Annotated in this window: 110 protein-coding genes, 1 tRNA gene, 1 other RNA gene and 3 pseudogenes (1 of these 115 running past the window's edge); 55 read left to right on the top strand and 60 right to left on the bottom strand. The window is 72.1% G+C overall.

Translation table 11 applies throughout. The features are described from left to right. Positions 1–1,920, top strand: partial view of a methyl-accepting chemotaxis protein gene (locus Aau02nite_RS29780; RefSeq protein WP_212991908.1) — the 3' portion only. The gene continues 141 nt to the left of window position 1, outside the view; the window shows 1,920 of its 2,061 coding nt (coding positions 142–2,061); the start codon falls outside the window, past its left edge; it ends in the stop codon at positions 1,918–1,920. Positions 1,921–1,950: 30 nt separating this feature from the next. On the opposite strand, the gene Aau02nite_RS29775 is transcribed toward Aau02nite_RS29780, so the two are convergent. Next, entirely contained in the window at positions 1,951–2,373 is a 423-nt protein-coding gene (locus tag Aau02nite_RS29775; protein ID WP_212991952.1) for a protein-tyrosine phosphatase family protein, read from the bottom strand. Next, entirely contained in the window at positions 2,370–3,911 is a 1,542-nt protein-coding gene (gene dhaL, locus Aau02nite_RS47510; protein ID WP_212991907.1) for a dihydroxyacetone kinase subunit DhaL, read from the bottom strand. Before dhaL ends, Aau02nite_RS29775 begins: the two co-directional genes overlap by 4 nt. 197 nt (positions 3,912–4,108) lie before the next feature. Between dhaL and argS the strand changes: the two genes are divergently transcribed. Beyond that, positions 4,109–5,767, top strand: coding sequence for an arginine--tRNA ligase (gene argS / locus Aau02nite_RS29765; protein WP_212991906.1), 1,659 nt, complete (start codon positions 4,109–4,111; stop codon positions 5,765–5,767). Positions 5,768–5,770: 3 nt separating this feature from the next. On the opposite strand, the gene Aau02nite_RS29760 is transcribed toward argS, so the two are convergent. Continuing rightward, positions 5,771–6,721 carry an RDD family protein gene (locus Aau02nite_RS29760; RefSeq protein ID WP_212991905.1) on the bottom strand — a complete coding sequence of 317 codons (951 nt, stop codon included), beginning with the start codon at positions 6,719–6,721 and terminating at the stop codon, positions 5,771–5,773. A 40-nt stretch (positions 6,722–6,761) separates the two neighbouring features. Between Aau02nite_RS29760 and Aau02nite_RS29755 the strand changes: the two genes are divergently transcribed. Then, positions 6,762–7,757 carry a stage II sporulation protein M gene (locus Aau02nite_RS29755; protein WP_212991904.1) on the top strand — a complete coding sequence of 332 codons (996 nt, stop codon included), beginning with the start codon at positions 6,762–6,764 and terminating at the stop codon, positions 7,755–7,757. On the opposite strand, the gene Aau02nite_RS29750 is transcribed toward Aau02nite_RS29755, so the two are convergent. After that, the gene (locus Aau02nite_RS29750; protein WP_212991903.1) at positions 7,754–8,311 is read right to left on the bottom strand and encodes a hypothetical protein; all 558 of its coding nucleotides are present in this window, start codon (positions 8,309–8,311) and stop codon (positions 7,754–7,756) included. The two genes, Aau02nite_RS29755 and Aau02nite_RS29750, sit on opposite strands and share 4 nt — an antisense overlap. A gap of 40 nt (positions 8,312–8,351) precedes the next feature. Between Aau02nite_RS29750 and Aau02nite_RS29745 the strand changes: the two genes are divergently transcribed. Beyond that, positions 8,352–8,765 carry a hypothetical protein gene (locus Aau02nite_RS29745; protein ID WP_212991902.1) on the top strand — a complete coding sequence of 138 codons (414 nt, stop codon included), beginning with the start codon at positions 8,352–8,354 and terminating at the stop codon, positions 8,763–8,765. 47 nt (positions 8,766–8,812) lie between these two features. On the opposite strand, the gene Aau02nite_RS29740 is transcribed toward Aau02nite_RS29745, so the two are convergent. From Aau02nite_RS29740 to Aau02nite_RS29720, 5 genes are read right to left on the bottom strand one after another with little or no spacing between them, the layout of a single operon-like run. Then, positions 8,813–10,132: a DUF58 domain-containing protein gene (locus Aau02nite_RS29740; RefSeq protein ID WP_212991901.1), complete on the bottom strand. Its 1,320-nt coding sequence runs from the start codon at positions 10,130–10,132 to the stop codon at positions 8,813–8,815. 6 nt (positions 10,133–10,138) lie between these two features. After that, positions 10,139–11,113 carry an AAA family ATPase gene (locus Aau02nite_RS29735; RefSeq protein WP_212991900.1) on the bottom strand — a complete coding sequence of 325 codons (975 nt, stop codon included), beginning with the start codon at positions 11,111–11,113 and terminating at the stop codon, positions 10,139–10,141. Further along, positions 11,110–12,444, bottom strand: coding sequence for a DUF4350 domain-containing protein (locus tag Aau02nite_RS29730; RefSeq protein ID WP_212991899.1), 1,335 nt, complete (start codon positions 12,442–12,444; stop codon positions 11,110–11,112). Before Aau02nite_RS29730 ends, Aau02nite_RS29735 begins: the two co-directional genes overlap by 4 nt. After that, a complete protein-coding gene (locus Aau02nite_RS29725; protein ID WP_212991898.1) occupies positions 12,441–13,022 on the bottom strand; it encodes a DUF4129 domain-containing protein in 582 nt (193 codons plus the stop codon). Before Aau02nite_RS29725 ends, Aau02nite_RS29730 begins: the two co-directional genes overlap by 4 nt. Then, positions 13,019–13,855: a hypothetical protein gene (locus Aau02nite_RS29720; RefSeq protein WP_212991897.1), complete on the bottom strand. Its 837-nt coding sequence runs from the start codon at positions 13,853–13,855 to the stop codon at positions 13,019–13,021. Before Aau02nite_RS29720 ends, Aau02nite_RS29725 begins: the two co-directional genes overlap by 4 nt. A gap of 140 nt (positions 13,856–13,995) precedes the next feature. Between Aau02nite_RS29720 and Aau02nite_RS29715 the strand changes: the two genes are divergently transcribed. After that, entirely contained in the window at positions 13,996–15,792 is a 1,797-nt protein-coding gene (locus Aau02nite_RS29715; RefSeq protein ID WP_212991896.1) for a bifunctional metallophosphatase/5'-nucleotidase, read from the top strand. 115 nt (positions 15,793–15,907) lie between these two features. Here Aau02nite_RS29715 and Aau02nite_RS29710 read toward each other — a convergent pair whose 3' ends face one another. From Aau02nite_RS29710 to Aau02nite_RS29695, 4 genes are all read right to left on the bottom strand, one after another. Continuing rightward, a complete protein-coding gene (locus Aau02nite_RS29710; RefSeq protein WP_212991895.1) occupies positions 15,908–16,948 on the bottom strand; it encodes a hypothetical protein in 1,041 nt (346 codons plus the stop codon). 655 nt (positions 16,949–17,603) lie between these two features. Continuing rightward, positions 17,604–19,178 carry a serine/threonine-protein kinase gene (locus Aau02nite_RS29705; protein ID WP_212991894.1) on the bottom strand — a complete coding sequence of 525 codons (1,575 nt, stop codon included), beginning with the start codon at positions 19,176–19,178 and terminating at the stop codon, positions 17,604–17,606. Between the two features lie 138 nt (positions 19,179–19,316). Beyond that, positions 19,317–19,892 carry a YdeI/OmpD-associated family protein gene (locus Aau02nite_RS29700; protein ID WP_212991893.1) on the bottom strand — a complete coding sequence of 192 codons (576 nt, stop codon included), beginning with the start codon at positions 19,890–19,892 and terminating at the stop codon, positions 19,317–19,319. A gap of 82 nt (positions 19,893–19,974) precedes the next feature. Continuing rightward, the gene (locus Aau02nite_RS29695) at positions 19,975–20,472 is read right to left on the bottom strand and encodes a hypothetical protein (protein ID WP_212991892.1); all 498 of its coding nucleotides are present in this window, start codon (positions 20,470–20,472) and stop codon (positions 19,975–19,977) included. Between the two features lie 344 nt (positions 20,473–20,816). Here Aau02nite_RS29695 and Aau02nite_RS29690 point away from each other — a divergent pair, with 344 nt between their 5' ends. Further along, positions 20,817–21,185: an STAS domain-containing protein gene (locus Aau02nite_RS29690; protein WP_212991891.1), complete on the top strand. Its 369-nt coding sequence runs from the start codon at positions 20,817–20,819 to the stop codon at positions 21,183–21,185. Between the two features lie 75 nt (positions 21,186–21,260). Next, on the top strand, positions 21,261–22,292 hold the full coding sequence (locus Aau02nite_RS29685) for a serine/threonine-protein kinase (protein WP_212991890.1): 1,032 nt from the start codon (positions 21,261–21,263) through the stop codon (positions 22,290–22,292). A gap of 167 nt (positions 22,293–22,459) precedes the next feature. On the opposite strand, the gene surE is transcribed toward Aau02nite_RS29685, so the two are convergent. The 5 genes from surE to Aau02nite_RS29660 all read right to left on the bottom strand — a co-directional run bounded on the left by surE (position 22,460) and on the right by Aau02nite_RS29660 (position 26,657). After that, entirely contained in the window at positions 22,460–23,305 is an 846-nt protein-coding gene (surE, locus tag Aau02nite_RS29680) for a 5'/3'-nucleotidase SurE (protein ID WP_212991889.1), read from the bottom strand. Beyond that, a complete protein-coding gene (locus tag Aau02nite_RS29675) occupies positions 23,302–24,240 on the bottom strand; it encodes a 1-phosphofructokinase family hexose kinase (protein WP_246595540.1) in 939 nt (312 codons plus the stop codon). Before Aau02nite_RS29675 ends, surE begins: the two co-directional genes overlap by 4 nt. A gap of 48 nt (positions 24,241–24,288) precedes the next feature. After that, positions 24,289–25,311, bottom strand: a complete 1,023-nt coding sequence (locus Aau02nite_RS29670) for a methyltransferase (RefSeq protein ID WP_212991888.1) — start codon at positions 25,309–25,311, stop codon at positions 24,289–24,291. A 63-nt stretch (positions 25,312–25,374) separates the two neighbouring features. Then, entirely contained in the window at positions 25,375–25,689 is a 315-nt protein-coding gene (locus Aau02nite_RS29665; RefSeq protein ID WP_246595539.1) for a hypothetical protein, read from the bottom strand. A gap of 53 nt (positions 25,690–25,742) precedes the next feature. Then, positions 25,743–26,657 (bottom strand): cation diffusion facilitator family transporter, encoded by a 915-nt coding sequence (locus tag Aau02nite_RS29660; protein WP_212991887.1) that lies wholly within the window; start codon positions 26,655–26,657, stop codon positions 25,743–25,745. Positions 26,658–26,792: 135 nt separating this feature from the next. Here Aau02nite_RS29660 and Aau02nite_RS29655 point away from each other — a divergent pair, with 135 nt between their 5' ends. Beyond that, a complete protein-coding gene (locus tag Aau02nite_RS29655; protein ID WP_212991886.1) occupies positions 26,793–27,716 on the top strand; it encodes an SMP-30/gluconolactonase/LRE family protein in 924 nt (307 codons plus the stop codon). On the opposite strand, the gene Aau02nite_RS29650 is transcribed toward Aau02nite_RS29655, so the two are convergent. Further along, on the bottom strand, positions 27,713–29,839 hold the full coding sequence (locus Aau02nite_RS29650; RefSeq protein ID WP_212991885.1) for a HelD family protein: 2,127 nt from the start codon (positions 29,837–29,839) through the stop codon (positions 27,713–27,715). The two genes, Aau02nite_RS29655 and Aau02nite_RS29650, sit on opposite strands and share 4 nt — an antisense overlap. 158 nt (positions 29,840–29,997) lie before the next feature. On the opposite strand from Aau02nite_RS29650, the gene Aau02nite_RS29645 reads away from it, so the two are divergent. Both Aau02nite_RS29645 and Aau02nite_RS29640 read left to right on the top strand, forming a co-directional pair. Continuing rightward, a complete protein-coding gene (locus Aau02nite_RS29645; RefSeq protein WP_246595538.1) occupies positions 29,998–30,342 on the top strand; it encodes an ArsR/SmtB family transcription factor in 345 nt (114 codons plus the stop codon). Beyond that, the gene (locus Aau02nite_RS29640) at positions 30,339–30,644 is read left to right on the top strand and encodes an SRPBCC family protein (protein ID WP_212991884.1); all 306 of its coding nucleotides are present in this window, start codon (positions 30,339–30,341) and stop codon (positions 30,642–30,644) included. The genes Aau02nite_RS29645 and Aau02nite_RS29640 overlap by 4 nt, the downstream gene beginning before the upstream one ends. 143 nt (positions 30,645–30,787) lie before the next feature. Here Aau02nite_RS29640 and Aau02nite_RS29635 read toward each other — a convergent pair whose 3' ends face one another. After that, positions 30,788–31,732 (bottom strand): alpha/beta fold hydrolase, encoded by a 945-nt coding sequence (locus tag Aau02nite_RS29635; RefSeq protein ID WP_212991883.1) that lies wholly within the window; start codon positions 31,730–31,732, stop codon positions 30,788–30,790. A 324-nt stretch (positions 31,733–32,056) separates the two neighbouring features. Between Aau02nite_RS29635 and Aau02nite_RS29630 the strand changes: the two genes are divergently transcribed. Further along, a complete protein-coding gene (locus tag Aau02nite_RS29630) occupies positions 32,057–32,647 on the top strand; it encodes a carbonic anhydrase (protein WP_438841182.1) in 591 nt (196 codons plus the stop codon). A 296-nt stretch (positions 32,648–32,943) separates the two neighbouring features. Here the strand turns inward: Aau02nite_RS29630 and Aau02nite_RS29625 are convergent, their stop codons facing one another. Beyond that, positions 32,944–33,273, bottom strand: a complete 330-nt coding sequence (locus Aau02nite_RS29625; RefSeq protein WP_212991881.1) for a hypothetical protein — start codon at positions 33,271–33,273, stop codon at positions 32,944–32,946. A gap of 252 nt (positions 33,274–33,525) precedes the next feature. On the opposite strand from Aau02nite_RS29625, the gene Aau02nite_RS29620 reads away from it, so the two are divergent. After that, complete coding sequence (locus Aau02nite_RS29620; protein WP_212991880.1) at positions 33,526–34,017, top strand: DUF3145 domain-containing protein; 492 nt, start codon at positions 33,526–33,528, stop codon at positions 34,015–34,017. A 292-nt stretch (positions 34,018–34,309) separates the two neighbouring features. Further along, complete coding sequence (locus Aau02nite_RS29615; RefSeq protein WP_212991879.1) at positions 34,310–36,052, top strand: glycoside hydrolase family 3 protein; 1,743 nt, start codon at positions 34,310–34,312, stop codon at positions 36,050–36,052. A 170-nt stretch (positions 36,053–36,222) separates the two neighbouring features. On the opposite strand, the gene Aau02nite_RS29610 is transcribed toward Aau02nite_RS29615, so the two are convergent. Beyond that, positions 36,223–37,107 (bottom strand): AraC family transcriptional regulator, encoded by an 885-nt coding sequence (locus Aau02nite_RS29610; protein ID WP_212991878.1) that lies wholly within the window; start codon positions 37,105–37,107, stop codon positions 36,223–36,225. Positions 37,108–37,193: 86 nt separating this feature from the next. On the opposite strand from Aau02nite_RS29610, the gene Aau02nite_RS29605 reads away from it, so the two are divergent. Continuing rightward, complete coding sequence (locus Aau02nite_RS29605) at positions 37,194–38,075, top strand: NADP-dependent oxidoreductase (protein WP_212991877.1); 882 nt, start codon at positions 37,194–37,196, stop codon at positions 38,073–38,075. Positions 38,076–38,079: 4 nt separating this feature from the next. Here Aau02nite_RS29605 and Aau02nite_RS29600 read toward each other — a convergent pair. The 6 genes and pseudogenes from Aau02nite_RS29600 to Aau02nite_RS29575 all read right to left on the bottom strand — a co-directional run. Beyond that, positions 38,080–39,153 (bottom strand): annotated as a pseudogene (locus Aau02nite_RS29600) (carboxyl transferase domain-containing protein); the annotation flags it as partial. Between the two features lie 248 nt (positions 39,154–39,401). Continuing rightward, positions 39,402–40,628 (bottom strand): beta-ketoacyl-ACP synthase II, encoded by a 1,227-nt coding sequence (gene fabF / locus Aau02nite_RS29595; RefSeq protein ID WP_212991876.1) that lies wholly within the window; start codon positions 40,626–40,628, stop codon positions 39,402–39,404. A 1-nt stretch (position 40,629) separates the two neighbouring features. Next, positions 40,630–40,872 carry an acyl carrier protein gene (locus Aau02nite_RS29590; protein ID WP_023359558.1) on the bottom strand — a complete coding sequence of 81 codons (243 nt, stop codon included), beginning with the start codon at positions 40,870–40,872 and terminating at the stop codon, positions 40,630–40,632. Positions 40,873–40,927: 55 nt separating this feature from the next. Further along, positions 40,928–41,878 (bottom strand): beta-ketoacyl-ACP synthase III, encoded by a 951-nt coding sequence (locus tag Aau02nite_RS29585; protein ID WP_212991875.1) that lies wholly within the window; start codon positions 41,876–41,878, stop codon positions 40,928–40,930. A gap of 31 nt (positions 41,879–41,909) precedes the next feature. Next, the gene (locus Aau02nite_RS29580; protein WP_212991874.1) at positions 41,910–43,082 is read right to left on the bottom strand and encodes an acyltransferase domain-containing protein; all 1,173 of its coding nucleotides are present in this window, start codon (positions 43,080–43,082) and stop codon (positions 41,910–41,912) included. A 165-nt stretch (positions 43,083–43,247) separates the two neighbouring features. Then, the gene (locus tag Aau02nite_RS29575; protein ID WP_212991948.1) at positions 43,248–44,333 is read right to left on the bottom strand and encodes a PucR family transcriptional regulator; all 1,086 of its coding nucleotides are present in this window, start codon (positions 44,331–44,333) and stop codon (positions 43,248–43,250) included. Positions 44,334–44,740: 407 nt separating this feature from the next. Between Aau02nite_RS29575 and Aau02nite_RS29570 the strand changes: the two genes are divergently transcribed. The 4 genes from Aau02nite_RS29570 to Aau02nite_RS29555 all read left to right on the top strand — a co-directional run bounded on the left by Aau02nite_RS29570 (position 44,741) and on the right by Aau02nite_RS29555 (position 46,960). Next, entirely contained in the window at positions 44,741–44,974 is a 234-nt protein-coding gene (locus Aau02nite_RS29570; protein WP_212991873.1) for a hypothetical protein, read from the top strand. 92 nt (positions 44,975–45,066) lie between these two features. Next, a complete protein-coding gene (locus tag Aau02nite_RS29565) occupies positions 45,067–45,630 on the top strand; it encodes a TetR/AcrR family transcriptional regulator (protein ID WP_212991872.1) in 564 nt (187 codons plus the stop codon). Between the two features lie 47 nt (positions 45,631–45,677). Then, positions 45,678–46,199 (top strand): RNA polymerase sigma factor, encoded by a 522-nt coding sequence (locus tag Aau02nite_RS29560; protein ID WP_212991871.1) that lies wholly within the window; start codon positions 45,678–45,680, stop codon positions 46,197–46,199. Then, positions 46,196–46,960 (top strand): hypothetical protein, encoded by a 765-nt coding sequence (locus tag Aau02nite_RS29555; protein WP_212991870.1) that lies wholly within the window; start codon positions 46,196–46,198, stop codon positions 46,958–46,960. The genes Aau02nite_RS29560 and Aau02nite_RS29555 overlap by 4 nt, the downstream gene beginning before the upstream one ends. Before the next feature lie 2 nt (positions 46,961–46,962). On the opposite strand, the gene Aau02nite_RS29550 is transcribed toward Aau02nite_RS29555, so the two are convergent. Further along, on the bottom strand, positions 46,963–47,652 hold the full coding sequence (locus tag Aau02nite_RS29550) for a hypothetical protein (protein ID WP_246595535.1): 690 nt from the start codon (positions 47,650–47,652) through the stop codon (positions 46,963–46,965). A gap of 361 nt (positions 47,653–48,013) precedes the next feature. After that, positions 48,014–49,423 (bottom strand): glutamate--tRNA ligase, encoded by a 1,410-nt coding sequence (gltX, locus tag Aau02nite_RS29545; RefSeq protein ID WP_212991869.1) that lies wholly within the window; start codon positions 49,421–49,423, stop codon positions 48,014–48,016. Positions 49,424–49,569: 146 nt separating this feature from the next. Here gltX and Aau02nite_RS29540 point away from each other — a divergent pair, with 146 nt between their 5' ends. Beyond that, positions 49,570–50,940 carry a glycosyl hydrolase family 18 protein gene (locus Aau02nite_RS29540; RefSeq protein WP_212991868.1) on the top strand — a complete coding sequence of 457 codons (1,371 nt, stop codon included), beginning with the start codon at positions 49,570–49,572 and terminating at the stop codon, positions 50,938–50,940. Positions 50,941–50,965: 25 nt separating this feature from the next. Here Aau02nite_RS29540 and Aau02nite_RS48115 read toward each other — a convergent pair. Continuing rightward, positions 50,966–51,452 (bottom strand): annotated as a pseudogene (locus tag Aau02nite_RS48115) (MFS transporter); the annotation flags it as partial. A gap of 318 nt (positions 51,453–51,770) precedes the next feature. Between Aau02nite_RS48115 and Aau02nite_RS29530 the strand changes: the two are divergent. Beyond that, entirely contained in the window at positions 51,771–52,304 is a 534-nt protein-coding gene (locus Aau02nite_RS29530) for a dihydrofolate reductase family protein (RefSeq protein WP_212991867.1), read from the top strand. Here Aau02nite_RS29530 and Aau02nite_RS29525 read toward each other — a convergent pair. The 6 genes from Aau02nite_RS29525 to Aau02nite_RS29500 all read right to left on the bottom strand — a co-directional run bounded on the left by Aau02nite_RS29525 (position 52,293) and on the right by Aau02nite_RS29500 (position 60,142). Then, entirely contained in the window at positions 52,293–54,428 is a 2,136-nt protein-coding gene (locus Aau02nite_RS29525; protein ID WP_212991866.1) for a methyl-accepting chemotaxis protein, read from the bottom strand. The genes Aau02nite_RS29530 and Aau02nite_RS29525 overlap by 12 nt on opposite strands. Positions 54,429–54,522: 94 nt before the next feature. Next, positions 54,523–57,261 (bottom strand): pyruvate dehydrogenase (acetyl-transferring), homodimeric type, encoded by a 2,739-nt coding sequence (gene aceE, locus Aau02nite_RS29520; RefSeq protein ID WP_212991865.1) that lies wholly within the window; start codon positions 57,259–57,261, stop codon positions 54,523–54,525. Positions 57,262–57,409: 148 nt separating this feature from the next. Next, on the bottom strand, positions 57,410–57,814 hold the full coding sequence (locus Aau02nite_RS29515) for a YjbQ family protein (protein ID WP_212991864.1): 405 nt from the start codon (positions 57,812–57,814) through the stop codon (positions 57,410–57,412). 169 nt (positions 57,815–57,983) lie between these two features. After that, a complete protein-coding gene (locus tag Aau02nite_RS29510; RefSeq protein WP_212991863.1) occupies positions 57,984–58,781 on the bottom strand; it encodes an ABC transporter permease in 798 nt (265 codons plus the stop codon). Further along, positions 58,768–59,682, bottom strand: a complete 915-nt coding sequence (locus Aau02nite_RS29505; protein ID WP_212991862.1) for an ABC transporter ATP-binding protein — start codon at positions 59,680–59,682, stop codon at positions 58,768–58,770. The genes Aau02nite_RS29510 and Aau02nite_RS29505 overlap by 14 nt, the downstream gene beginning before the upstream one ends. After that, positions 59,675–60,142 (bottom strand): GbsR/MarR family transcriptional regulator, encoded by a 468-nt coding sequence (locus Aau02nite_RS29500; RefSeq protein WP_212991861.1) that lies wholly within the window; start codon positions 60,140–60,142, stop codon positions 59,675–59,677. Before Aau02nite_RS29500 ends, Aau02nite_RS29505 begins: the two co-directional genes overlap by 8 nt. A 139-nt stretch (positions 60,143–60,281) precedes the next feature. On the opposite strand from Aau02nite_RS29500, the gene Aau02nite_RS29495 reads away from it, so the two are divergent. The 5 genes from Aau02nite_RS29495 to Aau02nite_RS29475 all read left to right on the top strand — a co-directional run bounded on the left by Aau02nite_RS29495 (position 60,282) and on the right by Aau02nite_RS29475 (position 64,552). After that, positions 60,282–62,600, top strand: a complete 2,319-nt coding sequence (locus Aau02nite_RS29495) for a thiamine pyrophosphate-dependent enzyme (RefSeq protein ID WP_212991860.1) — start codon at positions 60,282–60,284, stop codon at positions 62,598–62,600. Between the two features lie 107 nt (positions 62,601–62,707). Then, positions 62,708–63,139: a DUF3052 domain-containing protein gene (locus tag Aau02nite_RS29490; RefSeq protein ID WP_212991859.1), complete on the top strand. Its 432-nt coding sequence runs from the start codon at positions 62,708–62,710 to the stop codon at positions 63,137–63,139. A 76-nt stretch (positions 63,140–63,215) separates the two neighbouring features. Next, a complete protein-coding gene (locus tag Aau02nite_RS29485) occupies positions 63,216–63,680 on the top strand; it encodes a peroxiredoxin (protein ID WP_212991858.1) in 465 nt (154 codons plus the stop codon). Positions 63,681–63,738: 58 nt separating this feature from the next. After that, positions 63,739–63,813, top strand: a tRNA-Val gene (locus tag Aau02nite_RS29480). A 202-nt stretch (positions 63,814–64,015) separates the two neighbouring features. Then, a complete protein-coding gene (locus Aau02nite_RS29475; protein WP_212991857.1) occupies positions 64,016–64,552 on the top strand; it encodes a hypothetical protein in 537 nt (178 codons plus the stop codon). Between the two features lie 168 nt (positions 64,553–64,720). On the opposite strand, the gene Aau02nite_RS29470 is transcribed toward Aau02nite_RS29475, so the two are convergent. The 9 genes from Aau02nite_RS29470 to Aau02nite_RS29430 all read right to left on the bottom strand — a co-directional run bounded on the left by Aau02nite_RS29470 (position 64,721) and on the right by Aau02nite_RS29430 (position 72,270). Beyond that, a complete protein-coding gene (locus Aau02nite_RS29470; protein WP_212991856.1) occupies positions 64,721–65,320 on the bottom strand; it encodes a uridine kinase family protein in 600 nt (199 codons plus the stop codon). Positions 65,321–65,438: 118 nt separating this feature from the next. Next, positions 65,439–67,538 carry a galactose oxidase-like domain-containing protein gene (locus Aau02nite_RS29465; protein ID WP_212991855.1) on the bottom strand — a complete coding sequence of 700 codons (2,100 nt, stop codon included), beginning with the start codon at positions 67,536–67,538 and terminating at the stop codon, positions 65,439–65,441. A 239-nt stretch (positions 67,539–67,777) separates the two neighbouring features. Continuing rightward, a complete protein-coding gene (locus Aau02nite_RS29460; RefSeq protein WP_212991854.1) occupies positions 67,778–69,355 on the bottom strand; it encodes a dolichyl-phosphate-mannose--protein mannosyltransferase in 1,578 nt (525 codons plus the stop codon). Between the two features lie 83 nt (positions 69,356–69,438). After that, a complete protein-coding gene (locus tag Aau02nite_RS29455) occupies positions 69,439–69,849 on the bottom strand; it encodes an SRPBCC family protein (protein WP_212991853.1) in 411 nt (136 codons plus the stop codon). A gap of 16 nt (positions 69,850–69,865) precedes the next feature. Continuing rightward, positions 69,866–70,246, bottom strand: coding sequence for a VOC family protein (locus Aau02nite_RS29450; protein ID WP_212991852.1), 381 nt, complete (start codon positions 70,244–70,246; stop codon positions 69,866–69,868). Positions 70,247–70,400: 154 nt separating this feature from the next. Then, complete coding sequence (locus Aau02nite_RS29445; RefSeq protein ID WP_212991851.1) at positions 70,401–70,694, bottom strand: barstar family protein; 294 nt, start codon at positions 70,692–70,694, stop codon at positions 70,401–70,403. Beyond that, the gene (locus Aau02nite_RS29440) at positions 70,691–71,494 is read right to left on the bottom strand and encodes a TIGR02569 family protein (protein ID WP_212991850.1); all 804 of its coding nucleotides are present in this window, start codon (positions 71,492–71,494) and stop codon (positions 70,691–70,693) included. The genes Aau02nite_RS29445 and Aau02nite_RS29440 overlap by 4 nt, the downstream gene beginning before the upstream one ends. Before the next feature lie 5 nt (positions 71,495–71,499). Further along, positions 71,500–71,667, bottom strand: a complete 168-nt coding sequence (locus Aau02nite_RS29435; protein WP_212991849.1) for a hypothetical protein — start codon at positions 71,665–71,667, stop codon at positions 71,500–71,502. Between the two features lie 108 nt (positions 71,668–71,775). Further along, positions 71,776–72,270 (bottom strand): NUDIX domain-containing protein, encoded by a 495-nt coding sequence (locus tag Aau02nite_RS29430; RefSeq protein WP_307857963.1) that lies wholly within the window; start codon positions 72,268–72,270, stop codon positions 71,776–71,778. Between the two features lie 53 nt (positions 72,271–72,323). On the opposite strand from Aau02nite_RS29430, the gene Aau02nite_RS29425 reads away from it, so the two are divergent. The 4 genes from Aau02nite_RS29425 (at position 72,324) to Aau02nite_RS29410 (ending at position 75,950) form a co-directional block, all read left to right on the top strand. Further along, on the top strand, positions 72,324–72,950 hold the full coding sequence (locus Aau02nite_RS29425; protein ID WP_212991848.1) for a maleylpyruvate isomerase family mycothiol-dependent enzyme: 627 nt from the start codon (positions 72,324–72,326) through the stop codon (positions 72,948–72,950). A 106-nt stretch (positions 72,951–73,056) separates the two neighbouring features. Continuing rightward, the gene (locus tag Aau02nite_RS29420) at positions 73,057–73,608 is read left to right on the top strand and encodes a hypothetical protein (protein ID WP_212991847.1); all 552 of its coding nucleotides are present in this window, start codon (positions 73,057–73,059) and stop codon (positions 73,606–73,608) included. A 318-nt stretch (positions 73,609–73,926) separates the two neighbouring features. After that, complete coding sequence (locus Aau02nite_RS29415) at positions 73,927–74,919, top strand: serine hydrolase domain-containing protein (protein ID WP_212991846.1); 993 nt, start codon at positions 73,927–73,929, stop codon at positions 74,917–74,919. Between the two features lie 167 nt (positions 74,920–75,086). Beyond that, entirely contained in the window at positions 75,087–75,950 is an 864-nt protein-coding gene (locus Aau02nite_RS29410; protein ID WP_212991845.1) for a hypothetical protein, read from the top strand. A gap of 27 nt (positions 75,951–75,977) precedes the next feature. Here the strand turns inward: Aau02nite_RS29410 and Aau02nite_RS46760 are convergent, their stop codons facing one another. Next, positions 75,978–76,274 carry an ArsR/SmtB family transcription factor gene (locus Aau02nite_RS46760; protein WP_281421056.1) on the bottom strand — a complete coding sequence of 99 codons (297 nt, stop codon included), beginning with the start codon at positions 76,272–76,274 and terminating at the stop codon, positions 75,978–75,980. A gap of 18 nt (positions 76,275–76,292) precedes the next feature. Further along, positions 76,293–76,643: pseudogene (locus Aau02nite_RS46755) on the bottom strand (ArsR/SmtB family transcription factor); the annotation flags it as partial. Positions 76,644–76,730: 87 nt separating this feature from the next. Between Aau02nite_RS46755 and Aau02nite_RS29400 the strand changes: the two are divergent. Next, positions 76,731–78,227, top strand: a complete 1,497-nt coding sequence (locus Aau02nite_RS29400; RefSeq protein WP_212991843.1) for an NAD(P)-binding domain-containing protein — start codon at positions 76,731–76,733, stop codon at positions 78,225–78,227. Further along, positions 78,224–79,432: an MFS transporter gene (locus Aau02nite_RS29395; protein WP_212991842.1), complete on the top strand. Its 1,209-nt coding sequence runs from the start codon at positions 78,224–78,226 to the stop codon at positions 79,430–79,432. Before Aau02nite_RS29400 ends, Aau02nite_RS29395 begins: the two co-directional genes overlap by 4 nt. Here Aau02nite_RS29395 and Aau02nite_RS29390 read toward each other — a convergent pair. After that, positions 79,416–80,342 carry an NAD(P)/FAD-dependent oxidoreductase gene (locus Aau02nite_RS29390; RefSeq protein WP_212991841.1) on the bottom strand — a complete coding sequence of 309 codons (927 nt, stop codon included), beginning with the start codon at positions 80,340–80,342 and terminating at the stop codon, positions 79,416–79,418. The genes Aau02nite_RS29395 and Aau02nite_RS29390 overlap by 17 nt on opposite strands. A gap of 47 nt (positions 80,343–80,389) precedes the next feature. On the opposite strand from Aau02nite_RS29390, the gene Aau02nite_RS29385 reads away from it, so the two are divergent. Then, positions 80,390–80,971, top strand: coding sequence for a helix-turn-helix domain-containing protein (locus Aau02nite_RS29385; protein WP_212991840.1), 582 nt, complete (start codon positions 80,390–80,392; stop codon positions 80,969–80,971). A 3-nt stretch (positions 80,972–80,974) separates the two neighbouring features. Here the strand turns inward: Aau02nite_RS29385 and Aau02nite_RS29380 are convergent, their stop codons facing one another. Beyond that, the gene (locus Aau02nite_RS29380) at positions 80,975–82,090 is read right to left on the bottom strand and encodes an SGNH/GDSL hydrolase family protein (protein ID WP_246595534.1); all 1,116 of its coding nucleotides are present in this window, start codon (positions 82,088–82,090) and stop codon (positions 80,975–80,977) included. Positions 82,091–82,381: 291 nt separating this feature from the next. After that, positions 82,382–83,077: a bifunctional DNA primase/polymerase gene (locus Aau02nite_RS29375; RefSeq protein ID WP_212991838.1), complete on the bottom strand. Its 696-nt coding sequence runs from the start codon at positions 83,075–83,077 to the stop codon at positions 82,382–82,384. Between the two features lie 245 nt (positions 83,078–83,322). Between Aau02nite_RS29375 and Aau02nite_RS29370 the strand changes: the two genes are divergently transcribed. From Aau02nite_RS29370 to mctP, 8 genes are all read left to right on the top strand, one after another. Beyond that, entirely contained in the window at positions 83,323–84,552 is a 1,230-nt protein-coding gene (locus Aau02nite_RS29370) for a helix-turn-helix domain-containing protein (protein WP_212991837.1), read from the top strand. Between the two features lie 16 nt (positions 84,553–84,568). Next, positions 84,569–85,153, top strand: coding sequence for a flavoprotein (locus Aau02nite_RS29365; protein ID WP_212991836.1), 585 nt, complete (start codon positions 84,569–84,571; stop codon positions 85,151–85,153). Positions 85,154–85,214: 61 nt separating this feature from the next. Beyond that, entirely contained in the window at positions 85,215–86,060 is an 846-nt protein-coding gene (locus Aau02nite_RS29360; protein WP_212991835.1) for a Nif3-like dinuclear metal center hexameric protein, read from the top strand. 11 nt (positions 86,061–86,071) lie between these two features. Continuing rightward, a complete protein-coding gene (locus Aau02nite_RS29355; protein ID WP_212991834.1) occupies positions 86,072–86,806 on the top strand; it encodes a zinc ribbon domain-containing protein in 735 nt (244 codons plus the stop codon). A gap of 94 nt (positions 86,807–86,900) precedes the next feature. Then, positions 86,901–88,040, top strand: a complete 1,140-nt coding sequence (locus Aau02nite_RS29350; RefSeq protein WP_212991833.1) for a bifunctional RNase H/acid phosphatase — start codon at positions 86,901–86,903, stop codon at positions 88,038–88,040. Positions 88,041–88,137: 97 nt separating this feature from the next. Then, a complete protein-coding gene (locus Aau02nite_RS29345; protein WP_212991832.1) occupies positions 88,138–89,436 on the top strand; it encodes a glycoside hydrolase family 18 protein in 1,299 nt (432 codons plus the stop codon). A gap of 179 nt (positions 89,437–89,615) precedes the next feature. Beyond that, positions 89,616–89,876, top strand: a complete 261-nt coding sequence (locus Aau02nite_RS29340) for a DUF3311 domain-containing protein (RefSeq protein ID WP_212991831.1) — start codon at positions 89,616–89,618, stop codon at positions 89,874–89,876. Next, entirely contained in the window at positions 89,869–91,515 is a 1,647-nt protein-coding gene (gene mctP / locus Aau02nite_RS29335) for a monocarboxylate uptake permease MctP (protein WP_212991830.1), read from the top strand. Before Aau02nite_RS29340 ends, mctP begins: the two co-directional genes overlap by 8 nt. Positions 91,516–91,550: 35 nt before the next feature. Here the strand turns inward: mctP and Aau02nite_RS29330 are convergent, their stop codons facing one another. Both Aau02nite_RS29330 and Aau02nite_RS29325 read right to left on the bottom strand, forming a co-directional pair. Further along, a complete protein-coding gene (locus Aau02nite_RS29330; RefSeq protein ID WP_212991829.1) occupies positions 91,551–92,012 on the bottom strand; it encodes a MarR family winged helix-turn-helix transcriptional regulator in 462 nt (153 codons plus the stop codon). 43 nt (positions 92,013–92,055) lie between these two features. Then, the gene (locus tag Aau02nite_RS29325; protein WP_212991828.1) at positions 92,056–92,808 is read right to left on the bottom strand and encodes a sulfite exporter TauE/SafE family protein; all 753 of its coding nucleotides are present in this window, start codon (positions 92,806–92,808) and stop codon (positions 92,056–92,058) included. Positions 92,809–93,044: 236 nt separating this feature from the next. On the opposite strand from Aau02nite_RS29325, the gene rnpB reads away from it, so the two are divergent. Both rnpB and Aau02nite_RS29315 read left to right on the top strand, forming a co-directional pair. Beyond that, an RNA gene (rnpB, locus tag Aau02nite_RS29320) (RNase P RNA component class A) lies at positions 93,045–93,447 on the top strand. Between the two features lie 98 nt (positions 93,448–93,545). Further along, positions 93,546–94,169, top strand: coding sequence for a DUF402 domain-containing protein (locus tag Aau02nite_RS29315; RefSeq protein WP_212991827.1), 624 nt, complete (start codon positions 93,546–93,548; stop codon positions 94,167–94,169). Between the two features lie 82 nt (positions 94,170–94,251). Here Aau02nite_RS29315 and Aau02nite_RS29310 read toward each other — a convergent pair whose 3' ends face one another. Then, positions 94,252–94,875, bottom strand: coding sequence for a transglycosylase domain-containing protein (locus tag Aau02nite_RS29310; protein WP_212991826.1), 624 nt, complete (start codon positions 94,873–94,875; stop codon positions 94,252–94,254). Between the two features lie 136 nt (positions 94,876–95,011). On the opposite strand from Aau02nite_RS29310, the gene Aau02nite_RS47905 reads away from it, so the two are divergent. The 6 genes from Aau02nite_RS47905 (at position 95,012) to Aau02nite_RS29285 (ending at position 99,499) form a co-directional block, all read left to right on the top strand. Then, on the top strand, positions 95,012–95,275 hold the full coding sequence (locus Aau02nite_RS47905) for a CGNR zinc finger domain-containing protein (protein ID WP_369076757.1): 264 nt from the start codon (positions 95,012–95,014) through the stop codon (positions 95,273–95,275). Between the two features lie 48 nt (positions 95,276–95,323). After that, positions 95,324–95,548 (top strand): hypothetical protein, encoded by a 225-nt coding sequence (locus Aau02nite_RS29305; protein WP_212991825.1) that lies wholly within the window; start codon positions 95,324–95,326, stop codon positions 95,546–95,548. 31 nt (positions 95,549–95,579) lie between these two features. Next, a complete protein-coding gene (locus tag Aau02nite_RS29300) occupies positions 95,580–96,194 on the top strand; it encodes a UCP032817 domain-containing protein (RefSeq protein WP_212991824.1) in 615 nt (204 codons plus the stop codon). Between the two features lie 613 nt (positions 96,195–96,807). Continuing rightward, positions 96,808–97,869, top strand: a complete 1,062-nt coding sequence (locus Aau02nite_RS29295; protein WP_212991823.1) for a type I glyceraldehyde-3-phosphate dehydrogenase — start codon at positions 96,808–96,810, stop codon at positions 97,867–97,869. A gap of 9 nt (positions 97,870–97,878) precedes the next feature. Continuing rightward, positions 97,879–98,793, top strand: a complete 915-nt coding sequence (locus Aau02nite_RS29290; RefSeq protein WP_212991822.1) for a threonine/serine dehydratase — start codon at positions 97,879–97,881, stop codon at positions 98,791–98,793. Then, positions 98,786–99,499, top strand: coding sequence for a nucleotidyltransferase domain-containing protein (locus Aau02nite_RS29285; protein WP_212991821.1), 714 nt, complete (start codon positions 98,786–98,788; stop codon positions 99,497–99,499). The genes Aau02nite_RS29290 and Aau02nite_RS29285 overlap by 8 nt, the downstream gene beginning before the upstream one ends. On the opposite strand, the gene Aau02nite_RS29280 is transcribed toward Aau02nite_RS29285, so the two are convergent. Next, complete coding sequence (locus tag Aau02nite_RS29280) at positions 99,435–100,700, bottom strand: MFS transporter (protein ID WP_212991820.1); 1,266 nt, start codon at positions 100,698–100,700, stop codon at positions 99,435–99,437. The genes Aau02nite_RS29285 and Aau02nite_RS29280 overlap by 65 nt on opposite strands. 82 nt (positions 100,701–100,782) lie before the next feature. Here Aau02nite_RS29280 and Aau02nite_RS29275 point away from each other — a divergent pair, with 82 nt between their 5' ends. The 3 genes from Aau02nite_RS29275 (at position 100,783) to Aau02nite_RS29265 (ending at position 103,122) form a co-directional block, all read left to right on the top strand. Continuing rightward, positions 100,783–101,703, top strand: a complete 921-nt coding sequence (locus Aau02nite_RS29275; RefSeq protein WP_212991819.1) for a LysR family transcriptional regulator — start codon at positions 100,783–100,785, stop codon at positions 101,701–101,703. Between the two features lie 109 nt (positions 101,704–101,812). After that, the gene (locus Aau02nite_RS29270; RefSeq protein ID WP_212991818.1) at positions 101,813–102,427 is read left to right on the top strand and encodes a GTP cyclohydrolase II; all 615 of its coding nucleotides are present in this window, start codon (positions 101,813–101,815) and stop codon (positions 102,425–102,427) included. 80 nt (positions 102,428–102,507) lie between these two features. Beyond that, a complete protein-coding gene (locus Aau02nite_RS29265; protein ID WP_212991817.1) occupies positions 102,508–103,122 on the top strand; it encodes a M15 family metallopeptidase in 615 nt (204 codons plus the stop codon). On the opposite strand, the gene Aau02nite_RS29260 is transcribed toward Aau02nite_RS29265, so the two are convergent. Next, positions 103,119–103,913 carry a class I SAM-dependent methyltransferase gene (locus Aau02nite_RS29260; RefSeq protein WP_212991816.1) on the bottom strand — a complete coding sequence of 265 codons (795 nt, stop codon included), beginning with the start codon at positions 103,911–103,913 and terminating at the stop codon, positions 103,119–103,121. The genes Aau02nite_RS29265 and Aau02nite_RS29260 overlap by 4 nt on opposite strands. Positions 103,914–104,024: 111 nt before the next feature. On the opposite strand from Aau02nite_RS29260, the gene Aau02nite_RS29255 reads away from it, so the two are divergent. Together Aau02nite_RS29255 and Aau02nite_RS29250 are read left to right on the top strand one after the other, a co-directional pair. After that, complete coding sequence (locus Aau02nite_RS29255) at positions 104,025–105,047, top strand: aspartate-semialdehyde dehydrogenase (RefSeq protein ID WP_212991815.1); 1,023 nt, start codon at positions 104,025–104,027, stop codon at positions 105,045–105,047. 155 nt (positions 105,048–105,202) lie between these two features. Next, the gene (locus Aau02nite_RS29250; protein ID WP_203771379.1) at positions 105,203–105,406 is read left to right on the top strand and encodes a hypothetical protein; all 204 of its coding nucleotides are present in this window, start codon (positions 105,203–105,205) and stop codon (positions 105,404–105,406) included. On the opposite strand, the gene Aau02nite_RS29245 is transcribed toward Aau02nite_RS29250, so the two are convergent. Further along, entirely contained in the window at positions 105,403–106,134 is a 732-nt protein-coding gene (locus tag Aau02nite_RS29245; RefSeq protein WP_212991814.1) for a hypothetical protein, read from the bottom strand. The genes Aau02nite_RS29250 and Aau02nite_RS29245 overlap by 4 nt on opposite strands. A gap of 18 nt (positions 106,135–106,152) precedes the next feature. After that, on the bottom strand, positions 106,153–106,857 hold the full coding sequence (locus Aau02nite_RS29240; protein ID WP_212991813.1) for a hypothetical protein: 705 nt from the start codon (positions 106,855–106,857) through the stop codon (positions 106,153–106,155). Between Aau02nite_RS29240 and Aau02nite_RS29235 the strand changes: the two genes are divergently transcribed. Together Aau02nite_RS29235 and Aau02nite_RS29230 are read left to right on the top strand one after the other, a co-directional pair. Further along, positions 106,856–107,020 carry a hypothetical protein gene (locus Aau02nite_RS29235; RefSeq protein ID WP_212991812.1) on the top strand — a complete coding sequence of 55 codons (165 nt, stop codon included), beginning with the start codon at positions 106,856–106,858 and terminating at the stop codon, positions 107,018–107,020. The two genes, Aau02nite_RS29240 and Aau02nite_RS29235, sit on opposite strands and share 2 nt — an antisense overlap. 93 nt (positions 107,021–107,113) lie before the next feature. Further along, positions 107,114–108,634, top strand: coding sequence for an RNB domain-containing ribonuclease (locus tag Aau02nite_RS29230; RefSeq protein ID WP_212991811.1), 1,521 nt, complete (start codon positions 107,114–107,116; stop codon positions 108,632–108,634). Between the two features lie 453 nt (positions 108,635–109,087). Here Aau02nite_RS29230 and Aau02nite_RS29225 read toward each other — a convergent pair whose 3' ends face one another. Then, positions 109,088–109,537, bottom strand: coding sequence for a VOC family protein (locus tag Aau02nite_RS29225; protein ID WP_212991810.1), 450 nt, complete (start codon positions 109,535–109,537; stop codon positions 109,088–109,090). 83 nt (positions 109,538–109,620) lie between these two features. After that, entirely contained in the window at positions 109,621–110,451 is an 831-nt protein-coding gene (gene panB, locus Aau02nite_RS29220) for a 3-methyl-2-oxobutanoate hydroxymethyltransferase (RefSeq protein ID WP_212991809.1), read from the bottom strand. Positions 110,452–110,582: the final 131 nt, after the last annotated feature.

The raw sequence follows: 110,582 nt of genomic DNA, 5'->3' as shown, positions 1-110,582 counted from the left end.
GAGGCCCGGGCCCAGATCGCGTTCAGTGAGGCCGAGCGCCAGGGCCTCGAGGTGGTCCGGCCGGCCCTGCTCGCGCTGGCCGCCACGGTCGCCGCGAAGGAACCCGATCTGGCCGGCGTCCGGGCCGCCGTGGCCGCCCATCCCGACCTGCGCCTCGAGGACTCGGTGCGGGCCGTGCCGGGCCGGCTGGGACCCACCCCGATCCAGCGGTTCGCCCTGGCCACGGCGCTCGCCGGGCTGATCACGGACGCGGGCAACAACTCGAACCTGATCCTGGACCCGGACCTGGACTCGTTCTACGTGATGGACGCCCAGATCGTGCAGCTGCCCAAAGCGCTGCTGGCCGCGGCCAAGATCGCCGCGGCCGACCTGACCGGCGGGACCAACGCCATCGCCACCCAGGCGGTCCGGGCCGGGGAGCTGGCCACCGCGGCCGACAACCTGAGGTACGACGTGAGCACCGCGCACGCCAACACGGCGATGGACGGGCTCGAGAGCCGGCTGACCGAGATCGCCACCGCGGCCGACGCCATGACCAAGCTGGCCGGACAGCTCACCGACAATCTCGGGCGGCCCGGCCCCGCCGACGTGGGCCCGGTCGCGACGGCCATGTCCGGCGCGGTCGGCCCGCTCGCCGACGTGCTGGACGATCTGCTCGAGACCCGGGTGGACGGTTTCGCCCGGGAACGGCTCATCGTCCTCTGCGTCACCATCGGCGGGTTCGTGCTCGCCGCGTGGTTCGCCGTCGGCGTGCTGTGGCGCACCCGGCACGACGTCGCCCTGGCGGTCCGCGGCGTCACGGCGATCGCCGACGGTGACCTGGAGACGCGCCCGGTCCCGGCCGGCCGGGACGAGCTCGGTGACATCGGCCTGGCCCTGACCACCGCGCGCTCCCGGATGCTGGCCCAGGAGGAGGAACTGGCCCGGGCGCAGATCGTCCGCGAGGAACAACTGCGGACCAGCTTCCAGCATCAGCGCCAGGCTGAGCTGCGACTGCGCGACCGGGCCCAGCACATCATCGACGGGTCGACCACGGTCATCGCCGAGGAACTGCGCCGGGTCACCGACCAGGTCGGCGACGTCCGGCGGGCCGCCGAGACCATCGACAGCGGCATCTCGGCCACCGGCGCGGCCACCGAGGCGGTGGTGGCCGACGCCCGGCGGGCCGAGGACGTGATCGCCTCGCTGGAACAGAGCCTGCGCCGGGTCGCGGAGACGGCCACCCTGGTCAAGGGCATCGCGGGCCAGACCCGGCTGCTCGCGCTCAACGCCACCATCGAGGCCGCCCGCGCGGGCGAGCTGGGGCTGGGCTTCACCGTCGTCGCCGATGAGGTCAAGGAGCTGGCCAACAGCACCTCGGTCTCGACCGAGCAGATCGCCGGGACGATCAGCGAGCTGGAACGCGACACCAAGCAGATGGCCGACACCATCGCCGCGATGGTGGCCGGCATCGCCGGGGTGGGCGACGCCGCGACGTCGCTGCGCGCGGTGGCGGCGGATCAGGGCACGGTGGTGGGCCGGCTGGCCGACCAGATGGGCCGCACGATCGGCCGGGTCGAGGAGATGTCCGGCCTGTCCGCGCAGCTCGAACGCCGCGAGAGCGACCGGGTGACCATGTCCGGCAGCGTGCGGGTGCAGCGGGCCGGGGAGACGTACACCACCGGGCTGATCAACGTCAGCCGCGGCGGCATCCGGGTGCGCCTGGACCCGGGCAGCCCGCTGAGCATCGGCGACGCCGTCCGGATCGAGGGCCTGGGCCCGCTGCACGAGGCGATCCCGGCCCGGGTGGTCAGCCTCGGCACCGGCGAGGAGGCGGGTGAGGCCGGCCTGCAGTACATGATCCCGGACGACGCCCTGGCCGAGCGGGTCGACCGCTACGTGGCCGACCTCATCGAGGGCGCCGCCCTGTCGGCCACCTAGGACCGCGTCGGCCGGCGCGCGGGATCAGTGTCAGGGGAACGTCCGGACGTAGCGGCGCTGCCACGGCGTCTCGACCGCCCCGCGGTGATAACCGGCACGGACGAATGCGACCGCCTCCGCCGCCGGCACCCCGTCGAGCACCGCCAGGCAGGCCAATGCCGTACCGGTGCGGCCCTTGCCGCCGCCGCAGGCGATCTCCACCCGCTCGTCCGCGGCCCGCTCCCAGGTTTCCCGCAACAGCTGCACCGCCTGCTCCCGGTCGGCCGGCAGCCAGAAGTCGGGCCAGCGCAGCCACCGGCTCTCCCACGCCGACGGGGCCGGCTCGGCGCCGAGGAGGTACACCCCGAACTCCGGCGGTGGCCCGGGCGGCAGCGGCCGGCGCAGTCCGCGCCCGCGCACCAGCCGCCCGGACGGCAGGGCCAGGATCCCGGGTGCGGCCGGATCCCAGCTCATGCCGCCGGCAGGGACGACGCCACGGACGACAGCCACAGCACCACGGCGCGTGCGCCCGGGTCCGGATGGCCGATCACCCGGTCGCCCAGGTAGCTGGACCGGCCCAGCCGGGCCCGGATCGCCGTCGTGCCCTGCGCGCCGTTGCGGGCCGCGTCGACCGCGGCGGCCAGCGCGTCACGGCCGGAGGCGCCGTCGCGCAACGCCGCCGCCATGGCCTCGGCCGCCGGGGCCAGGGCGTCGACCATGGTGCGGTCGCCGACCTCCGCGCCGCCGACCTCGCGGACGCCGTCGGTGCCGGCCCGCAGCGCCGCCGACCACGCGCGGGCCGGGTCGTCCAGGCCGGTCTCCTCCAGGGCGGCCGCCGCGCGCAGCAGCAGGATCGCGTACAGCGGGCCGGAGGTGCCACCGATGCTGCGCCGTACGGTCGCCGACGTGGCCCGCAGCACCGCCGCCGGGCCCTGCTCGCCGGGGTATTCGGGGCACTCCGCCAGCACCGCCGCGGCCCCCCGGGCCAGGCTGATCCCCATGTCGCCGTCGCCGACCTCCCGGTCCAGGTCGGTCAGCTCGTCGCGGTGCGCGACCAGCGTCTCCGCGACCGCCTCCAGGGCCCGGCGCACCGGGTCGCCGGCGGGCAGTGTGCCGGTTGCGCTCCCGGCCGGAGCCGGCGCCGCGATGACCGCGCCCTCGGCCGCCGGGACGGTGTGCGGCCAGGCCGGCGCGGTGGTCGGCGCGTCCAGCGCTTCCAGCAGCTCGTCGTCGACGGCCAGCAGGCTGACCGAGACCCCGGCCATGTCCAGCGCGGTGAGGAAGTTCCCGGCCCACAGCCGGGTCACGTCGTGGGCCTCCTGCAGAGCGGCGCGCTCCACCCCGGGCTCGCCGTGGATGCCCAGTCCCCACTCGGCCTCGTCGGCGTCGAGCAGGAATCCGGGCTGGCCGGCGGCGGGCACGGTGCACGCGCTGAGCGCCAGGCCCATCGTGCCGACCGAGTCCGCGACGCGCTGGGCCCGGCGGGCCACCTCGGCCAGCGGCAGACCGGCCGCGGCGGCGGCGCCCGCGACCTTGTGCACCAGGACGGTGCCGGCGAGACCGCGGCGGCCGGCGCCGCCCTCGGCGGCCAGCGCGACGTCGTCGGCCACCACGACGGTGGCCACCTCGACGCCCTCGGCCCGGGCCAGCTCGGCGGCGAGCCCGAAGTTGAGCCGGTCGCCGGTGTAGTTCTTGACGATCAGCAGGACGCCGCGCGGGGTGGCCACCGCCCGGATGGCGTCGAGCACGGCATCCACGGACGGCGAGGTGAACACGTCACCCGCGACCGCGCCGGTCAGCATGCCGGCGCCGACGTAACCGGCGTGGGCCGGCTCGTGCCCGGCGCCGCCGCCGGAGAGCAGGGCGACGTGCCCGGCCCCGCGGACGGCCTCGATGTCGGTACGGACGGCGGTGGTCGAGCCGGCCAGGCGGGCGATGCCGGCGGCGGTGAGCGTGAGTCCGTCCAGGGCCTCGCTGACGACATCGTCAACGGCATTGATGAGCTTCTTCACCCGGATCATTCTCCACCCCATGACGCGGATTGACCCGGTAACATCGCCGCCGTGCACAGCAACTACAGCGAGCGACGCCGGATGAGCCCCCTCCGGTTGCGCTAGCACGTGCCTCCAGCCGGCGGGTCGAATCCCGCCGGCGTCACCCCGTACCGGCACCTGTCGACCCGTCTCCGCGTACCAGTCGATGGGTTGTCATGAATCTCGAAGCTCTGCTCTCCGCCCGGCTCGCCCCCGCGTTCGCCCAGGTCGCGCAGGCGACCGTCGATCCGGCCGTGCGGCGCTCCCGGCACGCCGACTTCCAGTCCGGCGCGGCCCTGCCGCTGGCCGGCCCGCTCGGCCGGTCCCCGCGTGACATCGCGGCGCACGTGCTGGCCGCGGCCGACCTCGCCGGGATCGCCACCGCGGAGATCTCCGGACCCGGTTTCCTCAATCTGCGGCTGACCGACGAGGTGATCGCCGCCGGCGCGAACGACCTGGCCGCCGACGCCCGGCTCGGCGTGCCGCGCACGACGCGTCCCGAGCGGATCGTGGTCGACTACTCGTCGCCGAACATCGCCAAGGAGCTGACCGTCGGGCACCTGCGCTCGACCGTCATCGGCGACGCCGTCGCCCGGCTGCTGGAGTGGCTCGGCCACGACGTCGTGCGGGCCAACCACCTCGGTGACTGGGGCACGGCGTTCGGCATGCTCATCGAGCACCTGGGCGGTGGCCACGCCGGCGAGATCACCGATCTGACCGCTTTCTATCAGGCCGCCCGGGCCCGGTTCGACGCCGATGAGGACTTCCGCACCCGGTCCCGGCTGCGGGTGGTGGCGCTGCAGGGCGGCGACGAGGACACGCTGCGGCAGTGGCGGCACTTCGTCGCGGCGTCGCAGCGGTATCTGCTCGCCGTCTACGACCGGCTGGGCGTGACCCTCGGCGCCCGGGACTTCGTGGGCGAGAGCTTCTACAACGACAAGCTGGCGTCCGTGGTGGCCGAGCTGGCCGCCCAGGGCCTGCTGCGGGAGAGCGAGGGCGCGCTGTGCGCGTTCCCGCCGGGCTTCACCGGCCGGGGCGGCGATCCGCTGCCGCTGATCGTGCGCAAGAGCGACGGCGGTTTCGGGTACGCGGCCACGGACCTGGCCGCCCTGCGGTACCGGACCGGTGACCTGGGCGCGACCCGGCTGCTCTACGTCGTCGGCGCCCCGCAGCGCACCCACTTCGCGATGGTCTACGCGGTGGCGGCGGCCGCGGGCTGGCTGCCGGCCGGCGTGCGGGCCGAGCACGTCGGCTTCGGCTCGATCCTGGGCACCGACGGCAAGATGTTCCGGACCCGCTCCGGTGAGCCGGTCAAGCTGGCGGCGGTGCTGGACGAGGCGGTCGCCCGGGCCGCCGCGCTGGCCCCGTCGGCCGAGGTGGCGCGGGCGGTGGGGACCGGCGCGGTCAAGTACGCCGACCTGTCCGGCGACCGGATGTCGGACTCGGTGTTCGACTGGGACAGGATGCTGGCGCTGACCGGCAACACCGGGCCGTACCTGCAGTACGCGTACGCCCGGACCCGGGGCATCCTGCGCAAGGCGCCGACGGCGCCGGGACCGATCCGGATCATCGCGCCGGCCGAACGCGCCCTGGCGCTGGAACTGCTCGGTTTCGCCCGGGTCGTGACCGGGCTGGAGGAGTCGCTGGAGCTGCACCGGCTGGCCGGCTACCTGCACGGGCTGGCCCAGACCTTCAGCGCCTTCTTCGAGGCGTGCCCGGTGCTGAAGGCGCCGGCCGGGATCCGGGAGAGCCGGCTCGGCCTCTGCGAGCTGACCGGCCGGACCCTGCGCCAGGGGCTCGGCCTGCTCGGCATCGAGACGCCGGAGCGGCTTTAGGGCCTAGAGCGGGCGGCCCTCTTCCTTGGCCACGCCGAGCAGCGGCCGGTTGGCGCCCGCCGGGTCCCAGGTCGGGTCGGTGACGGCCGGCTGGGCCCAGTCCAGCCGGCCGAAGCCGGGCCAGATCCGCTGGGTGAGCGCGCGGGTGGTGTGCACCCGCCGGCCGGCCCGGCGGCGGCGCTCGGCCAGCACCGCGCTGAGGAACATCCACGCGGGGGTGTCGGGCGGCGGCGGCTGGGAGATCTTCTCGGCGACCTCCTGGGCCAGGCTGTGCGCGAAGCGGCCGTTCTGCGGCTGCCGGATCTCGCCGGCCCGGGCCAGGTAGTGCCGGGCGGCCAGGGCGAGCTCGTCGTCGAGCCCGCTCAGGTCCAGCTCGGCCGCCCACCCGGCGAGCTGCGGCGGCATCGAGGGCACCCAGCCCCACGGCGCCGGGGACCGCTCGTGGATCACGAACGTGCCGGCCGCCTGGTCGCCCAGCCGCCGGCCCTGAGCGGAGAAGATCATCGTGGTGAGCGCGACCGCCCAGGTCAGCGGCGGGAACAGTAGGCCGGGCCATTCCACGGCCACGCCGACCAGGGTGCGGGTCAAGGCGTGCCGCAACCGGATCGGACCGCCGTCGACCCGGACCACCCGCAGGCCCAGCGCGCGCTTGCCGATGCTGCGGCCGTTGGTCAGGGTCTCGGCGATCGTCGGGTAGGCGATGAACACCAGAATGACCCCGACGGTGAAGGCGGCCTGCATGAAGGCACCGTCGGCCACGCCCGGCGGCAGCAGCGACGAGCCGATCCCGATGATGATGACCGTCAGCATGACGAACACCAGCTGCATGCCGATGTCGATGATCAGCGCCAGGCCGCGCGAGCCGACCCGGGCCGGGCGTACGTCGACCTCGACGGCCTCGCCGTTGACGATCGGCTCATCGCTCCCGCCGGTCGCCGGCCCCGCCACAGTCATGCGGGTAGTTAACCCGATCGGCGTTGGCTACGCTGCGCCGGTGGACCTGGACGCGTACGTCGCCGAGCGCCGCGGGGAGTGGAACCGCCTCGAGGTGCTGGCCCGCCGCCGCCGGTTGTCCCCGGAGGAGGCCGACGAGCTGGTCCTGCTCTACCAGCGGGCGGCCACCCACCTGTCCGTGGTCCGCAGTCACTCGCCCGACCCGATCCTGCTGGCCTCGCTGTCGCAGCTGGTCATCGCCGGCCGGTCGGCGGTCACCGGCGGGCGCAGCTTCTCCTGGCAGCCCGTCCGGCACTTCTTCACCTCGGCCTTCCCGGCCCAGCTCTACCAGGCCCGCCGCTGGTGGCTGACCGTGATGGTCGTGGACGTCCTGGTGGCCTGGGCCCTGATGTGGTACTTCGCCTCGAACCCGGACGTGATCAGCCTCTTCGGCACCGGCCAGGACCTGCGGCGCTACGCCGAGCAGGACTTCACCGGCTACTACAGCGAGTTCCAGGCGCAGAACTTCGCGGCCAGCGTGTGGACGCACAACTCCCTGATCGCGGCCCAGTGCCTGGCCTCGGGCGTGCTGATCCTGCCGGTGATCTACATCCTCGCCCAGAACATCTTCGCCCTGGGCCTGGCCGGCGGCGTGATGATCTACACCGGCCACGCGGACACCTTCTTCGGCTTCATCCTCCCGCACGGCCTGCTCGAGCTGACCTGCATCTTCGTCGGCGCGGGCGTGGGCCTGCGGATCGGCTGGGCCTGGATCGCGCCCGGCCCGCACCGCACCCGCGGCCAGGCGCTGGCCGAACGGGCCCGCGGCGGGATGCTGGTGGCGCTGGGCCTGGCCGTCACGCTGGGCGTGGCCGGGCTGCTGGAGGCGTACGTGACCCCGTCCGGCCTGCCGACGGTGGTGCGGGTCGGGATCGGGGCGGTGGTCTGGGTGGCGTTCCTGGCGTACGCGCTGGGGGTGGGCGGGGCGGCGCAGCGCCGGGGCGAGACCGGCGACCTGGCCCCGGAGCACTCGGTCACCCCGGTCCCGACCGCCTAGGGCTGCAGCTGGGCCCGGATGCCGGCGAACGACTTGCGCCGGTCCTTGAGCGACCAGATGGTGACCCAGCCGACGCTGCCCGGCTCGGCCCAGTGGCAGACGGTGGCCACCGCGGGCTGCTGCTCCCGGGACAGGCCGCACGTGCCGACGCCACCCGGAGTGCCGGGTGCCGCCGGGCGGACGTCCTCCAGCGTGACCGAGTTCGCGGTGAGCATCCGCAGGGTCGCGGCCGGGTCGGCCACCTGACCGGACGCCGCGCTCACCTCGACGGTCTCCGAGATGTCGTCGGGGTCCAGGTACGCCGCCGCCACGGACGCGCCCGTGGGCGCGAACACGTGACGCTTGAGGAACTTCTCCGCGCTCTTCGGACGCTTGAGCCACTTAGCCGTGGTCGTGCGCGGCAACCCGTTCATCTCGGCCGGCAGGACGAGGCGGACGACGGGCGGCGCCGCCGACGGGCTGGGCGTGACGGTCGGCGCGGTGGCGGGCTTCGGGTCGGACGCGGAGCAACCAGCGAGCGCGAGCAGGCCGCAGAGCAGGAGAGGGAGGCGCATAGGGCCGAAACAATAGCGGGCGGGTGGGCATAGTGACCCGATGGACTCCTTCTCCGCGCCGATCCTGCTGGCCGCGGCCGCACTGCACCTGGGCTTCCAGCTGACGGTGTCCTGCGTCGTGTATCCGGCGCTGGCCGACGCGCCCGAGTCCGCCTGGCGGGAGATCCACGACGCGCACAGCCGCCGGATCACGCCCGTGGTGGTGGTCGTCTACGGCCTGCTGGTGGTGGCCTGTGGCTGGGTGGTGCTGGCCGGACCGGACGCCTGGACGCTCGTCTCGGTGCTGGCTGCGGCGGTCGCCGGGCTGCTCACCGCCTTGGGCGCGGCACCGGCGCACGGCCGGCTGGGCCGGGGCTGGTCCCGGGAGCTGCTGCACCGGCTGCTCCTGATCGACCGGGTCCGGACCGTGGCGGCGGCCGTCTGTGCCCTGGCCGCCTTCCTGGCCGCCCGCTGAGCGGCGCCCCACACAGTCATCGTGCGGCGGGGCACCTCGGAGCCGGACTACAGCCGGCCGGCGGCCTTGAGCATCAGGTAGACGTCGGCGACCTTCGAGGCGAAATGCTCGCGCAGTTCGTCCACGACCAGCACGCCCTGCTGTTCCAGCAGCGCCCGCACCCGGCCGCGTTCGGCCAGCGCCAGCTCCGCCGCCGCGGCCACGTGGACGTCCGCCGCGGTGGCGCCCTCCGGCGGCAGTTCGGCCAGCTGCGCGGTCTCCGGGTCGCGCACGCTGGCCAGCACCACCCGGTGCCGGGTGGTCAGCCGGGACAGCATCGGCAGCAGGCCCTCGACGATCGGGGCCGCGTCCAGCGCCGTGAAGATGACCACCAGCGAGCGTTTGTGGTCGCGGCGCAGCAGGTCGCCGGCCGCCAGCCCGAAGTCCGTCTCGACCAGCGCCGGCTCCAGCGCCGCCATCGAGCTGATCAGCCGGGGAAGCTTGGTGCGGTGGCCGCCGCCCTCGACCTTGGCGCGGACCGCCGTGTCCAGGGCCAGCAGGTCGACCCGGTCGTCGGCCTTGGCCGCCAGCACGGCCAGCAGCAGCGCCGCGTCGATCGCGGCGTCCAGCCGGGGCTCGTCGCCGATCCGGGCCGCCGACGTGCGGCCGGTGTCCAGCACGCAGATCAGCCGGCGGTCGCGTTCGGGGCGCCAGGTGCGGACCACCACGTCATGGGTACGGGCACTGGCCCGCCAGTCGATCGAGCGCACGTCGTCGCCGATCACGTACTCGCGCAGCACGTCGAACTCGGTGCCCTGGCCACGGCCGCGGGTCACCACGGCACCGTCGAAGATGCGCAGCTTGGCGAGCTTCTCCGGCAGCAACCGGCGGGACGGGAAGCGCGGCAGCACGCGCAGCGTCGACCCCGGCGTGACGGCGTCGTTCCACTTCTGCCGCCGCTGCCGGTACGCCAGCCCGAGCGGCCCGTACGAGCGCAGCGTGACCCGCACCGCCCGCCGGTCACCGTGCCGGGTCGGGGTCAGCGTGGTGGTGAGCTCCTGCTCCTCGCCCGGCATCAGGTTGAGCCGGTGCTCGGTGTTGTCCGCCCCGGCCGACGGGACCCAGCGGTCGCGCAGCCGCAGCCACATCGGCCGCCGGGAGCCGTTGCCCACGGTCAGCGGCATCGTGGTCGTCTCGCCCAGCCACACCGTCGCCTCACCGGCGCGGCGCAGCGTGACCCCGGTGAGCGGTGCCGCGGCCAGCACGTCCAGCCCGGCCGCGAGCACGGCCAGCCCCAGCACGGCCGCCGTCAGCAGCCACGGGCCCGGCAGCAGCGCGGGCAGCGGGACGCCCAGCGCCAGCAGCAGCGCGAAGCGCCTGGTGATCACGCCGGCTCAGCGGGGCGCGGGTACGGCGCCCAGCACCGTCCGCAGCACCGAGTCGGTGGAGACGCCGTCCAGCTCGGCCTCGGCGCGCAGCCGTACCCGGTGCCGCAGCGTCGGGATGGCGAAGGCCTTCACGTCGTCGGGCAGCACGTAGTCGCGGCCGCTGAGCCAGGCACGGGCCTTGGCCACCGCGAGCAGCGCGGTCGTGCCGCGGGGGGAGGCGCCCAGCTCCAGCGCCGGCGAGACCCGGGTGGCCCGGCACAGGTCCACGATGTATTCCAGCACCGGCTCGGCGACGGCGACCCGGCGAGCGGCCTCGCGGCCCGCGGCCAGGTCGGCGGCGGTGGCCACCGGCCCCACCCCGGCGGCCTTCAGGTCCCGCGGGTCGAAACCGTGGTGGTGCGCCTTGAGCACGCCGAGTTCCTCCTCGCGCTGCGGCAGCGGCACGGTCAGCTTCAGCAGGAACCGGTCCAGCTGCGCCTCCGGCAGCGGGTACGTGCCCTCGTACTCGATCGGGTTCTGGGTGGCGACCACGATGAACGGCTCGGGCAGCCGGCGGGTCTCGCCGTCGGTGCTGACCGTGCGCTCCTCCATGGCCTCCAGCAGCGCCGCCTGGGTCTTCGGCGGGGTCCGGTTGATCTCGTCGCCGAGCAGCAGGTTCGTGAAGATCGGCCCGGGCCGGAAGTTGAACGCGGCGGAGCGCGCGTCGTAGACCAGCGAGCCGGTCACGTCGCCGGGCATCAGGTCCGGGGTGAACTGCACCCGCTTGGTGTCCACGTCCAGGGCCGCGGCCAGGGCCCGGACGAGTAGGGTCTTGGCCACCCCGGGTACGCCCTCGAGCAGCACGTGGCCGCCGCAGAGCAGCGCGATGACCACGCCGCCGACCACCGCGTCCTGGCCGATGACCGCCTTGGCGACCTCGGCCCGGAGGCGTTGCAGCGCGTCGCGCGCTGCGATGGCCTCCACTCCAGCGGAAGACGTCACGTCACATTCCCCTCGTCAGGTGCCTGTTGCCAGTTCTGCTGCCCCGTCACGAAGCGGACCAGGTTCTGCAGGGTCGTCGCGGCGCGGGCGAGCTCCTCGTCGCTGTCCTCGATCCCGCCGCTGAGCATGTGCCGTACGTCCAGCACCGGCTGACCGACGGTGGCCGCGACCCGCTCCGCCACCTCGTCGGCCGAGACGTCCGCGGGCAGGCCGTAGTGCTCGGCGAGCCGGACCCGGGCCGCGCCCTGCAGAGTAGCCAGTGACGTGCTGCGCGCCCCGGCCCGCCGGTAGAGCCCGCCCAGTCCGCGGACGGTCTCGGCGGCCCGGACCCGGACCGGCAGCGGCTCGGCCACCGGGGCGCCGAGGCGGCGCGCGGAGGCCGCGGCCAGCGCGAGCGCGGCCAGAGCCAGCAGGGCCAGGGTGGCCCACACCGCCGGCGGGAAGGCGCGGGCCAGCGGGCTGTCCGAGACCCCGTTGCCGCCGCCCTGGGCGGACTGATCGGCTTCCCCGCCGTCCTGCGGCTCACCGGTCGGCTCCTCGTCGCCGGAGGGATCGCCGCTGTCGTCCGGGTCGTCGCCGTCCGGGTCGGGATCGGGCTGCTCCGGCTGCTCCGGCTCGGTGGGCCGGCCGGAGTCGTCCGGGGCGGGCTCCCGCTCGTGCAGGTCCAGCCAGATCACCGCCGGGCTGCGGCCCAGCAGGCCGCGCGCCAGCGTCCGGTTGCCGTGCTCGTCCGAGCGGTCGTTGCGGAACGGGTCCGCGGCGCCGACCAGGGTCATCGCGACCTGTGAGGAGCGGAATTCCACCAGCCCGTCGCCGTAGCAGCGCACGGCGTCGTAGGCGGAGACGTCGTAGCGCCAGCGTTGCACGGCGGCCGGGCCGGCGGCGTTCGCGAAGTCGGTCGCGCACCCGGGCTGCGGCGCCGTGGCGGTCCAGCGCGGCCCGCCCACGGGGACGCTGAGGCCGGCCGCGGCCAGCTCGTCCTGGCCCGGCGCGACCAGGACCACGCGGACCTGCTCGGGCAGCGTGGCCAGCCGTTCCAGGTAGTCGGGGTGGACCAGGCCGGGGGTGGTGACGAAGAGGGTGACCGACCCGGCCGCGGCGGCCTCGGTGATCGCCTCGGCGCTGGAGCTGCGCACGGTGACCTGAACCCCGTCGCTGGTCAGAGCGTCGGCGAGCAGCCGGGCGCCGTCCCCTTCCGTGCTGGTGGGGGAGAGGAAGGAAGCGTCGGTCGGGTCCGGCTGCTGCACGACGTGGGCGACCCCGGTCATCGTGGCCAGCGCGGCGACGAAGCCGAGCGGCAGGGCGAAACGCAGCCAGCGGCGGGACTTCACGACGTGACCCCCCGCATCCGCGTGCGGACGTCACCGGTGAGGGCGCGCATGCGTTCGTCGTGGAAGGGCAGGGCGGGGCGGTTGCCGTACCAGATCTCGGAGAACAGGTCGGTGGCCCCGGTGAGCGGGCCGGCCACGGCCGGGCGCTGCACGGCCGCGGCCGCCGCGACCTCGGCGGCGGTCGTGCCGGGCAGCGGCGCGACCACGCCGGCGGCGGTGAGATCGCCGACCACGTCGCGCAACCGCTGCCGGATGGCCTCGGCATAGCGGCCCTCGGCGGCCAGCCGGTCGGCCAGCAGGGTGCCGTCGGGCAGCACGACGGTCGGGGCGAAGACCGGCTCGACCTTGGTCTTCGCCTTCCGGGCGGCCTTCGGTTTCCGGGTACGCCGCCAGCGCGGCAGCCGCCAGCGGGGCATCCGCAGGCGCGGCATCCGGGGCAGCCGGGTCGGCACCCACGCCGGGTACCAGTACCAGAGCGCGCCGGTCAGCCCGGCGACCGCCAGCAGAACCAGCAGCAGGACCTGCGGCGGGACGACGTCGAAGACCGCCGCCGCGAACTCGTCCCAGACCCGGGTCACCGGGCGTACACCAGGACGGCGGCCTCGTCCTCGCCGCGGCTGCGGGCCCGGCCGATGGCGATGTCCAACCCCTCGGTGCGGATCCGCGTCTCCAGCAGCAGGACGGCGGCGACACAGGCCAGCGCGGAGTAGGCGACGGCGTTGGCGAGCACCCAGGCGGCCGGGATGAGCCAGGTCAGCCAGGCCGGCTCGCCGCCGCTGAGCCGCGTCAGCACCCACACCCACCCGCTGCCCAGGGCGAAGCGGATGACGAACCAGGTCAGATAGGCGCTGAGCAGGGTCCAGAACCCGCGCAGGCCGCCGCGGGTGGTGAGCTGGGCCGAGCGCCACAGTGCACCGAACGGATTGCCGGCCCGGTCGATGACCAGGACCGCGGAGGTGAGGCTGAACAGGCCGTACAGGATCAGCCAGGGTGCGAAACCGGCGAACAGCGCCACCCCGGCCAGCACGCCCAGCACGAGGGCGACGCTGATGGTGGCCAGCGGCCGGGTCCGCGCCCACAACTCCCGATGGCGGAGGGGCCGCCCGAGCAGGGCAGGGGCAGCCGCGGCCGCGGCGAGGGCGCCGAGCAGCGTGAGGATGACGGTCTCGGTGGCGAACCCGAGCGCGGTGACGGACCACCACTGCCCGAAATGCCCCCGCGCGGGCCCGTAGTAGGGAGGGGTGACGGACGCGGCAGCACGCAACGGCACCAGCAGCGCCTGCTCCAACAGCCCGAGCACGGCCGCCAGGGCGAGCAACGGAAGGGCCCGCGCCCGCAGCAGCGCCATGGCGGCGTCCAGCAACTCACCGAGCGTCATCGGACGCAGCGGCAGTTCCGGCTGCGCAGGCATGGCGGCGATCCTACGAGATGCCCGCCGGGCCCGGCATCTGCCGGGTCCCGCGGCAGCTCTCGCCTGAGAATGCATCGGCGGTTATGGTGCCTCGTGGGCGCCCACGAGGCGCGTGCACTTTTCCCTTCGAAAGGTTCCTGATGACCCTTCCCGCAGGCGTTTCGCGGCGTGGTGTGCTTGCCGCCGCAGCTGCCGGTGCCGCCGTTCCGCTCGTGCTCGGTGACGCGGCCGGCGCCGCTCCCGCGACGCGTCCCGGTCACGGCCCGAAGACGTACGACCTGACCGTGCTCGGCACCTCCGACACCCACGGCAACGTCTACAACTGGGACTACTACAAGGACCTCGAGTACGACGACAGCGCGCACAACGACGTCGGTGTGGCCAAGCTCGCCGCGCTGGTCAACCAGATCCGGGCCGAGCGGCGGGGCAAGGCCACTCTGGTGCTCGACGCCGGCGACACGATCCAGGGCACGCCGCTGGCCACGTACTACGCCAAGCAGGAGCCGATCACCACGACCGGTGAGAAGCACCCGATGGCCAAGGCCATGAACGTGCTGCACTACGACGCGGTCACGCTGGGCAATCACGAGTTCAACTACGGCCTGCCGCTGCTGAACCTGTGGATCCGCCAGCTCGGCTTCCCCGCGCTCGCCGCCAACGCTCTGGACGCACGCACGAAGCGGCCGGCCTTCACCCCGTACGTGATCAAGAAGGTCTCGCTCGGCCACGGCGCACCGACGCTGCGCGTCGGGATCCTCGGCCTGACCAACCCGGGCTCGGCCATCTGGGACAAGGGCAACGTCGAGGGCAAGCTGATCTTCGAGGACATGATCGCCTCGGCGGCGAAGTGGGTGCCGGTCATGCGGGCCCGCGGCGCCGACCTCGTGCTGATCTCCGCGCACGGCGGCGACAGCGGTACGTCCAGCTACGGCCCGGAGCTGCCGATCGAGAACCCGAGCGCACTGATCGCCGAGCAGGTCCCCGGCATCGACGCGATCCTGTTCGGGCACGCGCACGCCAACGTCCCGCAGCGTTTCGTCACCAACCAGCAGACCGGCGCGCAGGTGCTGCTCACCGAGCCGTCGAAGTGGGGCCAGCGGCTGAGCCGGATGGACTTCACGCTGACCCGCGACCGCGGCCGGTGGACCGTCACCGGGAAGAAGTCCGACCTGCTCAACACCAACACGGTCACCGAGGACCCGCGGGTGCTCGCCGTGGTCAGGGCCCAGCACGCCAAGACGGTCGCGTACGTCAACCAGGTCGTGGCCACCTCCACGGTCGAGCTGACCACGGCGGAGTCGCGGTACAGGGACACGCCGATCCTGGACTTCATCAACAAGGTGCAGACCGACACGGTGACCGCGGCGCTGGCCGGCACCCCGTACGCGTCGCTGCCGGTGCTCTCCCTGGCCGCGCCGTTCAGCCGCACCGCGGTGTTCCCGCAGGGCGACGTCAAGATCCGCGACGTGGCCGGCCTGTACGTCTTCGACAACACCCTCGAGGCCGTGGTGCTGACCGGCGCCGAGGTGAAGGCGTACCTGGAGTTCTCGGCGAAGTACTTCGTGACGCTGCCGGTCGGCGCCACCCCGGACCCGGCGACGATCAGCGACCCGGCCGTGCCGGACTACAACTACGACGTGTTCTCCGGCATCGACTACGACATCGACATCAGCCGCCCGGTCGGCGACCGGATCACCCGGCTGGAGATCGCCGGTGCCACGGTCGCGGCGGACGCCCAGTTCGTGGTCGCGGTGAACAACTACCGGCGCAGCGGCGGCGGCAACTTCCCGGGCATGGTCAAGCCCCAGGTCTACAACGCCCAGCAGGAGATCCGGCAGCTGCTGATCGACTGGGCACAGGCCAAGGGCGAGATCAACCCGGCCGGCTTCGCCGTCACGAACTGGCGCCTGGTCCGCGCGGGCGTCCCGGTCTTCTGACCAAGGGGTACGCACGACAGGGGGCCGTCGTGATGTTCCCCCCGGAACACCCACGACGGCCCGCCCACCCCATCCCGGCCGGCCACTCTTACGGCCGGGAATTCTCAATCCGCCTTCAGCGACCCGGCCCGGAACGCCACTTACCGTCCTCATCAGCAGTCAGCGTCAGCGTGCCGGTGTGCCCGTCTTCGAGCGTCAGCCGGCACAGATAGTCACGCATGCCCTCCGCATCGCGCTCAGCCACAGGCCGGCACTGCGCCGCGGTGACATTGATCCGGGCGTCCCGGAGCTGACCGTCACCGACGACGTTGCGCTGCACGGCCTCGAGCCGCTGGTTCTCCCGGATCTCGGTGACCACCGGGCCGACCAGCACGGCACTCACCACGAACCAGCAGAAGGCGCCGGCCGCGACGGAGATGACGAACGCGATCCAGTACGGGGCGGTGCTGTTGCGGGTCCGCCGGGCCTGATCGGCGCGGCGCTTGGCGGAGACGGCTCCGAGGATGCCGAACAGCAGGGTGAAGGCGGCTACCGGCCAGACGGCGGGCGCTTGGGCGCGGGAGGCGTGGCGCATTTCGTCGGGGAAGGGGACGAGGAGGCCGCCGTATTGGGGCAACGGGTGGTCGGGTGGGCTGACCGGTCCGGGGACCGGCGTGGCGGCGGCCGGTCCGGTGGCAGCCGGTCCGGTGGCAGCCGGTCCGGTGGCAGCCGGTCCGGTGGCAGCGGGTGCCGGCCAGGCGGGTGCGGGTTCTGGTCCGGCTTCAGCGGGCGCTGGCCAGGCGGCGGCGGGTGCCGGCCCGGCGGCTGCCCACGGCGGTGCTGTGGGATACGCGCTCGGCGGAGGATAGGCGGCGGCTTGGGTGGGGCCGCCGGGGTACGTCGGACCGCCGGAACGCGTCGGGCTGCCGGCCTGCATCGGGCTGCCAGCGTGCGTCGGGCTGCCAGCGTGCGTCGGGCTGCCGGAATGCGTCGGGCTGCCGGGCTGCGGATACGGTACGGGCTCCGGGTAGCCGGCCGCGCCCTCCTGCGGGTAGGAGACGGCGGGGTAGCCACCGGTCGGCTGCTGCGGCGGGTACTGGGCGTGGCCCATCGTGAACTGGGGATAGTCGTGGGGCGCGACCGCGTTCTCGGGGCCGGGGGGAACCTGAGCGGGCATGCGGGGCCTTTCCGGTGGCGGCTCGGAGCAGTGCCGTGCCAGAGCCCATCCCATCGGTCCCGCCGCCCCGGACATGAGAACTCCCCGCCCGCACCGCCTCCGCTGGGTAAGGGGAGGTAAGTCATGCGGGGAACTCATCGTCGCGGCGGCGGTGGCCGGCCCGCTCTGCACGGGCCTGAGCCCCGCCCGGGCGATCCGCCCGGCGCACAGAACTGACTCGGTACTTGCCGGGTCGTGCCGGCCCAGGCTGATGACGGCTCTTCACCGGTATGCCGCCAGCCGCCGGTAGCGCTGCGTGGGTTGGTCACGCTGTTCGCTTGCGCTGCTTGCGCCAGTCACCCGGCCATGCTCGGCGACGCTGGTTGCTTGGCCGTGCGGGGTCGCTTGGCCGTGCGGGGTCGCTTGGCCGTGCGGGGTTGCTTGGCTGTGCGTCGCTCGGTCGCGCCGGTCGCTGGTTACCGCATCGCGCTGGCTCGGTTGGGTGCGCTGCCACTCAGTTGCGCTGGTCGGCCGACCGTACCGATCGCCCGGCCAACTCGGCCCGGCTCAACCGGCCCAACCCGGCCCGGCCCGGCAGGCCATCCACGGAAGCCGGCTGATCGAACGACTGCTCGACCCCCGTCCGCCCAAGGTCACAGCTGACCGGTCGGCCCCGTCAGCCGTTCCCGCTACCTGTGCCCGAGCCGCCGCCGTCCTCGCCGCCGCCGCCACCCTCCGGCGGTGGCGTGGTGGTCGGGTCCGTCGGTGGAGTCGTCGTGGCCGGCTCCGTCTCGGGGGGCGGGGTGGTCTTGTCCGGGGTCGGCGAGGTGGACGTCGAGACCGATGCCGACGGTGACTTGCTCGGGGTCGGCTTCTGGGTCGGCTTCTGGGTGTTGACGTTCCCCGGATTCGCCGGGCGGGTCGTCTCGGTCGGCTCGGTCGGCTCGATGGGCTCGTCGGACTCATCGTCGGCCGGGGTGGACTCGGCCGGCACCACCGGGTTCGGCCGCTGCTCCGCGTCGGCGTCGCCGCTCTGCAGCGCGATCGCCAGGGCCAGCCCGCCGGCCAGGATGAACAGGCCGATCACGGTGAGCAGGACGGCGAGCTCGTTCTTGGTGCGGCCGCGCTTGCGGGGTGGCGCCTGTAGCGGGGGCGCGGCCTCGAGCAGGTTGCGCTGGCCGGGCATGGTGCGGCGGGGTGCCGCCGGGCTCATCGGCCGGGTCAGCGAGGTGCCGCTCATCGATGTGCCGGTCTGTCCCGGGCGGCCCAGCCCGGTGCCGGTCATTCCCGCACCGCCCATTCCCGCACCGGCCAGTCCGGCCCCACCCAGGGCCGTGCCGGTGGTCGACGGGCCGGGCATCGTCGGGCGGCGCAGGGCCGTGCCCGTCATCGAGGTGCCGGTCTGCGAGCGCCAGTCGAGGGTGCCGGCGGCGGCCAGCGCGGCGGCGGCGAACTCGGCCGCGTTGAGGAAGCGGTCCTCCGGCTGCTTGGCCATCGCGCGGCTGATCAGCTCGCGGACGGCCGGCGGCACGGTGGTCTCGGGCAGCGGCTCCGGGTCGTCCTCCAGGTGGCGCAGCGCCACCTGCAGAGCGTTGTCACCGTCGAACGGCGGGTGACCGGCGAGGCAGTGGTACGCGACCGCGCCCAAGGCGTACACGTCGGTGGCCGGGGTGACGTTGCCCTTGGCGACCTGCTCGGGGGCCATGTAGAGAGCGGTGCCGACGATCGCGTTGAGGCCGGTCACGCTGGTCACGGCGGCGGAGCGGGCCACGCCGAAGTCGACCAGGATCACCGTGCCGTTCGGCTTGACGATCAGGTTGCCCGGCTTGACGTCGCGGTGCACGGTGCCGTTCTCGTGGGCGGCGTGCAGGGCCTCGGCGGCCTGCGCCACGATCGACATGGTCTCGGCGACCCCGAGGCGGCCCTGCTCCTTGAGCCGGGCTGACAGCGGCTCGCCGTCCACGTACGCCATCACGAGGTAGGCGCAGTTGTCCTCGTCGTTGGCGTCACCGGCGCTGTAGTCGTACACCTCGACGACGCCGGGGTGCCGGAAGGCGGCCATCATCCGGGCCTCGCCGTAGAAGCGGGCGGCGAACTCCGGGTCCGACAGCATGGCGGTGCGCAGCACCTTGACGGCGATCGTCCGGCCGAGCACCACGTCGGTGCCGCGCCACACGTCGCCCATGCCACCCGTGGCGATGCGCTCGTCCAACCGGTAGCGGTTGTCCAGGAGACTTCCCGAACTGAGCACCAGCGGACCTATCTACTCGGGTGTCGCCACGGACGGATGACGCGGAACGGAGGCCCGGCTGCGAGCCGGGGCCAACTGTACAGATTCACGTCACCTCCCGGCGAGGTCGGTCGGTTGCGGTCAGGGCGCGATCCGGGCTCATCGGCGGGTCAATGGCGGGACCGTACGGCCCGCCGCGGAGTCGGTGATCAGCTGGTTGAGGCGCCGTTGCCGGGTTTCCTCCCGCTTGGCGCTGACCACCCAGTGCACGGCTGCCCGGCGGTACGACGCGGGTTGCGCCGAGAACCACTTCCATGCCGCCTCCTCACCCTGGAACCGGGCAGTCTGCTCGGCGTCGAGCACCGCGTCGGCGGGCTGCTCGTACGAATACACCGCCACCCGTTCGGGCTTGCGGGACCCGAAGGCTTGCAGCCCGGCCGGATGCATCAGACCGGCCGCGGTCAGCTCGGCGACCTTGGCCACGTTGACCGCGCTCCACACGCTGCCCTTGCGCCGCGGGGTGAAGCGGACCTGATAGCGCTCGTCGTCGATGCGCCGCCCGATGCTGTCGATCCAGCCGAAGCACAGCGCCTGCTCGATCGCCTCGGTGTGCTGCACCGAGGGCTTGCCGGTGTGCTTCTTGTAATAGCCCACCAGCAGCTCAGGGGCATCGGCGTGGTGCTCGAGGAACCAGGCACGCAGCTCGGCCGCATCGGCGAAGAACACGGGCTCCATGTCGACGAGCCTAGGCGTGGGGTCCGACAGAAAACAGCGACCGCCGGGCGGCAGAGGGGCTCCGTCCGGCGGCCGCCGCGGGTCAGTTGTCGTAGGTCGGTGTGACGACTACCACCGCGTCCGGCTCCGACTCGGCCAGCTCCAGCTGCTCGTTCTCCGCCTGGCGCTCCAGCGCGGCCCGGGCGGTGGTGGCGGCGGCCCAGCCCAGCGCGACGCCGAGCAGGCCGACCCCGACGAGCAGGCCCCAGGGCAGGCCGGGCTTGCGGCCGGCCAGCGCGTTCGCGGCCAGGTTGGCCCGCTCGTACGCCTCGTCGCTGACCGCGGCGAGCTTGGCGGCGGCCTTGTCGGCCAGCTTGCCGCTCTGCTTACCGGCCTTGCCGGCCAGCTTGCCGCTCTGCTTGCTCGCCTTGTCGGCCAGCTTGGTGGCGGTGGCGGCGGCGACCGCCGCCTTGGCGCTCGCGAGGTCCGCGGTGTGCTTGCCGGCGTCCTTGGCGCTCTCGCCGGCGCCCGTCATCGCGGACGACAAGTAGTCCCAGGCCTGCGCGGCTGTGCGCTCGGCAGTGTTCTTACGAGAGAGCATCTTCTCGGTACCTCCTGCGATCGCCGGTGCCGGCGGGTGGGTCGTCGACATTCATCGAGGGTGCCCAAGCGCCACGAAATGCAAACGTACCGGTGAACGGGTGGGGTGAGTCGGATGTGGACAGCATCACGTCGGCTAAAACGGTGGACATCGCTGGGTACGCTTGCGTCGGTTCATACGGGGCACACAGGTGCCTGTCAGGTTCACGCATTACGGTTCGGGCAGTTTCACCGAACCCGACGGGGGTAGTCATCGCCGCCCCCGACGACAGCGGCATCAGGTACGGCCGCTGTCGTGCAGAGGAGCAGACGCTCGGGGCATCCCGGGCGGGTGGAGGTAGTGGCGTGACGCTGTCGATAACGACGTCGACACTCCCCGCAGGGGTGGTGGAGATCTCTCCGGCTGGTGAGATCGACGTCGAGAACGCGTACGAGATCAAGGATGCCGTGGCGAGTCAGCTCGCCGCCGGGCGTCCTGAGCGCATCGAGCTCGACATGCACGGCGTGACGTTCATCGATTCCGTGGGGATCAGTGCCCTGGTGGCGGCGTTCCAGCTGGCCAGCGTCAGCGGCGTCAAGCTGGTCGTCACGCGTCCCAGCCGTTTCGCCCACCGCCAGCTCTGGGTCACCGGCCTGCTCGGTCTCTTCGGCGCGCCGCAGCCGTGCGTCGACTGTGACGAGCCGGCTCATCAGCCCCTCGTGTCCGGCGCCTGACCGCGAGTGATCATGGGTCTTAATCCTTCCTGAGGCGGCTTGTCCGGGTCTCGGCGGTAGGGGATAGTGCCCTGCGTGGCGAAACTTCCGATGGGCACCGCCATCCTCCGGCGATACGTGCTGATCGGCGCCATCGGCCAGGGCGGTGTCTCCACCGTCTATTCGGCCGTCGACGCCCGCCAGGGTCGCAAGCTGGCGGTGAAGGTGCTGGCCCCGAGCCTGGCCGACGACGCGCAGGCCCGCGAGGACGTGCGGCGCGAGGCCCTGATCACCGACCGGCTGCGGCACCCGAGCGTCCCGCGGGTCTTCGAGTACGGCGAGGCGCCGCTGCCCGACGGCAGCGTGGTGCCGTACGTGGTCCTGGAACTGCTCGCCGGGGTTCCGCTCACCGAGCGGCTGGCCCGGGGGCGCCTGGAGTGGCCGGAGGCCGTCCGGATCGCCGCCACGGCCGCCGACGTGCTCGCCGTGGCGCACCGCCGGGGCGTCGTGCACCGGGACCTGAGCGCCCGCAACATCATGGTCAGCCCCGCCGGCATCAAGATCATCGACTTCGGCCTGGCCACGGCCGCGCTGCGCAGCGGTGACTCCGGCGCACACCCGGTCGTGATCCGCCGCAACGGCCCCCGCGGGGACACGACCCGCGACACCCTGTCCCGCAGCGCCGCGGTGCACGGCGCCCCGAGACGCGATGGCCCGAAGCACGGCGGCCCGAAACACGGCGGTCTGCGGCGCGGCGGCCAAGATCACAGCGGCTTGGACCACGGCGGTCACGACCACGACGCGGGCACCCTGCCCTCGCATCCCAAGACGGCGTTCGCCCGGCCCGCCGACGACGTCTACACCCTCGGCGTGCTGCTCTACGAGATGCTGACCGGCCGGTCGCCGTACCCGCCGGCGGTCGCGGCCATGATCGTCACCGCCGGCCGGGCCGGCCACCTCGCGCCGACGCCCGTCCTGGCCATCCCCGGCCTGCCGCCGCCGCTGCGGGATCTGGTCCGCGCCTGCATGGCGAAGCGGCCCGAGGACCGCCCGCTCAGCGTCGACGTCGCGCTCGACCTCTGGCGGATCCTGGACGGCGTCCACCTGCCCGAGCCGTCGATCAACTAGCGCCGCGACCCCGGAACGTCGACAAGCGCTGAAAGCGCCCGGAACGTCGACAAGCGCTGAAAGCGCCCGGAACGTCGACAAGCACCGAAAGCGCCCGGAACGTCGACAAGCGCCGCGACCCCCGGAACAAGAGGCGGAAGCCGCCGGCCCCGGGCGGAGTCCGTGCTTCAGATCGCGGGCGTCTGCACCACGATCGACTCGAGGTTGAACTTGACGTCCGTGGCCTCGGCCGGCGACCGGATCGGGGTGACCACCGCGAAGCCCTCGGCCAGCGCGGCCAGGTCGGTGCCCGGCTCCAGCGGCTCGTCGGCGGCCTGCACCGCGGTGCGTACGAAGCCCTCGCCGGCCTCCGCGATGCTCATCTGCACCTGACCGAATCTGGCCAGCGTGGCCCGGCGCAGCCCGCGGATGCCGTCCACGTGCAGGTCCGGCACGTTCACGTTGAGCACCGTGCCCGGCGGCGTGTGGGTCAGGGTGGGCAGCAGCTTCATCGCCAGGCCGGCCGCGCTGTCCCAGTGCCGGTTCTCGTCGTCGGCGTGCTCCAGGTCGGCGATGGCCTGGCCGCCGCTGGCCGCGGTGCCGTTGGCGGGGGAGAGCACGTCGAGGGAGATGGCGAGGCCGTGCAGCCCGGCGTGCGAGGCCGTCAGGGTGGCGCCGACCGTGCCGGAGTGCACGACCGCCGCGCCCGCGTTGGCGCCGCGGTTGATGCCGGAGAGCACGATCTGCGGGGGCGGGCCGAAGGCGCTGCGCAGGGCGAGCAGCACGATGAAGGCGGGGGAGGCCGCCACCGCGTACGCGGGCACGTTGCGCACCCCGGGCAGCTCCCGCTGCGACACGACGATCTTGCCGTTCTTCTCCACGGCCGTCATGGCGGCGCTGGTGCCGCTGGCCTCGGTCAGCGGCGCGGCGACCACGATGTCGAGGCCCTGGCGGGCGGCGGCCCGGGCCAGGTGGCGCAGCCCGGGCGCGTCGATCCCGTCGTCGTTGGTGATCAGGATCCGAGGCGTGGTCATACCGGTACCTTCGTGTCGACGGGCGTCAGTCTCACCCGCTCGGTCAACACCTGGACGGCGTCGATGCGCCCGGTGCCGAGCCCGTGGCGGGTCACGTTGAGGGCGCCGGCGGCGGCGCCCGTGCGTACGGCTTCACACAGCGTCCCGCCCTGGGCGAGCACCGCAGCGACGCCGGCGGTCATCGAGTCACCCGCCCCGCGCGACTCGGCGGCCACCATCTTGGGCATGTCGACCTCGTACACCTGGTTCTCGATCAGGGCCAGCGCGCCCTCGTCGGCCCGCGAGACCAGGGCCATCTCCGCCCCGTCCTCGCGCAGCTTGTACAGCGCCCGGGTCAGTGACTCGGTGGAGCCGTCCTTGACCATGCCGTCGCGGATCAGCTCCTCGTGGCTGACCTTGACCACGTGCGGGCGCGCTTCGAGCGCGGCGGAGAGGTGGGCCGCGGACAGGTCGACGATGACCTTGCAGCCGTTGGCGCCCAGGTCGGTGGCGAGCCGGCGGTAGATGTCGGCGGGCACGACGGAGGGGTGGGCCGGTCCGCTGAGCACCGCGATACCGGCCCGCAGCCCCTCCGCGAGCGCGAGGCTGTAGAGCTCGTCCATCTCGTGCCGCGACAACGGCTGGCCCGGGTCGTCGGCCAGCTCCTCGCGCTGGCCGCTGCGTCGGTCGTGGACGTACCAGCCGGTGCCGGAGTCGCGCTTGATGGTCTTCAGCGTCACGCCGTGGAACTTCAGCAGCGGCTCCAGCACCCGTCCGACCTCGCCGCCGGTGGCCGAGCAGAGGGTCACCTGGGCCCCCAGCAGCGTGATCATCCGGGCCTGCCAGACGCCCTGCCCGCCCGGGTGCACGTGCAGCTCCGCCTTGTCGTGCTGCTGCTCGAGCGTCACGGTCAGCTGGGGCGCAGGCACGAACACCATGACGCCTTTGTGGCTCATGAGCACAGTCTTACGGACGGGCCCGCCGCCGCGGGCGTGATCGCTGATTTAGCCGGCCGGCTTGATCCCCAGCACGGCGCCGTTCGCTCCGGGCGCGTCGAAGCGGACCGTCCGCACCTCACCGAAGCCCGCGCCGGTCAGCCAGGCGGCATACTCCGCGTCCGAGTAATTACGCCCGCCCACGGTCTCGACCAGCATGTTCATCCCCATCAGGGCGGCCGGAGCCGGTCCGGTGCGGTCCGCGTCGAGCAGCAGCTCGGAGATGATCACCAGGCCGCCCGCCGGCAGGGCCGCGTAGGCCTTGGCCAGCAGCGCCTGGTTGGTCGGCGCGTCCCAGTCGTGCAGGATCATGCTGAACAGCACCGTGTCGTGGCCGCCCGGCAGGTCCGGGTCGGCGAGGAAGTCGCCGGGCCGGGTGGTGATCCGGTCGGCGAGCCCGGCCAGCTCGATCTTGCCTGCGGCGATCTCGACGACATGCGGGAGATCCAGGACCGTCGCGGTCAGGCCGGGCTGCTGCCGGCAGAGCTCGATCGGGTACGCCCCCGAGCCGCCACCCACGTCCAGCAGCCGACGGCGTCCGGCCAGGTCCACCGCACCGCCCAGCGCCCGCGCGGTGAAGATCGACGTGGAGTACATCGCTTCCCAGAACGTCGCCAGCAGCTGTGGGTCGGCGGTGGTGAACATCGACTCCTGGGTCTGCGGATCCCAGGTCAGCGGCCGGTCCGTGCGCAGCGCCTCGCCGATGCGGTGCCACGGCAGATAGGTGCGGCGGTCGCAGTAGGTGACCTGCCCGCCGAAGTAGTACGGCTTGCCGCGGACCAGGAACTCCTCGGCCAGGGCGGTGTTGCGGTAGCCGTCGCCGGCCCGTTCCAGCAGGCCCAGCGAGGCGCAGGCGGTCAGCAGCAGGTCGGCCGGGCGCTCCGGAAGCCCCAGCTCCTGCTCGGCGGCGGCGACGGTGAGGGTACGGCCGCCGGCCAGCAGGGTGAACAGGTCGAGCTCGACGGCGGCGGCGAAGGTCTTGAAACTCCAGAAGCCGGTGACGAGGTCCATGAGGGGTGTCGGCGTCAACATGACGCAGATCATGGCAAAGGGGCGCTCGGGCCCAGCCGGGCGGTTATCGGGCGGCGGCCTCGGTCAGTCGCGCAGCGGCGTGACCAGCGACGGGTCGTTGCGCAGCAGGTCCTCCAGGCGGACCCGCCACCTCCCGGCCTCGATGTCGGCGGTGAACCGGTCGTTGTCGCTGCTCTGCACCGACGCTTCGAGCAGGCGCCGGCGGGTGGCGGCCAGTTCGCCGTACACCTCGGTGCCGAGGCGGCTGAGCACCCAGCCGGCGTACGCGTCGTAGCCCGGCCCGGCGGCCGTCCGGACGAAAGCGCGAGCGGCCTCCCAGGCCACCCGGGGCTGGTGGATGACGGATTGCGTCATGGCGATCCCCTCCATGGTTGGCATCAAGAGGAGTGTAGGGAGCGCAGCGCCCTCAGCGGGATGCTTCGAACGGCTTGCTACCAACCCGCCGGGGTGCACGGGCCGCCCGCGCCGACCGGTTCCACCTGCAGTGTCGCGTGATCGATGGCGAAGTCCTGATGGAGGGCCTCACGAGCGGTGGCCAGCACCGTGCCCAGCTCGGCGGTGGGCTCCAGGCTCAGGTGCGCCGAGGCGACATCCATCCCGGAGGTCAATGTCCAGACGTGCAGATCGTGTACGTCGCAGACGCCGGGCACCGCGGCCAGCCGCGTCCGCACGTCGCCCACGTCCAGGCGCTCGGGGGCGGCCTGCACGAGGATGCGGACCGCGGCGCGACCGAGGGCGAAGGTGCGGGGCAGGATCGACAGGGCCACGATCACGGCGACGATCGGGTCCGCGTACGACCAGCCGGTGACCGCGATGATCGCGGCCGCGACGATGACGCCGGCCGAGCCCAGCAGGTCGCCCAGCACCTCCAGATACGCCCCGCGGACGTTGAGGCTCTCCTTGGCCCCGGCCCGCAGCAGCAGGAAGGCGACGATGTTGATCAGCAGGCCGCCGGTCGCGACGATCAGCATGGCACCGGCCGGCACGTGCGGCGGGTCGGAGAACCGGCGCACGGCCTCGATCAGCACGTAGACGGCGACGCCGGTCAGCAGTACGGCGTTGGCCAGTGCGGCCAGCACCTCCAGCCGGTAGAGCCCGAAGGTGCGCTGGGAGTCGGTGGCCGCCCGGCTCGCGGCGTGCATGGCGGCGAGCGCCATCGCAATGCCGAGCACGTCGGTGAACATGTGCCCGGCGTCGGAGAGCAGCGCCAAGGAGCCGGTGGACAGCGCGGCCGCGGCCTCGACGAGCATGAACGCGGCCAGCAGCCCGCCCGCCCACCACAGGCGGGCGCGGTGCCGTTCGCCGGCGCGCAAGGCCTGGCCTCCGTGGTCGTGCCCGGCTCCCATGAGCCCTACCTTCCGTCGCCGCGCTGAGCCTCGGCCAATATATGTTCACATCGCTATGTATGCAACTTGAACTTGAATGCCATTCCGTGGGTACAGAGGGGTGCCAGAAAGTTCCCGCCTGGAAGGAATCACCCCTTGTCCAGAGGCACTCTCGCACTCGTCACCACGGCCGCCCTGGCCGTGGTGCTCGGCGCCGCTCCCGCCGAGGCCGCCCACCGCGGCGGCTCCCTGCAGTCCACCATCCAGCTGCCCAACGGCTTCCAGCCGGAGGGCATCGCGATCGGCAAAGCCCCGTACGCGTACTTCGGCTCCCGCGTCGACGGTGACATCTACCGGGCCAGCCTGCGTACCGGTCGGGGTGAAGTCATCAGCCAGGGCCCCGGCACGCAGTCGCTCGGCCTCAAGATCGACGACCGCGGGCGGCTCTTCGTCGCCGGTGGCAGCGGCGGCAACGCCCGCGTGATCAACGCCGCCACCGGTGCGGTGCTGAAGTCCTACACGCTGCAGACCGTCCCGTCGTTCATCAACGACGTGACGCTGACCGGCGGCGCCGCCTGGTACACCGACTCCGCCAACCCGGTGCTGTTCAAGCTGCCGCTGGGCCGGCACGGCAAGCTGCCCGCCGAGGCGGTCCGGGTGCCGCTGACCGGCGACATCACCTATCAGACCGGCAACAACGCCAACGGCATCGCGCCGACCCCCGACCGCCGGGGGCTGATCATCGTGCAGTCCAACACCGGCAAGCTTTTCCGTACGTCGTACAGCGGGCGCACCACCGAGATCGACCTCGGCGGCGAGTCCGTGCCCAACGGTGACGGTCTGTGGCTGCGCGGCAGCACGCTCTACGTGGTGCAGAACAGGCTCAACGTGATCACCCGGATCCAGCTCGACAAGCGCGCCACCAAGGGCACGGTGGTGAGCCGCACCACCGATCCGCGCTTCGACGTGCCCACCACCATCGCGGAGTACGGCAAGTACTTCTACCTGCCGAACGCCCGCTTCACCACGCCGGCCACGCCGGAGACCGAGTACACCGCGGTCGGGGTCAAGCGCCCCTAACGAGCCGCACCGTGCCAGTCGCGGGTCCCCACCGTCGTGAGGCGCTGGGTGGCCCGCGACAGGGCCACGTACAGGGTCCGGGTGCCGCTGGCGTCGACCGCGATCTCGGCCGGCTCGACCAGCACCACCGCGTCGTACTCCATGCCCTTGGCCTGCAGCGCGGTGACCACCTGGATCCGCTCGGGCAGCCCGGCCACCCACCCGGCCATCTCGTCGCGGCGCAGCACCGGCGTGATCACGCCGATCGTGCCGTCGACGTCGGACAGGTGCTTCTCGGCCGCCTCGCGGACCGCCTCCGGCAGCTGTGCGGCCCCCACGACCAGGTCCACCGGCTCCACGCCGGTGCTGCGCACCGCCGAGGGCAGCGGCAGATCCGGCATGATCGTGCGGATCACCCGGGCGGCGACCGCGAAGATCTCCGACGAGTTGCGGTAGTTGGTGGTCAGCGAGTACGTGTTGCGGCGCCGCGAGCCCAGCGCCTTGTCGCGCGCCCGGTCCAGCTCCTCGGCGTCGCCGGACCAGGCGGTCTGCGCCGGGTCACCGACGATCGTCCAGGACGCGTACGCGCCGCGCCGGCCGATCATCCGCCACTGCATCGGGGTGACGTCCTGCGCCTCGTCCACCACCACGTGGGCGTAATCGCGGTAGTCCTCGTCGCGCACGATCTGCGCGCGGCTCAGCGCCTGGCGGTCGGCGTACGTGCTGACCTCCTGCACCCCGTCGCGGACGTGGAACGGGTTGTTGCGGTTCTTCCTGGCCGGCTGCCGCGGGCGGCCCATCAGCTCGTCCAGCTCGTCGAGCAGCGCCACGTCGGCGATCGTCGGCCCGTGCTCGGCCAGACCGTCGAACGAGCCCTGCAGCAGCGCGATCTCCTCGCGGGACAGCAGCCCGTTGGCGTACCCCCGCAGCCGGGCCGGCTCGGCCAGCCAGCGCAGCACCCGCATCGGGGTGAACCGTGGCCACCAGGCCCGCAGAAAGTCGCGGAAGTCGGTGCGGTCGGCCAGCTCCGCCTCGAACTCCTGCTTTTCCGGCAGGGTCTTGACCGAGCCCTTGGCCTGCGTCCACAGCGCGTCGAAGATCCGGTCGAAGCCGGTGCCGCGGACCTCGTTGCGGCGGGCGCCGCGCGGCAGCGCCTTGCGCCGGATCCGCTCCAGGTCGGCGGCGTCCAGGCGCAGCAGCGCGCCGCGGTAGAGCAGTCGCAGCTCGGTGGGGGCGCCCGGCACGGCGTCGTGCGAAGCGCGCTCCAGCACCCGGCGCATCCGCAGGGAGCCCTTGAGTGCGGCCACCGCGGTGGGGTCGGTGCGGGTGGCGTCGTACCCGGCGACCAGCGAACCGAGCGAACGCAGGGTCGCCGTGTCCTCGCCCAGCGACGGCAGCACCGTGGCGATGTAGTCGACGAACACCCCGGACGGGCCGACCACCAGGATGCCGCCGCCGGCGAACCGGCTGCGGTCGGAATAGAGCAGGTACGCCGCCCGGTGCAGCGCCACCGCGGTTTTGCCCGTGCCCGGACCTCCGGTGACGATCGTCACACCGGAGGCGGGGGAGCGGATCGCGTCGTCCTGCTCGCGCTGGATGGTGGCGACGATGTCGCGCATGCCCCGGCCGGTGGCCTTAGAGAGACTGGCAAGCAAGGCGCCGTCCCCGACCACCCGCATGTCGGCGGGCGCGGCCTCCGGGTCGAGCAGGTCGTCCTCGATGTTGGTGACCCGTTCCCGCGCCGACTGGATCATCCGGCGCCGCACCACCCCCAGCGGGTCGGCCGGGGTGGCCCGGTAGAACGCCGCCGCGGCGGGCGCGCGCCAGTCCACGACCAGCGACTGCGACTCCTCGTCGCGGATGCCCATCCGGCCCACGTAGTGCACAGCGCCGCTGGTCAGGTCCAGTCGGCCGAAGACCAGGCCCTCGTACTCGGCGTCCAGGGCGTGCCGGCGGCGGGCCCGGTGGAACACCATGGCGTCCCGCTCGACCAGGGCGCCGAAGGTGCCGACGCCGGCGAGCTGGTAGCCCTCCTTCTCGGCCCGGGACGCGTCCTGGCGCAGATCGGCGAGCCGGGCGTACACCCGGTCGACGTGCTGCTGCTCGACGGCGATCTCCTGCTGCAGGACGGTGGCGTCGCTCAAGTCCGTTGTGCTCCCCGCTGGTGCTCCGCGTGCTCTTGCCGCCGCCCGGCACCGGAGCCAGGGGGCAATCGAACTTACTCCTGTTGCGGTACCGGCGTCGACGTCGGCACGCCCGGACCGGCTGGACGGGGCAATCCCGGCCCACAACAGTTAAGCAAGTGCTTAACCGTTCACCCGAGCTGGACCGGATGTTCGCGGCGCTGGCCGATCCCAGCCGGCGCGACATCGTGGAGCGGCTCAGCCACGGCCCGGCCTCGGTGAGCGAGCTGGCCCGGCCGCTGGCGATGTCGCTGCCGGCGGTGCTCCAACACCTGCACGTGCTGGAGACCAGCGGCCTGGTCCGCTCGGCGAAAGCCGGCCGGACCCGCACCTGCCGGCTGGACCCGGCGGCGCTGCGGACCGCCGAGCAGTGGATCGCCGACCGCCGCACCGGGCTCGCCGCGAACCTGGACCGGCTCGGTGCCTACCTGGCCGTCCATCCCGAGGATGAGGAACAGACATGAGCGTCGTGCCCGAGACGATCACTCTGGACCGCCACCATCCGGCGTCGCTGGAGCGCGTCTTCCGCGCCTTCGCCGACCCCGCGGCGAAAGCGCGCTGGTTCCGCGGGCCCGAGGGCGGGGACCCGCAGGGGGAGACGACCTTCGACTTCCGCGAGACCAGCGCGGCGGGCGGTCGCACCCACCTGGTCCTCACCGACCAGGGCGTCTACCTCGACGGCCGGGATTCGGCCAAGGCCCGGCCGAGCGGCATCGACGCCCAGCTCGCCCTCCTGGCCGAGGTCGCGGGTCGGGACCAGCTCTGAGCGTGCCCCGGTCCACCGCCGCGAATCTCGACCTCTTGGCCGAGGTCGCGGGCCCGGGTTAGTTCTGAGCGTGCCCCGGCCCGCCGCCGCCCTCCGCGGGCTCGATCGGGCTGAGCGCCGGTCCGGCGCTGTCGGCCGGCAGGTCAGGCGGCCTGGTCGTAGCGGCTGCGGTGGGCGCGGGCCGACCGGCGGCTCGGGGTGCTCTTCGCCGCGCGGTCCACGACGGAGAGCAGGGCGGCGGAGACCTCGGCCGGGCGTTCCATCATCAGCATGTGACCGGCGCCCTCGAAGACGGTCAGCTCGGTGCCCGCCAGTGCGCCGGCGATCGACTCGGCGCAGGGCGGCGGGGTGAGCCGGTCGCGGTCGCCGACCAGCGCGGCCGCAGGCACGTCACCGAGGGCGGCCAGGGTGTCCAGGCGGTGCTGGGCGCCGACCGAGGCCCGGAAGCCGCCGATGGACCGCAGCGAGGCCCGGCCGAACGCCGACATGGTGACCTCGAGGTCGCCGGGCTCGTGGTCCTCGCCGAAGAGCAGCCAGCGCACGGTCGGGCGCAGCACGGGCAGCATCGCGTTGTGCGGCCGCCACGCGCCCAGCCGGGCCAGCAGGCCGGCCCCGGCCTCCTCGGCGACCCGCAGCACGGGCGTGATGGTGCTGGGCAGGCCGTAACACGTGTGGGTCGCGCCCTCGGCGGTGGTCGAGACGAAGACCAGCCCGGCCACCCGCCCGGCGAACTCCTGCGGGTACGAGTCGGCGAACTCCATGATCGTCATGCCGCCCAGCGAGTGCCCGGCCAGCACGATCGGCCCGGCGGGGGCGAACGCGCGGAGCACCTCGGCGAGATCGTCACCGAGCTGGGCCAGGGTCGCCGAGCGCAGCCGGGTCGCGGAGGAGCGGCCGTGCCCCCGGGCGTCATAGGCGACGACCCGGGCGTTGACCCGCTCCAGCGCCTTGCTCTGGTGGTGCCAGGTCCGCCGGTCGAGACACCAGCCGTGCAACAGCACCACGGTCACCGGCGCGTTCACCGGTCCGCTGGTCTCGACATGCAGCCGTACGCCATCGGCGAGGGTGAGCTCCGAACGCTCGGACATGGGCACCTCCGTGATCCGCACGGCCCCCGTTGTACCCACGGGTAATAAGCATCACGCGCGATCGGCCGAATTGCCAGACCTATGGAAGATCTTGCGTCCGGTGGCCCATCCCAGTCGGTGGGCGAACCGACGTGATCTGGCTCGCACAGGCTGTCCCGGGCTGGTCACTCGTAGAGAATCAGTGCCATGACGGCTTCCTCACCTGCGGAACAGGCCGCGCCGGTGTTTCCGGCGGCCGCCTCCAGCCCTTCGACCCTGGCCGGAACGGTCCCTGCCCCGGGGCCCGATGCCGCCCCGCTCGACAGCAACGAGCTGAACGCCCCGGTGCGGATCGTGCGCCCGGCCGACGCGCTCGCGGAGCTGATCGCCGGCAACCGCCGGTTCGTCAGCGGCCGGCCGCAGCACGGCCACGAGGTGTCGGCGGCGGCTGCGGCCTCCGGTGGGCAGCTCCCGCACGCCGTGGTGCTCGGCTGCATCGACTCGCGGGTGCCGCTGGAAGCGATCTTCGACCAGACCTTCGGCTCGATCTGCGTGGTCCGCTCCGGCGGCCACGTGGTGGACCGCGCGGTCCTCGGATCGGTCGGCTTCGCGGTGTCGGCGCTGAACGTGCCGCTGATCATGGTGCTGGGCCACGTCCGGTGCGGTGCGGTGGACGCCACGGTGACCGCGCTGCGCGCGGGAGAACGTCCGGACGGCGACGTGGGTTACCTGGTGGACGAGATCGCCCCGGCGGTGCGGTCGGTCGGCCTGGACGACCCTGACGCGACGGCCAAGGCGATGCGGGCCCACGTGGCGCGGACGGTGCAACGCATGCAGGACGTGGCCGGCGTGCCGGCGGCGATCGCGGCGGGCAAGGTGGGGGTCGTGGGGGCGGTTTACGACCTCGACACCGGCCTGGTCGAGCTCCTCAGCTGACTGCTTAGCTGTTGACCGCCTGGCTCGGCGCTCAGCTGTTGACAGCCTGGTCCAGCGCTCAGCTGTTGACACCCTGGTCCAGCGCTCAGCTGTTGAGCGCCTGGCCCGGCGCTCAGCGGTCGACCGCTCGGCCGGGCGGTCGGCCGTCGACCGGGCGGCGCGCCGCCCGACCGTCCGGCCCGCCACGCCCGCCGCCGGGCCGCGGTGGGCTGATCAACTTGTCGTGATCTTCGGTGGACGCAAAAAGGCGCTCCCCGGACCTGGAGGTCCGGGGAGCGCCTTTGAAGCGAGGTTGCTCAGCCCTCGAAGACGCCGGCGTCCGCGAGGCGCTTCTCGGTCGCGCCCCAGCCGTGCTGCGGGAACGAGGCGTCCAGGCTCTCGATCTCGGCGCGGATCTTGGCGCCGTGGCCGGCGGCCGCGAGGGAGCGGATCTCCTCGACGAAGGCGTCCGAGTCGGTGCGCAGGTGGTTGGTCTTGCCGTTGGTCAGGTTGCGCACGTAGGCGAAGCGGCCTTCGGCGAGCGGGATGAGGTACTTGAACTCACCGAGCACGCTCAGGGCCCCGCCCTGACCGGCCTGGCCGGCGCGGACTGATGCGCGGGCGGTCTTTGAGGTGTTGCTGGCCACGGCGGTACTCCTAGCTAGGTATTCCTCGGCAAAGTTGTCGGCAGAAAATGCCGCAGCCAGCCTACACGAGCCCGGCATGCCCGTGCCGCCGGACGGGGTTCGGCCGTTAGGTCAGGTGTGCCTCGACGGCCATTCACATGTCGATATTGCGGTTTCTCTGGCGCACCATCCGTACCACCCGGCATCATGGAGCACGATCAACCGCGGTCGAGGTCGTAGGGGAAGACGCACCTCGGTCTCCGGGAGGTCACCGTGCCAACGTGTGGCGTCGTATACGTCCACTCGACTCCACTCGCCGTGTGCCAGCACGTCGAGTGGGCGATCGCGCGCGTCCTGACCGCGCCGGTCAATCTGCACTGGACGGCGCAGCCGGTTGATCCCGGCATGCGGCGTTCCGAGTGCAGCTGGACCGGACGGCCCGGGACTGGCGCCGAGCTGGCTGCTGCCCTCCGGCAGTGGCCCATGATCCGTTTCGAGGTCACCGAGGAACCGAGCCCCGGCGTGGACGGGGAACGTTTCATGCACGTCCCGGGCCGAGGACTGTTCCGCGGCACCATCGGGGCCTCGGGTGACATCCAGATCGGTGAAGATCGGCTGCGAGCCATCATGGCGGCGGCCAAGGCTCCGGAGGCGCTTTCGCATGCCCTGGAGAAGGCGCTCGGCACCGCCTGGGACGCTGAGCTGGAGCCGTACCGCTATGCCGGGGATGGCGCGCCGGTCACCTTGCTCACCCGGGTGGGCTGAGCGCGAGACGGTGGTTCCGTCAGCTGGCTGAGCCCGGCGGTCGTCTGCCGGTCGTGCCGTTACTGCGGGATGCGGAGCCGGCCGGTGGCCGACGGGCCGGTCACCCCGTCGGCCTGGCTGGAGGTGCGCAAAGCGGCTACCTGCCGGCCTGGCTGGAGGCGCGGCAAGCGGCCACCCGCCTGACCTGAACGCCATGTCGCCGTGGAGCGTGGGATGGCGCGTTGTCAAGGGGGCAAGCCTTCGCCGGTTATGGGGGTGACCCGGTTTGTCTACGGGGTCGGGAGCTGATCGAATGGCAGCCGTGAAGAGGGCGTTTCGCGTTGCTGTGGCCGTACCGCTGGCTTTGTCCGTGCTGGCCGGGTGCGGCAGCAGTGATGCGCCGCAGCAGCCGCAGCCCGCCCCCGGCTCCGCGTCGCCGCCGGGCCCCGCGCCCTCCGCGAGCGCCGCACCCGCCCCCACCGGCGATCCCGCCGCGCGGGCGCGGGCGACCGTCAAGACGCTCACCGACGTCCAGCTCGCCGGCCAGGTCCTGATGCCCTACGCCTACGGCGCCGCCGCCGACCGGGTCGACGAGACGGCCGCCGCCGGCAACAGGCGGATCGGGGGCGTCGACACCCCTGCCCAGATGATCACCAAGTTCGGTCTCGGCGGGCTGATCCTGGTCGCGTTCACCCCGGATGATCCGACCGGGGCGACCAACCCGGCCACGAACGTGGACGATCCGAAACAGGTGCGGGCGCTGACCGACGGCCTGCAGCGGGCGGCGACCGGCCTGCCCGGCGGGGCGCCGCTGCTGATCGGCACCGACCAGGAGTACGGCGTGGTCACCCGGGTCAAGACCGGCGTGACACTGCTGCCGTCCGCGATGGCCTTCGGGGCGGCGGGCAAGCCGGAGCTGACCGAGGGCGCCTGGCGCGCGGCCGGCACGGAGCTCGCCGCCATGGGGATCAACCTCGACTTCGCGCCGGTCGCCGACACACTGGGGCCGCAGGGCAGCTCGGTGATCGGCTCGCGGTCGTTCGGCGCCGACCCGAAAGCCAATGCCGCCCAGGTCGGAGCCGCTGTGCGCGGTGTCCAGGGCGCCGGCGTGACAGCGGCGCTCAAGCATTTTCCCGGCCATGGGCACACCACCGGCGACAGTCACGACGATCTGCCGGTGGTCGCGCAGAGCCGGCCGGAGTGGGAGAGCCAGGACCGGCCGCCGTTCGCCGCCGGGATCGCCGCGGGCGCCGGCGTTGTCATGTCCGGGCACCTGGACGTCGAGGGCCTGGACAAGGGCGTCGCCGCGACCTTCTCGCGCAAGATCATGACCGACGTGCTGCGGGGTGAGCTGAAGTTCGCCGGGGTGGCGATCACCGACGCCATGAACATGCCGCCCGCGATGAAGTGGCCGGCGGGCGAGGCAGCGGTGCGCGCGCTGAACGCCGGCAACGACATCCTGCTCATGCCGCCGGATCTGGCCGGTGCCCGGGACGGCATCCTGGCCGGGCTCAAGGACGGCAGCCTCAAGCGGGAGCGGCTCGTCGAGGCGGTCACCCGGGTCCTCACGCTCAAGTTCCGTACCGCCGCGCAGGTGCGGCCCGAACTGTCCACGCTCGGCTCGGCCGAGCACCTGCGGGCCGTCGGCGCCGCCGACGCGGCCGCGATCACGCTGATCAAGGGCCCCTGTTCCGGGCCGCTGGTGTCCGGGCCGGTCACGGTCAGTGCGTCCGGCGGCCGCGACGCCGCACGGATCACCCTGGTCAAGGCGTTGCAGGACGCGGGCGTGACGGTTCAGGCCGCGGGCGGCACGGTCGTGCACCTCGTCGGGTACGGCGACCGGCAGACCGACCTGAGCCCGGACGCGAAGGTCACCGTCATCATGGACACCCCGCAGCTGCTGGCCGGATCGCGGTCGCCGACGCTGCTCGCGACCTATTCGTCCAGTCCGCTCGCTCTGAGCGCGCTGGCCGCGGTGCTCGCGGGCAAGGCGCCGGCGCCCGGCAAGTCTCCGGTGGCGGTCGGCAAACTACCGCGCAGCGCCTGCGTCAAATGATCCGCAGGCCAGGCCAGTCGCGTGTAGTGGCCAGGTCAGGCGAGTCGCGGGTTGCGGCTGGAGCAGGCAAGTGGCCCGTAGCGGCCCGGTCAGGCGGGTCGCGGGTTGCGGCCCGCTCAGGCGAGCCGCGGGTAGTGGGCCGGTCAGGCGAGCCGTGGGTAGTGGTCCGGTCAGGTGAGCCGCCGGTAGCGGCCCGGAGCTGATCCGTGGCGGCGCCGGAACGCCGTGGCGAACGCGAACTCGGAGCCGTAGCCGACCCGGCGCGCGACGGTGGCCACAGTGGCATCCGAGTCGCGCAGTAGCCGTGCCGCCACGGTCATCCGCCACCAGGTCAGATAGGCCAGCGGTGGCCGCCCGACCAGGGCGCGAAACCGACGGGCGAAGGGCGCCCGGGACAGCCCGGCGTGCGCGGCGAGGGTGGCCACCGTCCAGGGGTGGCCCGGATCCGCGTGCATCGCGTGCAGCGCCGCCGCCGTCACCGGATCCCGCAGGGCGGCGGCCCAGCCTGTCGGTGCGGCGGGCTGCTCGGCGTACCAGCGGCGCAGCAGGTAGAGCAGCAGCATCTCCAGCAGGGCGGGCACAACGGCGTCCGTGCCGAGGCGGGGACGTTCCAGCTCTGCGGTGAGCAGGCCGACGGCCGCGCGCAGTTCCTCGGTCGGGCTCAGGTGGACGACCTCCGGCAGGTCGTGGACCAGCGGATGCACCTGGGCGGGGTCGATCTCATAGGCGCCGCAGAGCGTGACTACCTGCGGCCGAGGCCGGGCCAACAAAGCGGGCCCGGGATCGGCTGTGCACGGAGCGGGCACGGCGTCCGCCCTGTCGGCGAGGGCGTGCGCGCGACCGTGCGGCCGGAACACCACATCGCCGGCACTGAGCCGGACGGGTGCGGCACCGCCGGGCGGCAGCAGCCACGGCGATCCGTGCAGGACCACCTGGAACCCCATCGCGCCGGGCACCTCGGCGAACTCCTGCGCCCACGGCGCGTCCCAGCCGAGCAGCATCGACCGCGGCCGCCCGGTCCGCTGCACGGCGAGCACATCACTGAGCACATCCATCGGCGCCCCCGGCCGAGACGATCGCGAAGGTTTCCGGGATCCTGAAGCATAGGGCGTCCTCGCCGGTCGGCCTACGGTCGGTGGGCATGAGAGCAGCGCGCATTCACGAGTACGGCGGCCCGGACGTCATCGGCGTCGAAGACCTCCCGCAGCCGGTCCCCGGGCCGGGCGAGGTGCTGATCCGGGTCGCCGCCACGTCTTTCAATCCGACGGAGACGGCGCTGCGCTCCGGTGTGCTGGCCACGATGCTGCCGATCGTGCTGCCGGTGACCCTGGGCTGGGACGTCGCGGGCACTGTGGACGGCGAACCCGTCCTGGGGATGCTCGAGGCGGGCGCAGCCGCCGAGTTCGCGGTGGCCCCGGCCACGACCCTGGTCCGCGCCCCGGCCACCGTTCCGCTCGCCGACGCGGCCGCGTTGCCCCTCGCCGGGATGACCGCCTGGCAGGCCGTGACCGGGCACGCCCGGATCGCGCCGGGCGAACGTGTCCTGGTCAACGGCGCCGGCGGCGGCATCGGCGGCTTCGCGGTCCAGCTCGCCAAGCATGCGGGCGCGTACGTCCTGGCCACCGCGAGCTCCCGCAGCGCCGCGATCGTCCGGAGCCTCGGCGCGGACGAGGTGCTCGACTACACCGCGGGTCCGCCGGCGGTCGGTGAGCCGGTGGACGCCGTGCTGAACTGTGCGGCGATCGAGCCGGCCGCCGCGGCTGCGCTGGTGCCGCTGGTCCGGCCGGGTGGCCGGATCGTCACCGTCGCCACCCCGATCGAGTCCTCCGCGTCGGTGACCGCCCGGCACATGGTCACCCGCAACGACCCGGCCGATCTGGCGATGCTGGTGCGGCTGGTGGACGCCGGTGTGCTGCGGTTGGTGATCACGGCCCGCCGTACGCTCGAGGACCTGCCGGAGCTGCACCGGCTGGCGGAGTCGGGCGGCACCCACGGCAAGATCATCGTGACGCCGGCGCGGTGAGCGGTCAGAGCGGGATGTTGCCATGCGTGCCGCGGGCGGCCGGGGCCGCTGCCAGGGCTTCCGCGATGCGGCGGCGGGTCTGCTCCGGGGTGATCACGTCGTCCACCACGCCGATCTCCAGGGCCCGGTGGACCCCGCCGGCCGTGTGCAACTGTTCCTCGACCAGCGTCTCGCGGAGCGCCTCGTGCTGCTCGGGCGGGGCCGCCGCCAGGCGCTTGCGGTGCAGGATGTTCACCGCCGCGCTCGCGCCCATGACCGCGATCTCGGCCGGCGGCCAGGCGAACACGGCCGTCGCGCCCAGCGCGCGGGAGTTCATGGCGATGTACGCGCCGCCGTACGCCTTGCGGGTCACCAGCGTCACCCGGGGCACCACAGCCTCGGCGAACGCGTGCAGCAGCTTCGCGCCGCGGCGCACCACGCCGTCCCACTCCCGGCCGAGCGCGGGCAGGTACGGCCTTCACGGCGCTGGACGCGTCCAGGCAGCCACCGAGACGCAGCGGATTGTTGGCGACGACGCCGACCGTACGGCCACCGAAGCGGCCCAGCGTCGTCGACACGTTCGGCGCCCACTTGGCGTGCAGCTCCACGCCGGGCTCGTCGAGCAGCGCCTGGACCACCGGCTTCACGTCGTACGCCCGGTTGGTCTCGGCCGGCATTGCCCGGGCCAGGTCGTGGCCTTCGGTGCTGCGCGCCGCGACGTCGGCCGGGGTGAGCCGGCCCTGTCGGCCGAGCAGGACGGTCAGCTTGCGGGCCTCGGCCAGCGCGGTCCCGTCGTCCTTGGTGGTGATGTGCACGACGCCGGAGCGGCGGCCGTGCGGCTCGGGACCGCCGAGGCGTTCCATGTCGACCTGCTCGCCGGTGACGCCGCGAACCACCTCCGGCCCGGTCACGAAGATCCGGCCGGCCTTGCTCATGATCACGATGTCGGTCAGCGCCGGCCCGTAGGCCGCGCCGCCGGCGGCCGGGCCGAGGACCACGGAGAGCTGCGGTACGCGCCCCGAAGCGCGCACCGTCGCCGCGAAGACCTGCCCCACCCCGTCCAGCGGCCTACACCTTCGGCGAGCCGGGCGGGCCCGGAGGGGTGAGGCCCAGGCGGGACAGCCGCGGTGAGGAAGGGGCCACCCCGCGCGCGGACCGGACGGATTACGCGTGGGTCAGGATCGGGCGGTCACCTTGCGCGCGAGGGCCGGACGGATCACGCGAGAGGTGAGGATCAGAGGGTCAGCCCTCGAGAGAGAGCCGGACGTCTCACGGGTGAGGTGAGGACCAGGCGGCGAACCCGCGCGTGAGACCGGACGGCTCACGCGCGGGTGCGGACCACAGCGGCTACGCCCGGGTGAACACCAGGGCCACGTTGTGCCCGCCGAAGCCGAACGAGTTGTTCAGCGCCGCCGGGATGTCGAGCTGGCGGGACTTGTGGGCTGCCACGTCGAGCGCCAGCTTGTCGTCCGGGTCGTCCAGGTTGATCGTCGGCGGGACGACGCTGTCGCGGATCGCCAGGATGGTGGCGATCGACTCCAGGGCGCCGGCCGCGCCGAGCAGGTGCCCGGACATCGACTTGGTGGAGGTCAGGACCGGGTGGTCGCCCACCGCCGTGAGCAGCGCGGCGATCTCGGTCATGTCCCCGACCGGGGTCGAGGTCGCGTGCGCGTTGACGTGCACGATGTCGGCCTTGGTGATGCCCGCGTCCTCGATCGCCCGGCGGATGGCCCGGATCGCGCCGGCCCCCTCGGGGTGCGGCTGCACGATGTCGTAGCCGTCCGAGGTGATGCCGGCCCCGGCCAGCCGGGCGTAGATCGTCGCGCCGCGGGCGATGGCGTGGTCGGCGCGCTCGAGCACGAGCGCACCCGCGCCCTCGCCCAGCACGAAGCCGTCGCGGCCCTTGTCCCACGGCCGGGAGGCCTTCTCCGGCTCGTCGTTGCGGGTCGACATGGCCCGCATCGAGGCGAAACCGGCGATCGGCAGCGGGTGGATGACGGCCTCGGTGCCACCGGCCATGACCACGTCGGCCCGGCCGGAGCGGATGATGTCCAGGCCCAGAGACAGGGCCTCCGCACCGGTCGCGCAGGCGCTGGCCATCGAGTGGACGCCCGCCTGGGCGCCGAGCTCGAGACCGACCCAGGCGGCGGGGCCGTTGGGCATGAGCATCGGCACGGTATGCGGGCTGACCCGGCGCGGCCCGGAGGCCTCCAGGATGTCGTCCTGGTTGAGCAGGGTCTGCGCACCGCCTATGCCGCTGCCGAAGCTGACGGCGAAGCGCTCCGGGTCGAGCCCGGAGTCCTTCAGACCGGCGTCGGCCCAGGCCTGGTGGGCGGCGATCAGCGCGATCGCCTCCGAGCGGTCCAGCCGGCGCAGCTTGACCCGTTCCATGACCTCGGACGGGTCGACGGCGAGCTCCGCCGCGATGCGGACGGGCAACTGCCCGGCCCACTCCTGGGTGAGGGCTCTCACCCCGGAGCGGCCGGCGAGCATGGCGTCCCAGGTGGACGCGACGTCCCCGCCGAGCGGGGTCGTCGCGCCGAGCCCGGTGACGACGACGTCTGTGGTGCTCATGTCAGTGGTTCGCCTCGATGAAGGAGACGGCGTCGCCGACGGTCTTGAGGTTCTGGACCTCGTTGTCGGGGATCTTGACGCCGAACTTCTCCTCGGCGGCCACCACGACCTCGACCATGGACAGCGAGTCGACGTCCAGGTCGTCGGTGAAGGACTTCTCCTCGGCGACGTCGTCCGGGTTCACCCCGGCGACCTCCTCGAGGATCTCGGCGAGGCCGGAAGTGATCTCAGCGCGGGTAGCCATGTTCGGTGGTTCCTCTCGATGGTGGGGAAAACTCGCGGGCGGACTGCTGCCGGTCTTACGGGCAGCGGATGACCTGACCCGCGTACGTGAGGCCGCCGCCGAAGCCGAAGAGCAGGACCGGGGCGCCCGAGGGCACCTCGCGGCGCTCGACCAGCTTGGACAGGGCCAGCGGCACGCTCGCCGCGGAGGTGTTGCCGGACTCGACCAGGTCCTTGGCGATGACGACGTCCGGGCCGAGGCCCAGGCGCTTGACGATGCCGTCGATGATGCGGGTGTTGGCCTGGTGCGGCACGAAGGCGGCGAGCTCCTCCGGCCGGACGCCTGCCCGCTCGCACGCCTGCAGCGCGAACGGGGCCAGCGCGGTGGTGGCCCAGCGGAAGACGATCTGGCCCTCCTGCTTGATGTACGGCTGCCAGCCCTCGATGCGCAGCACGTCGCCCTTGTCCGGGGCCGAGCCCCAGAGCACCGGACCGATGCCGGCCTGCTCGCCGTCGGGGACCGCGGAGACCACGGCCGCCCCGGCGCCGTCGCCGAAGAGCACGGCGGTGGTGCGGTCGGTCCAGTCGGTGACGTCGGACAGCTTCTCCGCGCCGATCACGATGGCGTTGCGGCTGGCGCCCGCCCGGATCGCGTGGTCGGCCGTGCCCAGGGCGTACGAGAAGCCGGAGCAGGCGGTGTTGAGGTCCATCGCCGCCGGGGCGGTGATGCCCAGCCGGGCGGCGACCCGGGTGGCCACGTTGGGGCAGCGGTCGATGGAGGAGCAGGTGGCCACGACGACCATGTCGATGTCGGCGGCGCTCAGCCCGGAGCCGGCCAGGGCCTTCTCCGCGGCGAACGTGGCCATGTCGGCGACCGACTCGGCGTCGGCGATGCGGCGCTCGGCGATGCCGACCCGGTCGCGGATCCACGCGTCGTTGGTGTTGACGATCTTGGCCAGGTCGTCGTTGGTGACGATGCGCGAGGGCTGGTAGTGGCCCATCGCGACGATGCGGGAACCCGCGGTCATCGTGTTGCTCCTTCGTTCGCGACGGACGTGGTCACTGCTGCGGCCCGCCGATGCGGGCCACCGGCCGGCCCGGGGCCACCGGGTCGTCGTGGTGGGCGAGCCACTCGGTGAGGACCCCGGCGGCGTGGGCGCTGACCTCGACCGGTCCCTGCCGGGTGACCACCTGGCCGACGACCTGGCCCTGACGCAGGTCCACGCCTTCGGCCAGACCCTCGGCGGGCTGGAACAGCCCGGCGCTGGGGGCCACCACGACCCGGAACAGCGGGGTGGGTTCGTGGGTGGAGACGGTGCCGTGCCGCGCGATGAGGTCGCGGGCGGCGCTCAGGTCGTCCGGCGTGTTGAGGGTGACGATCTCCGGGGCGTTGTCGCCCTTGAGCTCGCGTTTGGCCAGGCCGGCCAGGGTGCCGGCCGGGGGCAGCTCGATGATGCCGGTGACGCCCAGGTCGCGCAGGTTGCGCAGCACCAGGTCCCAGCGGACCGGGGCGGTGACCTGGCGGACCAGGCGGCGCAGCATCTCACGGCCGTGGTTGACGGCGGCGCCGTCCAGGTCGGACAGCAGGATCCGGGCCGGGTCGCCGACCGGCACGCCGGCGGCGACGGCACCGAGGGCCCGCTCGGCCGGCGCCATGTACGGCGTGTGGAACGCCCCGGCGACTTTCAGCGGAATGACCCGGGCCTTGGCCGGCGGCTCGGCGGCGAACTTGGCCAGCGCGTCCAGCGCCCCGGCGACGACGATCTGGCCGGCGCCGTTGCGGTTGGCCGGGTAGAGCCCGTGGTGCTCGATCGCGGCGATCACCTCGTCGGGGTCGCCGCCCAGCACGGCGCTCATGCCGGTGGCCTCGAGCGCGCAGGCGGCGGCCATCTCGCGCCCGCGGATCCCGGCGAGGGTGATGGCGGACTCGGCGGACAGCACCCCGGCGAGGGCGGCGGCGCCGAGCTCACCGACGCTGTGCCCGGCGACCAGGGCGACGTCGTGCAGGGGCAGGTGCTCGGCGGCCAGCAGGGACGCGGCGACCAGCAGCGGCTGGGTGCGGGCGGTGTCCTTGATGTCGTCCGCGTCGGCCTCGGTGCCGAGGTGGATCAGGTCGACGCCGGCGAGCGCGGACCACCACGTGAGCCGGGCCTCGGCCCCGGGCAGGTCGAGCCATCCGGAGAGGAAGCCGGGCTTCTGGGAACCCTGGCCGGGCGAGAGTACGGCGAGCACGGGGTCGACTCTTCCGGATGCCGGCTCGTTCCGGGGTTGCTGCACGGGACCAAACCCTACGACCGGCGTTGTAGCTTTCCTACAAACACCCCCATATTTCGCCCAGATTAGGCATGATATCGGGGCTCTTCCGGTGGCGTCGGCCGGATCGGGGAGTCCGGTGATTTAGCTCGCAGGATCGAGGCGCCCGATGGTCAGGGCCATCCGCAGCGCGAACGCGTCCCGGCCGTCCAGCGGCGACAGGCTGGTCACCTCGGCGACCCTTTTGAGGCGGTACCGCACGGTGTTGGGGTGCACGAAGAGCTCCCGGGCGGCGCTCTCGAGCACACCGCCGGCCGCGAAGAAGGCGTCCAGGGTCTCGAGCAGTCCGCCGCCCGCGCGGGACAGTGCGCCGTAGACGTCGTGCCGCAGCGCGCGCCGGGCCTCGGAGTCCCCGGCCATGGCGCGTTCCGGCAGCAGGTCGTCGGCGGCCACCGGGTTCGGGGCGCCGGGCCAGGCGCGCGCCGCCCGGAAGCCGGCCAGCGCGGCCCGGGCCGACTCGGTGGCCTGGTCCAGCGACGGGACGGCCGGGCCCACCACGATCGGTCCCTCGCCGAAGCTCGCCGCCAGGTGCCCGGCGGCGACCAGCGGGTCGGCGACCCCGCCGAGCACGACGACCAGCCGGTCGCCGTGCACCCCGCCGATGACCTCGACCCGGGCCCGCCGGGCGGCCCGGTAGACGGCGTGCAGCACCGCGGTGATGTCGCCGCCGGGGGTACGCCCCACGACCACCGCCACCGGCGGCGCGTCGGCCCAGCCCAGGGCGGCGGCGCGGCTGGCCAGCACGTCGGAGGAGTCGCCGCGCAGCAGGGCGTCGACCAGCAGGGCCTGCAGCCGGGCGTCCCACGCGCCGCGGGACTCGGCGGCGCGGGCGTAGACCCGGGCGGCCGAGAAGGCGATCTCCCGGGAGAACTTGAGGATGGCCACCGCCAGGGCCTCCTCCTCGCCGGCCGCGGCCAGGCTGGTCACCTCGGCCTCGGCCACGTCGATGGTCACCTTGATGAGGGCGACGGTCTGGGTCAGCGTGATCGAGCGGGCCAGAGCGCGCGGGGCGGCGGCGAAGACCTCGTCGGAGATCTCCTGGGTGCCGGCCGCGGTGCCGCCGGAGCGCAGCCACTCGACCAGCGACCGGACGCCGGCCTGGGCGACCAGCATGACCCACGAGCGCTGGTCGGCCGGCAGGGCCCGGAACCAGGGCAGGGTCTCGTCCATCCGGGCGACGCTGGCGCTGGCCAGGGCTCCGGCGCGGCGCTCGACCCGGCGCAGGGTCGCGGCCAGCGGGGGGCGTTTGGCCGTACCGCTGGATTTCGCCTCCTCTGCCACCCGGCCAGCCTGTCACGGCCCGGCTCAGGGGCGGGCGCCGGTGCCTGGCATGTCTTCACATGGCCGGGACGGGCCTGCTGGCTGTACCGTTCCGCGCGGTTGCCGAGCTTTCTTCACCTGAACCCTTTGGGTTATTTGTCCGATATAGCGGTGCGCCTTCACCGCGATTTCGGTCGGTGACCTGGCAGGGTGTCGTCCTAGCACCACACGACTCGTCGGTGCGGGGATTAATGACGGGCAGCACGGTGCCGATGAGACCGGGTAGTCCGGACGGCGGGCAGGAGAGGGGGCAGGGGATGACGGAACGCGAGGACAGCCGGCTGTACGCCGACGCGGAGCAGGTCGCCGCGGAGGAGCCGCTTCCCCCGGCCGCCTCCGCCCAGACCGGCGAGGAACCGGTCGACGACGTCCCGCACCGGGTCGGCTGCCGCACCGAGCTGCGTGGCTGGGCCGGTGCCCACCTGCACGGCGCGGTCCGCCCCCGCCGCCGGGCCGTGAGCCGGGGCCGTCCGCCCGGCCGCTGGTGCTGAGCCGGGATCCCGCTCACCCCTGGGGGTGACCGACTGCGGTGTGGCGGGCCCGTTCCGCCCCATCTCCCGGCCGGTCTCGGCACCGTGGGGCCGTGGACGACAAGAGACGGCTCATCCTCGACCAGGCGTTGGCCCTCGTCGACGAACACGGCCTCGGCGCCATGTCCATGCGCGCCGTCGCCGAACGGGTCGGGCTCACCTCCATGGCCCTCTATCCGTACGTCGGCGGCAAGGACGCCCTGCTCGACGGGCTCGTCGACCTGCTGCACCTGGAACTGGGCACCGAATACGGCGACGACCCCGGCGACATCGACTGGCGGCAGCGCCTGCGCGCCCTGGGCCGGGCGGTACGGGCGTTGTCCCGGGCGCACCCCGGCGCGTACCCGTTGCTGCTGAACCGCCGCTCCGCCGGCGCCTCCGCCTCCTGGCTCACCGCCGCCCTGCGCGGCTGCCTGCACGACGCCGGCGTACCGGGGGAGCAGGTGCCCCGGCTCACCCGGATGATCTGCGCGTTCCTGCTCGGCTACACCGTCGGTGAGGTGACCGGGGGCCTGCCCTCCGACGAGGCGGCCCACCACGACGACGCGGCGGCCGAGTTCGACGCCGACCTGGACGACCTGGTACGGCTGGTGGAGGTCACCGTTAGCGGCACGTGACGCCGTTTCGCATCGCTGCCCGCGGGCCGTGGCCTATAAAGAGGCTTATGTCCGACGGGTACGTTCTGGAGCGGTACATCCAGCTGCGCCGCGCCGCGTTCCTGATGTGCGGCGACTGGGCGCTCGCCGACGAGCTGGCCCGCACCACGCTGGCCCGGGTGCTCGCCGATCCCGACATCACCGAACCGGACCTGTGGGCGTACGCCGATCTGATGGCCGCCTTCAAGAAGCCCCGGGGTCGGCGCGAGCACGTCTTCGTCGCTCCGGAGCCGGCCCTGCTCACCGAACCGGTCCCGGCCGACCGGGCCTCGGGCGGCGGTCAGCTCCAGCTCGCCACCGCGCCCGCCGAGGTCGACGCCGTGCACACCGTGCTGGTGCTGGACGCGCTGCACAGTCTCAGCCCGCGTTGCCGGGCCGTGCTGGTGCTGCGGCACTTCTGCGGCCTGGCCATCGACGAGACCGCCGACGCGCTGGATCTGGACGACAGCCGGGTGCTGGCCTTCGAGGCCGAGGGCCTCGGCGCGTTCGAGAGCCTGCTGGCCGCCGCCCGGCCGGTGGACGCGCGATGAGCGCCCTGCTCACCGCGGTGCTGGAGAAGGCCTGCGACAGCGAGCCGCCGCCCGGGGACGCGGTCCCTGACATCAACCGGCGGGCCGACCGCCTGCGCCGCCGCCGCGCCGGGCGGGTGCTGCTGGCCGGCGTGATCGCGGTGGTCCTGGTGGTGCTGCTCGGCTTCGCCCTCACCAATGTTCTGCTGCCCGGCCACAAGCCGCGCTCGACCGCCGCGGTGGCCGTGCCGCAGCCCCGCCCCTCCGCCGTGCTCGACCCGGTGCTGTCCGTGCTGGCGCCGCCGGTCGACGCGAAGGGCTACCGCATCGTCCCGCGCCCGCCGGCCTCGGGCACCGGCTGGCGGCAGTACGCGGTGCTGAACGGGGACGGCGAGCCGCGGGGTCTGGTCGAGGTCGCCGTCTACGACGCGCCGGCCGGGCTCTGCCTGCCCGTGCAGGCCGAGCCGGATGCCTGCGCCCTGCCCGACCGGACCCGGGCGGGCATCGAGTACGCCCGCTACGCCGACACCGGCGACGTCGACTGGCAGATCAACGAGGTGATCGCCCGCCGGGTGGTCGACGGCCGCACGGTGGTGGTGATGGCCACCGGTGAGCGTGGCACCGGCGACGCCGAGCGGGGAGAACCGCCGCTGACGACGGTGGAGGTGGCACAGGCCGCCACCGACGACCGGCTGCCGGACGCTTTCGGGGTGGGCGAGCGCTGCAATCCGCCCGCTTCCGACTGCCCGATCCTGCGGGTCCCGGTGCGTCCGGCCGGTTGAGGTCAGACCCGGCGGCGGATCAGGTACGCGATGCCGCCCAGGCCCAGCAGGATGGTGAGCAGGACGGCGCCGTTGAGCAGGAACAGCCGGCGCACGTCGGCGAGCACGTCGTTCACGCCCTCGACCGGGTCCAGCGCCTCGGCCTGCACGTCCTCGCCGATGCCGCCGCCGATGCCGCCACTGACCACGTCCGGCTTCTCCTTGAGCGGCACACCGCTCAGGCGCAGCGACTCCGACATGGTGAGCCGCCCGTAGAACCAGCCGGCGGTCTTCTTGCCGGTCGGCTGCTTGGCCGGCCGGAACGCGCGCGGGCCACCGGCGGCGTTCGGGTAGAGGTCGTAGACCTGGTTGGCCTTGTCCTTGATCAGCACCGTGACCGTGAACTTGGGACCGAGCTTCTTCGCCTCCGGCTTGGAGGTGGTCGGTGCCGTGGTGGCCAGCCAGCTGACCTCGCTGAGCAGCGCCTTGAACAGATCCGGCTTCTCGCTCTGCTGCACCGTCAAGGTGCCGCCGGGGAACTTGCCGGCGATCTGCACCGCCGTGGGCCGGGCCGGCGCCTTGGGCGCGGCCAGTGCGGCATCGGCGGTCAGCCGGACCGGTGCGGCCTGCGCGGCGCCGGCCGGAGCCACTCCCGCACTCAGCACGACACTCGCCGCGAGCATCCCGGTCGCCGACAGCAATCGGGCGATCACCCCTTGAACCACCGTCCGGCCTCCCCGCCCCGTGGATACATACGTGCGCCGACCGGATCGGCGCGCCCCGGAAAGGACCCGTCGCCGGCACGGCCCAGTTCTCACAGCTTCCCCGCAGATGGTCTCGGCCGCATCTCGGACCGGGACGAATTGGAGCTATCTGGGATCGACTGCATCGGTGAACCGTGGCCGCTGATCAGCGGGCGCATAGTACCCAGCGAGGGCAAGCCGAGGGGGTTCCGGTCACCCGTGCTGCTGACGTTCATACCCCTTTGACGGGCTGAACTGGCCAGGACGTTGCCTGGTGGGGTACGCGCGCGCCGTGATCCGGGCGCGCGCGTACCGAAATGGTCACGAAACCTCAGGCCAGGCGGGACCGGGCCGCCGCCAGCCGGGCCAGGGTCCGCTCGCGGCCCAGCACCTCCAGCGATTCGAACAGCGGCAGACCGATCGTGCGGCCGGTCGTCGCGACGCGTACCGGGGCCTGGGTCTTGCCCAGCTTGAGTCCGCGCTCCTCGCCGACCCGCTCGAGGGCGGCCTTCAGCGGCTCGGCCGACCACGTCTCCAGCGCGCCGAACGCCGCGACGGCGGCGTCCAGGATGTCGCCCGCGCCCTCCTTCATCGCCTTGTTCCACGACTGCTCGTCGCGGACCGGCTCGGTCAGGAAGAGGAAGTCGACGTAGTCGACGATCTCGCTGAGCACGGCGATGCGGGTCTGCGCCAGCGGCGCCACCGCGGCGAACACGTTGGAGTCGAAGGCCGACGGCTCCCACGGCGGTGCCGGGATGGTGTCGGTGCCGCCCAGCCAGGGCGCGCACACCGCGGCGAACTCCTCGGCGTCCAGGGCCCGGATGTAGTCGCCGTTGAACGCGCGCAGCTTCTTCACGTCGAAGAACGCGGGGGAGTGGCTGACGTCCTCGAGCCGGAACTCCTCCTCGACGACCGACCACGGCACGATCTCGCGGTCGCCGGAGGGCGCCCAGCCGAGCAGCATCAGGTAGTTGCGCATGGCCGCGGCCAGGTAGCCCTCGTCGCGGTACGACTCCAGGGCGACCTTGTCACGCCGCTTGGAGAGCTTCTGCCGCTTCTCGTTGACGATGACCGGCACGTGTCCCCACACCGGGGGCTTGACCCCGAGCGCCTCCCAGAGCAGCTGCTGCTTGGGGGTGTTGGGCAGGTGCTCCTCGGCCCGGATCACGTGGGTGATCCCCATGGTCATGTCGTCGACGACGTTGGCCAGCAGGAAGACGGCCGAGCCGTCGCTGCGCGCGATGACGAAGTCCTCGAGCAGCTTGTTCTCGAAGGTGGGCTCGCCGCGGACCATGTCGACGACCACGGTCTCGCCCTCGTCGGGCGTGCGGAAGCGCAGCGCCCGGCCCTCGCCGGGGCCCAGGGCCCGGTCGCGGCAGAAGCCGTCGTAGCCGATGTGGGTGTTGCCGGTGCGGGCGATGACGTCGTCACGGGCGCAGTCGCAGTAGTAGGCGCGGCCCTCGCCGTAGAGGCGGGTCGCGGCGGCGGTGTGCTCGGCGGCGTACGTCGACTGGAAGTGGGGGCCCTCGTAGGAGCCTCGCTCGATGCCGATCCAGTCGAGCGCCGAGAGGATGCCCTCCGTCCATTCCGGACGGTTGCGGGCGGCATCGGTGTCCTCGATGCGCAGGACGAAGACGCCCCCGGTCTGCTGGGCGAAGATCCAGTTCTGCAACGCCGAACGGGCGCCGCCGACGTGGAACATTCCGGTCGGAGAAGGGGCGAAGCGTACGCGTACTGTCACCCGACCAGCCTACGGCGCGTGTCGAGCCCCTTGTCAGCGACCTTTTATCACGTCTTATATTGACGACTATTAGTTAACCTTCTTAAACTTCAGCGGCCCGATGTCATCCCCGACGGCGCCCCCACGCCGGACAGAGAGGTCCCCTGATGAAGAGAAGACTGGCCGCCGCAGCCGCTGCGGTCGCCGTGGTGGCCGCCGGCGCGATCGCCATGCAAGGCACGTCCGAGGCCGCTGTGCTGCCCAACAACTTCAAGAGCGTCGGCTACCTGCCGTCCTGGGCCGGCAGCGTCTCCAGCATCCAGTACAGCAAGCTCACCCACATCAACTACGCCTTCGTGCTGCCGAACGCCAACGGCACGCTGCAGGCCGTACCGGACCCGGCCAAGCTGCAGTCGCTGGTCTCGCTCGGGCACCAGAACAACGTCAAGGTCGGGCTGGCCGTCGGCGGCTGGAACGACGGCAACGACTCGGCCTTCGAGGCGCTCGCCGGCAACGCCGGCGCCCGCACCACCTTCGTCAACGCCCTCATGGGCCTGGTCGGCCAGTACAACCTGGACGGCATCGACATCGACTGGGAGTACCCCGACCCGGGCACCTCGGGCAACAACTACACGGCCCTGATGCAGCAGCTCAGCACCGCCCTGCACGGCCAGGGCAAGCTGCTCACCGCGGCGGTCGTCTCCGAGGGCGGCACGGCCAACGGTGTGCAGCCGGCGGTCTTCGGCATGGTCGACTGGCTCAACATCATGGCGTACGACGGCGGCAGCCCGCACGCCAACTACGACTGGTCGATCGCCAGCGTCAACTTCTGGAAGAACCGCGGCCTGCCGGCCGCCAAGGCGGTGCTCGGCGTGCCGTTCTACAGCCGGCCCGGCTACAAGACGTACGCGCAGATCGTCGCGACCAACCCGGCCTTCGCCAACCAGGACTGCGCCACGATCGCCGGCGTGCAGGAGTGCTACAACGGCCTGCCGACGATCCGCCGCAAGACCCAGTGGGCCATGGCCAACGCCGGCGGCATCATGAACTGGGAGCTCTCCCAGGACGCGACCGGCGCCAACTCGCTGGTCAGCGCCATCTACGCGACGGCTACCGGTGGCGGCACGCCGCCGACCACTCCGCCGCCCGCGGGACGCACCGGCCGGATCACCGGCATCGGCGGCAAGTGCGTCGACATCGCCGCGGCGTCGTCGGCCAACGGCACCGCCGTGCAGCTCTACGACTGCAACGGCAGCGCCGCGCAGAACTGGACGGTGGCGACCGACGGCACGGTGCGCGGGCTGGGCAAGTGCCTGGACGTGGCGGCGGCCGGCACCGCGAACGGCTCGCTGGTGCAGATCTACGACTGCAACGGCACCGGCGCCCAGCAGTGGCAGGCGCAGAGCAACGGAACGCTGCGCAACCCGGTCAGCAACAAGTGCCTGGACGCGTCGAACAACAGCTCGGCCAACGGCACCCGGCTGCACATCTGGGAGTGCTTCGCCGGCACGAACCAGCGCTGGACCCTGCCCGCGTGACAGCTGATCCGCGCGGTTCCCGGACTCAGGGGACCGCGCGGATCCGCACCACCATGACCGCGCCGAGCAGGGTGACCACCGCGTCAGCGCGTACAGCGTGGAGTAGCCGCCCAGGTGGGTGACCAGCGGCGCCGCGATCGCCGGCCCGAGCACCTGCGGCGCCGCCGTCGCGATGTTGATGACCCCCAGATCCTGGCCCGGTCCACCGCGGCCGGCAGCACCTGGGTGATGAGCGCCGTGTCCACGGCCAGATAGACGCCGTAGCCCGCGCCCAGCAGCACCGAGGCGGCCAGGGCCACCGGCCAGGTCGGCCAGATCGCCAGCAGCAGGGCCGCGACGGCGATGACCACACCGGACCACACCACGAAGATCTAGCGCCGGCCGGACCGGTCGGACAGCCGGCCGCCGAGCACCGCCGTCGCGACCATGCCCGCGGTGTAGAGCAGGATCATGATCAGCAGGCCGGTGTCCGGGTCGGCCAGCCGGATCCGATCGGTGAGGAAGTACAGCACAGCGGACGACGGCACCCTCGGGCAGGGCGCGCCGGGTCGTGGCGGACAGCGGGGCGAACGGCGTGACGACCGGGTGGCCGTCGGCGAGCTCCCACACCCCGTCGATGCGGCCGTTCACCACCAGCGTGGGGGAGATCCAGCCCTGCGGCCGGGGAAACCGCCGACTTCGGCCCGCTGCTCACCGTTTCGAGCCGGCGCAGGCTGCCCACCATCTCAGGTGCCGGTGGCCGGGACACGACGTGTCGAGGTGGCGTGGCGGGTCCGGCTGAGGCAGGCTCGGCTGTTCAACCGCAAGGGACGACACGGAGGCCGGCAAGCATGGGAAAGATCATCGCGGTGGAGTACGTGACCCTGGACGGTGTCTTCGAGGAGCCGGCCTGGAGCGGGCCCTACTTCAACGACGAACTCGGCGCCTGGCAGGACCGCAACCTCACCGAGGCCGACGCGCTGCTGCTGGGCCGCCGGACGTACGAGGGCTTCAAGGCCGCCTGGCCGCAGATGGAGGAGGCGACCGGCGACTTCGGCAAGAAGATGAACGGGATGCCGAAGTACGTCGCCACCACCACGCTCACCGAGCCCGAGTGGAACGCGCAGTTCCTCCAGGGCGACGTGGTCGAGGCGGTGACGAAGCTCAAGACCGACCCCGGTTCGCTGCTGATCAACGGAAGCGCCTCGCTGGTGAACCTGCTGACCCGGCACAACCTCATCGACGAGTACCGGATCATGGTCTACCCGGTCGTGGTCGGCGAGGGCCGCAAGCTGTGGGACGAGGGCACCAAGGTCGCACTCGCGCTGAACAGCACGTTCACCACCACGACCGGCGTCGAGGTGCTCAGCTACCTACCGGCCTGACTTTGCGACGGTGAACCGTCCCACCAGCTCGGTCAGCCGCCGGGCGGTCGCGTTGAGCTCGTCGGCCGCCCGGTGGGACACCGCCACCGCGGACCGGGTGCTGTCCACCGCGCCGCTGACCGCGGTGATGCCGACCGCGATGTCCTGACTGCCGGTCGCCACCTCGCTGATGTTGCGGGCCATCTCGGCGGTCGTCGCGGCCTGCTCCTCCACCGCCGCAGCGATCGCGGTCTGGTAGTCGTTGACCTGCGCGATGGTCGCGGTGATGGCGTTGATCGCCTCGACCGCCCGGGCGGTGTCACCCTCGATCGCGGCGACCCGGGCCGTCACGTCGTCGGTCGCCCGGGCCGTCTCCTGGGCCAGCTCCTTGACCTCGCCGGCCACCACCGCGAAGCCCTTACCGAGGTCACCCGCGCGGGCGGCCTCGATAGTGGCGTTCAGTGCGAGCAGGTTGGTCTGCTCGGCGATGCTGGCGATCAGCCGTACCACGTCGGCGATCTTGGTGGTGGAGACCCGCAGCTCGTCGATCACGCCGCTGGCCGTCTCGGTCAGCCCCACGCCGTCGCGGCCGGCCCGCGCCGCGTCCTGGGCGTTGCTGGAGATCTCGCCGATCGAGGCGCCCATCTCCTCCGCACCGGCCGCCACCGTCTGCACGACGTGGCTGATGCCCTCGGCGGCCACGCTCGCCGCGCCGGCCTGCCCGGACGCGTCCTCCGCCGAGGTGGTCAGCTCGCTGCCGGTGGCCGCGACCTGCCCGGCGGAGCGGGAGACGCCGTCCGAGGCGTTGGTGACCTCGACCATCACCTCGCGCAGCTCGGCCACGGCGGTGTTCAGAGCCGTGCCGGCCCGGCCGATCTCGTCCTGGGCGCTGGGCGGCACGGAGACGGTCAGGTCCCGCTGGGCCAGCCGGGCCAGGGCGGCGGTCAGGCCGCCGAGCCGGCTGGAGATGCGGCGCGCCTGCCAGGCGGCGAAGAGACCGCCGACCACGGCCAGCAGTACGGCGGCGATGAGGAACGCGGTCAGCATGGTGCGGCGCCCGTCGCGGACCGCGTTCACCGCGCCGGCGGCGTCGGCGTCGTAGCCACCGACGGCGATGGCCCACGAGTACGGCGCGTAGTAGGCGACCGTCGTGGTCGTGGGACCGGCCTCCGCACCCGCGGAGCCCGGCAGCCGGTACGTCCTGCGCCAGGTCTGTCCACCCTCGAGCTGCGGTGCCTGCCCGACGATCTCCTTGACGTACTCGGTGCCGGCGGCATCCTTGGCGTCCAGGTCGGTGCGTCCGACCGCCCCGTCGAGACTGGAGGCGATGACCCGGCCGGTGTCCGCCTTGGCGGTGCTGTAGACGGTGACCCAGCCGTTCTCGCGGACCGAGGTGGCAGCGATCGCATCGGTGAGGTTCTGCAGGGCGGCCGCCTGTTGCACGCCGACGTACAGCGCGCCGATCACCTTGCCCGAGGCGTCCTTGACCGGGTCGTAGGCGGAGATGTACCAGGTGTCGACCACCTGGGCCACGCCCCGGTACGGCTTGCCGGCCTTGATCGCGGCGGCCACGGCGTTCGGCGTCCCCTCGGCGGTCACCGCCGGGATGAACGTGCCGATCGCCCGGTTGCCGGTCTTGGCCCGGACGTTGGTCGCCACCCGCAGCAGGTCGCCGGCGTCGTTCATCCGCTGGAAGACAGTCACCGTGCCGCCCAGCAGCGACTGCACGTCGTCGACGAACGGCGTCGGCTTCTTGACGTCGGTGTTCTGGCCGAGCCACCGGCCGCCGACCGTCGCCCGCGGCAGGGTCACCGACTGCTTGGCCTGCGACAGCTGGTTGGTCGCGGTCCACGTTGTGGTGTCGCCGTCCAGGCGTAGCCCGCCGCGCTGCTTGAGCAGCGCGTCGGCGGCCTGCATGTCGCTGTCCACGCCGCTCTGCACCTCGTCGCCGACCGAGCCGACCAGCCGGGTCACGTTCCCGGTGGTCTGATCCAGGTCCTCGGCGTTGAGCGCGGTGACCGCGGCGCCGGTCTTGTCGGCGAACGCGTCACTCTGCCAGGCTCCGACTCCCACGAGGACGGCAGCGGTGCTGACCACCCCTCCCAGACCGAGCGCGAGCAGTTTGTGGCTGATCTGGAACCCCATGTCCGGCCCTTCGGCCCGATCCGGACATATCTGAGGATCTTGGCGCAGAAAAAGGGGAGCCCGTGGGGCTCCCCTTTCTCCGTCGTCCGATCGCCTAGCTGTCGCCGCCGGTCTCGCCCACCGGGGCGGCGTTGACGTCGTCGATCGCGTACTTCTTGGCCGCCTCGGCCGGCACGTGCGCCGGCACCTTGCCGCGCAGCGCCAGCTGGCGCAGCGTGGCCACGGTGACCGACTCGGCGTCGACGCGGAAGTGGCGGCGCAGCGCGTGCCGGGTGTCGCTCATGCCGAAGCCGTCCGTGCCCAGCGACGTGTAGTCGTTCGGGATCCAGCGGCTGATCAGGTCGGGCACGGCCCGCATCCAGTCGCTGACCGCGACGGCCGGGCCCTCGGTGCCCTCCAGCTTGGTCCGGATGTACGGCTTGCGCGGCGCGTCACCGGGGTTGAGCAGGTTGTGCTCCTCGGTCTCGACGGCGTCGCGGCGCAGCTCCGTCCACGACGTCACCGACCACACGTCCGCGCCGACGCCCCAGTCCTGAGCGAGCAGCTTCTGAGCCTTGAGCGCCCACTGCATGCCCATGCCGGAGGCGAGCAGCTGTGCCTTCGGGCCGGTGGTCTCGGGCGCCGCCGCGTACCGGTAGATGCCCTTGAGTAGGCCCTCGACGTCGACCTCGGCCGGCTCGACCGGCTGCAGGATCGGCTCGTTGTAGATGGTCAGGTAGTAGAAGACGTTCTCCTGGTGCTCGCCGTACATCCGGTGCAGGCCGTTCTCGACGATGTGCGCGATCTCGAACGCGAACGCCGGGTCGTACGCCACCACGGCCGGGTTGGTCGCCGCGAGCAGCAGCGAGTGCCCGTCCTCGTGCTGCAGGCCCTCACCGTTGAGCGTGGTCCGCCCGGCGGTCGCGCCCAGCAGGAAGCCGCGGGTCATCTGGTCCGCCGCCGCCCACAGCTCGTCGGCGGTGCGCTGGAAGCCGAACATCGAGTAGAAGATGTACAGCGGGATCATCGGCTCGTCGTGCGTGGCGTACGAGGTGCCGGCCGCGATGAAGCTGGCGGTCGAACCGGCCTCGTTGATGCCCTCGTGCAGGATCTGCCCGCTCGTCGACTCCTTGTACGACAGGAAGAGCTCGCGGTCGACCGAGGTGTAGGTCTGGCCGTGCGGGGAGTAGATCTTCTTGGTCGGGAAGAGCGAGTCCATGCCGAAGGTGCGCGCCTCGTCCGGGATGATCGGCACCCAGCGGGCCCCGAACTCCTTGTCGCGCATCAGGTCCTTGAGCAGCCGGACGAAGGCCATCGTGGTGGCGACCTTCTGCTTGCCCGAGCCGCGCTTGACGTCACCGAAGGTCTTCGAGTCGGGGATCGCCAGCGACTTGTGCTTGGTGCGCCGGGTCGGCACGAAGCCACCCAGCTCCTTGCGGCGATCGAGCATGTACTGCAGCTCGTCGGACTTCTCGCCGGGGTGGTAGTACGGCGGAAGGTACGGGTTGTCCTCCAGCTGCTTGTCCGGGATGTCGAGGTAGAGCCGGTCCCGGAACTGCTTGAGGTCGTCCAGGGTCAGCTTCTTCATCTGGTGCGTGGCGTTGCGGGCCTCGAAGTGCGAGCCCAGCGTCCAGCCCTTGACGGTCTTGGCCAGGATCACGGTCGGCTGGCCGGTGTGCTCGGTGGCCGCCTTGTAGGCCGCGTACAGCTTCTTGTAGTCGTGGCCGCCGCGCTTGAGGCTCCAGATCTGGTCGTCGGTCATGCCCTCGACCAGCTTGCGGGTGCGCGGGTCACGGCCGAAGAAGTTCTCCCGCACGTACGCGCCGGACTCGCCCTTGTACGTCTGGTAGTCGCCGTCCGGCGTGACGTTCATGAGGTTGACCAGGGCGCCGTCGCTGTCGGCGGCGAGCAGCGAATCCCATTCGCGGCCCCAGACGACTTTGATGACGTTCCAGCCGGCACCCCGGAAGAACGACTCCATCTCCTGGATGATCTTGCCGTTGCCGCGTACCGGGCCGTCGAGGCGCTGCAGGTTGCAGTTGATGACGAAGGTGAGGTTGTCCAGCTCCTCGCGGGCGGCCACGCCGATCGCGCCGAGCGACTCGACCTCGTCCATCTCGCCGTCGCCCAGGAACGCCCAGACGTGCTGCTGGCTGGTGTCCTTGATGCCGCGGTTGTGCAGGTAGCGGTTGTAGCGGGCCTGGTAGATCGCGTTCAGCGGGCCGAGGCCCATGCTGACCGTCGGGAACTCCCAGAAGTTGTTCATCAGCCGCGGGTGCGGGTACGACGGCAGGCCGCCGCCGGGGTGGCTGAGCTCCTGGCGGAAGCCGTCCAGGTCGTTCTCGCTGAGCCGGCCCTCCAGGTACGCGCGGGCGTACATACCGGGGGAGGCGTGGCCCTGGAAGAAGATGTGGTCGCCGCCGCCGGGGTGGTCCTTGCCGCGGAAGAAGTGGTTCATGCCGACCTCGTAGAGGCTGGCGCTGGAGGCGTACGTCGAGATGTGCCCGCCGACGCCGATCTCCGGCCGCTGCGCGCGGTGCACCAGCATCGCGGCGTTCCAGCGGATGTACGCCCGGATCCGGCGCTCCACGAACTCGTCACCGGGGAACCAGGGCTCCTGCTCGGGCGAGATCGTGTTGATGTAGTCCGTCGACGTCAGCGGCGGGACACCGACCTGTCGCTCCCGGGCCCGTTCCAGCAGGCGCAACATCACGTAGCGGGCGCGCTTGGCGCCACCTTCGTCGATGACTCCGTCGAGCGACTCGACCCACTCGCTGGTTTCCTCGGGGTCGACGTCCGGAAGCTGGCTCGGCAGGCCGTCGCTGATCACCGGGCGCTTGCGTTCCGTGGCCACAGGCATTCCTCTTGTCGGTGTCGGACCGTGCGACTCATTGTGTGAACCGCACGGGAATGGTTCCATCCTGCCCCCTGTCGGTGTCTGTCGTCACGCCTACCGTCCGGGTACGCGACGCTCGACACACGTACTGAGCAGTAACTTGAATTCAACCTGCGAGAAAGCTGAACCTCACCTGGCGCGACGGGTTGTCGCCGTTCGGGTCGACCAGGCAGATGGACTGCCAGGTGCCGAGCTGGATGCGCCCGCCGATGACCGGCAGGGACGCGTACGGGGGGATCCAGGCGGGCAGGACGTGATCGCGGCCGTGCCCGTGCGAGCCGTGCCGGTGCCGCCATTTGTCCTCGGCCGGCAACAGCTCGTCGATGGCGGTGAGCAGGTCCTCGTCGGAGCCGGCTCCGGTCTCGATGATCGCCACCCCGGCGGTGGCGTGCGGCACGAAGACGTGCAGCAGGCCGTCGCCGCGGCCGCTGACGAACTGCTCGGCCTCGCCCGTGATGTCCCGGACGACCGGCCGGTCGCCGGTCCGGACGGTGATCACCGTGGTGTCCATAGCGGGGAAGTCTGCCATCAGGGCTGCGACGCTACGTATAGAGGTCGAGTACGAGGAAGCAGAGACCCACGATCACATACCAGAACCCGCACTGCGCGAGCCGGCCCAGCACCGCCATGTGCCCAGCTGAGCACCTACCCGCCGGCCCGCGCAGCCGTTCGCCGCACTGTCACCCGCCGATGTCCCGGCGGCCGAAACGGAGGACGCCCACCGCGGCCAGCACGACCGTCGTGCCCGCCAGCGCCGCCACGCCACCCCACTGCAGACCGTTGGTGAGCGGCTCACCGCCCAGATACCAGTGGAACGGCGAGACGTTGCGGGTCCACCCCAGGGCGGCGACCTGCGGGAAGACGCTGTTCGCCAGGTACGCCAGCACCGCGACGCCCGCGCTCACGCCCAGCGCCAGGCTCTTGCTGCCGGTCGCCGCGCCGACCGCGAAGGCCAGCGCGCCGAACATCGCGCCGAAGAGCGCCAGCTGCACGTTCATCGCCAGAAAGCCACCGACCGTGACCGTCTCCAGCTCGAACGGCGCTCGCAGGGCCACCAGCAGGGCGAACAGGACCACCGCGACCACCGCCATGCCGGTCATCGCCGCGCCGAGCCGCTGCAGAGCCAGCCCGCGCCGGCTCACCGGATGGGCCAGGACCAGGTCGAGGGTCCCCGCCTCCTCGTCCCCGGCGACCGCGCGGGCCCCGGCGGCGATCATGAAGACCGCCACCAGCAGCGGCACCAGCAGCCCGTAGACCGCGCCGCCCAGATAACCCTGCGCGGTGCCCAGGTCGCCCGAGTTGAAGGCGGCCAGCACGCCGTCCGGGTACGCCGCGAGCGCGTCGGCCATCTCGGGGGAGTTCACCGTGGGCCAGAACGCCGCGTACATCAGGGCGACCGCCGCGATCGCCAGGGTCCAGCCCGGCAGCGACCGCCGGGCGTCCCAGAGGGCCTTCGGGTAGACGTCACGCAGGAACATGGTCGGCCTCCGGCCGCGCGTAGTAGTGGAAGAAGATCTCCTCGAGGTCCGGCTCCTCGCACAGCAGGTCCCGCACCGTGTACCGCGACGCGGCCTTGACCAGCTCGTCGGTGTGCCCGGCGAGCCGCCCGCGCAGGGTCGGGCCCGCGACGGTCAGGTCGCTGAAGCCCGGCACCCGCGCGAAGTCGGCCGCGTCGAAGCCACCGTCGAAGGTCAGCGTCACGCTGCGCACGGCGTGCGCGCGCAGCGACTCGACACTCTCGACGGCGACCAGCCGGCCGTCGCGGATGATGCCGACCCGGTCGGCGGTGTGCTGCACCTCGCTCATCACGTGCGAGGACATGAAGACCGTCGCGCCCTCGCGTTGCGCCTCCTGCACCAGCCGCACGAACTCCTGCTGCAGGAACGGGTCCAGCCCGCTGGTCGGCTCGTCGAGCACGAGCAGCTCGGGGGAGTGCATGAAGGCCTGGATGACTCCGGCCTTCTGCCGGTTGCCCTTGGACAGACCCCGGATCTGCCGATCCAGATCCAGGTCCAGGCGGTCGGCGAGCTCGGCGATCCGCGCGGCCGGGACCCCGCCGCGCAGGTTCCCCAGGTACGTGAGCAGCTGGCGCGAGGTCTGGCGGCCGTCGACGACGAAGTCACCGGCGAGGTAGCCGATCCGCCGGCGCAGCGCCACCCCGTCGGCGCGCGGGTCCAGGCCCAGGACGCGGACGGTGCCGCTGGTCGCTCGGATCAGGTCCAGCAGGATGCGGATGGTGGTCGACTTGCCGGCGCCGTTGGGGCCCAGGTAGCCGTACACCTCATTGGTCCTGACCTCGAGGTCGAGTCCCGCCAGGCCGCGCGTGCCGCGGCCGTAGGTCTTGACCAGGTCCTGGGTGGAGATGGCCAGGTCAGCCATCACTCCGTCCTCTCTGTTCGTCGTTGAACCGCTGGATCAGCTTGGGCATCTCGGTCTCGATGAAGGCGTAGAAGTCGCGGGTGGTGCGCAGCCGCTCGGCCCCCGGGGCGTGGTCGCCGCCCACCACCTCGAGGCCGCGGTCCATCAGCTGCCGGAACTGGGTGAACTTCTCGGAGCCGGCGGCGCGCATGATGGCGTCCGGGGTCATCTCGTAGAAGGAGCCGCGGCGCCCGGGCATGGCCACCCGCCGCACCAGCCCGCTCGCCTCCAGCGTGCGCAGGCCCGCGCTGACCGAGCCCTTGGCGAGCCCGAGGGCGGCGACCAGCTCGGCACCGCTCTGCGCGGCCGGGTCGCAGATCAGCAACCAGCCCAGCAGCTTCCCGTACGCCTGGGGCATGCCCATCCCGGCCAGGACGACGCCGGCCTCCTCGGCATACCGCCGCCGGGCGCTGAGCTCCATCGTGCTCCCTCATGATCTAGAAGGTTCAGTACGTTCTGAACTTTGAAGTTAGACCTCATCACCATCGATGACAAGCCAACTTTCCGACGGAGTGTCCGACGGCACTCACGGGCGGTGGCGGCTGTGGCCATGGTCGGCAATGCTGGGTCGCGTGACCACCCCGCAGAACCTCGACGAGCGCTTCCGTGACGCCGTCTCGGCCCTGCAGCCGAGCGGCCGGCGGCCGGCACCCGACGAACCGGTCCGCGACGGCTCGGCCCTGACCGGACTCCGGGCCCGGGAGCTCTTCGACGCCCAGCTCACCAGCCGCCACCTCGACCTGGCCGCGCGCTGGCTGCGCAGCTTCAACGAGGGTTTCTACACGATCGGCTCGTCCGGCCACGAGGGGAACGCGGCGGTGGCCGCCGCGCTGCGGGTGGACGACCCGGCGCTGCTGCACTACCGCTCCGGCGCGTTCTACTGTGCACGCGCGCTGCAGGCCGAGGTCGACAGTGACGACGAGTCCCGCAAGGACCCGCTGGTCGAGGCGGCCCGCGACGTGCTGCGCGGGGTGGTGGCCGCGGCCACCGAACCCATCGCGGGCGGACGGCACAAGGTCTTCGGCCGCGCCGACCTGCGGATCATCCCGACCACCTCCACCATCGCCTCGCACCTGCCCCGGGCCGTCGGCCTCGCCTTCGGCATCGCCCGCGGCAAGCAGACCCCGTGGCCGGCCGACGCGCTGGCGGTGGCCTCCTTCGGCGACGCGTCGGTCAATCACGCGACCGCTACCGCGGCCTTCAACACCGCCGGCTGGTACGACCACACCGGGCAGCGGTTGCCGCTGCTGCTGGTCTGCGAGGACAACGGGTACGGCATCAGCGTCCCGTCGCCCGACGGCTGGACAGCCGAGACGCTGCGCAGCCGACCGGGCATCCACTACTTCACCGCCGACGGCTGCGACCTGGCGGCCACCTACGACGCCGCCCGCGAGGCCGCCGACTGGGTCCGCGAGCACCGCCGCCCGGCCGTGCTGCACCTGCGGATGGTCCGGCTCATGGGCCACGCCGGTGCCGACGCCGAGGTGGCGTACCGCTCGGCCGAGGAGATCACCCGCGACCTGGAACGCGACCCGCTGGTCGGCACCGCCCGGCTGCTCGTGGAGAGCGGCACCGTCGGCGTCGAGGAGCTGCTCACCCGCTACGACGAGGTGGGCTGGCAGGTCCGCAAGGTCGCCGAGGAAGTGCTCAACGAGCCCAAGCTGACCAGCGCCGCCGAGGTCATGGCCCCGCTGGCCCCGCGCCGCCCGCTGCGTACAGCCCGGGTGATCGCCGACGCCGGGACCCGGGCGGGCGGCCCCGGCGCGCACGTCCGCTCCCAGACCTTCGGCGGCCGGCTGCCCGAGCGGGGCGGCCCGCTCACCCTGGCCCAGACCATCAACGCCACCCTCACCGACGCCCTGCTGGCCACCCCGGGCGCGGTCCTGTTCGGCGAGGACGTGGCGGCCAAGGGCGGCGTGTACGGCGTCACGAAGAACCTGCGGGACCGCTTCGGCGCCGAGCGGGTCTTCGACACCCTGCTCGACGAGACCTCCATCCTGGGCCTCGGGCTCGGCGCCGGGCTGAGCATGCCCGCGGCGGAGAACCGAGACAACGACTTCAAGGGCCTGCTCCCCATCCCCGAGATCCAATACCTGGCGTACCTGCACAACGCCGAGGACCAGCTGCGCGGCGAGGCGGCCACGATGGGCTTCTTCTCCAAGGGCGCCTTCCGCAACCCGATGGTCGTCCGGGTCGCCGGTCTGGCCTACCAGCAGAGCTTCGGGGGCCACTTCCACAACGACAACTCGGTGGCCGTGCTGCGCGACGTACCCGGGCTGGTCCTGGCCGTGCCGGCCCGGGCCGCGGACGCCGCACCGATGCTGCGGGCCTGCCTGGCCGCCGCCGCGGCCGACGGCAGCGTCTGCGTCTACCTGGAGCCGATCGCGCTCTACCACACCCGCGACCTGTACGAACCGGGCGACAACGAGTGGCTGGCGCCGTACGCGGGACCCCAGGAGTGGGCGAACGCACACACGCCGATCGGGCGCGCCCGGACCTACCCGATCGGATCGGCCGACGATCTGACCATCCTGACGTTCGGCAACGGGCTGCCGATGTCGCTGCGGGTGGCGGCCCGCCTGGCCGCCCAGGGGTACGGATCGCGGGTGGTGGATCTCCGCTGGTTGTCCCCGCTGCCCACAGCTGACCTGGTCAGAGAGGCGTCGGCCACGGGACGGGTGCTGATCGTCGACGAGACGCGGCGCTCGGGCGGCGTCGGCGAGGGCATCCTGGCGGCGCTGGTGGACGGCGGATTCGTCGGCGCGGCCCGCCGGATCGCCGCCGCGGACTCGTTCGTTCCGCTGGGTCCGGCAGCACAACAGGTCCTGATCGGGGAAGATGCCATCACACAGGGTGCCCACGCGCTGCTGGCGCGGTAAATTGCCACACACTCGGTGCGCCACTTGCGCGCAGAGCCACAACTGTGTGGACTACCCAGACCGGGACCGGCATCGGTCCCGACCACGGAACAAGGAGGCATTCGACAGTGAGCGCGACCGCTGGTCAGGCCGACGGCGTACGTAGCCCGGCGGACCGGTTCGGGATCGAACCGGACTCGGTCGTCATGGAGATGGGCTACGACGACGATGTCGACGAAGACCTCCGTGACGCCCTGGCCGAACGTTGTGGGGAGTTGGAAGACGAGGACACCGACGAGGTGGTCGACGCGGTACTGCTCTGGTACCGAGACGGCGACGGTGACCTGTTCGACCTGCTCACCAATGCTTTGGGGCCGCTCGCCGACACCGGAGTGGTGTGGCTGCTGACCCCGAAGGCCGGCCGCGACGGCCACGTCGAGCCGAGTGAAGTGAGCGAGTCCGCGCAGACTGCCGGCCTCCAGCAGACCTCGACGGTGAACGCGGGCAAGGACTGGACGGCAGCCCGGCTGGTGTCCCCGCGAGGCGCGAAGAAGAAGTAGCCACGACTCTTCCGCCGGCCGGCGCCCCACCGACGGGCGACCGGCCATCCGACGTACGCCCGGCTATCGTGATCCCATGCCGATCGAGGTGGGAACGCAGGCGCCGGACTTCACGCTGAAGGACCAGAACAACCAGGAGGTCGCCCTCGCGGACTTCACCGGCCGCAAGGCGGTCCTGCTGGTGTTCTACCCCTTGGCGTTCTCCGGCACGTGCCAGGGCGAGCTGGCCGAGATCCGCGACAACCTGCCGCAGTACGCAAACGAGTACGTCCAGGTGCTGACGGTGAGCGTGGACTCGGTCTACAGCCACAAGATCTGGGCGAACAACGAGGGCTACAACTTCCCGATGCTGTCGGACTTCTGGCCGCACGGGGCGGTGGCGCAGGCGTACGGCGTCTTCAACGAGCAGCGGGGCGTGGCAAACCGCGGCACCTTCGTCATCGACAAGGAGCGCGTGGTCCGCTACGCCGACGAGCAGGCCCCGGGCGAACGCCGGGACCAGAAAACCTGGCGGGACAGGCTCAAGGAAACGATCTTCTAGCCCCTCCGGGCCGGTGGGGCCGGAAGGGTAGGATGACCACTCCGGTTGCTACGGAACCGGGCGCGTAGCTCAGCGGGAGAGCACTCGCCTTACAAGCGAGGGGTCGCAGGTTCGAAACCTGCCGCGCCCACCATTCTGACCAGCAGCAACGGCAATAGCCGTGATCGATGAGCGACCGCGCGCGCCAGCAGCAATCGGGTGGGCCGGCCCGCGGCTGCTTGCTCGAGGCGCCTGCCGGTCCCAGCGGGCTGTGCCAGGTCTCGTCAATCGGCGCAAGGCTCTGTTTCCTGTTACGGTCCCGCCTTGTTGGACGCCGGACATTGGGGGGAAGCGACATGCTCGCCGATCACCTTCGCGACGCCGCGGTGACCGCAGCGGTGTTCGGCTTCTTCGCGCCCAGCTGGTTCGGCTGGGCTCAGGAGGCTCCCCCGCCCACTTGGCGCAGGCCGCTCATCGCCGGGACGGTGGTCTCCTTCCTGGCGTTGATGGCGGGCGCGCTGCTGGCGTGGCGGTATTGGCACGACGGGACCGCGTTCGACGACGACACCAGCCGCGCGTTCGGCATCGTCGTGGGCATCGAGTTCGGGGCTGCCGCGCTCGGAGCCGCGGCGTTCGCGGTACGGCGTCACCGCGAACTGATCCCGGTCTGGATCGCATTCGTGGTCGGGGTGCACTTGTTCCCGGTCGCATCGCTGATCCGGTACCCAGCGGTCCACGTCGTGGCCGCGCTGGTCACGTTGGCCGCTGTGGTCTCCGTCCCGGTGGCCCGGTCCCGATCGATCACCCCGAGCGCCGTCGTCGGCGCGGCCACGGGCGCCGTACTACTCGCCGGGGCTATCTTCTCCCTCATCGTGGCAGCGTTCGGGCACTGATCTTTCGTCACCGCGAGGCGTCGTGGGATGCCGGGTAACCGCGCGTCACTGAACTCAAGGATGGCTGCCACGTTCGAGTCGGGCCAGGCTCCCGGGCTATGTCGATGGCCGCTGGCGCGGCGGTTGATCCGGGTGGCTCCGGGGGCCAGTCTCGTGGCGGGAAACAGCTCAAAGCCTGATCGGCGACGCTACGACCAGTTCGGTGTCCTCGTCGTGGTTCATTGCTGCGGGGCCGGCGACGATCAGCGTGGCTCGGGCCCACGGCTTCTCCCGCAGCATGAACGGCAATTCCTCCCGCAGCCAATTCGCCACATGCTCCAGCTGCTCAGGGGATTCACCGTCCCGGGACGCCAGCAGCCGCTCCTGCTCATCCAGATCGCCCTGCATCCACACCGACGCGTCCAGCCACGGCGTCAATTCCTCGCGGATGACGCCCGTGCCCTCGACCCAGATGAACTCATTGCCCGCCGGGATGGTGATCGACCCGGGCCGGTCGTGGGCGATCCACGCCTTCGGGCGGAAGTCCACCGCCTCCCCGCGGTGCAACGGCTGCAGGATGTTTTCCGCAAGCACCCCGCCCCAGTCAAAATAGGCGTGGTTCCACGCCACATCGTCGGTGTGCACGACGGCGGAGTTCGGCACCGTCTTCGAGAGCCGCTCGGCCAGAGTCGACTTGCCGGCGCCGCCCCGGCCGTCGATGCCGATCACCCTCGGGCGTCCGGTGACGTCCGGTACTGCGTCGCGCAGCTGCCGGACCACGTCGAGCACGGGCCTCACGTGCCAGCCCGTGGCTTCGGGCTCGCCGGGGTGGAGACGCATCGAGGACCTTTCCGCAGCGGTGGGACACCGGGCGGACACAAGCCCGCCCGGTGTCCTCAATGCTCCGTCACCACGTCCATTTCTGCAGTGCGTTGCCGTTGCAGGTGGCGATCTGGATGGCCGCCTTGTTGGTCGCTGAGGCCGCGGCCAGGCACAGGGCGGTGTTTCCGAGCGGCCGTACCGTCCCGTCCGTTCCGAACTGCCATTTCTGCGCCGTCGTGTTGTTGCACTTGAAGGCCCAGATTTTCTGGCCTGTGACGAACGTCGACGACGGCACGTCGACGCAGTTGCCCAGGACGCGCAGGGAGTTGTCGTTGGGCAGGCGCGTCATGGCCTGGGCCTTGGTGTTGTTGCACGTGTACGCCTGCAGATAGGTCCGGATCGCGATGGCCGACGACGGGACGTCGATGCACATCGTGCCGGTCTTGACCCCGCTCATCAGCGGGTTCGGTCCCTTGGCGACCTGCACCATCTTCGCGATCGACGGGACGCCGGCCGCGTCGATGACGAACAGCATGTAGTGACCCGGGGGCGCCACGCCGCCGGTGGGTGGGCCGGTGACCGTCAGTGTCGTGTCGGCGGCCGTGAACTTCAGCGGGACGTACCGCTGACCCTGGTCCACGCCGTGGGTCACGTCGCCGAGGGCGACCAGCGCCACCTTGCTGATGCCGGCCGCCTCGCCGACCGAGACCGAGAAGGTCGTGTTGATGCCGATGCTGGCCGGCGCGGCCGAGATGGTGGGCCGGGTGGCGGGCTCACCGGTGCCGTCCTTCTTGTAGAGGTACGGCGGACTGAAGTATTCGAGGTTCTTCTCCAGGTATCCGACGTTCATGCAGACGCCGCAGATGCCGCCGCCCCCGGTCATGACCCGGCCGTCCGGCAGCAGCACCGCCGTCGAGTGGTACTGCCGGATGCGGCTCGCGCTCGCCAGCACCGTCCACTGACCCGTCGCCGGGTCCCAGCGTTCGGCTGCCGTCGCGGCGTGGGTCAGGTCGACCAGGCCCGATTTCGCCGCGCTGGTCATGCCGCCGGTCGCCAGCACCGAGCCGTCGGCGAGCACGGTGGCGTTGTGCTGCCGGCGCCCGGAGGCCATCGATCCGGTCGCCGCGACCGTCGGGACCAGGCCGGTGGTGCTGTTCATGACGACGGCGGTCTTGGTGGGGACCTTCGCGACGCCGCCCTCGGTGATGTTGCCGCCGCCGACCACGATCGACTTGCCGACGTCGTAGGTGGCGAAACTGCCGTAGTCCCGGTTCATCGTGTCGCGCGTGCCGGTCCCCGTGATCACGCCGTTTCCCGGGGTGTTGACGGTGTATCCGGTGGCGTACGGGCCGATCAGTCCGAGTTGGGTGTCCGGCCGCGATTCCAGGAACGGATACAGGCGGGCACCGTATTTCGTGAAGCCGGTGAGCGGGCGGATCGCGCCGTTCGCCTGGTAAACCTCGGCCGTTGTCGGGCCACCGCCGACAATGACCTCCTCGCCGTTGGCCATCCGGGCCACCGAGGGATACCAGCGGGCCGCGGCCATGTCCTTGCCGCGGGTCCAGGTCTCGGTCTGCCAGTTGAACACATAGGTACGGACCGTTCCGGCGAGCTGCGCGTTGGCGTTTCCGCCGGCGATCAGGATGTTGCCGTCGGCCAGATGCGCGAAACCGGCACAGAAGATGTTGGTGCCCTGCAGGTCGACGCGTTTGTGGGTGTTGTCGGCGGGGTTGAAGACCATCGCGCGGGTGAAGCTGTGCTGCGGATACGACTCGGCGGCATTGTCACCGACGGAGTCCCAGATCAGCACCTTGCCGTTGGGCAGCACCGCCTCGAAGACCGGGACCACCGGCGTGGCGATGACCGGGCTCCACGATCCCGCCAGCCCTGGATCCGCGGCTGCGGCCCTGGTGGAACGGGCCGTGCCGGGGCGTAACCCCGTGCGGCGCTCGACCTGCCGGGCCTGCTCCGCGGTCTTCTGCTCGATGACCCGCATCGGTGTGCCGACGAGATCCTCGGCCAGGTGCGCGGCGTCGTCGTCCAGGTGGGCGTGCGCGTGGGTATGGGCGTGGGCGTGGGGCTCGGCTGCGGGGCGGGCGGATGAGCCGGTGGCCGTGGCGGAGCCGCCGAAGATTAATACCGCCGACAACAATGAGGACCAGAACAGTCTGCGACGCGTACGCATGGAAGGCCTTTCCCGGCGATCAATGATCAGCAGCTGAGAACGGCGCACCGAAGAAAAACGCGACCGTCTCATGTATTCATTGGCGTTACCGTAACCGCTGATAAATTGATCATCAATGCCCGCCGGTGGCGCCGTACGGTCGATTCCCACCTCCGTCCGGGCGCGTGATACCACCGAACGGCCGACCGAGGATGGCGAGCGGACAATTGCCCGGGATGAAAAAGGCGGAAATTGGGGAACTAGACCCAGCGGTTGCCCAGCCACATGCGCTGGGACCAACCCTCGTGGGTCAGCAGCTGGCCCACGAAGACCGGGAAGAAGTAGGCGAAACAGAGGGCGACCGCCAGCACGTAGACGCCCGCGACCACCGTGCCGACGAGCTGCCGGTCCGTGCGGGCCGGCCCGGCGGCCGTGCCCTGCGGTGGCGTCATGATCGCGCCCAGCACGTACACCACGGCCAGGATGAGGAACGGCAGGGCGGGCAGCGCGTAGAAGGCGAACATGGTCCGGCCGTCCTTGACGGCGTAGAAGAACCACGGGAGCAGGCCGGCCACGACGCCCGTACCGATCGCGTACGCCCGCCAGTCACGCCGGGCGATGCCGAACCAGACCAGCGCGCCCAGCGCGGGCAGGAACGACCACCACAGGATCGGCGTGCCGAGCAGCAGCACTTCGCGGGCGCATTTGCCGGCGCCGCAGGTGCCGGTCCCGTTCCAGTAGAACGGCACCGGGCGCCCCAGCAGCAGCCACTGCCAGGGCCAGGACTGGTTGGGATGCCGGTCGGTCAGTCCGCTGTGGAAGTTGTACGCCACCGAGTGGTAGTGCAGCAGGTTGAGCAGCGGGCCGAGGATCGGCGGCTCGTCCATCCCGTTGGCCTGCCGGTAGTGCCGGAAGTAACCGCTGTCGGTGACGAACCAGCCGGTCCACGAGGCCAGATAGAAGATGCCCGTCAGCACGAAACTGAGCAGACCCCAGCCCACATCGCCCACGATGCCGGCGACGACCGGGCGGCGGACGCCGGCGGACCGGCGGGCCTGCACCCGCCAGACCAGGGCGAGCCCACCGAGGAACGGCAGGAAGAACAACGCACTCCACTTCACCCCGCAGGCCAGGCCGAACAGCACGCCGGCGACGAGCAGCCACCACGGCACGATGCGCGGTACCTTCGGCGTGCTGCCCGGGTCAGGGCTGTCCTCCAGCGCGCGCAGCAGGCGCCGACGGTAGTGATCGCGGTCGAGCAGCAGCGCCGCGAACGTCGCCAGGATGAACAGCCCGAGGAAGATGTCCAGCAGCGAGGTGCGCGACAGGACCAGCTGGAAACCGTCCAGCGTCATGAGCAGGCCGGCCGTTCCGGCCAGCAGGACCGAGCGGAACATCCGGTACGCGACCCGGATCAGGATCAGCACCATCAGCGTGCCGGCGACCGCGGCCGGGAAGCGCCAGCCCAGCTCGTTGTTGCCGAACGCCAGCTCGCCCACCGCGATCAGCCACTTGCCCAGCGGCGGATGCACCACGAACGCAGGCTCGCCGGTCTCGGTGTTCCACTCGACGCCGCGCTGCAGCATGTCCCAGGCGTCGGTCGGGTAGTACTTCTCGTCGAAGATCAACCCCCGCGGGCTGCTGATCCCGGTCAGGCGCAGGACTGCGGCCAGCGCGGTGATCACCGCGGTGACCAGCCACGAGTACGGATCGAGCCCGTTCTCGACCGTGGCCAGCCGGCGCCGCACGAGCTCCGGCACACCACGGCGGCCCGCGGACCCGGTCCCCGCGGGGGCGTCCGGGGTGGGCGCAGCCTCAGCTGCCGTGGCGGTCGTCACCGGAAGATCGTAGGTTCCGCCGTCGACAAATGCCCGCACCACAAGATCCCGACGTCAGCACCGTTACGGCCCGCCCATGGATGTCAGGCTGGGCTGAGGCTCTGCCGGCGGATGCCTCGCAGCATGTGCCGGACCGCGAGCACGTGACCCCGGCTGCCGACGACCAGCGTGCGGTAGATCAGGCCCGGCAGACCCGGGAACTCCCCGTACGAGCGGGCACTCACCCGCGTGCGCCCGTCCGGCAGCTCGGTGAGGTCGAAGGTCAGCAGGTAGCGCGAGAACCGGTGGCGCCCGCCCAGGCCCAGATGCTGTCCCGGGCGGGACGCGGTCACCGCGAAGCCGGGCGCCGGATCCGTGCCGAGCAGCTTGGCGAGCGGATGACCTGCGGAAACGCCGATCGACGCGTCGGCATAGCGGCACAGGGCCACCCACACGGCATCGCGGGGCGCGGCGATGACGACGGTGTGCTCGTCGAGGTACGGCAGCTCGCTCATCCACCGGCGAGCCTACTCAGGCGACGCAGAACTCGTTGCCCTCCGGATCCTGCATGACCACGTGATCCAGCACACCGTACGACTCCTCGCGGACGGCGGTCGCCCCGGCGGCGACGAGCTCGGCCACCTTCGCGCGGATCCGCTGCTCGCGTACCGCTGGATCCATCGCCTGCCCCGCGGCGACCCGGATATCGAGGTGCAGGCGGTTCTTGGCGGTCTTGCCCTCCGGCACCCGCAGGAAGCTGATCGCCGGCAGCCTGCCCTCGGGGTCGATCAGCGACGCGCCGTCGGCGAAGTCGTAGCCCGGCTCGTCGACGTAGCCGAGCGCCGCGGCCCAGAAACGGGCCAGCCGCTGCGGATCCGCCGCGTCCGACGTGAGGGTCCAGTGTGTGGTCATGCCCTCATCATCGCCGCGCTCCAGCCGGGTGTAGTAGTCCGGGCTCACGCGGCGAGCAGGGCCACTTCGTCGCGCCGCAGGCCGGGCACCCGCCGGTGGCCGCCGTAGCCCGGCAGGCCGGCCCGTCCGGGCGCGCCGCGAGGCGAGGAAGGCCCTACTCCAGGACCCGGAAGACGAAGCGCTCGTTCCAGCTGCGTCCCTCGTCCGCGGCCTCGATCCGCTCCAGGGTGCTGACGTAGTTGTCGTACAGGGCCACGCCCAGCGCCAGCTTGATGGCCTCCGGGTGGATCCACACCAGCTGCACCGGACGCGGATCCCCGGCGGCCAGGCGATCACGCAGATCGTCCAGGTCGTGACGGTAGAACGGGCCGTACCCGAACGCCCCGGCGAGACGTCGCTGCAGGTCGGCCTCGTTCAGGACGAACCGGCCGTCGATGACCACATTCATCGACCGGCCAGGAAACCGGCGATGGCCGTGACGACCGGGCGGTACGGCTCCTCGGGCTCCTGCGGCCACCCCGCCGCATCCCAGGTGCCGAGCCGGTAGACCGCGGCCCGGACCAGCAGCTGGCCCCACTCGGGCAGGTGCGCCCACCGCCCGATCACCCCGGTGCCGGCGCCGTGCCACACCATCGCGTCCACCGCGGCGACGGCGGACGCCCACGCCGGCGGCCGCCAGTACGCCGCCCAGTCGATCACCGCGGGCGGCCGGCCGTCGGCGAACAGTACGTTGCCGAGCAGGTCGCCGTGCACGATCTGCTCCGGCAGAGCGATCGGCTGCCGGTACGTCAGCAACCTCTCCAGCAGTGCGGAGGGTCTGCGCCGGTCCGGGGGCAGGTCGTCACCGAAAGCGAGCTTGTTGCCGTACTCCCAGGGGTTGTCGCGGGTGTCCAGCAGCGGCGGCCGGGGGACGGCGGCGACCGCCTCGTGGAACGCGGCCCCGGTCCGGATGACGTCGTCGACGCGGCGCTGGTCCGGCCGGCCCGCGACGAGCCTCGACGCCTCCCAGCCGTCGGCCAGCCAGTCGCCGCCGGCGGCCCGCACCGGCCGGGCGATGCGGAAGTGCGGCGACTCGGGCAGGGCGGTCAGCACCTCGCTGCGCCAGCGAACCTCGTCGTCGCCCTCGGACGGCTTGAGCACCACGTCGCCGACCCGCCAGGTGCCGCCCTTGCCGCCGGCCAGCCGTACCGGATCACCCTGCGCGCCGAACGCCGCCCGCACCCGCAGCGGCGGCTCCTGATCTGCCATGCCCCCTATTGAACCGGCTGGACCGAGCGGATCCCGCGGCTGGTGGTGGCGCCCACCGCCGCGCACGTCACCGTGGCCGCGAAGGCCGGAACCGACACCGGTGGGCTCCACAGCGTGATCAGCGCTCCGGCGAGCAACGGCGCGGCCGCCGCCACCGACGTGGCGACCACCACTGACCGACATCAGCAGCTGACCCAGAGCAGGTTGAAACTCCCTGTTGCGCCACAGCTGCTCCGGCGCCAGGGTCATCCTCCGACTGTCGCCGTGGCCGGGGCACCCGGTCAGGCATCGTCAGATCCCCGTCCTTCGATGTCCGCGGCCGGCTCTCGACCGTCCTCCAGGTAGACCGTGGCGCCGGTGCGCACCGCGTGCAGGGCGGCCGCGGCCCGGCGGGCCAGCAGCGGCAGCAGGCGTTGCGCGGCCTGGCCGGGGTCGCACCAGGCCCAGCTGCGCAGCTCGTTCTCGGCCAGCCGCACCGGATCGCCGCACCGGCCACCGTCGAAGACCACCATCAGCCCGTCGGTGCGCCCGTCGCGCGGCGGCACCCAGTCGACGACCAGCAGCCGCCCCGGCACGACGCTGAGCCCCAGCTCCTCGGTGATCTCCCGGGCGGCGGCCTGCCGCGGCGACTCGCCCGCCTCGACCACCCCGCCGGGCAGCTCCCAGTAGGGCTTGTAGGTCGGCTCGACCAGCAGAATCCGGTCGCTGCCATCGCGCAGGAGCAGCGCCGCGCCCATCCGCTTGGCCGGCAACGTGGCGGTCCAGTCGCTCGTCACGCCGGCCAGCGTACGGGTCACGCGACGACCGCCGGCGACGTTAGCCTGTGCCTGTGGATATCCATCCCGCGATCGCCGACGAGCGACGCCGCGTCGCCGATCTGGTGGATTCGCTGACCCCGGAACAACTGGAAACGCCCAGCCTGTGCGGCCGGTGGACGGTCAAGCAGGTGGCCGGTCACCTGCTCGCGGCGATCAGCAAGGCGCCGGTGCCGCTGCTGCCGCTGATCGCCCGCAGCGGCTTCAACATCCACAAGGCGAACGCCCGGCTGGCGGAGCTGATGGCCCAGCGGTCACCGGCCGAGCTGGCGCGCGGCCTGCGTGACAACGCGGAGAATCCGTTCCGCGCGCCGATCGTGGGCTATCCGGGACAGCTGACCGACCTGCAGGTGCACGGCCAGGACATGCGCCGGCCGCTGGGGCTGCCGCACGGGCTGCGGCTGGAGCGGCTGCGGGTGTCGCTGGACTTCCTGGTCGGCGGCCGGGCCGTCGGCTTCACCCCGCGGCGGCGGGTGGCGGGGCTGCGGTTCGAGGCAGCCGATCTGGACTGGTCGGCGGGGGCCGGGCCGTTGGTGACGGGACCGGCCGAGGCGCTGATGCTGGCGATGACGGGCCGGGGTGTGGCGTTGAGCGAGCTGGACGGGCCCGGCGTGCCGATCCTGCGCAACCGCCTGAGCTGAGCCGGCTTCTGTCCTATCCGGATAATTGTCCGCGACGCGCGGACGCGGCCGGGTCGCGCGCCACGCCGGAGGAGAAAATGTCAGCCGCCGGTCATAGCGTCGCGGCATGGATGACAACGAGTACGCACCCGAGAACGACCACCGTCCGCACCTCAACCTCGAGCGGCACCTGACGATCGGGCCGCACGTCTATCAGCTCACCGCGTCGGGCACGGGCGAGGAACGCATCGGCCTGTCCCTGGTCGGCTGGAACCCGTCGGGCGAGGTGGTGAGCGAGATCAGCGGAGGGATCTCACCCGCCGACCTCGCGCCGGTGGCGGACGCGCTGACCTCGACCCTCGCGGGCCTCGCGGCGCTGCGCCGGCAACGCCTGGGATCCCCGGTCCCGGCCGCTGGTCCGGCGACCGCGGGGGAGCGGCCGAAGCGGCACCGCAACCAGGGCATCCGCTGGTCACCCGAGCACGACGAACGGCTGATCGCGCGGCACCGGGAGGGCGCCGGCATGAGGGAGCTGATGGAGGAGTTCGGCCGCAGCCGGGGCGGCATCCGGGCCCGGCTGGAACACCTCGGCCTCATCACACCCGAGGGGGTGCCGGTCGCTCCGGCCGGCGGGAGCGGTGCCGGCGAGGGGGCGGAGGTGGCCACCGAGGCGGCGTGAGGCGGCGGGCGCGGGGCCGCCGACTCGGCCGCGTCCCAGCTGCGTGGTCGCGGGGCGCGGGCTGCGGAATCGGCCTGCGTCCCAGCTGCGTGGTCGGTGGGCGCGGGCCGCGTGACGGCCCGCGTCCCGGCCCGCGTCCCGGCCCCGCGGGTCGGTTGTGCTTCCGGGGACGACGGCGTGAGCCGGGAACACAGTGTGCCGGTCGATGCGGGCGCCGGTGGCGGTGATCAGCAGGGGCCGCGGGTTGTCGCCCGCTTCGGCTGACGGGTCGCGGCAAATTGAGGTGCGCCGTGCCGCGGGCGATTCGATAATCAGCCGGTGAGCGACCGCAACGGCCTGAATCGTGATGCCGCATTGACGACCCGGATCGCCACTCTCGCTGAGCAAGCCGGCTACGGCGCTCACGATCACTTCGTGGTCGGCGTGCAGCAGGCCGGGGCGCCGCCTGTCTTCCTGCCCCGTGGACGGACCCTGGCCGGTGAGCCGTTGACCGCCGGCACGATCCTCTACACCGCGTCGCTGGCCAAGCAGATCACCGCCGCCTGCGCGGCCCTCCTCGTGCGGCAGGGCCGGCTGGACACCGCGTCCACTCTGGCGCGGTGGATGCCCGAGCTTCCCGCTTGGGCGGGCACCGTGCGCCTTCGTCACCTGATCTCGCACACGAGCGGTCTGCCCGAGGGCGTCACGTTCGACGATCTGCATCGCGCGCAGCTCGACCGCACCACGGCCGGCCTCCTCGATGCACTGGCCGGGATCGACCGCCTCGACGGCGCGCCGGGCAGCGAGTTCCGCTACTGCAATGCCGGCTACGTCTGCCTGGCCGTCGTCGTCGAACGCGCGGCCGGCCGCCCGCTGGCCGACTTCGCCCGCGAGCAGGTGTTCGGCCCGCTCGGGATGGCCGACAGCCGGTACTGGTCCGGCCCGGCCGCGCATCCGCCCGGCGCCGCGCCCCTCAACGCGCACTTTCCGGCGCCGCTGTCCCTCGGCGACGGTGGAGTCTGGTCCACGGCCTCGGATCTCCTGCGTTGGAACCAGGCCCTGGAACACGACGAACTCGGCGTCTCCGCGCTCCTGCAGACGCCCGGCCACCTGGACGACGGCACACGGCTGGGCTACGCCTGGGCTGTCGACGTCCGCGAGTACGCGGGCCGGCGGCTCTACCGCCACGGTGGCCGGTGGGCCGGGCTGAGCGCGCAACTCGTCCGCCTCGCCGGCCGGGACTCCGGTTTTGTCATCCTCGCCCTGGACGACGACGAGGACCGTACGGCCACCTTGGCCACCGCCTTGATCGAGGAGCTCACCGGCTCCTGAGCGGCTGGAGATGCACCCGCGCTGCACCCGGGGCCGGGCTCAGGTAGGGCAGCGCCCACCCGATTCCTTCAGGCACCGGCGGACGGCTCCGCCGGTGAGCGGGCCCGGGCGTACCCCCCTCGGCGTTCGGGCCCGCTCAGCCAAACCGCAGGCGGAAAGGGTGCACCGTGGTCACACCGGGGCCCAAGGGTCTGCACGTCGGCATCGACACGGAGAAGGTCGTCGTGTCGTCCGATCCGCTCAAGATGCGTACCGGCCGGGCCCGGCGGGTCCGCTGGGGTTCCGTCACGGAGGTCGTGCCGGTGCCGCCCAGCGGGCGCAGCCGTCAGGACCGCGTCCGGTTCGCCTCCCAGCTCACGCTCGTCCTGGTGATGCTGTCGGCCGTGCTCAGCGCGCTCGGCGTCGCCTGGTGGGCGGCCGCGGGCGGTTCCGTCGCGCTGGTGGCGTTCCTGGCCTTCGAGCAGGCGCGTGCGGCCCGTACCGGGATCATCGCCCTGCCCAAGGGCGACAGCGCCCACGTGCTGGTCGCCGCGGAGGAGCGGGCCGCGTTCGAGCGGGCGTTCGCCGTGGCCAAGCGGGTACGGCGCACCTGGCCCGCGCTGCGGCACATGATCGACTCCGACGACGCGGACCGCAGCCTGTCGGCGGCCCTGGAGGAACTCGCCGCGATCATGGCCCGCCGTCAGCAGATCCGTTGCCTGCGTGCGGAGCTGGCCCAGGCCACCCGGCACGATCTCCCGGCGGACAGTCCGGCGGTGCAGGCCCTGGCCGAGCAGCGGCTCCGGGTCGAAGCGCTCTGGCGGTCCACCGCCGGTGCGGCCAACCGCATCCTGGCCGGCATCAACGCCGCCGCGCTGGCGGGGGAGAACCTCATCCGCGAACAGCGCATCGGCGACACGGCCCGGGAGGCCGAACTGGCGATCTCCCGGCTGACGGCGGCCGGCCCACCCCGGACCGAGGCCGGCCCGGAACTGGCCGAACGCACCGCCGCGGTGATCGCCGCCTACCGCGAGCTGGCCTCCGGCCGCTGAAAAGGTGGCCGCGGAAGCGAGCTGAGATCAGGAGCGGAAGTTGTCCGCGTTGGCGCGGGCCTGAGCGCCCAGATCCGCCAGATGCAACGCCGCCCCCTGCAACGCCTCCGGCACGAGCCGGTAGAACGTGTACCGCCCCCGCGGCTCCGCCTGCACCACCCCGGCCTCCCGCAGCTGCTTGAGATGCCCGGACACGTTCGGCTGCTTCGCGCCGGTCTCCGCGACCAGGTACGCCGGGCACGCCGGCCCGTCCGCGAGGATCTCCACCAGCTGGGCGCGCAGCGGATCGGCCAGCAGCCGTACGACATCAGAGTCAGCTGATATCAGGGAATCCTGATGTGACGGCGTCGCAGTGGACGTCAGCAGACCGCCCAGCAGGTTCAGTGCTTCCTTCTTGACCCAGTAGTAGACCCACGTCCCCCGGCGCTCGCAGTCCACCAGGCCGGTCTCCCGCAGCACCCGCAGGTGGTGCGAGATCGTCGCGCCTGTGACGTCGAAGGCGTCCGTCAGGTCGCAGACGCAGACCTCCGTGGTGGCCGCGATCAGCGACAGCAGGCGCAGCCGCACCGGGTCACTCAGAGCCTTGAACATCGGCGCCAGCTCGACGGCGGCCTGCGGCGGGAGCGCCTGAGCCGACAGGGGCGGGCAGCACGCGGCGGCCGGCGGGACTTCCACCACGGAGAGAACGGACATGCGGATAGCTTGACACTCGTCTAAGTCCGATGCAAGGTGGAGCAGGAATTAGACCAGCGTCAAGTCAGCGAGATGGAGCTGAGTGCCATGAGTGACAAGTGCTGCGGGACCACCGAAGCGGCCCAGGCCGCGAACGCCTGCTGCGACCCCGCCGCCAAGGCCGAGGCGATCACCGCCGGCGCCGACTGCTGCGGCGCCGGGGCGGAGCACGATGTCGCATCAGGCGCGACCGATGAGTGGGCCGCCCTGCCGGTCGTGGTCGTCGGTGCCGGCCCGGTCGGGCTGGCCGCCGCCGCCCAGCTGCAGGAGCGCGGCCTCGCCTTCCAGGTGCTCGAGGCCGGCGACGCCCCGGCCGCCGCCGTCCGCAGCTGGGGTCACGTCCGCCTGTTCTCCCCGTGGCGCTTCAACATCGACGCGGCGGCGGCCCGCCTGCTGACCGACGCCGGCTGGGTCCGTCCCGCCGACGACCACCTGCCCACCGGCGCGCAGCTGGCCGCCGACTATCTCCAGCCGCTCGCGGGCCTGCCGGCGATCAAGCCGCACGTCCGCTACGGCGCCCGCGTCGTGGCGATCACCCGCCTCGGCCTCGACCGCATCCGTACCGCCGGCCGCGTCACCACTCCCTTCCTGGTCCGCCTGGCCGACGGCGAGGACGTCCTGGCCCGCGCGGTCATCGACGCCTCCGGCACCTGGGGCAGGCCCAACGTTCTCGGCGCCTCGGGCATCCCGGCGCACGGTGAGGCCGAGGCGGCGGCGTTCGTGGAGTCGGCGCTGCCGGACGTGCTGGGACGCGACCGCGAGCGGTTCGCCGGCCGCCACACCCTGGTCGTCGGCGCCGGGCACTCCGCCGCCAACACGCTGCTCGCCCTGGCCGAGCTGGCCGAGCAGGTTCCCGGCACCCGTGTGACCTGGGCGATCCGGGCCACCGACCCGGTCCGCAGCTACGGCGGCCAGTCCGCCGACGCGCTCCCGGCCCGCGGTGCCCTGGGCAGCCGCCTGCGGGCCCACGTCGAGAGCGGTGCCATCACGCTGCTCGGCGGCTTCAGCGTCCAGCGCGTCGCGGCCGGGCCGGACGGCACGGTCGAGGTCTCCGACGGCACCCGCACGGTCACCGCCGACCGGATCGTCTCGGCCACCGGTTTCCGCCCCGACCACTCGATCGCCGCGGAGCTGCGGCTGGACCTGGACCCGGTGCTCGGCTCGACCCGGGCGCTGGCGCCGCTGATCGACCCTAACGAGCACTCCTGCGGCACCGTCCCGCCGCACGGCGTGGACGAGCTGGCGCACCCGGAGCCGGACTTCTACGCGATCGGCGTCAAGTCCTACGGCCGGGCGCCGACGTTCCTGCTCGCCACCGGGTACGAGCAGGCCCGTTCCGTGGCCGCCGCGCTCGCCGGTGACTGGGCCGCGGCCCGTGACGTGCAGCTCGACCTGCCGGAGACCGGCGTCTGCAACAGCAACCCGGTCGACGGCGACGCCGGGCGCGGGCTGGCCACGGGTATCGCCGGCGGGCTGCTGTCCGCGCCCCTCGCCCTCGTCTCCGTGTCGGCCGGGGAAAGCCAGGCCGGCAGCTGCTGCGGATGACCGTGCGACGCCCGGGCACGGTGACCGCCGATCCCGCGATCGGCGGTCACTCCGCCACCCGGGCCCGCGCCCGGCGTACGGTGGCCGCACTCGCGATCACCCAGACCGTCGGCTACGGCACGCTCTACTACTCCTTCGCGGTCTTCCTGACCCCGCTTGCCACCGAGCTGCACACCACGACAACCGCCGTCACCGGAACGTTCACCGCCTCCGTCCTGGCCGCGGCGATCCTGGCCGTACCCGTCGGGCGGTGGCTGGACCGGCACGGCGGGCGGGCGCTGATGACCGCCGGTTCGCTGCTCGGCGCCCTGCTGCTGGTCGCCTGGTCGCAGGTGGACACCCTGTGGCAGCTGTACGCGGTGCAGATCGGTCTCGGCGCCGCCGGTGCCGCCAGCCTCTACGAAGCGGCCTTCGCCGTGGTCATCGCCGGGCACACCGCGGCCGAACGCCCGAACGCCCTGCTGGTGCTCACCGTCGTGGCCGGGTTCGCCAGCACGGTCTTCCTGCCGCTGACCGGCCACCTCGTGGAACGGTACGGGTGGCGCACCGCCCTGCTCGTCCTGGCCGCCGTCCAGGCCCTGCTCACCGTGCCGCTGCACGCGATCATCCTGCGTCCCGCCGCGGCTGTCGCCCGTGCGGCCCGGGCGCCGTTCCGGCCGGACCGGGCCTTCTGGCTGCTGGCGCTGGGCTTCACCGCCAACACGGCCGCCGTCTCGCTGATCACCGTGCACCTGGTCGCGGCCCTGCTGAGCTGGGGCCACCCGTTGTCCTTCGCGGCGACGACCGCCGGGCTGTTCGGCGTGCTGTCGGTGACCGGCCGGCTGGCCACCACCGCGCTGCAACGCCGGTTCCGCACCGCCACAGTCGTCGCCGCCGTCTTCACCGTCCAGGCCGTCGCGGTGGCGACGCTGCCGTTCACCGGTCGCAGCACGGCCGGGGCCGTCGTCGGCGTGGTCGGTTTCGGGCTGGGCTTCGGCGTCGCCACGATCGCCAAGCCGGTGCTGCTCGCCGACCGTTACGGCACCGGCCGCTACGCCACCATCGCGGCGATGCTGGTGGTGCCGGTGACGATCGCCAAGGCCACCGCCCCGCTGGGCGCCGCGGCCCTGCTGACCCGCGCCGGCAGCTACACCGCCGTCTTCGTGGTGACCGCCGGGCTCTGCGCCGTCGCCGCGGCAGCGTTGCGGATCACCCGAGAGCCGTGACCGCCCGGGCGGTGTCCTCCATGATCAGGTCGGCGTTGAGCTGGGCCCCGACGTGCAGGCCGGCGGCGGCCGCGCTGACCACCTGGGCCATCTGATCGGTGACGTTGCCCGCCACCCAGACCCCGGGCACGGTCGTGCGCCCGCTCGGCTCGGCCACCACCGCGCTGCCGAAGTCGTTGTCGGTCGCGGTCAGCCCCAGCGACGGCAGCGGCTCGGCGTTGGCCAGGAAGCGCGGGGCGACGACCAGGGTGTCGCGGGCGACCACGGTGCCGTCGGTCAGCCGTACGCCGGTCAGCTTGCCGTTCTCGGCCAGCACCTCGGCGACCTTCTCGGTGATCACCGTGATGCCCCGGGCGGCGAACTGCCGGGCCTGCTCGGCGTCCGGCTCGGGCGCGGTGTGCAGGAACAGGGTGATGTCGTCGCTCCACTGCCGCCACATCAGCGCCTGGTGCATCGACATCGGCGACGAGCCGATGATCCCGATGGCCCGGCCGCGGGCCTCGTAGCCGTGGCAGTACGGGCAGTGGATCACGTCGTGTCCCCAGTGCTCGCGCAGGCCGGGGACGTCGGGCAGCTCGTCGGTGAGCCCGGTGGTGACGAGCAGGCGCCGCGCGGTGTAGGACCGGCCGTCGGCCAGCGTCACGGTGAGCAGGTCGCCGTCGCGGCCGGCCCCGGTCACCCGGCCGTCGACGATCTCCCCGCCGTAGTGGCGTACCTCGCTCTGCCCGGCCGTGCGGAAGTCCGCCGGCGCGATGTCGTCGCGGGTCAGGTAGTTGTGGATGCCGTCGGCGGGGGCGTTGCGGGGCTCGCCCGCGTCGATCACCAGCACCGACCGCAACGCGCGGCTCAGGGCCACCGCGCCGCTCAGTCCGGCGGGCCCGCCGCCGATCACGATCACGTCGTATGTCATGGCACCACGGTCGCCCCATCCGGGGAAAAGTGGCAAGCTTTGTTGCCATGATGGCAAACGACGACGTGCTGGCCGCGGTCGGACCCCGGCTGCGGGCGCTGCGCCAGGAGCACGGCACCACCCTGGCCGCGCTCTCCGAGACGACCGGGATCTCGGTGAGCACTCTGTCCCGGCTCGAGTCCGGGCAGCGCCGGGCCACGCTGGAGTTGCTGCTGCCGCTGGCCGGGGCCTACCGGGTGCCCCTCGACGAGCTGGTCGGCGCCCCGCCCACCGGCGATCCGCGGATCTACGCCCGGCCGCTGCGGCACAGCAGCGGCCAGACCATCCTGCCGCTCAGCCGGCAGGCCACCGGCCTGCAGGCGTTCAAGCACATCATCCCGGCCGGGCCGCGGGCCGAGCCGGACCCCAAGACCCACGAGGGGTACGAGTGGCTGTACGTCCTGCACGGCCGGTTGCGCCTGGTCCTCGGTGAGCACGACCTGGTGCTGCCGGAGGGTGAGGCGGCCGAGTTCGACACCCGGGTGCCGCACTGGTTCGGCAGCGCGGACGGCGAGCCGGTCGAGTTCCTGAGCATCTTCGGCCGCCAGGGCGAACGCATGCACGTACGCGCCCGCTCGACCCGCTCGTAGGGGTTACCAGCGCAGCGGCAGAGTGGCGAGGTACGCCTCGAGCCGGCCGGCGATGACCTCGTGGTCCTGCCGCGACGGGTGCCAGTGGCAGCCGCCGTAGTCGAGCCCCGCGCTGTCGTAGTACCAGTAGTGGACCCGGCCGTCGCCGCCGTTGTTGCTCCCCTGGACGACCTGCCGCGCGGAGTCGGCGAACGCCGTGGTGCCGGACACGGCCGTGGCGCTCACCACGATGACCGTCCGGGGCCCGTAGCGGGCCCGCAGCTTGCCGAGGAAGTCCAGGTAGGCGGCGCGGTACGCGGCGACGAGGCTCTCCGGCGTCCACTGCTCGCCGGGATTGATCGCGGTCGAGAAGTCGTTGATGCCCAGGCCGACCACGACCACCTGGGGCCGCCACCGGCCCGGCCGCCAGACGTCGCCGTCCACGCTGAGCAGGGCCCGGTCGTAGTAGCTGCGGTAGCTCGTCCCCGGTTCGCCGCCGTTGTAGTTGCGCACCATGCCGCGGCCGGAGAAGGCGTTGACCTGGTAGTCGGCGCGCAGGCGCCGGGCCGTGAGCGCGCCGAAGCTCAGGTCCGCGTTCGTGGTGCGGTGGACCTCGTCGCCGGTGCAGTCCCGCGAGCCGGACAGGTTGCCGTAGCCCGCGGTGTAGGAGTCACCGATGAACTCGATCTGCCGGTGCCGCGGCGCGGGCCCGGGCAGGACGGCGCCGCCGGCCGCCGCCACGAAGCCGCCGAACTCGCTGACCGCCCACGGGCTCTCCGACCTCTTGACCAGCCGGACGTGGTGCCGGCCGGGGGTCAGGTCGCGTACCCAGTGGGTGGTCCGGCCGGGCATGACCAGGGTGGCGACCGTCGCGCCGTCGATCTGCACGTCGTAGTCGGCGGCGGCGTCGTTGAGCACGATCCCGACGCCGGTGCCGCGGAACCGGCCCTCGAAGTAGACCCCGGGCCAGCTGTACTGCAGGGCGCCGGGGGTGGGGTGGACGCGTCCGGCGGTGTGCACAGGGGACAGCGCGGCGACGGGACCGACCGGTGCCGGTGCGGCGCCGGCGCTCGTGGACAGCACCAGGGCCGGCACCAGGGCGGCGGCCAGCAGGGTTCCGGTCAGACGGCTCGGTCGCACGGGCTCTCCTCGAGGGTCACTCCCGGCTTCATCATTCGTGACCGTCGATGCCATCACTGAACCGGTCAAGTGTCAACCGGGAGCGGCTGCGGGTCGGCGCGCCAAGGGTCGATCGGGCGAAGTTCTGCGCAGAGTGATCAGGTGTTCACCCAATCGGGTGACTCGACTACCTCAAGGTAGGCCAATACGTTGTCAACTGACATGAGGGCCCTCAGCCATGCCCGGACACCGTCCGCTACGTGGATCAACGATCCACGCGACGGGTGCTTCGCGGCGTCCGGGCGGCCCCGCTCACGCGGCCCGGCGGGCGGTGGACATCTGTCGGGGAACGCTCACCGTGGCGACGGGCCGGGGCCGGCGGCCCAGGGCTTCCAGCGCGTCCAGCAACATCGTCTGCACGGCCGCCGACTCGGGCAGCTGCCAGCCGGTCTGCTCCGGGGCGACGGCCCAGCGGACCGGGCCCTGCGGGGTGCGGCTCGGGGCGGCCGGGATCCACGAGTCGCGGCCGTGGCGCAGGACGTCCAGACAGGACCCCAGCTCCGGCCGCAGGTCGACGCCCGGGCGGACCAGGAACATCCAGCGTCCGGACGGCGTCACCGCGACCGGACCGCGGGCGTCTCCCGCGGCCGCGCCGAGGATGCCGGTGTGCAGACGCACCGCGCCGAGCACCCGCAGGCCGACGGCCGCGGGCACCTCCAGCACGTCGAACTTCCAGCCGGTGGCCAGCAGCACCGTGTACGGCCGGCGGTGCCACCAGCGTGCCACCCGTACGGGATCGGTGCTGGAATCCTCCTCCCAGCACTCGATGGCGGGATGGCAGCCCATGATCGGGCAGCCGGCCCGGCCGCAGGCGAAGCGGTGACCGGCCAGATAGGCGCCCGGGGTCACCGCCCAGCCGTGCGCGGCGTACCGCAGGGCGGCCCGTCGCAGTCGCAGCCGATCTACGTACTCCCATGGGCCGATCGGCCACCGGTTGCTCCGCTGCATGGTCGGAATACCTCCGATCCGGCACTCGTGGCCGCTATAGCAGGCGCTACTGCCGTTACCAAGCTCGACACGCCTCGTTTGTCGGGGCAGATCACCTATTGCAACTTGCATGAGAAACTATCGAGCATCGGCGGGCAGACGATCACACAACCTGTGCGACCCGCACAGAGGAGTGAGGTCCACACTGCAGCTGACACACCGCAAAGCTCACCGGCGGGGGTCGCCGGATGAGTGGGGGAGGCACCGTGGACGAGCTGCCGATCGGCCGCCGAGTCGCCTACTGGCGCGGCCGTCGCAAGATGTCCCAGCAGGTCTTCGCGGACCGGCTGGGCAAGTCGAAGAGCTGGGTCGACAAGGTGGAGAGAGGCGTCCGCCGGCTCGACAAGTTCTCTGTCGTCTATGAGATCGCCGACGTCCTGCAGATCGACGTCCAGCTGCTGCTGGGCAAGGACGTCGAGCGCAGGCCGGAGACGCAGAACTGCATCGACCAGGTCGAGGTCGAGGAGATCCGCGCGGCGCTGGAACGCTACGACCAGATGAGCGCGTTCTTCCACCCCGTGCCGGTGGCACCGCCCCTGGCGGAGATGCGCAAGGCGGTCAGCCACGCCTGGCTGACCTACCAGCACGCCAAGTACGGCGTCCTCGCCCGCAAGCTCCCGCAGCTGCTGCGCGACGCCCAGGCCGCCGACAGTGCCCACGCCACCGGCGAGGAGGCCCGCGACGCGGCGCACCTGCTCGGGCAGGTCTACCAGATCGCGTCGTCGGCGCTGCGCAAGGTCGGCGAGCACGAGCTCTCCTGGCTGGCCGCGGACCGGTCGATCGCGGTCTCCCAGCGCGCCGGTGACCAGCTGCTCGCCGGGATGGCGACGCACCGGGTCGGCATGGCGCTGCTCTCCCTCGGCCGGATCCGCTCGGCGCTCGAGGTCAACGTCAACATCGCCAACCGGCTGGCCCCGACGACCCCGGAGTCGGCCACCCCGGAGCGGCTGTCCGTCTACGGCCTGCTGCTGCTCACCGGCGCCATGGCCGCCGCGCGGATCGGCGACAGCGCCACGGTCCGCGACCTGGTGTGCGGCGCCGAGCAGGCGGCCGGCGCGCTCGGCGGCGACTTCAACCACTACTGGTCGTCCTTCGGGCCGACCAACGTGGAGCTGCACCGGGCCGCGGCCGCAGTCGAGCTCGGCGACGGGGGCAAGGCGATCGAGACGCACAACCGGATGAACAAGGAGAGCTTCGCCGCCATGCTGCCCGAGCGGCGGGCCCACCACTACCTGGACATCGCCCGGGGCTACACGCAGGTCGGCGACGTGGAGATGGCCAGCGAGATGCTGCTGGAGGGCGATCGGCTCGCCCCCGCGGAGATCCGCTGCCGCCCGCTCGCCCACGAGGTCATCTCCGACGTGCTGCGGCGCACGCGGGGCACACCGCCGGCGCCGATCGCGGAGCTGGCCGAGCAGATGGGAGTCGGCGTATGAGGTGGGTTCTCGGGTGATGAGCATCAACACCTCGCCCGGCGTGCTGTACGTCCTCGTGTGCGGCTCGCCCATCGCCCGCGACGTCGGCGTGCTCGTCGACCTGGCGCAGCGCGACGGCTGGGAAGTCTGCGTGATCACTACGCCGGACGGGCGCAAGTTCGTCGACGCCGCCGCGCTGCAGGCCCAGACCGGGCACGCGGTGCGCAGCTACTACAAGAACCCCGGCGACGACGACCTGCTGCCGCCGGCCGACGCGATGATCGTGGCCCCGGCGACGGTCAACACGATCAACAAGTGGTCCGCGGGCATCACCGACACTCTGGTGCTGGGACTGCTGGTCGAGGGGTACGGCTTCAACATCCCGACTGTGGTGGTGCCGTACACGAACAAGGTCATGGCTCTGCACCCGACGCTGCACGAGAGCATGGCCAGACTGCGCAACTGGGGCGTTCAGGTGCTTTACGGCGACGACGTCGTCCGGCTCGGCGGACCGGGACAGAACGACCGTTTCCGGAGCCAGTTCCCGTGGCGGCGAGCGCTGCAGGCCCTGCACACCCATTTCCCGGCCGACAACCGGGTCGAGCCCGGAGCCCGTTCCTGAAGCTCAGCCGATCCGCGGCGGAAAACCAAGGCAAGACCGTCGCAAAGTAGAGTGGGCGGCCGTGACCGACTCTGCTCTGCCCCCGCCGACCGTCCGTGACGTGGTGGGCGCCCTCGACGCCCGTTACCCGCGTGCCTGGGCCGAGCAGTGGGACCGGGTCGGCCTGGTTCTCGGCGAGTTCGACACCCCGGTCCGTACGGTTCTCTGCGTGGTCGACTGCGTCCCGGAGACCGTCGAGGAAGCGGTCGAGGCGGGGGCGAGCCTGATCGTGGCCCACCATCCGCTGCTGCTCAAGGGCGTCTCGTCGGTCGCGCCGGACACGTACAAGGGCCGGATCGTGCACCGGCTGATCAAGGCCGACATCGCGCTGTACGTCGCGCACACCAACGCCGACGTGGCGAACCCGGGCGTCTCCGACGCGCTCGCCGCCCGGCTGGATCTCGTCGGCCTGCGCCCGCTGGTCCCGGCCGAGCCGGGCAGCCCGGCCGCCGGCGAGGGACGCGGGGTGGGCCGGGTGGGCGAGCTCGCCGCCCCGATGCCGCTGGCCGAGCTGACCGCCTTCGTCGCCCGCCGGCTGCCGGCGACCGCGGCCGGGGTGCGGGCCGCCGGCGATCCGCAACGACTGATCCGTACGCTCGCCGTCTGCGGGGGAGCGGGCGACTCCTTCCTGAACGACGCCGGCCGGGCCGGAGCCGATGCGTATCTCTGCGCCGATCTGCGGCATCATCCCGCCAGTGAGCACCTCGCCACCGGCGGCCCGGCTCTGCTCGACGCCGCCCACTGGGCGACCGAGCGTCCCTGGCTCGACGAGCTGGCGGGCTGGTTGCGCGCCCAGTTCCCGGTCACGTCCCTCGTGTCCGACCTCGACACCGACCCCTGGACCGTGCACGCGGTCAGTGGAAAATAAGGAGACCTGACGTGAAGGCCGCCCCGCAAGACCAGCGCCGACTGCTCGACCTGCAGGCCGTCGACATCGCCCTGTCCCAGCTCGCCCACCGCCGCAAGTCCCTGCCGGAGCTGGCGGAGATCACCACGATCTCCCGCGAGCTGTCCGCGCTGGAGGACGAGCGGGTGCGCGCCCAGGTGGCCGTCGACGACCTCGACCGGGACATCGCCCGCTTCGAGAAGGACATCGAGCAGGTCCGCACCCGCAAGGACCGCGACCACGCCCGGCTCGACGCCGGCGGCGCGCTGCGCGAGATCGAGGGCCTGCAGCACGAGCTGGCCACGCTGAACCGCCGGCAGTCCGAGCTGGAGGACGCCGAGCTGGAGCTCATGGAGCAGCGCGAGAGCGCCGAGCAGACGCTCAACGACGTGAAGAAGAAGCTGGCCGAGGCGAGCGAGCGCCGGGCCGCGGCCGAGGCCCGCCGCGACGAGGCGTACGCCGAGATCACCAAGGAGCAGGAGTTCAAGACGCAGGCCCGCGGCCCGCTCGTCGCCGACCTGCCGGCCGACCTGATCACGCTGTACGACAAGATCCGTGCGGACTCGGGGCTGGGCGCCGCGCTGGTGCGCTCCGGGCGCTGCGGTGGCTGCCGCATCGAGCTGTACGGCGCCGACCTGGCCCGGGTGAAGTCCGCCCCGGCCGACGAGGTCGTCCGCTGCGAGGAATGCCGCCGGATCATGATCCGCACCGCGGAGAGCGGGCTGTGAGCGACCGAGTTGGCGCGGCGGCGTTCTGCCGTAGCGCAGCGGAGGCAGGACGTCGCCCTTCCGGCGCCGCACGAGGGAGTGAATCATCAGTACTGTGACAACCGAGCTCAGGGTCGTCGTGGAGGCGGACGGGGGATCGCGGGGCAACCCGGGACCGGCCGGTTACGGTGCCGTCGTGCTCGAGGAGGGCACCGGCGAGGTGCTGCTCGAGCGTTACGCCTCGCTCGGCGTCACCACCAACAACGTCGCCGAGTACCAGGGCCTGATCGCCGGCCTGCGCGCCGCCGCCGAGCTGGGCGCCGGCCGGGTCGACGTGCGGATGGACTCCAAGCTGGTCGTCGAGCAGATGTCCGGCCGCTGGCAGATCAAGAACCCGGGCCTGCGCCCGCTGGCCGCCGAGGCGGCGAAACTGGTCGACGGCTTCACCGCGGTGACCTTCGACTGGATCCCGCGCGAGCGCAACAAGCTGGCCGACGCGCTGGCCAACCGCGCGATGGACGAGGCGGTCGGCAAGCCGGTGGGCTCGGCCGCCCCGAGTTCCGGCGGCGGGACCGCGGCGTTCGCGGAGCCGACCGAGCCCAAGGCGCCGCGGAACTGGGCGCCGCCGTCGCTGGACACCGCCACCCGGCTCATTCTGGTGCGGCACGGCGAGACCGCGATGACGGCCCAGGGCCGCTATTCCGGCCGTGGCGACGTCCCGCTCTCCGAGCAGGGCGAGGCCCAGGCGATGGCCGCGGCCGGGCGGGTGGCGGGCATCTCGCGCGACGTCACGGCGGTCGTCTCCTCACCCCTGACCAGGTGTACGCGCACCGCCGAGCTGATCGCCGCCGAGCTGGGCAACGTCACGGTCACCGTCATGCCGGAACTCATCGAGTGCGACTTCGGCGACTGGGAGGGCCTGACGTTCGCCGAGGTCCGCGAGCGCTGGCCGGAGGAGCTGGACCGCTGGCTGGACTCGACCGCCGTCGCACCGCCGGGCGGGGAGTCCTTCAAGACCGTGGCGAAGCGCGTACGCGGGGCCCTGGCGACGCTGCAGTCGGCGTACCCGTCGGGGACCGTGGTCGTGGTCTCGCACGTCTCGCCGATCAAGCTGATCCTGCGCGACGCGCTCGCCGCGGGCGACGCGTTCCTGCACCGGCTCTTCCTGGACGCGGCCGGCGTCTCCACCATGGACATGTGGCCCGACGGCGGGATCGCGGTCCGCTCGGTGAACGAGACGGCGCACCTGCGCTGAGGTATTGACCCGCCGGGTGCGGACGTTTAGCTTCCTCGATTAGGAAAGTTTCTTCACCATTCCTCTTCGACAGCCTCCGTCCGCCCCTGGAGGGCTCATGCGCGGAATCTCCCGTCGTCTGCTGGCCGTCGGCGCCGCCGTACTGGTCGGCGTCACGGCCGCACCCACCACCGCCCAGGCACACCAGAAGAAGTCGTACGTCAAGGTCGGATACTTCACCCAGTGGGGTATCTACGGCCGCGACTTCCAGCTCGCCAAGGTCCAGCAGTCCGGCGCCGCCGCCGGCCTCACCCACCTCAACTACGCCTTCGGCCCGGTCACCGCGGCCGGTGTCTGCGAATCGGCCGACACCTGGGCCGACTGGGGCGTGCCGTTCAGTGACGCGCTCAGCGTCGACGGTGTCGCCGACGTGGCCGGCCAGCCGATCGCCGGCAACCTCAACCAGCTGGCCGAGCTCAAGAAGAAGAACCCGAAGCTGCGGGTGCTGATCTCGCTGGGCGGCTGGACCGGGTCGGCGACCTTCTCCGACGCCGCCCTGACCGACGCCTCCCGCAAGAAGCTGGTCAGCTCCTGCGTGGACCTGTGGATCAAGGGCAACCTGCCCGGCCTGCCCGCGGGCGTCGCCGCCGGCATCTTCGACGGCATCGACCTGGACTGGGAGTGGCCCGGCTCCGAGGGCAACGCCGGCAACGTGATCCGGCCCGAGGACAAGCGGAACTTCACCCTGCTGAGCGCCGAGTTCCGCAAGCAGCTGGACGCGCTGGCCCGCAAGAACCGCAAGCACTACGAGCTCACGGCGTTCGTGCCGGCCGCCCCGGCCAAGATCGACGCCGGCTTCGAGGTGAAGAAGGTCTTCAAGTACCTCGACTTCGCCACGGTTCAGGGCTACGACTTCCACGGTTCCTGGGAGGCCCGGGCCAACCAGCAGTCGGCCCTGCGGGTCCCGCCCGGCGCGCCCGACAACCCGGACTTCTCCGTCGAGGGCACCATCGACGCGTGGCGTGACCGTGGGGCACCGGGCCGCAAGCTCGTGCTCGGCATCCCGTACTACGGCCAGGGCTGGACCGGCATCACCGCCGCCGGCAACGGTCTCTTCGCCCCGGCCACCGGGGGTGCGCCCGGCAAGTTCGCGGTCGGCACCGAGGACTACAAGACCCTGAAGAAGCTGCCCGCACAGGGCTTCAAGGTGCACCGCGACTGGCGTTCCGGCCACTCGTGGCTCTTCGACGGCACCACCTTCTGGACGTACGACGACCCGGCGCAGATCCTGCAGAAGACGGCGTACATCCGCACCGAGGGGCTCGGCGGCGCGATGATGTGGTCGCTCGACGGCGACGACGAGAAAGCCTCGCTCACCCGTACCATCTCGGCGGGTCTCTGGACCCCCTGGCGGTAGCGAATGTCCGGTCCGGGGTGGTGTGCCGTTCGGCGCACCACCCCGGCCGTTCGGCGCAGGGTGATCACGTCCTGGCGCTCGGTCTCCGAAACCTCTCGGTAACCTGCGGCGATGGCCGTGACCACGGTCACTGTTCTCGTCCAGTCCGTGCCTCGTCTGCGCTCCGATGAGGAGGCATCATGTCCGCACCGCGCAGCGACCGCAGCCCCTGGAACTGGCTGCTGGTCATCCCGATCGTGCTCCCGCTGGTCACCCCGCTGTACAACTTCGACTCACCCCGGCTGTGGGGCTTCCCGGCCTTCTACTGGCTGCAGTTCTCGTTCATCTTCGTCGGCGTCATCACGACCTCGATCGTCTACCAGATGACCAAGCGCCCCCCGGTCACCCCGGCCGCGCCCGCCGAGCAGTCCACCAAGCCGGCGGAGACCACCGATGAGTGACCACATCACCGAGATCGTCGTCTTCACCTTCCTCTTCCTGCTGGTCAGCGTCATGGGCTTCGTCGCGGCCAAATGGCGCCGGCCCACCGACATGGCGCACCTGGACGAGTGGGGACTGGGCGGGCGCAGCTTCGGCGGCTGGATCACCTGGTTCCTGGTCGGCGGTGACCTGTACACCGCGTACACGTTCGTCGCGGTGCCCGCGCTGATCTTCGGCGCCGGTGCGGCGGGCTTCTTCGCGGTGCCCTACACAGTGGTCATCTACCCGCTGTTCTTCCTGATCCTGATCCGGCTCTGGTCGGTCTCGCACCGGCACGGCTTCGTGACCCCGGCCGACTTCGTCCGCACCCGCTTCGACTCGCCGTTGCTGGCGCTGCTGATCGCGATCACCGGCATCGTCGCGACCATGCCGTACATCGCGCTGCAGCTGGTCGGCATCGAGGCGGTGCTCAAGACGATGGGCGTGACCGGGGACAGCGCGCTCGCCCGGCACGCGCCGATCATCGTGGCGTTCGCGATCCTGGCCGCGTACACGTACCAGTCCGGGCTGCGGGCGCCGGCGCTGATCGCCTTCGTCAAGGACACGCTGATCTACATCGTGATCATCGTGGCGGTGCTGTACCTGCCGTACAAGCTGGGCGGCTGGGGCACGATCTTCGACGACGCGAGCGCGAAGTTCCAGGCGTCACCCGCGCCGGGCGACGGCCTCACGCTCAACGCCAACAACCAGATCCAGTACATCACCCTGGCCCTGGGCTCGGCGCTGGCCCTGTTCCTCTACCCGCACAGCATCACCGGCGTGCTGGCCAGCAAGAACCGCAACGTGATCAAGCGGAACATGTCGGCGCTGCCGGCGTACAGCTTCCTGCTCGGCCTGATCGCCCTGCTCGGCTACATGGCCATCTCGGCCGGGGTGAAGCCGCTGCCCGGCAACACCGCCGGCAGCGTCGACAACAACACGGTCGTGCCGCTGCTGTTCGACCAGCAGTTCCCGGCCTGGTTCGCCGGTGTCGCGTTCGCGGCCATCGGCATCGGCGCGCTGGTCCCGGCGGCCATCATGTCGATCGCGGCGGCCAACCTGTTCACCCGCAACATCTACAAGGAGTACATCCGCAAGGACGCCACCCACGCGCAGGAGGCGGGCGTCGCCAAGATCGCCTCGCTGGTCGTGAAGGTGGGCGCGGTCGCGTTCATCCTCTTCCTGGACCCGCAGTTCTCCATCGACCTGCAGCTCGTCGGCGGCGTGCTCATCCTGCAGACCGCCCCGGCGGTGGCGATCGGCCTCTACACCCGGTGGCTGCACCGCGGCGGGCTGATCGCGGGCTGGGCGGGCGGCATGGCGCTGGGCATGTGGATGCTCTACAGCATCCCGAACCCGGCCACCAAACGCGCCCACTTCGGCGGCTCGGCGTTCCCGCTGGAGAAGTTCGGCTTCGACACCCCGAAGACGATCTACGTCGGCTTCGTCGCGGTCGCGCTCAACCTGCTGATCGCGGTGCTCGTCACGCTGGTCCTGCGGGCCATGAAGACGCCCGAAGGGTTCGACGGCACCGAGCCGGACGACTACTTCGCCGACGAGGGCGACCCGCGGCTGGAGAAGGCCCGTACCACCCCGGAGACCCTCGCCTCCTCCACCTGAACCCGGCCCGCTCACGATCCGCGGCCCCGGATGTCCTATCCGGGGCCGCGGCCTTTGAGGTACGCGTCCATGTCGCCGGTCAGCCGCTCCAGCATGCCCGCGAGGTCCTGCCGTTCCCGAGGGCTCCAGTCCCGCAGCACCTCGTCGTAGACCTCGCGGCGGGCCTTGCTCACGGCGTCCACCTGCGCGAGGCCCTGCTCACTGGCGGCCACGACACTGCCGCGGCCGTCCAGCGGATCGGGGGTACGCACGACGAGGCCGCCGCGGTGCAGGGCGCCGATCTGCCGGGTCACCGTGGAGCCGTCGAGATTGAGCCGGGTGGCGACGGCGGAGACGTTCTGCGGACCGGCCTCCTGCAGGAAGCGCAGGATCACGTACGAGGCACGGTCGAGCGCACGATGCGGCCGCGGCGCGGAACGGCGGGTGGCCTCGCCCAGCCGCATGAGCATGGCCACCTGGGTCTCGATGACCCTGAGAGCCGAATCGTCGTCCGCCATCTGTCCTTCCCTGGTCACTGTGGATGTCCGGGTTCTTGGTCCCTCAGCGGAATGCCCGCCACAACAGGATGAGCCCGACAACGGTCCCAAAGGTGACAATCAGCACTTTCAACACCCGCGCGGGCAGCCGGCGTGCGATGTGCGCCCCCACAAAGCCGCCGACGATCGTGGCCGGGGCGACGGCCAGCACCGCACCCCAGTGCACCGGCGCGAAGAACGCGAAAACCACCACGGTGACCAGCCCGACACCGGCGGAAAGCACATTCTTGAGCGCGTTGATCCGATTCAACGTCTCGTCCAGCACCAGCGCAAGCGCGGCGACGTACATGACCCCCAGCGCGGCGCCGAAGTAGCCGCCGTAGATCGCCCCGACGAACACGACGACCTGGAGGGTGACCTTCTTCTCGCCGGCCGCCCGCCCGACCAGACCCTTCAGCCGATCCTGGAAGAACAGGATGGCGGCGGCGCCGAGGACCAGAAAAGGAACGACAACCTCGAAGGCCCGGGCCGGCGTGCCGAGCAGGAGAAAGCAGCCGAGGGTGGCACCGACGAGGCTGGTGGGGACGATGGCCCGCAGCCGCCGCCCCTGCCCGGCCAGATCGGCGCGGCTGCCGACGACGCTGGAGACGTAGCCGGGAAAGACGGCGGTGGAGTTGGTGACATTGGCGTCGACCGAGGGCAGGCCGACGGCGATGAGGCTCGGGAACGTGATGAGCGAACCGCCACCGGCGATCGCATTGACGACGCCGGCGGCGAGACCGGCGGCGACCAGCAGCACGATGTGGGCGAGATCCATGATGCCGAAGAATCTACGGGCCGGGGGTGGGGGTGCTGGTCCGAGGCCCGGGGTGTCCGGCCGGGGTCTTGGTCCGGCCGGGCTCTTGGGTCCGGTGGGGTCTTGGTCTGGTTGGGCTCTTGATCCGGTCGGGGCCGGGGCCGTGGGTCTGGGCGGCCGTCGCCGGGCCCGAGCCGGCTTTCGGTCCGTCGCCCGCGGGGTCGTCGGTGGCGTCGGTAGGATGGTCACGCGACGGACGAGTCGACCGGGCGGTCGCGTCGGTGTTCCTCCGGGAGCATCGCCGAGGAACGTCCGGACTCCACAGAGCAGGGTGGTTGCTAACGGCAACCCGGGGTGACCCGCGGGAAAGTGCCACAGAGAAGAGACCGCCGGCCTCGTGCCGGTAAGGGTGAAACGGTGGGGTAAGAGCCCACCAGCACCCCGGGCGACCGGGGTGGCTCGGTAAACCCCACCCGGAGCAAGGCCAAGCAAGGCCACCGCCGCGAGGCGGGGGCCGGCGCAGGCATTCGAGGGCTGCTCGCCCGAGTCTGCGGGTAGGCCGCAAGAGCATGTCGGCAACGGCACGCCTAGATGGATGACCGCCGCCGGTGGCCGCAGGGCCGCCGCGCACAAAATCCGGCGTACAGGTCGACTCGTCCGTCGCCTTCCTGGTCGGAGCCCTGCCGACCGCCAGCGACCAGGTTCTTTCTGGTCGCCGGCGTCAACGTTGGTCGAGGTTGGTGGTCTAACCTCAGGCGATGCCCCGCGTCCTGACGCTCGTGAAGCAGAAGCTCAACGGCAATGAAGGTAGCTGGCTCACCTATCACCTCGGTGACGACGAGGTCGGCTCCTGGCTGTTCCATCCCGAAGGCACCTCCTACACGAGCCGGGGGGCCGACGGCCGCGAGGCAACGTGTTTCTCCGGCGTCCCCGAGTACCCAGGCTGCCCCGTCCTGTACTTCGCACCACATCAGGGCGGCTGGGTCGCTGCCTGGAGGCACACACCCTGGACTGCGATCACCGTCGACCTGTCCCGCCCCGTGACCCGAAGCGGTGACGTGTGGGGCTTCATCGATCTCGAACTCGACCTCTGGCACCTGCCGGGCGACGACACGCCGCCCGGCACCGATCCTCGCCCCAGGATCAGCCGGCACGGCAGGACCGTCGGCATCGCAGACGACGACGAACTCGACGACGCCGTCAGCCGAGAATGGATCACCTCAGCCGAGGCGGCCCGGACACGCGACGAAGCACGGTACGTCGCCGACTTGATTCTCGACGGGGTCAGCCCCTTCACCCAGGCCGCGTGGGAACGCTTCGAGCAGGCGATCGCCCGGAGACTGCCGGCTCCTCAACAACCACAGGGAAGCCTTCGACCGTGAGGCGCCGCAAGCGTCCGGACGCCGGCAGCCTTGTCGTGCCCGGCGGTTCGGGGACGGCCCACCCCAACCCCGCCGGGGCCCCTCAGGCGGGAAAGGTGAGTCCGTTCCGATCGGCCTGGCTCAGCCAGCCGTGCTCGACCATGGTGTCCAGCACCTGATCCCAGCCGGCCTTCGGCGCCGGCCGGTCCGGGTGCAGCTGCACCGCGAGCAACGCCGCCTCGGCCACGGTCAGCCGCGTGGCCGGCTTGGCGAAATACGTCTGCGCCGCGGCGACCAGGCCCACCGCGCCGCGACCGTAGTCGGCTCTGTTGAGATAGCGGTCCAGGATCTCCGTCTTGGTGTAGCCGGCCTCAGCCTTGTGCACCAAGACCCGGGTTCGCAGACCGGACTCCTCGCCCGCACCCGACGCGATCACCGTGTACCGCCGGGTGATCAGTGAGTCGTCGGAGTCGTAGAAGTCCGGGTCGACGGCGGCGACGAAGGCGTTGGCCACGGCGGGCGGGAGCGCGGCCACCGGCACCACCGGGTACGAGATGTCGTTCTCGACCATGGGCACGCTGTCGTAGTAGTACGTGACCGCGGTGATGCCGCCGCTCAGGAGGAGCAGGACGCTCGCGATGCCGATGGCCAGCCGTTGGCCGAGACGCCGGGGCGGCGCGGCGGGGACCGGAGCGGAAGCAGGCTGTGCCGTATCGGCGAGAGTCATCGCCACACAGTAGGGGCACGGCGGCGGCCTACGCCAAGGCTGGTCGTGGGGGGCATGTCCGAGGCTTCGGTGCCTGATCTGCTGGCCGACGAGACATCGGCGCAGGCCTGGCTCGACGGGTCGTTGCGGCCGTGGGGTGAGCAGACCGGCAGGGTCGCGCCCACGATCGCGATCTCCGGTGACGATCTCGCTGCCCTGTGTGATCTCCGCGGTCACGTCCGCGGCCGGCTCACGAACGAGACCGGGAACCACGTGCCGCACCCGGTGGCAGTCGAGGTCTCCCTCCGCGACGGGCGCCTGGCACGACATGAAGACCTGCGGCAACACGACGAACCTGCGCGCTTCCGGGGCCCGCCGACGCGATGCGGCTCGCGATGAGAGGCGGTCGGCTGGGTCGTGACCCGGAGTGCCGAGCTTGCGGGAGAGGTTGAGCGGGTATGAACGTTGCGTGACCGCTAACCAGAAGGACAAGCGAGGCACCGCCGCAGCGATGCACGAGACCGCTGAGGCACTCGAGCGCAGTGAGGCCATCCTGCACGAGAGTGCCGAGCAATCTCCCGATCCGGAGACGCGACGGCGGCTGCACCGCCTCGGGGACGAGGTCACCCGGCAGGCCATGGACATCGACAAGCGGGCCGACCTGCTGCCGCGACCGGACAGCCAGGATCGTTGACGCCGGCCCGGCGTGGTCTCACGCTGGGTGCATGGCGGTTTTCCGGGTACGGCGAAGCGGCCCGCGGGTCTCCGCGGTCGACGCGTACGAGTTTCCCAGCGGGGTGCGGCAACGGTTCGCGCTTCAGCACGGGGAGCTGTCCGGTGACGCCCTGCGGTCGGTCGAGGCTGCCGCCCGGCAGTGGTTCCGGCTCGCCGCCCGGCATCCGAAGGCGCGGCTGGCCATGCCGTCCGTGATCGTCGACGAGTTCTGCCGGGAGTTCCTGCTGCACACCCGGGAGTACGCGGACTTCTGCGCTGCCGCTTTCGGGCGCCCGGCCCTGTCGGCCGGGAGCCGGCCCGGTGAGCTGGCCGCCACCTTCCGGTACGCGCAGGAGGACGAGCCGCGCGAGGCCGGGTTGCTGCCCGCGCTGTTCCGGGTGGACCGGGAGGTCGCCGTCGCGGGTGGGCGGCACTATCTGGCCGATTGCGGGGGCCGCGGCACCTGTTACGAGCTCAAGGGCACCGTCTGCCTGCAGCATCTCGGCGGCGTCGGCAGAGCCCTCACCGGCGGCAGGTGGAACGTCCAGCGCGGCGATCATGGCGGTCTGGCAGACGGCTACGAGCGCGGCGGTGGCGGCAGTGGCTGTAGTGGCGGCGGCGTCTGACCGCACGGCATGAATGATCTGTGCCAATTTCGGTGACCGGCCCGGACCCCGGTGCTGACCGGGCCGGCGACAATCGTGCCGGAACTGCTGCCGGCCGGCCAGCGGATCGTTGGCGGTGGTCGGCGGCCAGGCCGGGTTTGAATGGTCGACGGGCCGGTCGACCATCGAAAAAGTTGGCGATCAAAATCGGGCGGTAAATGCAACGTTATACCAGGTCCTTCATCGTAACGATTCAATGCCCTTCACCTGCGCTTATTCACGGAACCGTCTGATGAGGGGCCCGCGCCGCGGTGGGCGGGGTACGGCCTCCGAGAGCCGCCGATGGCCGGCTCCGGTTACTCAAGTGGGCAGGTCAGCTCGGTTCTGCACCTTTGCCGAAGGCCGGTATTCGCAGGTGATCGGCACTGTCCAGTGGGGAACCGCGGATGAGTAGACTGCTCCGCCGGACTGCCGCACCGGGTGCCCGGCTTGTGAGTTTCTCCTCTGCCCGCTCCGGTTGACGTGCAACTTGCACACTCATAGTGTCTGCAGTGTGACGGCGGGTGCTGGGTACGATCCCGGTGCGGTCGCGCCACGGTACGTCCGTCGACCATCCGGCCGTAGGGAGTTCTTGGTGAGTATCGCGATCGGCATCAACGGTTTCGGTCGGATCGGCCGCAGCGTGATGCGTATTGTCGGTGCCTCAGCGGACACGGGAATCACCGTCGCCGCCATTAACGACATCGCCCCGGTGGACCGTTTGGCATACGGCCTCAAACGCGACAGCGTGCGCGGGCGATTCCCCGGAACGGTGTCCGCCGCGCCCGGCCAGCTCATCGTCAACAATCGCCCGATCTGGGCGTTCAGCGAGTCGCAGCCGGGCCGCATCCCGTGGGCGGAGGCCGGCGTCGACGTGGTCATCGAGGCCAGCGGCCGGTTCCGCAGCGGCGCCGGAGCGCGGGACCACATCACCGGCGGCGGTGCCCGCAAGGTCGTCATCAGCGCCTCGGCCGACGACCCGGACGCGGTGCTGGTCTACGGGGCCAACCACGAGCGGTACGACCCCGCCCGGCACGACGTCATCTCGCCCGCCTCCTGCGGCGTCAACGCGCTGTCGGTGATGGCCAAGGTGCTGCTGCAACGCTTCGGCCTGCGCTCGGTGCACACCTCGGTCGTGCTGGCCATCCAGGGCTGGCAGAAGGCCCAGGACTCGCTGACCGGCTCCTCGCGTGACGACCCGCGGCTGGGCCGGGCGGTGCACGACAGCATCATCCCGCACAACCACGTCGCCGGAGACCTGCTCAGTGTCGCGCTGCCGGAGCTGGGCAAGGTGCGCTACAGCTACTACTGCGTGCCCACCCCGATCGGCTCGCTGGCCGAGCTGACCGGTTTCACCGACCGCCCGGTGAGCCGCGACGAGATCAACCTGGCGATGGCCGAGGCGGCGGCGGGCTTCCTCGGCGGTGTGCTCGACTACGAGCCCGATCCGACGGTGTCGGTGGACGTGCGCGACAACCCGGCGTCCTGCTTGTTCGACCCGTCCGGCACGCAGACCAGCGCCGACGGCGGCGTGCAGGTGCGCGGATGGTTCGACAACGAGTGGGGCTTCTCGCACCGGCTGCTGGATCTGGCGCGCCTGGTGGGGGAACGTGAGGCCGTACCGGTGGGGGCCCCGTACCGGTCCGGCGTCGTGTAGAACTGATCGGTGATCGCCACCAGTGAGGTCGAGGCCGCGGCGCGCCGGATCGCCGGGCGGATCAGGCGCACCCCGGTGTTCCAGGACGGGCCGGTGCTGCTGAAGCTGGAGTTCCTGCAGCACGCGGGGTCCTTCAAGACCCGGGGCATGTTCAACCGGATCCTCACCGCGGCCGAGCACGGTCTGCCGGCGGCGGGCGTCATCGCGGCCTCCGGCGGCAACGCGGGCCTCGCGGCGGCGTACGCGGCCCGCGAGCTGGGGGTGCCCGCCGAGATCTACGTGCCCGTCACGGCCCCGCCGGTCAAGGTCGCGAAGCTGGCCAAGCTCGGCGCCCGGGTGGTGCAGGCCGGCAGCGAGTATGCCGAGGCGTACGAGGCCGCGGTCGTGCAGGCCGAGGTGACCGGGGCGCTGTTCTGCCACGCCTACGACGACCCGGACATGGTGGCCGGCAACGGCACCCTCGGCCTGGAGCTCGCCGAGCAGCTGCCGGACGGTTTCGACACCGTGCTGGTCGCGGTGGGCGGGGGCGGGCTGATCGCCGGGGTCGCCGCCGCGCTGCACGACCGGGCCCGGGTGGTCGCCGTCGAGCCGGTCACTTCCGCGGCCCTGAACGCGGCCCTGGAGGCCGGTGGCCCGGTGGACGTCGCGGTCTCCGGGGTGGCAGCCGACTCGCTGGGGGCGCGGCGGGTCGGGACGATCGCCTACCGGACGGCCGCCGCGGCGCAGCTGCCCTCCGTGCTGGTCGACGACCAGGCGATCGTGGAGGCCCGGCGGCAGCTGTGGGAGGACTACCGGATCGTCGTCGAGCACGGCACCGCGGCCGCGCAGGCCGCGCTGACCTCGGGCGTCTATGTGCCGGAGCCGGGAGAGCGGGTCGTGGTCCTGCTCTGCGGGGCGAACACGAATCCGGCCGATCTTGCTTGAGCAGGTCCGCCTCATCGAGCGGGTGCGTGAGGTGTGCCGCGCCGACAGCCGGGTCGAGGCCGCCCTGATGTACGGCTCGTTCGCCGACGGCTCGGCCGACGAGCACAGCGACATCGAGTTCTGGATGTTCTTCACGGCCGTGCCCGCCGACCCCCGGGCGTGGATCGAGCTGGTCAGCCCGGTCACCCACCTGGTCCGCAACGAGTTCGGCGCGCACGTGGCGTTCTTCCCGGGGCTGATCCGCGGCGAGTTCCACTTCGCCGGCACCGCGGACATCGCCGCCGTCCGCGACTGGCCGGCCGGCGCCATCGTGCCGGTCGTCGACCGGCACGGGCGACTGGAGCAGGCGCGCCCGCAGGGCGTCACGGACCGGACGGCGGACGTGTGCGGCCGCTTCGCCAACTGGCTGCTGCTCGCCCATCACGTCGGGCAACGCGGCGAGGTGCTGCGGCAACGCGACGCCCTCGCCCATGCCCAGCGCCATCTGCTGTGGATGGCCCGGCTGGCCGAGGGCCGCACCGAGCACTGGCTCACCCCGTCCCGGCAGGCCGAGGCCGAGCTCAGCGCGGCCACGATCGCGGCGCTGTCGCGTACCCATGAGGATGTGAGCGCTGCCTGGCAGGCCGGCCGCGCTCTCTGGATCAAGCTCGACCCGGACCCTCCGGAGCTGCTTCTCGCCGAGCTGGACCGGGCGTTGGGGAGCTGAGCGCGGTCGCGCCCAGCAGGACCAGCAGCACGCCGCTGAACCACAGCATCGCGGTGGTCGCCGGCAGGAAGTGGGTCGCGATGCCCAGGCCCAGCGCCGGGCCGATCAGGCCCAGGTAGGCGACGAGGAAGAGCCCGGCCAGGGCCTCACCGCGGACCGCGGGCTCGGCCATCGCCGCGACGGCGCCGACCGCGGACTTGAAGAGCAGACCCGCGCCGCCACCGGCGACCGCGCCGCCGACCAGGAACAGCGCCAGTGAGGACAGGTGCATCCCGGCGCCCAGCACGACCAGCCCGGCGGCCTCGGCGGCGAGGCCGGCGGTGAAACGGCGGGCCGGGCTGAGCAGGCTCGATCCCGCCTGGGCGGCGGCCGCGGCCCCGAAGACCAGGAACACCACGACGCCCGCGAGCAGCCGGCCGGGGTGGTGCAGCGAGCCGGCGACGAAGCTGGGCGCCAGCGACGTGAACAGGCCGAAGACCGCGAAACCGGCGAACGCGCCGGCGGCGGCGACCGCGTACCCCCGCCGGTCGGCGGCGGCGATCCGGATCCGCTGCGGGCGGTAGCGGGGTGCGACGGCGGGCGCGACCACCGTCTCGGGCGTGGCCGCGACGGCGACCGCGCTGAGCGCGAGCAGGACCAGAAACACGAGGTACGGGGTACGCAGGGGAGCGTCGACGAACTGAGCCAGCGCCCCGGCCACCAGGGTGCCGGTGCCCAGCCCGCCCAGGTTGGCCGCCGCGGAGACCAGCTCGAAGCGACCCCGCCCGGCGTGCGGCCGGTGCGCGACGTGCAGCTCCAGCAGGTACGCCGTGGCGGTGGCGGTGATCATGCCGACGCCGAGGCCGGTGACGAACCGGGCGATCAGCAGTCCGGGCAGGGCCGGCCAGAGCAGGAACAGCACCGCGGCGACGGCTTCCAGGGCCAGCGCCGGGAGCAGGACGCGCTTGCGGCCGACCCAGTCCGAGACGTGGCCGGCGAGCAGCAGGCTGGTGACGACGCCGACCGCGTACACGGCGAAGACGACCGTCACGGTGAACGGGGAGAAGCCGTCCTGCTGCTGGTAGAGCGGGTAGAGCGGGGTGGGCACGGTGGAGAACGCCATCGAGATCGCAAAGACGGCGGCGATCACCCGGAAGCCGGTGCCGTGCCGGGCGGAGCCCAGCCGGGTCAGCGGCGCCCGGGGTGGGGCGGTAACGGTCATGTCCTCACAGTGCGTCAGCACCTGCATCACGTCCAACGAAGGTTTGTGCTCGCACCTATCACCGAATGCGATAGTTGCGGTCATGGAGCTTCGTCACCTCGCCTACTTCGTCGCCGTCGCCGAGGAGGGCAGCTTCACCCGGGCCGCCACCCGCCTGCACGTCGTGCAGTCCGGCGTCTCCGCGGCGATCAAGGCGCTGGAGCACGAGCTGGACGCGCCGCTGCTGGAACGCACCTCGAAGCGGGTCGCGCTCACCGACGCCGGTGCCGCGTTGCTGCCCCGGGCCCGGGCCGCACTCGACGCCGCGCGGGCGGCCCGGGACGCGGTGGACGAGGTCCGCGGCGGGCTGCGCGGCACCGTGCGGATCGGCACGCTGACCGCGATCGGGCTCGTCGACCTGCCGGCGCTGCTGGGCCGCTTCCACCGGACCCACCCGGAGGTGATCCTGCAACTGACCGTGTCCACCCGGGGGTCCGGCGGCCTGGTGGATGCGCTCACCGACGGCAGCCTGGACCTCGCGATGGTCTCGGTGCCCGGGCGCCCGCCGGCCGGGGTCCACTTGCGGCAGTTGCTGTGGCGCCCGATGGAACTGGTGCTCCCGGCCGGTCACCGGCTCGCCGGCCGGCCGGTGGTGCGGGTCGCCGACCTGGCCGGCGAGCAGTTCGTGGACTTCCCGGCCGGCTTCGGCAACCGCACGGTGGTGGACCGGGCGTTCGCGGCGGCCGGGGTGGACCGCCACGTGTCGCTGGAGGTCGTCGACATCAGCACCGGCGCGGGTTTCGTGCGGCACGGGCTGGGCATCGCGATCCTGCCCCGTTTCGCCGTACCGGATGAAGCGGATCTCGTGGTCGTGCCGGTCGCGGACGCCGACCTGGACTGGCCGCTCGGGGTCGCCACCTCGGCGATCCGCGCGCCGGGCGCGGCCGCGCGGGCCCTGCTCGGCATGATCGACGATCACCTGCGCCCGCCCGGCGCTCCTCGCGATGCCGGGTCAGTGTCTTAATTTCCCGGCTATTTCTTGATCCGTTGTGACGTTCGGCTCGTGGTTCCCTTAACAAGTGCGGCGTAAGGTCAATCCCGTGCTTGAAGCGTCAAGTGCTGAGGGAGCTGTCATGTCTTTGGGTATTCGCAGCCGGGTCACCGTGCCGCTGAAGTTCGCGGACGGGTACGTCACCACGGCCGAGGTGATCACCTTCGACGGGCTCGCCGACGGCAAGGAGCACCTGGCGCTCGCTCTCGGCGACGCCTTCGGTGCCGACGTGCCGCTCGTCCGCCCGCACTCCGAATGCCTCACCGGGGACGTGTTCGGCTCCGAGCGCTGCGACTGCGGCCCCCAGCTGCGCGAGGCCGTCGAGCGCATCGCCGGCGTCGGCGGCTTCCTGCTCTACCTGCGCCAGGAGGGCCGCGGCATCGGGCTCTACGCCAAGCTCGACGCGTACGCGCTGCAGGACCTGGGCATGGACACGTACGAGGCGAACCGGGCACTCGGGCACGCCGACGACGAGCGGGACTACACCGCCGCGGCGCAGATGCTGACCGCCCTCGGCGTGGGCGCGGTGGATCTGCTCACCAACAACCCGGACAAACCGGCCCAGCTGCGCTCGTTCGGGGTCGACGTGCGCGAGGTGGTACCGACCCACGTGCACGCTTCCGCCGCCAACGTGCGTTATCTGCAGGCCAAGGTCGCGCACACCGCGCACACCATCGACCTGCCCCTGGCGGTCTGACCTCCGGTTTCCGCTCAGTCATTTTTCCGGAGCGCCGAACGGTAGGGCGACATGCCGTAGGAGCACGGAGGTAGTTCGCTGTGGGAATCGAGGCCGTCAACAGCCGGATCGCGGACATCCAGAGCCGGATCATCGCGATGCAGACCCAGCAGGCCGCGGCGACGAAGACCGCATCGGCCTCGTCGACCACCGCGCCGGCCGGGGGCACTTTCGCCACCGCGCTCGCGGACGCCATGGGCACCCAGTCCTCGACGGCGTCCGCGGGTGCGGCGAAGTCGTACTCGCTGAACAGCAAGGGGATCCCGACCGAGCTGGTCGGCTACGGCAACGGCAAGATCCCGGCGAACGCCCTGGAGAAGGTGGGCAACACCAACCACAGGCTGTGGGCGCCGGCCGCCGAGTCGCTGAACAAGATGGTCAACGACGCCAAGGCGCAGGGCGTGACCATTGGGATCACCGACTCGTACCGCTCGTACTCCGAGCAGGTCGACGTCGCCCGCCGCAAGGGCCTCTACTCGCAGGGCGGGCTGGCGGCCAAGCCCGGCACCAGCGAGCACGGCTGGGGCATGGCCACCGACCTCGACCTGAACAACAAGGCGCAGGCGTGGATGCGGGCCAACGGCGAGAAGTACGGCTTCGTGGAGAACACGCCGCGCGAGCCGTGGCACTGGGCGTACAAGCCGAAGTCGGTCTAAGCCGGTTTCCGCCAGAGCAGTTCGCCGTGCAGCAGTGACATCCAGCCGTCCGGGTGGGCGGCCCAGGCCCGCCACGCGTCGGAGATCTTCTGCAGCTCCGCGCCCTGCTCGGCGGCCTGCCGGGCCAGGTCGGACTGGAGGATGCGGTCGGCCCACATGCCGCCCCACCACTCGCGGTCCTCGGGCGTCGCGAAGCACCACGTGCTCGACGTCACGACGGGGCCGGCCAGTCCGGCGGCGTGGGCCCAGGAGAGCAGCCGCCGTCCGGCGTCGGGCTCGCCGCCGTTGCTCCGGGCGATCCGGCGGTACAGGTCCAGCCACTCGTCGAGCTCCGGCAGCTGGGGGAACCAGGCGAACGCCGCGTAGTCGCTGTCGCGTACCGCGACCAAGCCGCCGGGCTTGGTCACGCGGCGCATCTCGCGCAGGGCGGTGACCGGATCGCCGACGTGCTGCAGCACCTGGTGGGCGTGCACGACGTCGAACGTGTCGTCGGCGAAGTCCAGCGCGTGCACGTCGCCGACCGCGAAGTCGACCGTGTCCAGCCCGCGCCGGGCGATCTCGGCCCGGGCCAGGTCCAGGGCCGGCCCGGTCTGCTCGAGGGCGGTGACCCGCCCGGGTGTGACTTGCGTCGCGAGATCCGCGGTGATGGTGCCGGGTCCGCAGCCGATGTCCAGCAGGGTGTCGCCGGATTTCAGCCGTGGCAGCAGATACGCCGCCGAATTTTCTGCGGTGCGCCAGCGGTGCGAGCGCAGGACCGATTCGTGATGCCCGTGGGTATAGACAGCAGCCATGCCCGGAACGCTACGTCCGCGTCTCGAATAACGGGAGACTTTTCCTGTTATATGAGATGGCGGCGAATACCCGATTTCGTGTAGTGGCAGCCAGGCCGTAGTTTTGTGGCCATGAGGATCGGCATCGTAGGCGCGACGGGGCAGGTCGGCGGCGTCATGCGCCGCATCCTGGCCGAGCGCCAGTTTCCTGTAGACCAGCTCCGGCTCTTCGCCTCCGCCCGCTCCGCCGGGCGCACCCTGTCCTGGGGTGAGGGTGAAGTGACCGTCGAGGACGCGGCCACGGCCGACTACCGCGGACTGGACATCGTCCTGTTCTCCGCGGGCAAGGGCAGCTCCAAGGAGTACGCCCCCAAGGTCGCCGAGGCGGGCGCGGTGGTCATCGACAACTCGTCGGCGTACCGGATGGACCCGGACGTCCCGCTCGTGGTGGCGGAGGTGAACCCGGACGCGATCGCGCAGCGCCCCAAGGGCATCATCGCCAACCCGAACTGCACGACGATGGCCGCGATGCCCGTGCTGCGTCCGCTGCACGACGAGGCCGAGCTGGTGGCGCTGGTCGCCACGACGTACCAGGCGGTCTCCGGTGCCGGGCTGGCCGGCGTGGCCGAGCTCGACGACCAGATCAAGAAGGTCGCGGACCGGGCCACCGAGCTCGCCTTCGACGGCAGTGCGGTCGAGTTCCCGGCGTCCCGCTCGTTCAGTCAGCCCATCGCGTTCAACGTCCTGCCGCTGGCCGGCTCGATCGTCGACGACGGCCTCGGCGAGACCGACGAGGAGCAGAAGCTCCGCAACGAGAGCCGCAAGATCCTCGGCATCCCGGGCCTCAAGGTCTCCGGCACCTGCGTGCGCGTACCGGTCTTCACCGGTCACTCGCTGCAGGTGAACGCGCGATTCGCCCGGGCGATCAGCCCGCAGCGCGCACGGGAGCTGCTTGCGTCGGCGCCCGGTGTGGAGCTGTCCGACGTGCCCACGCCGCTGCAGGCAGCCGGCCGGGACCCGACGTTCGTCGGCCGTATCCGCGCCGACGAGACGGTGGACAACGGTCTCGCGCTGTTCCTCTCCAACGACAACCTGCGCAAGGGCGCGGCTCTCAACGCGATCCAGGTCGCCGAGCTGGTGGCCGCCTCGCTCTGAGGCCCTGCTCCGGCTTCTTCTCGGCCCGTCCCACCCTCGGGTGGGGCGGGCTTTGTCGTTCCTTCGGGGAGTCTTTTCGACAATCCACTATGGAAAAACCGGGCTTTTTGCCTGAATCGGTAGCGCATGGTCGATTTGAGGTGCACAGTGATTGCATGAACGACAGTGGGCCCGGCGGCGGCTACTTCTGGTGCCTCCGCCACAACCGGGTCGAGACCGGGGACGACGTGTGTCCTGCGCAGTACCGGCTCGGTCCGTACGCCTCCGCTGACGACGCCACGCGGGCGCTCGAGACCGTCGAGAAGCGCAATGCGGCGTGGGATGCCGAGGACGCCCGCTGGACCGGGGAGGTCAGCTAGGCCGGCTCGACCCCTGTGTCCAAGCCGGAATCCTGCAGTCTCCAGGCGGAGACGAGCCCGCAGTCATTCGCAAGGAGGAACTTCCCCATGGCCGTGCCCAAGAAGGCCCCGACCCGGGCCGCCACGACCGGCGCCAGAAGCGCGCGGGTCGCCGCGTCCCCGGCGGCCGCCCAACCGGCTGCCGTCAAACCCGCTGCTGCCAAGCGGACCGCTGCCGCTGGTTCTGCGGCTGGTCCGTCGGTCACCGTGCGGTCCGCGGTCAAGCCCAAGACCTCGGCCGGTGCTGCCCGGTCCGCCGCCAAGCCGGTTTCGGCCGCCAAGTCCGGTGCGGGGAGCAAGGCTCCGGCCAGCAAGACGACCGCGAAGAAGGCTCCTGCCACCAAGTCGGCTTCGGCTTCGGCTGTTACGAAGGCGGCGGCTGGTCGCTCCGGCGCGGCTGCTAAGTCTTCGACGGCTGCGAACTCTGCGGCTGCTAAGTCTTCGACCGCTGCGAAGTCCATGGGTGCGAAGTCGTCGGCTGTGAAGTCTGCGGGTGCGAAGGCGACCACGGCTGGGAGGTCCTCGGCTGCTGGGAAGTCCTCGGCCGCTGCCAAGTCGACGGCCGCGAATTCCACCGCGGCCGGGAAGTCCACGTCTGCGAAGTCCACGGTCGGGAAGTCTGCGGGTGCGAAGTCCGCGGCCGGGAAGTCTGCCGCTGCGAAGTCGACGACGGCTGGAAAGTCCACCACGGCTGCGAAGTCGGCCGCTCAGTCTGCGGCCGCCAAGTCCAGCGCTGCACAGTCCACGGCCGCCAAGTCGAGCGCTGCCAAGTCGAGCGCTGCCGGGTCCAGCGCTGCCGGGTCGGCGGCCGCCAAGTCCACGGCGGCGAAGTCTTCCGCGGGCAGGTCGGCGGCGGCTAAGCCGGCGGCGGCCAAGTCCGCTTCCGCTCGTTCCGCTTCCGCTGGTTCCGCTTCGGCTCGTTCGGCTTCGGCTGGTGTCGCTTCGGCTCGTTCCGCGGCCTCGAAGGCCCCGGCGAAGTCGTCCGCTGCCAAGTCGTCGTCCGTCAAGCCGTCCGCCGCCAAGCCGTCGTCCGCCAAGTCGTCCGCTGCCAAGTCGACGGCGGCCAAGGCTGTGACCGGCAAGTCGTCCGCCGGCAAGATCGGCGCCGGATCGAGTGCCGGCAAGTCGGCCGCCAGCAAGTCGAGCGCCAGCAAGTCGAGCGCCGGTAAGGCGACCGCGGGTAAGGCGACCGCTGCCTCGTCCGCCGCGGGTAAGGCTTCAGCTGCGATCAAGGCCACCGCCAAGTCAGCGGCCAAGTCCGCAGCCGCGGCCAAGACGGCGACCAAGACCGCGGCCAAGACGGCGGCCGGCGCGGCGAAGAAGACCGCGGCTCGTAGCACCGGCAACGCCGCCGCCGGCCAGGCCCGGACGACGACTGCCGGCAAGGCGGCCAACGCCAAGCCCGCCGGCATGACCAAGACGTCGGCCACCAACGCCGGCCGGGTCAAGAAGGCCGCCACGCCCGCGGCTGCTCGTACCGCCACCGCCGGCAACAGCCGCCCCTCCACCGCTGCCGGCAACGGCCGCGTTTCCACCGTCGCCGGCTCCGCCCGTAAGGCGACCGCCAAGCGTTGATCCCGGGCAACCGGGGACACCGGGGCCGCGCCGATTCCGGCGCGGCCCTCGTGCGTATCGGAATTGTCGGTGCGGCCTGGTAGGAATGACCCCGTGCCGATCAACCGGGTGTGGGCGCCACACATCGACTTCTCCCAGCTGCGCCGTGAGCTGGAGTTGCCCGCCGAGTTCCCGCCCGACGCGATGCGGGAGGCGCGGGAGGCCGCGACCGGCGTCACGCTGCCGGCCGTCGACCGCACCGACATCCCGTTCGTCACGGTGGATCCGGCCACCTCGCGCGACCTTGATCAGGCGATGGAGCTCACCCGCCGCTCAGCCGGGGGTTACCGGGTGCGCTACGCCATCGCCGACGTCGCCTCCTACGTGCGTCCGGGCGGTGCGCTCGAGGCCGAGACCTGGGTGCGCGGCCAGACGATCTACTTCCCGGACGGCAAGGTGCCGTTGCACCCGCAGGTGCTCAGCGAGGGCGCGGTGAGCCTGCTGCCCGACGTCGACCGGGCCGCGATTCTGTGGACCATCGACCTGGACGCCGACGGCGAGATCGTCGCCATCGCCCTGGAGCGCGCGCGGGTGCGCAGCCGGGCCAAGCTCGATTACGTCGGATTGCAGGCCGACGTCGACGCGGGCACCGCCCCGGAGTCGATCGCGCTGCTGCCCGAGCTGGGCACCCTGCTGGCCCGTCGCGCCGCCGATCGCGGGGCGGTCAATCTGCCCCTGCCGGAGCAGGAGGTCGAGCAGAACGGCGACGGCTGGCAGCTGGTGCTGCGAGCGCCGCTGGCCGTCGAGGAGCACAACGCCCAGATCTCCCTGCTCACCGGCATGGCCGCCGCCACCCTCATGCTGCGCGGCGGGATCGGGCTGCTCCGCACCATGCCGGCCGCCCGCCCCGAGGCGGTGACCAAGCTCCGGGCGGCAGCCGCCTCCCTCGACGTCCCGTGGCCACCCGACGCCTCCGTCGGCGCGGTCGTGGCCTCGGTCGACCCGGCCAGCCCTCGCGGCGCCGCCTTCCTCAACCAGGCGGCAGAGCTGCTGCGCGGCGCGGGCTACACGGCCTTCGACAACGAAACCCCGGACGAGACCGGCCACGGCGGAGTGGGCGCGCCGTACGCACACGTGACCGCACCGCTGCGACGCCTGGCCGACCGGTACGCGACAGAGGTGTGCCTGGCGCTGCACGAGGGTCGCGAGGTGCCCCAGTGGGCCCGCGAGGCGCTACCCCGGCTCCCGAAGTGCATGGCCACCACGGACCGCGTGGCTTCGGCGGCAGACCGTGGTGCGGTGGGGCTCGCCGAAGCGGTGCTGCTCGCCCACCGGGTAGGAGAAACCTTCGAAGCCGGCGTCCTCGACGTCGACGAGGACCGCACAAAGGCTGGCCAGGACGCCACCGCAAAACCGGGTGGCCAGCCCGCCACCGCCACCGAGCCGCCGGCGGCCGCGAAGCCGAACGGCCGCGACAAGCCGAACAACCGCCGTCCCCGAGGCGGCAAGGTGGCCATCGACGAACCGGCGGTTCAGGCCCGCTGCCTGGGCGATCTCCCTTTGGGCGACCGCATCCAGGTCCGCCTGACCCAGGCCGACCCCGCCACCCGAGAGGTCCTCTTCGAACGAATCTGATCCGCTGCCGGCCGGGCCCGCCTTCGGCTGGGCCGATCCGCTGCCGGCCGGGCCCGCCTTCGGCTGGGCCGATCCGCTGCCGGCCGGGCCGCCTTCGGCTGGGCCGATCCGCTGCCGGCCGGGCCCGCCTTCGGCCGGGCCGCGTGCTTGGGGCCCGTTTGGCCGCCTGCTTCGCCTGCCGCACTAGGTGCGCTGCGTCCGCGCCTCGCGCAGGTTGGCCCTGCACTGCGGCCGCGCGGCCCTGCCGCCGCGGCAGTCAGCGGGTCGGGCACCTTACGTCTCCGCCGCTGGATGCGGTCAGGTGCGCTGCGGGAACCGCCCGCTGGATTCGGTTCCAGGCGCTGCCGGGCGCCCCCGCTGGATGCGGGCAGGGGCGGGCGTTGCAGCCGCCCGCCCGTCGCTGCGACCGCCTGCTACGCCGGCCGCCTGCTGCGGGACGCCCGCTGGATGCGGTCAGGGGAGTCGCGGGACGCCTGCCGGGTCCAAGGGCCAGGCCGGGTTGTGCGTGATCTCCCAGAGGTGGCCGTCCGGGTCCGTGAAGTAGCCGAGATAGCCGCCCCACTCCGCCGCCCCGCCGGCCTTCACCAGAGTGGCGCCGGCCTGGACCGCCGAGCGCAGCGCCTCGTCCACCGCCGCCGGGCTTTCCACGTTGATCGCGAGCATTGTGCCGCGGAAGTCGACCGCCGGGTTCGGGGGAGCCTGGCGTGGCGGCAGGCCCGCGTCCGCCGTGATGTCGTCGGTCGAGACCAGGGACAGCAGACCGCCGGCCGTGTGGAAGAAGCTGACCACCCCGGGTACCGACGCCGGCGACAAACGCCAGCCCAGGGACTCGTAGAACTCGGTGGCTCGGGCCACGTCGGCCACGCCGAGGGTGGCCAGGCTGACTCGGGCAGGAACGGACATGGCAGGAAGTCTGCCACTTGTCTGATCTTGCCCGAGCCGTACCCCGGGGCGAACGCCGGCGGGCCCCCGCCGTACCCCTGAGCTCAGAAGGTGTGTTCCTCGGCCGGGAACTCGCCGCCGCGGACCTCGTCCGCGAACTGCTTCGTGGCTTCCGTGAGGATGCCCGACAGATCCGCGTAGCGCTTCACGAAGCGGGGCGCCTTCCCCTCGCGCAGGCCCGCCATGTCCTGCCAGACCAGCACCTGCGCGTCCGTGTCCGGGCCCGCGCCGATGCCCACCGTCGGGATGGTGAGTTCCTTGGTGATCTGCTTCGCCACCTCGCCCGGCACCATCTCCAGCACCACCGCGAACGCGCCGGCCTCGGCCACGGCCCGGGCGTCGGCGATGACCTCCTCCGCGTCGCTGCCGCGGCCCTGGACCCGGTAGCCGCCGATCGTGTGCTCGCTCTGCGGGGTGAAGCCGATGTGGGCCATGACCGGGATGCCCGCGCCCGTGATCGCCCGGATCTGCTCGGCGGTGCGGCGACCGCCTTCCAGCTTCACCGCGTGGGCGCCGCCTTCCTTCATGAAGCGGACGGCCGTGCGCAGCGCCTGGGTCGGGCCCTCCTCGTACGAGCCGAACGGCAGGTCGCCCACCACCAGCGCCGTCTTCGTCGCCCGGACCACCGCGCGGACCAGGGGGAGCAGTTCCTCCGTGGTGACCGGCAGGGTCGTCTCGTAGCCGTACACGTTGTTGGCCGCGGAGTCGCCGACCAGCAGGACCGGGATGCCGGCCCGGTCGAAGATCGAGGCCGTGTACTGATCGTAGGAGGTCAGCATCGGCCAGCGGTCGCCGCGTTCCTTCGCCGCGATCAGGTCGCGGGTGCGTACGCGGCGGGTCGGCGGGCCCCCATACAGGGTGGGGATCTCGGACATCTCTGTCTCCTTCCCTCGAGGCCGCGGTGTGCGGTCCCCGGGTCTGCCCCCAAATCGTCGCACCCGGAATGCGGCGCCGGTCAGGGTTCAGTGGAGCCCGTCACACCCCCTCGCGGCTGAGTCAGCCGTTC

Source organism: Actinoplanes auranticolor (assembly GCF_018332655.1).
Classification (GTDB): domain Bacteria; phylum Actinomycetota; class Actinomycetes; order Mycobacteriales; family Micromonosporaceae; genus Actinoplanes; species Actinoplanes auranticolor.
Note: the sequence above shows the minus strand (reverse complement) of the source record. Positions and strands in the feature narration are given on the sequence as shown.

What these genes read in the sequence shown, in the direction of transcription:
- Aau02nite_RS29775 (WP_212991952.1), bottom strand. Translation starts at nt 2,373, where the DNA reads ATGAGCTGGGATCCGGCCGCACCCGGGATCCTGGCCCTGCCGTCCGGG.
- argS (WP_212991906.1), top strand. Translation starts at nt 4,109, where the DNA reads ATGAATCTCGAAGCTCTGCTCTCCGCCCGGCTCGCCCCCGCGTTCGCC.
- Aau02nite_RS29760 (WP_212991905.1), bottom strand. Translation starts at nt 6,721, where the DNA reads ATGACTGTGGCGGGGCCGGCGACCGGCGGGAGCGATGAGCCGATCGTC.
- Aau02nite_RS29750 (WP_212991903.1), bottom strand. Translation starts at nt 8,311, where the DNA reads ATGCGCCTCCCTCTCCTGCTCTGCGGCCTGCTCGCGCTCGCTGGTTGC.
- Aau02nite_RS29745 (WP_212991902.1), top strand. Translation starts at nt 8,352, where the DNA reads ATGGACTCCTTCTCCGCGCCGATCCTGCTGGCCGCGGCCGCACTGCAC.
- Aau02nite_RS29720 (WP_212991897.1), bottom strand. Translation starts at nt 13,855, where the DNA reads ATGCCTGCGCAGCCGGAACTGCCGCTGCGTCCGATGACGCTCGGTGAG.
- Aau02nite_RS29715 (WP_212991896.1), top strand. Translation starts at nt 13,996, where the DNA reads ATGACCCTTCCCGCAGGCGTTTCGCGGCGTGGTGTGCTTGCCGCCGCA.
- Aau02nite_RS29710 (WP_212991895.1), bottom strand. Translation starts at nt 16,948, where the DNA reads ATGCCCGCTCAGGTTCCCCCCGGCCCCGAGAACGCGGTCGCGCCCCAC.
- Aau02nite_RS29700 (WP_212991893.1), bottom strand. Translation starts at nt 19,892, where the DNA reads ATGGAGCCCGTGTTCTTCGCCGATGCGGCCGAGCTGCGTGCCTGGTTC.
- Aau02nite_RS29695 (WP_212991892.1), bottom strand. Translation starts at nt 20,472, where the DNA reads ATGCTCTCTCGTAAGAACACTGCCGAGCGCACAGCCGCGCAGGCCTGG.
- surE (WP_212991889.1), bottom strand. Translation starts at nt 23,305, where the DNA reads ATGACCACGCCTCGGATCCTGATCACCAACGACGACGGGATCGACGCG.
- Aau02nite_RS29675 (WP_246595540.1), bottom strand. Translation starts at nt 24,240, where the DNA reads ATGAGCCACAAAGGCGTCATGGTGTTCGTGCCTGCGCCCCAGCTGACC.
- Aau02nite_RS29670 (WP_212991888.1), bottom strand. Translation starts at nt 25,311, where the DNA reads ATGTTGACGCCGACACCCCTCATGGACCTCGTCACCGGCTTCTGGAGT.
- Aau02nite_RS29665 (WP_246595539.1), bottom strand. Translation starts at nt 25,689, where the DNA reads ATGCCAACCATGGAGGGGATCGCCATGACGCAATCCGTCATCCACCAG.
- Aau02nite_RS29660 (WP_212991887.1), bottom strand. Translation starts at nt 26,657, where the DNA reads ATGGGAGCCGGGCACGACCACGGAGGCCAGGCCTTGCGCGCCGGCGAA.
- Aau02nite_RS29640 (WP_212991884.1), top strand. Translation starts at nt 30,339, where the DNA reads ATGAGCGTCGTGCCCGAGACGATCACTCTGGACCGCCACCATCCGGCG.
- Aau02nite_RS29635 (WP_212991883.1), bottom strand. Translation starts at nt 31,732, where the DNA reads ATGTCCGAGCGTTCGGAGCTCACCCTCGCCGATGGCGTACGGCTGCAT.
- Aau02nite_RS29615 (WP_212991879.1), top strand. Translation starts at nt 34,310, where the DNA reads ATGGCAGCCGTGAAGAGGGCGTTTCGCGTTGCTGTGGCCGTACCGCTG.
- Aau02nite_RS29610 (WP_212991878.1), bottom strand. Translation starts at nt 37,107, where the DNA reads ATGGATGTGCTCAGTGATGTGCTCGCCGTGCAGCGGACCGGGCGGCCG.
- Aau02nite_RS29605 (WP_212991877.1), top strand. Translation starts at nt 37,194, where the DNA reads ATGAGAGCAGCGCGCATTCACGAGTACGGCGGCCCGGACGTCATCGGC.
- fabF (WP_212991876.1), bottom strand. Translation starts at nt 40,628, where the DNA reads ATGAGCACCACAGACGTCGTCGTCACCGGGCTCGGCGCGACGACCCCG.
- Aau02nite_RS29590 (WP_023359558.1), bottom strand. Translation starts at nt 40,872, where the DNA reads ATGGCTACCCGCGCTGAGATCACTTCCGGCCTCGCCGAGATCCTCGAG.
- Aau02nite_RS29585 (WP_212991875.1), bottom strand. Translation starts at nt 41,878, where the DNA reads ATGACCGCGGGTTCCCGCATCGTCGCGATGGGCCACTACCAGCCCTCG.
- Aau02nite_RS29575 (WP_212991948.1), bottom strand. Translation starts at nt 44,333, where the DNA reads ATGGACGAGACCCTGCCCTGGTTCCGGGCCCTGCCGGCCGACCAGCGC.
- Aau02nite_RS29570 (WP_212991873.1), top strand. Translation starts at nt 44,741, where the DNA reads ATGACGGAACGCGAGGACAGCCGGCTGTACGCCGACGCGGAGCAGGTC.
- Aau02nite_RS29560 (WP_212991871.1), top strand. Translation starts at nt 45,678, where the DNA reads ATGTCCGACGGGTACGTTCTGGAGCGGTACATCCAGCTGCGCCGCGCC.
- Aau02nite_RS29555 (WP_212991870.1), top strand. Translation starts at nt 46,196, where the DNA reads ATGAGCGCCCTGCTCACCGCGGTGCTGGAGAAGGCCTGCGACAGCGAG.
- Aau02nite_RS29540 (WP_212991868.1), top strand. Translation starts at nt 49,570, where the DNA reads ATGAAGAGAAGACTGGCCGCCGCAGCCGCTGCGGTCGCCGTGGTGGCC.
- Aau02nite_RS29530 (WP_212991867.1), top strand. Translation starts at nt 51,771, where the DNA reads ATGGGAAAGATCATCGCGGTGGAGTACGTGACCCTGGACGGTGTCTTC.
- Aau02nite_RS29525 (WP_212991866.1), bottom strand. Translation starts at nt 54,428, where the DNA reads ATGGGGTTCCAGATCAGCCACAAACTGCTCGCGCTCGGTCTGGGAGGG.
- Aau02nite_RS29515 (WP_212991864.1), bottom strand. Translation starts at nt 57,814, where the DNA reads ATGGACACCACGGTGATCACCGTCCGGACCGGCGACCGGCCGGTCGTC.
- Aau02nite_RS29510 (WP_212991863.1), bottom strand. Translation starts at nt 58,781, where the DNA reads ATGTTCCTGCGTGACGTCTACCCGAAGGCCCTCTGGGACGCCCGGCGG.
- Aau02nite_RS29505 (WP_212991862.1), bottom strand. Translation starts at nt 59,682, where the DNA reads ATGGCTGACCTGGCCATCTCCACCCAGGACCTGGTCAAGACCTACGGC.
- Aau02nite_RS29500 (WP_212991861.1), bottom strand. Translation starts at nt 60,142, where the DNA reads ATGGAGCTCAGCGCCCGGCGGCGGTATGCCGAGGAGGCCGGCGTCGTC.
- Aau02nite_RS29495 (WP_212991860.1), top strand. Translation starts at nt 60,282, where the DNA reads ATGCTGGGTCGCGTGACCACCCCGCAGAACCTCGACGAGCGCTTCCGT.
- Aau02nite_RS29485 (WP_212991858.1), top strand. Translation starts at nt 63,216, where the DNA reads ATGCCGATCGAGGTGGGAACGCAGGCGCCGGACTTCACGCTGAAGGAC.
- Aau02nite_RS29475 (WP_212991857.1), top strand. Translation starts at nt 64,016, where the DNA reads ATGCTCGCCGATCACCTTCGCGACGCCGCGGTGACCGCAGCGGTGTTC.
- Aau02nite_RS29465 (WP_212991855.1), bottom strand. Translation starts at nt 67,538, where the DNA reads ATGCGTACGCGTCGCAGACTGTTCTGGTCCTCATTGTTGTCGGCGGTA.
- Aau02nite_RS29455 (WP_212991853.1), bottom strand. Translation starts at nt 69,849, where the DNA reads ATGAGCGAGCTGCCGTACCTCGACGAGCACACCGTCGTCATCGCCGCG.
- Aau02nite_RS29450 (WP_212991852.1), bottom strand. Translation starts at nt 70,246, where the DNA reads ATGACCACACACTGGACCCTCACGTCGGACGCGGCGGATCCGCAGCGG.
- Aau02nite_RS29445 (WP_212991851.1), bottom strand. Translation starts at nt 70,694, where the DNA reads ATGAATGTGGTCATCGACGGCCGGTTCGTCCTGAACGAGGCCGACCTG.
- Aau02nite_RS29440 (WP_212991850.1), bottom strand. Translation starts at nt 71,494, where the DNA reads ATGGCAGATCAGGAGCCGCCGCTGCGGGTGCGGGCGGCGTTCGGCGCG.
- Aau02nite_RS29420 (WP_212991847.1), top strand. Translation starts at nt 73,057, where the DNA reads ATGGATGACAACGAGTACGCACCCGAGAACGACCACCGTCCGCACCTC.
- Aau02nite_RS29400 (WP_212991843.1), top strand. Translation starts at nt 76,731, where the DNA reads ATGAGTGACAAGTGCTGCGGGACCACCGAAGCGGCCCAGGCCGCGAAC.
- Aau02nite_RS29395 (WP_212991842.1), top strand. Translation starts at nt 78,224, where the DNA reads ATGACCGTGCGACGCCCGGGCACGGTGACCGCCGATCCCGCGATCGGC.
- Aau02nite_RS29390 (WP_212991841.1), bottom strand. Translation starts at nt 80,342, where the DNA reads ATGACATACGACGTGATCGTGATCGGCGGCGGGCCCGCCGGACTGAGC.
- Aau02nite_RS29385 (WP_212991840.1), top strand. Translation starts at nt 80,390, where the DNA reads ATGATGGCAAACGACGACGTGCTGGCCGCGGTCGGACCCCGGCTGCGG.
- Aau02nite_RS29375 (WP_212991838.1), bottom strand. Translation starts at nt 83,077, where the DNA reads ATGCAGCGGAGCAACCGGTGGCCGATCGGCCCATGGGAGTACGTAGAT.
- Aau02nite_RS29365 (WP_212991836.1), top strand. Translation starts at nt 84,569, where the DNA reads ATGAGCATCAACACCTCGCCCGGCGTGCTGTACGTCCTCGTGTGCGGC.
- Aau02nite_RS29345 (WP_212991832.1), top strand. Translation starts at nt 88,138, where the DNA reads ATGCGCGGAATCTCCCGTCGTCTGCTGGCCGTCGGCGCCGCCGTACTG.
- Aau02nite_RS29340 (WP_212991831.1), top strand. Translation starts at nt 89,616, where the DNA reads ATGTCCGCACCGCGCAGCGACCGCAGCCCCTGGAACTGGCTGCTGGTC.
- mctP (WP_212991830.1), top strand. Translation starts at nt 89,869, where the DNA reads ATGAGTGACCACATCACCGAGATCGTCGTCTTCACCTTCCTCTTCCTG.
- Aau02nite_RS29330 (WP_212991829.1), bottom strand. Translation starts at nt 92,012, where the DNA reads ATGGCGGACGACGATTCGGCTCTCAGGGTCATCGAGACCCAGGTGGCC.
- Aau02nite_RS29325 (WP_212991828.1), bottom strand. Translation starts at nt 92,808, where the DNA reads ATGGATCTCGCCCACATCGTGCTGCTGGTCGCCGCCGGTCTCGCCGCC.
- Aau02nite_RS29315 (WP_212991827.1), top strand. Translation starts at nt 93,546, where the DNA reads ATGCCCCGCGTCCTGACGCTCGTGAAGCAGAAGCTCAACGGCAATGAA.
- Aau02nite_RS29310 (WP_212991826.1), bottom strand. Translation starts at nt 94,875, where the DNA reads ATGACTCTCGCCGATACGGCACAGCCTGCTTCCGCTCCGGTCCCCGCC.
- Aau02nite_RS29300 (WP_212991824.1), top strand. Translation starts at nt 95,580, where the DNA reads ATGGCGGTTTTCCGGGTACGGCGAAGCGGCCCGCGGGTCTCCGCGGTC.
- Aau02nite_RS29280 (WP_212991820.1), bottom strand. Translation starts at nt 100,700, where the DNA reads ATGACCGTTACCGCCCCACCCCGGGCGCCGCTGACCCGGCTGGGCTCC.
- Aau02nite_RS29275 (WP_212991819.1), top strand. Translation starts at nt 100,783, where the DNA reads ATGGAGCTTCGTCACCTCGCCTACTTCGTCGCCGTCGCCGAGGAGGGC.
- Aau02nite_RS29270 (WP_212991818.1), top strand. Translation starts at nt 101,813, where the DNA reads ATGTCTTTGGGTATTCGCAGCCGGGTCACCGTGCCGCTGAAGTTCGCG.
- Aau02nite_RS29260 (WP_212991816.1), bottom strand. Translation starts at nt 103,913, where the DNA reads ATGGCTGCTGTCTATACCCACGGGCATCACGAATCGGTCCTGCGCTCG.
- Aau02nite_RS29255 (WP_212991815.1), top strand. Translation starts at nt 104,025, where the DNA reads ATGAGGATCGGCATCGTAGGCGCGACGGGGCAGGTCGGCGGCGTCATG.
- Aau02nite_RS29250 (WP_203771379.1), top strand. Translation starts at nt 105,203, where the DNA reads ATGAACGACAGTGGGCCCGGCGGCGGCTACTTCTGGTGCCTCCGCCAC.
- Aau02nite_RS29235 (WP_212991812.1), top strand. Translation starts at nt 106,856, where the DNA reads ATGACCAAGACGTCGGCCACCAACGCCGGCCGGGTCAAGAAGGCCGCC.
- Aau02nite_RS29240 (WP_212991813.1), bottom strand. Translation starts at nt 106,857, where the DNA reads ATGCCGGCGGGCTTGGCGTTGGCCGCCTTGCCGGCAGTCGTCGTCCGG.
- Aau02nite_RS29225 (WP_212991810.1), bottom strand. Translation starts at nt 109,537, where the DNA reads ATGTCCGTTCCTGCCCGAGTCAGCCTGGCCACCCTCGGCGTGGCCGAC.
- panB (WP_212991809.1), bottom strand. Translation starts at nt 110,451, where the DNA reads ATGTCCGAGATCCCCACCCTGTATGGGGGCCCGCCGACCCGCCGCGTA.